The 112,908-nt window shown below is 69.9% G+C and carries 101 protein-coding genes, 1 tRNA gene, 2 pseudogenes and 1 riboswitch; of the genes and pseudogenes, 49 read left to right on the top strand and 55 right to left on the bottom strand.

All coding sequences use genetic code 11. The features are described from left to right. The 3 genes and pseudogenes from FV233_RS01780 to FV233_RS01790 all read right to left on the bottom strand — a co-directional run. A pseudogene (locus FV233_RS01780) lies at positions 1–238 on the bottom strand (sugar transporter); the annotation flags it as partial. A gap of 205 nt (positions 239–443) precedes the next feature. Further along, complete coding sequence (locus FV233_RS01785; RefSeq protein ID WP_147896454.1) at positions 444–1,937, bottom strand: LTA synthase family protein; 1,494 nt, start codon at positions 1,935–1,937, stop codon at positions 444–446. A gap of 214 nt (positions 1,938–2,151) precedes the next feature. After that, positions 2,152–3,648, bottom strand: coding sequence for a capsular biosynthesis protein (locus FV233_RS01790; RefSeq protein ID WP_147896455.1), 1,497 nt, complete (start codon positions 3,646–3,648; stop codon positions 2,152–2,154). A gap of 350 nt (positions 3,649–3,998) precedes the next feature. On the opposite strand from FV233_RS01790, the gene FV233_RS01795 reads away from it, so the two are divergent. From FV233_RS01795 to FV233_RS01810, 4 genes are all read left to right on the top strand, one after another. After that, a complete protein-coding gene (locus FV233_RS01795) occupies positions 3,999–5,306 on the top strand; it encodes a capsular biosynthesis protein (RefSeq protein WP_147855887.1) in 1,308 nt (435 codons plus the stop codon). Between the two features lie 121 nt (positions 5,307–5,427). Further along, the gene (locus tag FV233_RS01800) at positions 5,428–6,195 is read left to right on the top strand and encodes an SDR family NAD(P)-dependent oxidoreductase (protein ID WP_147896456.1); all 768 of its coding nucleotides are present in this window, start codon (positions 5,428–5,430) and stop codon (positions 6,193–6,195) included. Further along, the gene (locus FV233_RS01805; RefSeq protein ID WP_147896457.1) at positions 6,195–7,055 is read left to right on the top strand and encodes a formyltransferase family protein; all 861 of its coding nucleotides are present in this window, start codon (positions 6,195–6,197) and stop codon (positions 7,053–7,055) included. The genes FV233_RS01800 and FV233_RS01805 overlap by 1 nt, the downstream gene beginning before the upstream one ends. A gap of 68 nt (positions 7,056–7,123) precedes the next feature. After that, positions 7,124–7,534: a flagellar biosynthesis protein FlgC gene (locus tag FV233_RS01810; protein ID WP_147896458.1), complete on the top strand. Its 411-nt coding sequence runs from the start codon at positions 7,124–7,126 to the stop codon at positions 7,532–7,534. Here the strand turns inward: FV233_RS01810 and FV233_RS01815 are convergent. The 5 genes from FV233_RS01815 to FV233_RS01835 all read right to left on the bottom strand — a co-directional run bounded on the left by FV233_RS01815 (position 7,518) and on the right by FV233_RS01835 (position 13,851). After that, a complete protein-coding gene (locus FV233_RS01815; RefSeq protein WP_147896459.1) occupies positions 7,518–8,921 on the bottom strand; it encodes an amino acid permease in 1,404 nt (467 codons plus the stop codon). The genes FV233_RS01810 and FV233_RS01815 overlap by 17 nt on opposite strands. A 72-nt stretch (positions 8,922–8,993) precedes the next feature. Further along, positions 8,994–10,460, bottom strand: a complete 1,467-nt coding sequence (locus tag FV233_RS01820) for a methyl-accepting chemotaxis protein (RefSeq protein ID WP_147896460.1) — start codon at positions 10,458–10,460, stop codon at positions 8,994–8,996. Continuing rightward, positions 10,457–10,858, bottom strand: coding sequence for a hypothetical protein (locus FV233_RS01825; protein WP_147896461.1), 402 nt, complete (start codon positions 10,856–10,858; stop codon positions 10,457–10,459). The genes FV233_RS01820 and FV233_RS01825 overlap by 4 nt, the downstream gene beginning before the upstream one ends. Before the next feature lie 354 nt (positions 10,859–11,212). Beyond that, entirely contained in the window at positions 11,213–11,833 is a 621-nt protein-coding gene (locus tag FV233_RS01830; protein ID WP_147856998.1) for a hypothetical protein, read from the bottom strand. Then, positions 11,830–13,851: a hypothetical protein gene (locus tag FV233_RS01835; protein WP_147896462.1), complete on the bottom strand. Its 2,022-nt coding sequence runs from the start codon at positions 13,849–13,851 to the stop codon at positions 11,830–11,832. The genes FV233_RS01830 and FV233_RS01835 overlap by 4 nt, the downstream gene beginning before the upstream one ends. Positions 13,852–14,109: 258 nt before the next feature. On the opposite strand from FV233_RS01835, the gene rpsO reads away from it, so the two are divergent. Further along, positions 14,110–14,379: a 30S ribosomal protein S15 gene (gene rpsO / locus FV233_RS01840; protein WP_147856365.1), complete on the top strand. Its 270-nt coding sequence runs from the start codon at positions 14,110–14,112 to the stop codon at positions 14,377–14,379. 207 nt (positions 14,380–14,586) lie between these two features. After that, the gene (gene pnp / locus FV233_RS01845; RefSeq protein WP_147856366.1) at positions 14,587–16,809 is read left to right on the top strand and encodes a polyribonucleotide nucleotidyltransferase; all 2,223 of its coding nucleotides are present in this window, start codon (positions 14,587–14,589) and stop codon (positions 16,807–16,809) included. A 95-nt stretch (positions 16,810–16,904) separates the two neighbouring features. Here pnp and FV233_RS01850 read toward each other — a convergent pair whose 3' ends face one another. After that, entirely contained in the window at positions 16,905–18,689 is a 1,785-nt protein-coding gene (locus tag FV233_RS01850; protein ID WP_187278035.1) for an SWIM zinc finger family protein, read from the bottom strand. A gap of 81 nt (positions 18,690–18,770) precedes the next feature. Between FV233_RS01850 and FV233_RS01855 the strand changes: the two genes are divergently transcribed. After that, positions 18,771–18,992 (top strand): YgaP-like transmembrane domain, encoded by a 222-nt coding sequence (locus tag FV233_RS01855; protein ID WP_147856160.1) that lies wholly within the window; start codon positions 18,771–18,773, stop codon positions 18,990–18,992. Positions 18,993–19,129: 137 nt separating this feature from the next. On the opposite strand, the gene FV233_RS01860 is transcribed toward FV233_RS01855, so the two are convergent. Continuing rightward, entirely contained in the window at positions 19,130–19,393 is a 264-nt protein-coding gene (locus tag FV233_RS01860) for a GlsB/YeaQ/YmgE family stress response membrane protein (RefSeq protein ID WP_147856159.1), read from the bottom strand. A 186-nt stretch (positions 19,394–19,579) separates the two neighbouring features. On the opposite strand from FV233_RS01860, the gene FV233_RS01865 reads away from it, so the two are divergent. Next, complete coding sequence (locus FV233_RS01865; RefSeq protein ID WP_147856158.1) at positions 19,580–19,936, top strand: RidA family protein; 357 nt, start codon at positions 19,580–19,582, stop codon at positions 19,934–19,936. A 98-nt stretch (positions 19,937–20,034) separates the two neighbouring features. Next, the gene (locus tag FV233_RS01870; RefSeq protein ID WP_147856157.1) at positions 20,035–21,123 is read left to right on the top strand and encodes a polyamine ABC transporter substrate-binding protein; all 1,089 of its coding nucleotides are present in this window, start codon (positions 20,035–20,037) and stop codon (positions 21,121–21,123) included. Between the two features lie 47 nt (positions 21,124–21,170). Here FV233_RS01870 and FV233_RS01875 read toward each other — a convergent pair whose 3' ends face one another. From FV233_RS01875 to FV233_RS01885, 4 genes are all read right to left on the bottom strand, one after another. Then, the gene (locus tag FV233_RS01875) at positions 21,171–21,578 is read right to left on the bottom strand and encodes a DUF3597 domain-containing protein (RefSeq protein WP_147856156.1); all 408 of its coding nucleotides are present in this window, start codon (positions 21,576–21,578) and stop codon (positions 21,171–21,173) included. Between the two features lie 100 nt (positions 21,579–21,678). Beyond that, on the bottom strand, positions 21,679–21,831 hold the full coding sequence (locus tag FV233_RS30105) for a hypothetical protein (RefSeq protein ID WP_187278036.1): 153 nt from the start codon (positions 21,829–21,831) through the stop codon (positions 21,679–21,681). 327 nt (positions 21,832–22,158) lie between these two features. Then, a complete protein-coding gene (locus tag FV233_RS01880; RefSeq protein WP_147896464.1) occupies positions 22,159–22,482 on the bottom strand; it encodes a hypothetical protein in 324 nt (107 codons plus the stop codon). A gap of 27 nt (positions 22,483–22,509) precedes the next feature. After that, positions 22,510–24,360: a DEAD/DEAH box helicase family protein gene (locus tag FV233_RS01885; protein ID WP_147896465.1), complete on the bottom strand. Its 1,851-nt coding sequence runs from the start codon at positions 24,358–24,360 to the stop codon at positions 22,510–22,512. A 421-nt stretch (positions 24,361–24,781) separates the two neighbouring features. Here FV233_RS01885 and FV233_RS01890 point away from each other — a divergent pair. Then, a tRNA-Tyr gene (locus tag FV233_RS01890) sits at positions 24,782–24,865 on the top strand. A gap of 24 nt (positions 24,866–24,889) precedes the next feature. Here the strand turns inward: FV233_RS01890 and ruvC are convergent. Then, positions 24,890–25,513, bottom strand: coding sequence for a crossover junction endodeoxyribonuclease RuvC (gene ruvC, locus FV233_RS01895; protein WP_147856115.1), 624 nt, complete (start codon positions 25,511–25,513; stop codon positions 24,890–24,892). A gap of 153 nt (positions 25,514–25,666) precedes the next feature. On the opposite strand from ruvC, the gene FV233_RS01900 reads away from it, so the two are divergent. After that, positions 25,667–26,239, top strand: a complete 573-nt coding sequence (locus FV233_RS01900) for a peroxidase-related enzyme (RefSeq protein ID WP_147856114.1) — start codon at positions 25,667–25,669, stop codon at positions 26,237–26,239. Between the two features lie 7 nt (positions 26,240–26,246). Here the strand turns inward: FV233_RS01900 and FV233_RS01905 are convergent, their stop codons facing one another. Beyond that, a complete protein-coding gene (locus FV233_RS01905) occupies positions 26,247–26,567 on the bottom strand; it encodes a YnfA family protein (RefSeq protein ID WP_147896466.1) in 321 nt (106 codons plus the stop codon). Between the two features lie 183 nt (positions 26,568–26,750). Here FV233_RS01905 and FV233_RS31580 point away from each other — a divergent pair, with 183 nt between their 5' ends. The 3 genes from FV233_RS31580 to FV233_RS01920 all read left to right on the top strand — a co-directional run bounded on the left by FV233_RS31580 (position 26,751) and on the right by FV233_RS01920 (position 30,325). After that, positions 26,751–28,289 (top strand): PAS domain-containing protein, encoded by a 1,539-nt coding sequence (locus FV233_RS31580; RefSeq protein WP_187278037.1) that lies wholly within the window; start codon positions 26,751–26,753, stop codon positions 28,287–28,289. 57 nt (positions 28,290–28,346) lie between these two features. Continuing rightward, entirely contained in the window at positions 28,347–29,315 is a 969-nt protein-coding gene (locus FV233_RS01915; protein WP_147896468.1) for a tyrosine recombinase XerC, read from the top strand. A 152-nt stretch (positions 29,316–29,467) separates the two neighbouring features. Further along, entirely contained in the window at positions 29,468–30,325 is an 858-nt protein-coding gene (locus FV233_RS01920) for a response regulator (protein ID WP_147857062.1), read from the top strand. Positions 30,326–30,346: 21 nt separating this feature from the next. Here the strand turns inward: FV233_RS01920 and lpdA are convergent, their stop codons facing one another. From lpdA to gloB, 11 genes are all read right to left on the bottom strand, one after another. Further along, positions 30,347–31,747 carry a dihydrolipoyl dehydrogenase gene (lpdA, locus tag FV233_RS01925; protein WP_147857061.1) on the bottom strand — a complete coding sequence of 467 codons (1,401 nt, stop codon included), beginning with the start codon at positions 31,745–31,747 and terminating at the stop codon, positions 30,347–30,349. A gap of 66 nt (positions 31,748–31,813) precedes the next feature. Further along, on the bottom strand, positions 31,814–32,569 hold the full coding sequence (locus FV233_RS01930) for an SDR family oxidoreductase (RefSeq protein ID WP_147896469.1): 756 nt from the start codon (positions 32,567–32,569) through the stop codon (positions 31,814–31,816). Further along, positions 32,566–32,892, bottom strand: coding sequence for a pentapeptide repeat-containing protein (locus FV233_RS01935; RefSeq protein WP_147857415.1), 327 nt, complete (start codon positions 32,890–32,892; stop codon positions 32,566–32,568). The genes FV233_RS01930 and FV233_RS01935 overlap by 4 nt, the downstream gene beginning before the upstream one ends. After that, the gene (locus tag FV233_RS01940; protein WP_147857414.1) at positions 32,870–33,181 is read right to left on the bottom strand and encodes a hypothetical protein; all 312 of its coding nucleotides are present in this window, start codon (positions 33,179–33,181) and stop codon (positions 32,870–32,872) included. Before FV233_RS01940 ends, FV233_RS01935 begins: the two co-directional genes overlap by 23 nt. Positions 33,182–33,303: 122 nt before the next feature. Next, positions 33,304–34,644: a 2-oxoglutarate dehydrogenase complex dihydrolipoyllysine-residue succinyltransferase gene (gene odhB / locus FV233_RS01945; RefSeq protein WP_147896470.1), complete on the bottom strand. Its 1,341-nt coding sequence runs from the start codon at positions 34,642–34,644 to the stop codon at positions 33,304–33,306. A gap of 95 nt (positions 34,645–34,739) precedes the next feature. Next, positions 34,740–37,730, bottom strand: a complete 2,991-nt coding sequence (locus FV233_RS01950; protein WP_147854100.1) for a 2-oxoglutarate dehydrogenase E1 component — start codon at positions 37,728–37,730, stop codon at positions 34,740–34,742. Between the two features lie 158 nt (positions 37,731–37,888). Then, on the bottom strand, positions 37,889–38,773 hold the full coding sequence (gene sucD, locus FV233_RS01955; protein WP_147854099.1) for a succinate--CoA ligase subunit alpha: 885 nt from the start codon (positions 38,771–38,773) through the stop codon (positions 37,889–37,891). A gap of 2 nt (positions 38,774–38,775) precedes the next feature. Further along, the gene (gene sucC, locus FV233_RS01960; protein ID WP_147854098.1) at positions 38,776–39,972 is read right to left on the bottom strand and encodes an ADP-forming succinate--CoA ligase subunit beta; all 1,197 of its coding nucleotides are present in this window, start codon (positions 39,970–39,972) and stop codon (positions 38,776–38,778) included. Positions 39,973–40,103: 131 nt separating this feature from the next. Then, positions 40,104–41,066, bottom strand: coding sequence for a malate dehydrogenase (gene mdh / locus FV233_RS01965; protein ID WP_147854097.1), 963 nt, complete (start codon positions 41,064–41,066; stop codon positions 40,104–40,106). A 426-nt stretch (positions 41,067–41,492) separates the two neighbouring features. Continuing rightward, on the bottom strand, positions 41,493–42,110 hold the full coding sequence (locus FV233_RS01970; protein ID WP_238261510.1) for a TetR family transcriptional regulator: 618 nt from the start codon (positions 42,108–42,110) through the stop codon (positions 41,493–41,495). A 307-nt stretch (positions 42,111–42,417) separates the two neighbouring features. Continuing rightward, positions 42,418–43,194, bottom strand: coding sequence for a hydroxyacylglutathione hydrolase (gene gloB, locus FV233_RS01975; RefSeq protein ID WP_147896471.1), 777 nt, complete (start codon positions 43,192–43,194; stop codon positions 42,418–42,420). 179 nt (positions 43,195–43,373) lie between these two features. Here gloB and FV233_RS01980 point away from each other — a divergent pair, with 179 nt between their 5' ends. Both FV233_RS01980 and FV233_RS01985 read left to right on the top strand, forming a co-directional pair. Beyond that, on the top strand, positions 43,374–44,108 hold the full coding sequence (locus tag FV233_RS01980; protein WP_147854095.1) for a class I SAM-dependent methyltransferase: 735 nt from the start codon (positions 43,374–43,376) through the stop codon (positions 44,106–44,108). 52 nt (positions 44,109–44,160) lie between these two features. Then, positions 44,161–44,877, top strand: coding sequence for a MarC family protein (locus FV233_RS01985; RefSeq protein ID WP_147854094.1), 717 nt, complete (start codon positions 44,161–44,163; stop codon positions 44,875–44,877). 8 nt (positions 44,878–44,885) lie between these two features. Here the strand turns inward: FV233_RS01985 and FV233_RS01990 are convergent, their stop codons facing one another. Beyond that, on the bottom strand, positions 44,886–45,938 hold the full coding sequence (locus FV233_RS01990) for a hypothetical protein (RefSeq protein ID WP_147896472.1): 1,053 nt from the start codon (positions 45,936–45,938) through the stop codon (positions 44,886–44,888). 977 nt (positions 45,939–46,915) lie between these two features. Here FV233_RS01990 and FV233_RS01995 point away from each other — a divergent pair. Beyond that, positions 46,916–47,752, top strand: a complete 837-nt coding sequence (locus tag FV233_RS01995) for an ArsA-related P-loop ATPase (RefSeq protein WP_147854093.1) — start codon at positions 46,916–46,918, stop codon at positions 47,750–47,752. After that, entirely contained in the window at positions 47,749–48,186 is a 438-nt protein-coding gene (locus FV233_RS02000) for a hypothetical protein (RefSeq protein WP_147896473.1), read from the top strand. Before FV233_RS01995 ends, FV233_RS02000 begins: the two co-directional genes overlap by 4 nt. Before the next feature lie 159 nt (positions 48,187–48,345). Here FV233_RS02000 and FV233_RS02005 read toward each other — a convergent pair whose 3' ends face one another. The 4 genes from FV233_RS02005 to FV233_RS02020 form a co-directional block, all read right to left on the bottom strand. Further along, positions 48,346–49,389 carry a cytochrome c peroxidase gene (locus FV233_RS02005; protein WP_147896474.1) on the bottom strand — a complete coding sequence of 348 codons (1,044 nt, stop codon included), beginning with the start codon at positions 49,387–49,389 and terminating at the stop codon, positions 48,346–48,348. Positions 49,390–49,534: 145 nt separating this feature from the next. Then, the gene (gene pbpC / locus FV233_RS02010; RefSeq protein WP_187278038.1) at positions 49,535–51,595 is read right to left on the bottom strand and encodes a penicillin-binding protein 1C; all 2,061 of its coding nucleotides are present in this window, start codon (positions 51,593–51,595) and stop codon (positions 49,535–49,537) included. Positions 51,596–51,748: 153 nt separating this feature from the next. Then, on the bottom strand, positions 51,749–51,967 hold the full coding sequence (locus FV233_RS02015; protein WP_147896476.1) for a hypothetical protein: 219 nt from the start codon (positions 51,965–51,967) through the stop codon (positions 51,749–51,751). Between the two features lie 151 nt (positions 51,968–52,118). Then, positions 52,119–55,532 (bottom strand): acyl-[ACP]--phospholipid O-acyltransferase, encoded by a 3,414-nt coding sequence (locus FV233_RS02020; protein ID WP_147855830.1) that lies wholly within the window; start codon positions 55,530–55,532, stop codon positions 52,119–52,121. 506 nt (positions 55,533–56,038) lie between these two features. Between FV233_RS02020 and FV233_RS02025 the strand changes: the two genes are divergently transcribed. Continuing rightward, a complete protein-coding gene (locus FV233_RS02025) occupies positions 56,039–56,656 on the top strand; it encodes a LysE family transporter (RefSeq protein WP_147855831.1) in 618 nt (205 codons plus the stop codon). A gap of 183 nt (positions 56,657–56,839) precedes the next feature. Here the strand turns inward: FV233_RS02025 and FV233_RS02030 are convergent, their stop codons facing one another. Beyond that, positions 56,840–57,100 carry a hypothetical protein gene (locus FV233_RS02030; protein WP_147855832.1) on the bottom strand — a complete coding sequence of 87 codons (261 nt, stop codon included), beginning with the start codon at positions 57,098–57,100 and terminating at the stop codon, positions 56,840–56,842. Between the two features lie 194 nt (positions 57,101–57,294). Between FV233_RS02030 and FV233_RS02035 the strand changes: the two genes are divergently transcribed. Continuing rightward, positions 57,295–58,314 (top strand): SDR family oxidoreductase, encoded by a 1,020-nt coding sequence (locus tag FV233_RS02035; protein ID WP_147896477.1) that lies wholly within the window; start codon positions 57,295–57,297, stop codon positions 58,312–58,314. 163 nt (positions 58,315–58,477) lie between these two features. Next, positions 58,478–59,353 carry an MBL fold metallo-hydrolase gene (locus FV233_RS02040; protein ID WP_147857282.1) on the top strand — a complete coding sequence of 292 codons (876 nt, stop codon included), beginning with the start codon at positions 58,478–58,480 and terminating at the stop codon, positions 59,351–59,353. Here FV233_RS02040 and FV233_RS02045 read toward each other — a convergent pair. Genes FV233_RS02045 through nthA form a run of 3 tightly spaced genes read right to left on the bottom strand, consistent with a single transcriptional unit; the run spans position 59,341 to position 60,961 of the window. Next, positions 59,341–59,664, bottom strand: a complete 324-nt coding sequence (locus tag FV233_RS02045) for a nitrile hydratase accessory protein (protein WP_147857281.1) — start codon at positions 59,662–59,664, stop codon at positions 59,341–59,343. The genes FV233_RS02040 and FV233_RS02045 overlap by 13 nt on opposite strands. Further along, positions 59,661–60,320: a nitrile hydratase subunit beta gene (nthB, locus tag FV233_RS02050; RefSeq protein WP_147896478.1), complete on the bottom strand. Its 660-nt coding sequence runs from the start codon at positions 60,318–60,320 to the stop codon at positions 59,661–59,663. The genes FV233_RS02045 and nthB overlap by 4 nt, the downstream gene beginning before the upstream one ends. Next, positions 60,317–60,961, bottom strand: coding sequence for a nitrile hydratase subunit alpha (nthA, locus tag FV233_RS02055; protein WP_147855901.1), 645 nt, complete (start codon positions 60,959–60,961; stop codon positions 60,317–60,319). The genes nthB and nthA overlap by 4 nt, the downstream gene beginning before the upstream one ends. Positions 60,962–61,161: 200 nt before the next feature. Between nthA and FV233_RS02060 the strand changes: the two genes are divergently transcribed. Further along, positions 61,162–61,851: a sigma-70 family RNA polymerase sigma factor gene (locus tag FV233_RS02060; RefSeq protein ID WP_147855902.1), complete on the top strand. Its 690-nt coding sequence runs from the start codon at positions 61,162–61,164 to the stop codon at positions 61,849–61,851. 168 nt (positions 61,852–62,019) lie between these two features. Further along, positions 62,020–62,292, top strand: a complete 273-nt coding sequence (locus tag FV233_RS02065; RefSeq protein ID WP_147855903.1) for a hypothetical protein — start codon at positions 62,020–62,022, stop codon at positions 62,290–62,292. A gap of 144 nt (positions 62,293–62,436) precedes the next feature. On the opposite strand, the gene FV233_RS02070 is transcribed toward FV233_RS02065, so the two are convergent. Both FV233_RS02070 and FV233_RS02075 read right to left on the bottom strand, forming a co-directional pair. Beyond that, the gene (locus tag FV233_RS02070) at positions 62,437–63,828 is read right to left on the bottom strand and encodes an amidase (RefSeq protein WP_147855904.1); all 1,392 of its coding nucleotides are present in this window, start codon (positions 63,826–63,828) and stop codon (positions 62,437–62,439) included. Between the two features lie 5 nt (positions 63,829–63,833). Further along, positions 63,834–65,435, bottom strand: coding sequence for an ABC transporter substrate-binding protein (locus FV233_RS02075; RefSeq protein WP_147855905.1), 1,602 nt, complete (start codon positions 65,433–65,435; stop codon positions 63,834–63,836). A gap of 207 nt (positions 65,436–65,642) precedes the next feature. Between FV233_RS02075 and FV233_RS02080 the strand changes: the two genes are divergently transcribed. From FV233_RS02080 to FV233_RS02100, 5 genes are read left to right on the top strand one after another with little or no spacing between them, the layout of a single operon-like run. Then, complete coding sequence (locus tag FV233_RS02080) at positions 65,643–67,187, top strand: acetolactate synthase large subunit (RefSeq protein WP_147896494.1); 1,545 nt, start codon at positions 65,643–65,645, stop codon at positions 67,185–67,187. After that, positions 67,184–69,541: a penicillin acylase family protein gene (locus tag FV233_RS02085; RefSeq protein ID WP_147896479.1), complete on the top strand. Its 2,358-nt coding sequence runs from the start codon at positions 67,184–67,186 to the stop codon at positions 69,539–69,541. The genes FV233_RS02080 and FV233_RS02085 overlap by 4 nt, the downstream gene beginning before the upstream one ends. A gap of 34 nt (positions 69,542–69,575) precedes the next feature. Then, on the top strand, positions 69,576–71,057 hold the full coding sequence (locus FV233_RS02090; RefSeq protein ID WP_147855375.1) for a M81 family metallopeptidase: 1,482 nt from the start codon (positions 69,576–69,578) through the stop codon (positions 71,055–71,057). Beyond that, positions 71,054–72,196 (top strand): M20/M25/M40 family metallo-hydrolase, encoded by a 1,143-nt coding sequence (locus FV233_RS02095; RefSeq protein WP_147855374.1) that lies wholly within the window; start codon positions 71,054–71,056, stop codon positions 72,194–72,196. Before FV233_RS02090 ends, FV233_RS02095 begins: the two co-directional genes overlap by 4 nt. Continuing rightward, a complete protein-coding gene (locus tag FV233_RS02100; protein ID WP_238261506.1) occupies positions 72,193–73,110 on the top strand; it encodes an NmrA family NAD(P)-binding protein in 918 nt (305 codons plus the stop codon). Before FV233_RS02095 ends, FV233_RS02100 begins: the two co-directional genes overlap by 4 nt. A gap of 17 nt (positions 73,111–73,127) precedes the next feature. Here the strand turns inward: FV233_RS02100 and FV233_RS30110 are convergent, their stop codons facing one another. After that, a complete protein-coding gene (locus tag FV233_RS30110; RefSeq protein WP_187277762.1) occupies positions 73,128–73,304 on the bottom strand; it encodes a hypothetical protein in 177 nt (58 codons plus the stop codon). A 64-nt stretch (positions 73,305–73,368) separates the two neighbouring features. After that, a complete protein-coding gene (locus tag FV233_RS02105) occupies positions 73,369–74,763 on the bottom strand; it encodes an amidase family protein (RefSeq protein WP_147896480.1) in 1,395 nt (464 codons plus the stop codon). Positions 74,764–75,072: 309 nt separating this feature from the next. Here FV233_RS02105 and FV233_RS30115 point away from each other — a divergent pair, with 309 nt between their 5' ends. Next, entirely contained in the window at positions 75,073–75,234 is a 162-nt protein-coding gene (locus FV233_RS30115; RefSeq protein WP_187277829.1) for a hypothetical protein, read from the top strand. 66 nt (positions 75,235–75,300) lie between these two features. Here the strand turns inward: FV233_RS30115 and FV233_RS02110 are convergent, their stop codons facing one another. Both FV233_RS02110 and FV233_RS02115 read right to left on the bottom strand, forming a co-directional pair. Next, a complete protein-coding gene (locus FV233_RS02110; RefSeq protein WP_147856247.1) occupies positions 75,301–76,206 on the bottom strand; it encodes a metallophosphoesterase in 906 nt (301 codons plus the stop codon). A 68-nt stretch (positions 76,207–76,274) separates the two neighbouring features. Next, a pseudogene (locus tag FV233_RS02115) lies at positions 76,275–76,766 on the bottom strand (VIT1/CCC1 transporter family protein); the annotation flags it as partial. A 286-nt stretch (positions 76,767–77,052) separates the two neighbouring features. Here FV233_RS02115 and FV233_RS02120 point away from each other — a divergent pair. Genes FV233_RS02120 through lpxK form a run of 3 tightly spaced genes read left to right on the top strand, consistent with a single transcriptional unit; the run spans position 77,053 to position 80,137 of the window. Then, positions 77,053–77,838, top strand: a complete 786-nt coding sequence (locus tag FV233_RS02120; protein WP_147856245.1) for a lysophospholipid acyltransferase family protein — start codon at positions 77,053–77,055, stop codon at positions 77,836–77,838. After that, positions 77,835–79,166: a 3-deoxy-D-manno-octulosonic acid transferase gene (locus FV233_RS02125; protein WP_147896481.1), complete on the top strand. Its 1,332-nt coding sequence runs from the start codon at positions 77,835–77,837 to the stop codon at positions 79,164–79,166. Before FV233_RS02120 ends, FV233_RS02125 begins: the two co-directional genes overlap by 4 nt. Further along, a complete protein-coding gene (gene lpxK / locus FV233_RS02130) occupies positions 79,166–80,137 on the top strand; it encodes a tetraacyldisaccharide 4'-kinase (protein WP_147896482.1) in 972 nt (323 codons plus the stop codon). The genes FV233_RS02125 and lpxK overlap by 1 nt, the downstream gene beginning before the upstream one ends. 2 nt (positions 80,138–80,139) lie before the next feature. On the opposite strand, the gene FV233_RS02135 is transcribed toward lpxK, so the two are convergent. Next, the gene (locus tag FV233_RS02135; protein ID WP_147855881.1) at positions 80,140–80,358 is read right to left on the bottom strand and encodes a DUF2093 domain-containing protein; all 219 of its coding nucleotides are present in this window, start codon (positions 80,356–80,358) and stop codon (positions 80,140–80,142) included. A 129-nt stretch (positions 80,359–80,487) separates the two neighbouring features. Then, positions 80,488–81,474 carry a bifunctional riboflavin kinase/FAD synthetase gene (locus FV233_RS02140; protein ID WP_147896483.1) on the bottom strand — a complete coding sequence of 329 codons (987 nt, stop codon included), beginning with the start codon at positions 81,472–81,474 and terminating at the stop codon, positions 80,488–80,490. Positions 81,475–81,769: 295 nt separating this feature from the next. Here FV233_RS02140 and FV233_RS02145 point away from each other — a divergent pair, with 295 nt between their 5' ends. From FV233_RS02145 to FV233_RS02170, 6 genes are all read left to right on the top strand, one after another. Then, positions 81,770–82,153, top strand: a complete 384-nt coding sequence (locus FV233_RS02145; protein WP_007560016.1) for a response regulator — start codon at positions 81,770–81,772, stop codon at positions 82,151–82,153. Between the two features lie 110 nt (positions 82,154–82,263). Next, the gene (locus tag FV233_RS02150) at positions 82,264–82,797 is read left to right on the top strand and encodes a protein phosphatase CheZ (RefSeq protein WP_147855879.1); all 534 of its coding nucleotides are present in this window, start codon (positions 82,264–82,266) and stop codon (positions 82,795–82,797) included. 115 nt (positions 82,798–82,912) lie between these two features. Continuing rightward, positions 82,913–83,698 carry a creatininase family protein gene (locus tag FV233_RS02155; protein ID WP_147896484.1) on the top strand — a complete coding sequence of 262 codons (786 nt, stop codon included), beginning with the start codon at positions 82,913–82,915 and terminating at the stop codon, positions 83,696–83,698. Between the two features lie 71 nt (positions 83,699–83,769). Next, positions 83,770–84,486: a DUF1223 domain-containing protein gene (locus FV233_RS02160; protein WP_147896485.1), complete on the top strand. Its 717-nt coding sequence runs from the start codon at positions 83,770–83,772 to the stop codon at positions 84,484–84,486. Positions 84,487–84,593: 107 nt separating this feature from the next. Beyond that, positions 84,594–85,151, top strand: coding sequence for a sigma-70 family RNA polymerase sigma factor (locus tag FV233_RS02165; protein ID WP_147896486.1), 558 nt, complete (start codon positions 84,594–84,596; stop codon positions 85,149–85,151). Then, positions 85,151–85,843, top strand: coding sequence for an NrsF family protein (locus FV233_RS02170; protein WP_147896487.1), 693 nt, complete (start codon positions 85,151–85,153; stop codon positions 85,841–85,843). Before FV233_RS02165 ends, FV233_RS02170 begins: the two co-directional genes overlap by 1 nt. A 3-nt stretch (positions 85,844–85,846) precedes the next feature. Here the strand turns inward: FV233_RS02170 and FV233_RS02175 are convergent, their stop codons facing one another. Next, the gene (locus FV233_RS02175) at positions 85,847–86,338 is read right to left on the bottom strand and encodes a YcgN family cysteine cluster protein (RefSeq protein ID WP_147856885.1); all 492 of its coding nucleotides are present in this window, start codon (positions 86,336–86,338) and stop codon (positions 85,847–85,849) included. A 228-nt stretch (positions 86,339–86,566) separates the two neighbouring features. On the opposite strand from FV233_RS02175, the gene FV233_RS02180 reads away from it, so the two are divergent. The 3 genes from FV233_RS02180 to FV233_RS02190 are packed head-to-tail and all read left to right on the top strand — an operon-like array spanning position 86,567 to position 90,190. Beyond that, positions 86,567–88,867 carry a PBP1A family penicillin-binding protein gene (locus tag FV233_RS02180; RefSeq protein ID WP_147896495.1) on the top strand — a complete coding sequence of 767 codons (2,301 nt, stop codon included), beginning with the start codon at positions 86,567–86,569 and terminating at the stop codon, positions 88,865–88,867. 4 nt (positions 88,868–88,871) lie between these two features. Continuing rightward, the gene (locus tag FV233_RS02185; RefSeq protein ID WP_147857210.1) at positions 88,872–89,576 is read left to right on the top strand and encodes a DUF1214 domain-containing protein; all 705 of its coding nucleotides are present in this window, start codon (positions 88,872–88,874) and stop codon (positions 89,574–89,576) included. Next, complete coding sequence (locus FV233_RS02190) at positions 89,564–90,190, top strand: hypothetical protein (RefSeq protein WP_147857211.1); 627 nt, start codon at positions 89,564–89,566, stop codon at positions 90,188–90,190. Before FV233_RS02185 ends, FV233_RS02190 begins: the two co-directional genes overlap by 13 nt. Before the next feature lie 12 nt (positions 90,191–90,202). On the opposite strand, the gene FV233_RS02195 is transcribed toward FV233_RS02190, so the two are convergent. Both FV233_RS02195 and FV233_RS02200 read right to left on the bottom strand, forming a co-directional pair. Next, the gene (locus tag FV233_RS02195; protein ID WP_238261488.1) at positions 90,203–91,048 is read right to left on the bottom strand and encodes a hypothetical protein; all 846 of its coding nucleotides are present in this window, start codon (positions 91,046–91,048) and stop codon (positions 90,203–90,205) included. A 55-nt stretch (positions 91,049–91,103) separates the two neighbouring features. Then, positions 91,104–91,316, bottom strand: a complete 213-nt coding sequence (locus FV233_RS02200; protein ID WP_147853779.1) for a hypothetical protein — start codon at positions 91,314–91,316, stop codon at positions 91,104–91,106. Positions 91,317–91,740: 424 nt separating this feature from the next. Here FV233_RS02200 and FV233_RS02205 point away from each other — a divergent pair, with 424 nt between their 5' ends. Both FV233_RS02205 and gshB read left to right on the top strand, forming a co-directional pair. Beyond that, positions 91,741–92,034, top strand: coding sequence for a hypothetical protein (locus FV233_RS02205; protein WP_147853780.1), 294 nt, complete (start codon positions 91,741–91,743; stop codon positions 92,032–92,034). Positions 92,035–92,080: 46 nt separating this feature from the next. Beyond that, entirely contained in the window at positions 92,081–93,037 is a 957-nt protein-coding gene (gene gshB, locus FV233_RS02210; RefSeq protein WP_147853781.1) for a glutathione synthase, read from the top strand. Positions 93,038–93,063: 26 nt separating this feature from the next. Here the strand turns inward: gshB and FV233_RS02215 are convergent, their stop codons facing one another. Next, complete coding sequence (locus FV233_RS02215) at positions 93,064–94,599, bottom strand: sodium:proton antiporter (protein WP_147853782.1); 1,536 nt, start codon at positions 94,597–94,599, stop codon at positions 93,064–93,066. A 45-nt stretch (positions 94,600–94,644) separates the two neighbouring features. Further along, positions 94,645–96,096, bottom strand: a complete 1,452-nt coding sequence (locus FV233_RS02220) for a carbohydrate porin (RefSeq protein WP_147853793.1) — start codon at positions 96,094–96,096, stop codon at positions 94,645–94,647. Between the two features lie 121 nt (positions 96,097–96,217). On the opposite strand from FV233_RS02220, the gene FV233_RS02225 reads away from it, so the two are divergent. Further along, positions 96,218–97,813 (top strand): gamma-glutamyltransferase family protein, encoded by a 1,596-nt coding sequence (locus FV233_RS02225; protein WP_147853783.1) that lies wholly within the window; start codon positions 96,218–96,220, stop codon positions 97,811–97,813. A gap of 268 nt (positions 97,814–98,081) precedes the next feature. On the opposite strand, the gene FV233_RS02230 is transcribed toward FV233_RS02225, so the two are convergent. The 3 genes from FV233_RS02230 to FV233_RS02240 form a co-directional block, all read right to left on the bottom strand. After that, positions 98,082–98,939, bottom strand: a complete 858-nt coding sequence (locus FV233_RS02230) for a class I SAM-dependent methyltransferase (protein WP_147853784.1) — start codon at positions 98,937–98,939, stop codon at positions 98,082–98,084. A gap of 12 nt (positions 98,940–98,951) precedes the next feature. After that, positions 98,952–99,461, bottom strand: a complete 510-nt coding sequence (locus tag FV233_RS02235) for an OsmC family protein (protein WP_147896488.1) — start codon at positions 99,459–99,461, stop codon at positions 98,952–98,954. A gap of 79 nt (positions 99,462–99,540) precedes the next feature. Further along, a complete protein-coding gene (locus tag FV233_RS02240; protein WP_147853786.1) occupies positions 99,541–100,674 on the bottom strand; it encodes an 8-amino-7-oxononanoate synthase in 1,134 nt (377 codons plus the stop codon). 241 nt (positions 100,675–100,915) lie between these two features. Here FV233_RS02240 and FV233_RS02245 point away from each other — a divergent pair, with 241 nt between their 5' ends. The 3 genes from FV233_RS02245 to FV233_RS02255 all read left to right on the top strand — a co-directional run bounded on the left by FV233_RS02245 (position 100,916) and on the right by FV233_RS02255 (position 103,424). Then, positions 100,916–102,184: an adenosylmethionine--8-amino-7-oxononanoate transaminase gene (locus FV233_RS02245; RefSeq protein WP_147896489.1), complete on the top strand. Its 1,269-nt coding sequence runs from the start codon at positions 100,916–100,918 to the stop codon at positions 102,182–102,184. Between the two features lie 132 nt (positions 102,185–102,316). Next, positions 102,317–102,706 carry a response regulator gene (locus FV233_RS02250; protein WP_147853788.1) on the top strand — a complete coding sequence of 130 codons (390 nt, stop codon included), beginning with the start codon at positions 102,317–102,319 and terminating at the stop codon, positions 102,704–102,706. An 85-nt stretch (positions 102,707–102,791) separates the two neighbouring features. After that, complete coding sequence (locus FV233_RS02255) at positions 102,792–103,424, top strand: MarR family winged helix-turn-helix transcriptional regulator (RefSeq protein ID WP_147896490.1); 633 nt, start codon at positions 102,792–102,794, stop codon at positions 103,422–103,424. A gap of 12 nt (positions 103,425–103,436) precedes the next feature. Here the strand turns inward: FV233_RS02255 and FV233_RS02260 are convergent, their stop codons facing one another. Continuing rightward, positions 103,437–104,654 (bottom strand): GTP-binding protein, encoded by a 1,218-nt coding sequence (locus FV233_RS02260; protein WP_147896491.1) that lies wholly within the window; start codon positions 104,652–104,654, stop codon positions 103,437–103,439. Between the two features lie 185 nt (positions 104,655–104,839). Here FV233_RS02260 and FV233_RS02265 point away from each other — a divergent pair, with 185 nt between their 5' ends. Next, complete coding sequence (locus FV233_RS02265; RefSeq protein WP_147896492.1) at positions 104,840–106,981, top strand: TonB-dependent receptor; 2,142 nt, start codon at positions 104,840–104,842, stop codon at positions 106,979–106,981. A 288-nt stretch (positions 106,982–107,269) separates the two neighbouring features. Then, positions 107,270–108,370 carry an oxidoreductase gene (locus tag FV233_RS02270; RefSeq protein ID WP_147853791.1) on the top strand — a complete coding sequence of 367 codons (1,101 nt, stop codon included), beginning with the start codon at positions 107,270–107,272 and terminating at the stop codon, positions 108,368–108,370. Between the two features lie 233 nt (positions 108,371–108,603). Here FV233_RS02270 and FV233_RS02275 read toward each other — a convergent pair whose 3' ends face one another. Beyond that, positions 108,604–110,064, bottom strand: a complete 1,461-nt coding sequence (locus tag FV233_RS02275) for a PepSY domain-containing protein (protein ID WP_147896493.1) — start codon at positions 110,062–110,064, stop codon at positions 108,604–108,606. Further along, on the bottom strand, positions 110,061–112,190 hold the full coding sequence (locus FV233_RS02280; RefSeq protein WP_238261483.1) for a TonB-dependent siderophore receptor: 2,130 nt from the start codon (positions 112,188–112,190) through the stop codon (positions 110,061–110,063). Before FV233_RS02280 ends, FV233_RS02275 begins: the two co-directional genes overlap by 4 nt. 345 nt (positions 112,191–112,535) lie before the next feature. Then, a riboswitch (cobalamin riboswitch) is annotated at positions 112,536–112,732 on the bottom strand. Between the last annotated feature and the right edge of the window lie 176 nt (positions 112,733–112,908).

Below are 112,908 nucleotides of genomic sequence, written 5' to 3' on the forward strand. Positions count from 1 at the left end.
GGTCGCCGAAGGAGGCGAGCAGGCTGTCGAGGGGGCGGCCGCGCAGGGCCTCGATCACGGATGGGGTGACGTCGATGATCTCGTAGCGGGCGAGCGTGCCGCCGTCGGCGGTGGCGACTTCCGCGCCAGCCTCGATCGCGCTGGCCGTCGGACCCGCCGCGGGCAGGTACGTGCAGCCGCCGATGGACCCTGCCGCGAGGGCGGCCATCAGCGCTGAGAGCGCCGTCTTACGCAGCATCACAGAGACTTCTCCTCGCCGGCCTCCGCGCCATCGCTGGCTCGGACCGGGACATCCATGGTGACCGCCAAACGCTGCGATCGCTTTAACGGCCGCGTCGAACGGGCGGGCACCGTGCGGAACCCACTTCTCGGACAGCTTCGCTATCGGCCGGCAATGCGTCACCAGCGTGGCACTGTCGAACTTGTTACCGTCAAGCTTAACCTTATCGCGTCCTTGCCGGCCTGTCCGCAAGGGTGCTGGCGAGGGTGGACCGCAGCTCCCGTCCAAGGGCGTCGGCGGTGATGTCCAGGCGGCGCGGCGTCACCTGAGGGCCGCCGAACCGGAACACGGCGTAATCCGTCGCCTGACCGCCGAAGCCCGGCTTGCAGGTCGGCAGCGAGGGGGCGTGGTCCCCAAAGACGCAGAGCGTGACGGCCTGGCCGCGCTCGCGCGCCAGGCCGTCGAGCCCGGCCACGAGGTTCTCGACCATCCGCCCGGTATTGACCACGTGGTGGAGGTACTGCGCCTCCGGGGCGTCGATCCCGGGCAGCCGACCGGGTTTCCACGGTCCGTGGTTCTCCATCGTGACGCAGAACAGGAACAGCGGGGTGCGCTGCCCCCGGACCTCGTCCAGCAGGCGCTCGCCGAGCGCCACGTCGCCGACATAGGGGCCGACCCGGGGGGCCGCCTCGAACGCCTCGCCCATCACCAGGTCGCCGAAGCCGAAGGCCTGCATGACCTTCGCCCGGCGGAAGAAATCCCGGTGGAACGGGTGGAGGAACAGGGTGCCGTAGCCCCGGCCCCGGGCCAGCCGGGCCAGGCTGGTCGGCTCGTCGCCGCTGCGGGAGGTGTAGGGATCGTACCGGCCGAAGCCGAGGCTGTCGGAGGGCCGGCCGGTCAGCACGGCGTGCTCGCTGCGCATCGTGTAGGCACCGTGCGCGGGAACCCGAAGCCGGCCGTATTGCGCGGCCCGGGTGCGGAACAGCTCCATCGCGGGCAGTGCCGGGCCGCCGAGGCGCTCCGGGTCGATGAACGATTCGAGCTGGATCACCACGACCACGTCGTCGCCCGGGCCGGCCGGCAGCACCGGCACGTCCGGGACCGGGGCGCTGCCCGCCAGCGCCCGGGCCGTGTAGCCGAGCAGGCTCGCCGGCAGCCCGACCCGCGCGACGTCGGCTTCGAGGTCGGGCTCCGGGAACCAGCGGGCGACAAGGCCCGCCAGCGGCGGCCGGGAGGCGGCGCGCAACAGGAGCCACAGGGCCAGCGGCAGGCCGAGCATCGCGGCGACGCAGGGGATCGGCGCATCCGGCAGGACGCTGGGCTCCGTCCGGTACCAGATCACCGTCGCGATCACGGTTAGGAGCACGGGGACCGCGATGCGCGGGTCCCAGAGCGGTGGGATGTAATAGAGCTGCGGGTGGCGCGGCACCTGCGGCAGCAGGACGAAGTCGCTGAACAGCAGCGGCTCGCCGATCACCGAGCGCTTCGCGCGGCTGACATAGATCAGCGCGGCGACGGAGACGACGCAGGTCAGGGCGGCCAGCCAGGGCCGCCACGAGAAGCAGAACCAGAACAGCAGGATCAGCAGGTAGCCGAGTAACCGCAGGGCGAGATCCCGCGGCGCGAGGCTCGCCCGGGTGAGCGAATCGCCGACGAAGATTTCGAGGGCGAGGCAGAGGGCCAGCGCGAGGCCGGTGGCGGTGAGGAACGTCGTCAAGGTCCAGGAACTCGGAGAGGGGCGAGCGTGCGAGCGATCGATACGGGGTCCGACTCGGCACGGAAGAACATGTTGAAACAAGGGCTTCGGGACATTCCCTGAAGAGGGGGCTTCGGCGACGCCCCCTCTTCCGGAACAAGAGAAGCCCGCTCTATCCTCGTGTGCTAGCTCGAAAAATCCGGCACACCGGATGCCAAGGCGGTGCCTCCTGCCCTCAGCGCGGTCCAGCCTCGCGGCCGACGCCGCGGCGGCGGCGCAACGCCCGCACGATCGGATTGAACAGGCCGTAGCGGGCGCGCATGATCCAATGGGCGGTGCGGCCGATCGAGAGCGCGCTGCGGGGGGCGGCCTCCCGGGCGGCGCTCAGCCGGTCGAGCAGCTGCTCGGGGCTGCAGGGTTTCATGGCCACGGGGTCGAGGTAGCGCGAATAGAGGATCATCGCCCCTGCCACCAACTCGTCCAGGGTGAGCCTGCGGCCGCGGTCGGCTCCCGGCGCCAGATCCTCGGACAGGCCCCAGCCCGAGTAGAACGGGCGGCCATGAGTCGCCACGGTGAGCCCGCGGATCAGCGCCTCGAAGCCCGCCAGCGAGGTCATGGTCTCGACGTGGTGGACCCGGTCGAGCAGGTCGACGATGCTGACCCCCGCCACGATCCGGTCGGCGAGCGCCAGCGCCTCCGCCTCCGGAATGATGCCGGGGCGGAACCCCGCCTCGACGTCGGGGTGAGGCTTATAGAGCAGGAAGGCGTTGGGGTTGCGCCGCCGTGCGGCCTCGAGCAGTGCCCGGTTCGACCGGACCAGCGGCGAGCCGTGCTGCACGGAGGCGTCGTCCTCCACCTGTCCCGGCACCAGCACGATCCTGCGGCCGGCCGGCCAATCGAGCGATGCGGCGTCCAGGCCGACATTGTACTTGCTGAGGCGGCGGGCCACGACTTCCTCGCGCAGGCGCTTGGCCCGGCTCACGAGTTCGGGCGGGAAATCCGAGTCGGCCAGCAGCCGCTGCAGGCGGCTTTCCCGGCGCGGGTCGTAGTAGATGCCGAGGTCGTCGACCACGATGGAGGCGCCGGGCTGCAGGCTCGCCCCGAGGCCCACCGAGCGCAGGAAGCCGTCCTCCACCCGGGCGAGCGGCAGGCCGGCCTGCGTGCAGGTGTCTTCCAGCTTACCCGGCGCGCGCGTCGCCCAGGCGAGGATCCGGCCGTGATGGCGCCGGCCCGCCGCGACCGCGGCCTCGGCCGTCATGGTGTGAATTGGGCGCCCGGCGGGCCCGGTGCCGAGCACGTCGAGGGCCGGCCTCTTCCAGCGCGACATGCCGACATAGACGACACGCCGGTCGTTCTCGGCGAATCGTGCGGCCAGCCAGGCCACCGCCTCGGCGCAGGCCTCGCGGCCGATCGGCGCGCGGGTCCAGGGATCGAGGTAGTGGATGCCGCCCGCCCCGCCGAGCGGCGCGCCGTCGAGGCTGATCCGCAGGGATGCGAAGCCGGTTTCCGGCCGGTCGTACGGGCTGAGCAGGGGACCGGGCGCGACCACGAGCCGGCGCCGGCCGGTCAGCGCGAGCAGCCGCGCCCGCAGGCTTTCCGCGCCCCAGACGGCGCCGACCGCAGCCGGCCGGACCGGCCCAAAGGCGAGACCCGTCGCGGCCTCGATCTCCGCCCGCAGGCGGTGGATCGTCCGGCCGGTCGCGTAGAGCGACGGGGTCGGTTCAAGGGACATGATGGGGCGCCCGGCTCCGGTCGTCTGACTCGTTCGGGCCGTCGTGTAGCGCATTTTCCCCGGCATGGGATGGCCGGGCCTGAATCACCGAAATCGCAGGGACAAGCGCGGCCGTCCCATCAAAACGTCACGTCGTGGAAAGGATTTGGACATATCGTCGCCGTGATTGCCCCTTCAATCCAGGCGGGGGCCGCGAAAGTGCGACCGTTGCAGACGGGCCACGCCGGAGCGGAAACGCCATCCTGCGACGCGGCCTCGGATTGCCGGCTCGCGCCGAGGCGTGCCACCTCAGGTCAGTCTTTCCGGTCCGGCTCCGTCCGGCCGAGGGTCAAGGATAGAAGCGCCGCGGAATGCAAAAGACCGCCCTCGACGCCCTCCGCGACCGCCCCGCGACCTTCCTGTTCCTGCAGGGCATCGCATCTCCGTTCTTCTCCGATCTCGGCAAGGCGCTGCGCGCCCGGGGACACGAGGTCCGGCGCATCAACCTGTGCCCCGGCGACTGGCTGTTCTGGAACGGCAAGGCGGACAACTACCGCGGTCGCCGCGAGGCCTGGGGCACGTATCTCGAATCGTATCTCGACCGCGAGGCCGTCACCGACATCGTGCTGTTCGGCGATTGCCGGCCGTTCCACCGGGCGGCCCGGATGATCGCGGAGGTTCGTGGCCTGCGGGTCCACGTGTTCGAGGAAGGCTACATCCGTCCCAACTGGATCACCTGCGAGCTCGGCGGGGTGAACGGCTTCTCGTCCCTGCCCCGTACGGCGGCCGAAGTCCGCGCGCTGGCGCGCCGCTTGCCCCAGCCCGGAAGGGCGATGCCCTCCACCGGCGACATGGCCCGTCGCAGCGTCTGGGATGTCGGCTACAACGTCGCCAACATCGCCTTCCCCTATCTCTTCCCGCATTTCCGCAGCCACCGGCCGACCCATATCGCGGCCGAGTACGCTGGCTGGATCAAGAAGTTCAGTCGTCGCTCCCACACCCGCCGCGAGGCGGCGCGCTGCGACGAGATCTACCGTGCGGTCGGCTGCGACTACTTCCTGCTGCCGCTCCAGCTCGACAGCGACTACCAGATCCGGGTGCACTCGCCGTTCCTGGGCGTCGAAGGCTTCATGGACCGGGTGATCAAGTCCTTCGCGGACGCGTCCTCGGCGCCGACGCGGCTCCTCGTGAAGCTTCATCCGCTGGACAGCGGCCTGATCAACTGGCGCAAGTTCGCCCGCGCCTCGGCCCGGCGCCACGGCGTCAGCGACCGGCTCGACTTCATCGACGGCGGCGATCTCCCGTCCCTGATCAAGGGCGCCCGCGGCGTCGTGATCGTCAACTCGACCGTGGGCATGCTGTCCCTGGAGATGGGCCGCCCCACCCACGCGGTGGGTACCGCGATCTACAACATGGCCGGCCTGACCCATCAGGCCGACCTCGACGGGTTCTGGACGAACCCGACCCCGCCCGACATGGGCCTGATGGCCGATTTCCGCCGGGTCGTGCTGCACCGGACCCAGGTGAACGGCGGCTTCTTCTCCAAGGGGGCGATCGAGCGAGCGGTGGCCGGCTCGGTGCCGCGGATGGAATCCGCCCTCCCCGATTCGATGCTGGCCGCCGCGCGGGTGATTCGTGAGGGCGGCGAGAGCGACGGGCAACTCGCGCCTGTCTATTGAAGCGTAGCGGGAAACCTGTCGGTTTCCGCAGACAGTTTCCGGGTCCCGGTGACCCATTAAGTCACCGATGAGCCCTCCCCGGCCTTGATTTGTCCGTGCTCCGCGGCGTAGCACCCGCGTCATGCCCCGCATTCTGATCACTGGCGCGTCGAGCGGTATCGGCGCTGCGCTCGCACGCCACTACGCGCGTGCCGACGCGAGCCTCATCCTCGTCGGACGCAATGTCGAGCGGCTCGAAGCCGTGGCCCGGGACTGCCGGGCGAGCGGCGCGACCGTCGAGCCCGTGCGCCTCGACACCCGTGACCGGGCCGCCGCGATCGCCCTGATCCACAGGGTTCACGCCGCCCAGCCACTGGACCTCGTGATCGCCAACGCGGCCGTTAACGGCGGCAACCAGAAGGGCGAGGTCGAGTCCGAGGAAACGGCCTTCGAAACCTCCGACATCAATTACACGGGCTCGCTCAACATCGTGCTGCCCACGCTGACGTTGATGCTCCAGCGCGGTAGCGGCCAGATCGTGCTCGTCTCGTCCCTGGCGGCTTACGCGCCGCTGCAGGATGCCCCGGCCTATAGCGGCGCCAAGGCCGCCCTGGTCGCCCACGGGCTGGCTCTGCGCCAGAAGGTCGGGCCGCGGGGCGTTAAGGTCAACGTCGTGGCGCCGGGCTACGTGAAGACCCCGATGGGCGGCGAGCTGAAGGGCTGGCGGCCCCTGGAGATGAGCGCCGAGCAGGCCGCCCTGTACATCGCCAAGGGCGTCGCCAAGGATCGCGACGTGATCGCCTTCCCGTTCGCGCTGGCGGCCCTCGCCAGGACCGTCCTCCTCCTGCCGGAGAGCATCCGCCGGGCCGGGCTCTACGCCTTCCGGTTCCAGCGGCGGCCGCGCCGCTGATGAGCCGGGCCCGGATCGCCCTGTTCGTGCTGGAGGCGCTGCCGAATGCCCGGGTGGTGCGCCGGTTCGTGGCCGATCACGGCGCCGACATCGTCTGCGTCGGGCTCTCGAACGCCGAGCGGCCGTCGAGCGGCGGGCTGACGGGCCAAGTCCGGCGCCACCTCGCGCGGTCCGGGACCGGGATCCTGCCGTATCTGGCCGTGAATTTCGGGCTGCCCGACCTGCTGCGGCCGCTGGCACCCCTGACCCAGGCCGTGGCCGGCAGTGGCGATGCGCCGGAATCGACGCCGCTCAAGACCCTGTGCCGGCGCCTCGGCATCCCGACCCTGACAGTGGACGACGTCAACGGTCCCGAGGTCGCGCAGAGGCTGCGCGAGACCGCCCCCGACCTGATCCTGACCTACCATTTCGACCAGATCCTGAAGGCCGAAACCATCGGGCTGGCGCCGCTCGGTGGCATCAACGGTCATCCCGGGCTGCTGCCGCGCCATCGCGGGCCGGTCCCGACGATCCACGCCCTCGCGGATGGCCCGGGCGCCTTCGGCATGACCCTGCACCGGCTCGCCGCTACGATCGACACCGGGGCGATCCTCGCCCAGGAGGCCGTCCCGCTGCCCGCGGACACCACCGCCACCCGGGCGGCCGTGGCACTCCACGCCCATGGCCGCGGTCTGCTGGAGCGCCTCCTCGATGAGATCGCCCGCACCGGCCGCATCCCTGAGGGCCGCAGCACCGAGGTCTTGCCCTACTGTCCGTTCCCGGACCGCGCGCTGCTCGCCTCCCTGCGCCGGAGGGGCCTGCGCCTGACCGACGGACGGGACCTGCGCGAGGCGGTGAGCCTGTCGGGCCGGGCCGGTTAACCGGCCCTTAAGCCTGTTTCGGAAAGGATCGGTCAGTCCCTCTTCCCGTTCCGACCGAGCGCGCCAGCATGCCGGATACCAGCCCCCTCAAGGCGGCCACCGACGCGCTGGCCTACGGCCGCCGGATGCAGAGCGGCCAGATTCGTGCGATCTCCGAGAACATCGCGAACGCCGACTCGGTCCCGGCCAATCCCAATGGGGTACCGTACGCCCGGAAGATCGCGGTGTTCCGGCCGGTCGACGTCGATGCGGGGCGCGAGCCGGTCGGTCGCATCGTGCGCGATTCCAGCGATTTCCGCCGGCGTTACGACCCGTCCAACGTGTCCGCCGACCGGCAAGGCTATGTTCGCCTGCCCAACGTCAACGTCGCCCTCGAATCGGCCGACCTGCAGCGCGTGATCCGCAATTACGAGCTGAACCTCAGCGCCGAGGCGTCGATCGACGCGGTGAGCCGGGCCACGCTCAACCTCCTCGGGTGAGCCGGGCGTTGCGCCGGCCGTAGCCGGCGTAGATCGCCAGCCCGATCACCAGCCAGAGTGCGAGCCGGATCCAGGTGTCGGCCGGCAGCGACGCCATCAGGATCACGCAGGACAGGATGCCGAGCACTGCGACCGGGGTCGCCGCCGGGACGCGGAACGGCCGGGGCCTGTCCGGGTCCGTGCGGCGCAGGATCAGCACGATCGCGCAGACGAGGCTGAACGCCAGGAGCGTGCCGATGCTGACGAGTTCGCCCAGGATATCGATCGGCACCAGCCCGGCCACCGCAGCCGTGAACAGCCCGATCACCACCTGGCTCGACACCGGCGCCCGGGTCTCCGGATCGACCCGGCAGAACAGGGGCGGCAGCAGCCCGTCCCGAGCCATGGCGAAGAAGATCCGGCCCTGCCCGTAGAGCGCGGTGAGCGCCGAGGTGGTCAGCCCGATCAGCGCCCCGATCTTGATCACGATGGCGAAGCTGGGCAGCGCCAGGCGGTCGATGGCCTTGGCGATCGGGTCGGCGACGTCGAGTTCCCGGTAGGGCACGAGGCCGGTGAGCACCGCGGCCACCGCCACGTACAGGACCGTGCTGATCGCCAGCGATCCGATCAGTCCGGCCGGCGCGTCGCGCTGGGGCGCCCGGCACTCGCCCGCCGCGGTCGCGACGGTCTCGAAGCCGATGAAGGCGAAGAACACCACCGCGGCCCCGCGGAACACGCCGCTCCAGCCGAAGCTGCCGAACGTGCCGGCGTTCTCGGGCACGAACGGATGCCACAGCGCCGGCTGCAGATGGACGGCGCCGACGCCCACGAAGGCCAGGATGATCGCGATCTTGGCAACCACCAGGAGCCCGTTGATCAGGGAGGCGTCCCGGGTCGAGCGGGTCAGGAGCGCGGTCAGCGCCAGCACGATCCCGGCCGCCGGCAGGTTCACCCAGCCGCCGTCCCCCGGCGCCCCCGACAGCGCGGCCGGCAGCGTCAGGCCGAAATCCGCCGCGAGCGACTGCGCGTAGCCGGACCAGCCGACCGCAACCGTGGCCGCCGCCAGGGCGAATTCGAGCACCAAGTCCCAGCCGATGATCCAGGCCGGGAAAAGCCCGAGGGTCGCCCGGGTGTAGGTGTAGGTCGATCCCGCCTCCGGGATCATGGCGGCCAGCTCGGCGTAGCACAGGCCGACGAAGCCGCAGGCGATGCCGCCGATCACGAAGGACAGGCTGAGGGCCGGCCCCGCATATTGCGCCGCGGCGGTTCCGGTCAGGACGAAGATGCCGGCGCCGATCGTGGCGCCGAGCCCGATCGCGATCAGGCCCGGGGCCGTGAGGCTCCGCGCGAGTTCGGGATGACCGTTCGCCGGGCTCTCGATCCGGGCGATTGCGGCGGTGTCGGTCATGTCGCAGCTCATGGTCGTCCGGCATCAGCTGTGTCGGATGGGAGCCCGGCGAGCAAGATCCGAGCCGCGACGTCACGCCGCACGTACGGACTCGAGGAAGCGGCCGACCTCGGCGCGCAGGTTCGCGAAGTCCTGCGATAGGCCCGAGACCGAGGCGAGCACGCGGCCGGCCTCGGATCCCGTGACCTGCACGTCGCGGGTGACATCGGTCAGGGTGGCGGTGATCGCGCTGGTGTCGGTGGCGGCCTCCGAGACGTTCCTGAGGATCTCACGGGTCGCCGCGTCCTGCTCCTCGACAGCCGCAGTGATCGCCGTGGCGACGCCGCTCATGTCGCGGATCCGAACGGTGATGCCGTCCACGGCCGTGACGGCCTGCCCGGTCGAGGTCTGGATGCGGTGAACCTGTGTGGCGATCTCCTGCGTGGCCCGGCCCGTCTGCTCAGCGAGTTCCTTGACCTCCGCGGCCACCACCGCGAAGCCCCGGCCTGCCTCCCCGGCCCGCGCCGCTTCGATCGTGGCGTTCAGCGCCAGCAGGTTGGTCTGGCCGGCGATGTTCGAGATCAGCGCCACCACGTCGCCGATGCGCTCGGCCGCCGCGCTCAGCTCGGTCACCAGGGGTGTCGTCGTCGCAGATTGCGCGGCGGCCTCGCGGGCCAACGTGGCCGACGCGTCCACCTGCCGGCCGATCTCGCCAATCGACGAACCCAGCTCCGCGGCGGCCGCCGAGGCCAGCTGGACCTTGATTGCGGCATCCCCCGCGGAGGCCGCCACCGACAGGGACCGGTCCGCCGTCGTGGCCGCCGTCGCCGCCATGCCGGCCGCGCGCGACTCGACGGCGCCGGCCGCGGCGGCGACGTGGTCGAGGATGCCGCCGATCGATTCCTCGAAGGCACGGGCGAGCTGCTCGGTCCCGAACCGGCGCGCCGTCTCCAGGGCGGCCCGGCTCGCTTCGGCCTCGCCCTCCAGCGCCATGGCCCGGGCGAGCTGGGCCTGGGCCTGCCCCTCGGAGGCCGCGAGGGCCCGGAAGGACTGCTCGACAGTGCGGCACACCCAGATCAGGATGCCGGTCTCGATCAGGACGATCGCGGCATGGAGGATCACCCGGCCGAGGTCGGCCCGCCCGTCCGGGAAGATCAGGGCGGGCATCGCAACGTCGAGGGCGAGGTGGTGGATGGCCGTCGCCGCGGCCGCGGCCAGGATCACCCGCCAGTCGCACCACCCGGCCAGCATCGCCAGGCAGGCGAAGAAGTACATGTGCAGGTCGATCTGCCAGGGGTGACCCGCGAAGGCCACCAGCAGGAGGGCGGCCATGCCCACGAGGGCCACGCCGCTCACGATGCGGGTCGCCTCGCTCACCGGGTCGCGCATCCAGAGTGCCGTCGCCAGGGCCGCCAGCGAGGCGGCCGCGACCACCGGGGCGATCGCTGGAAAGGCCGCGCTCGTCACGGCCTCCGCGGCGGCGACCAGCACCACGTGCGCCCAGAGCAGCGGGATCAGGAAGCGGCCGAAGCGGCGCTGCAGGGTTTCGAGATCGTTCATGGGGACGAGTTCCGGGCCGTGTCCGCGCTGGGATCCGGCGAAGGCGTGGCGGGTGCGGACGGGCCGCACCCCTCGGAAAGGCGCCCGTCGAGGACGAGGCTGGCCCCGGCGGCATAGAGGCGGCCGGCGAACCCCGCCCGGTCAGAGCGGGCCAGGAAGACGTCGTCGCGCCCGCCGCGGTTCAGGAGGGTTCCGCCCGCCTCCGCGACGATCCGGGCCGCGTCGGCGGCGCTGCCGCCGGGCGGGCCGATTACCGCCACCACGTCCGCTTGGGGAACCGCCAGGATGACCAGCGGCGCCAGCACGGCGATCAGACCGCCGAACCCGGCCAGACTCCACTCGACTGACGGCCGGGTGTGATGAGCGGGACGCGCGTCACGGACGCGTACAGTCACCACCGAGATGTCAGGCTGTTCGACATGGTGACGTAACCTTTCAATCTTCGGATCTAAAAAAGTGTGTCCACGGCGCAGGGAGCGGTATCGACCTCGGCTGGAATCATTTCCTTTCTTAAAGGAATTGGATCGAATTTAAAATTTATGATGCGATGTACCGCGTCCTGAATGATCCGCTTAACGGTACTAATAGAAATTAAAAAATTATGGACATTGATTTTTACTTGATAGGTATCGTACGAACACCATGATCTTGAGTAAAATAATATTTTTATGGTGAAAGGGACTTCAATATATTCACAGCGTCGAACTTTTAGGCAGGTTGAACGTTTTCGGTTAGCGGTGCCGGCGCCGTGCTCATGGCATCGCCTTGTCGGAGGCCGGTGGCTGGGCCTCGACCATTCGCGGGTCGGTCCGGAAGAGTCGGGCCACGGACGCCGAGAATCGGATGAAGGCGCGTCCCTGCGGGGTGATGACATAGCCGTCCCCGGACGGCGCGAGGTTGCCCGACGCGGTCTGCTCCGCCAGGCGCCGCTCGATCTGCCGGTACTCCCCGAGATAGAGCGATTCGAACAACGCCTGCGCACGCGCGGGGCTGAACCGTTCCTCGGGACGAGCCGCCATCTGGCCGAGCAGGAAGACGCTGATCGAGCGGTCGATCGTCACCGGGAGAATCACGAACACGCTGAGGTTCAGGGCGAGCGAGAGTACGCAGGCCCCCAGCGCGTCCCGGCGATGCAGACCCCAGGGACGGCCGAGGACGGCGAGCGCTGTCATCGCCCCGGCGGTGATCACGAAAGCCACCAGCAGTAGGATCAGGCCGCGATAGAACAGGATCGTGACGCCGGATGCGAGGTCCGTCCGGAACAGCAGCACGAAGCAGCCGAACCCGATGAGGATTGCTCCGGCATGCAGCGCGCCCTGGGCCGCGAGCCAGCGCAACGCCACTCCCAGGCGCCCGGGGCCGGTCCGGGTCATCGCGCCGCCCCGCTTACGTCCTGGCCAAGATCCTGGACCGACAGGATCCGGACCATCGGCGACGCGTAGAGCGGCCGGCTCCGCCAGACCCAGGAGTCAGGGTCGGTCCAGGGGGCGTCCCGGGCGGTGACGATGAGTGCGCCGATGCCGGCTGCCGCCGCCCGGCGCCGGACGTCGTCTGCCCCGAGAGTCTCGGAGAAGATCGGCTCGACCTGCGCGAGCCGCTCCGCAACCGCCTCCGCGGAGGCCCCGAACAGCCGCGCCTCCCGGTCGGCCACCGCGACCGGCTGGCGTCCGTAGAGGCCGAAGTCGAACACGCGCGGTGCGGCGGCCGCGTGCTGAAGTACGAGGGTCCGCGGCAGATGCGTGCCGGCCCATTCATAGGCCGTCCGCAGGGCGCGATCGATGTCGGGGCGGGCGTTGAGGAACGCGAAGCTCGGATGGCCGAAGACGCGGAAGGCCCGCATCCCGACGAATCCGTAGAGCGTCGTCGCGTAGCCGAGCAGGAGCAACGCGGCGATCAGGCCGGGCAGGCGAAGCCGCGTTCCGGCGCCCTGCGCCAGCGCCGTGACGGTCCAGGCCAGGGCGGCGACCTGCGCCAGCAGGACCACGCGCCAGCCCAGATCGTTGTACAGGATCGCCGAGCGCAGGAAGCCGCCGATCAGAAGGGACGACGCCGCCACGATGCTGAGCAGGCGTCCCGCCTCGTGCGCATGCGCGACGCGCCGGGGGACGACCCGCCAGAACAGGAACGTGCCGGCGGCGAAGACCCCGAAGGCCAGGTAGTAGTTGACCGGCAGCAGGATCAGGCGGAGCAGGCTCAAGGTCGGCCCGTCCGCAAATCCCTCCAGGGGCCCGAAGCTGCGGATCGCGAGGACGATCGCCTGCCCGGCCTCATGCCGGCTCGCCAGGAGCCCGGACAGGTAGGGTGCCGCCAGGAGTGCGGCGACGAGCCCGGCCGCCATGAGCCGTCCGGCATCGCGCCAGCGGCGCTCGAGCGCGAGCAGCGCCAGCCAGGTCCCGGCCGCCGCGGCCGCGCCCAGGCACACCCAGACCGACAGGCCCGCGCAGGACGCGAAGGCGATGCCCGCCACCGCGACCGCGAAGCCCGGCGCGCGCCGGGTCCCGTCCGCCGCCTCCGCGAGGACCAGAAGCCCGAGCCAGGCCGCCAGGGTCGCCGCGACGTGGTGCGGGACCCAGACCAGGGAGCTCGGCCAGTTCAGGACCTGATCGTTCAGCCATTCCGGCATCGGGATCCAGAGCCCGGTGGCGATCCGGTCGCGGACGACCAGCAGGATGTCGAGCCCGGCCGCCGGCAGCAGCAGGAGGGTCGCGCGGCGCACGAGCCGCGGGGAGGCCTCCCGGACCATCCCGGTGGCGGCGAGCAGCCGGTCCAGCAGGCCGAGCAGCCCGATCCCCGTCCAGAACGCGAGCCCCGCGAAGGCGGTGCGCCCGTCGACGAGCGTTCCCCCGGCCCGGTCGATCAGAGCGCACAGCGCGTAGAAGAAGTAGTAGTAGCCGGCGCGCTCGGGCCGGGCGAAGAACGGATCGACCGGCGGCAGGCCGTCCTGGACGATCGCGCGGGTCAGGCTCGCATGCTTCACGAGGTCGATGACGGTGACGGGCTGGTACAGACCCGTACCGGTATCGATGTCGATCAGCGCGTAGCCCACGATCCCGAGCCAGAGCCCGGCGAGCGCCAGCCCGCGCGCCGTGCCGGGTGGGTCGATCCGGCCCCGCAGCGCGCGGATCGCCGGCACCAGCCCGGCCAGCCCCAGCGCCAGGTTGGCCAGCACGGTGGCCGGGATGCCGGCGGCCTGGACCAGCAGGCTGTCGAGAACCGGCAGCAGGCCGATCCCCAGCAGGGCCGAACACAGGAGGCGGTCACCGGGCGGGAGGCTGCGAAACCCCAGAATCCCGGTCAGGCTGCCCAGCGCGTAGCCCGGCAGCAGGATGACGGGAACGCCGAGCAGCGTCGCCATGAGGACGCCGCCCATATCCGAGAGACTACCGTTCATCGCCGGGCCGCCGTTCGTGCCGGTTCCGGCTACCACGCCGGTGTTAACCCTTCCCTCGGCGCAGCCCTCCGGCCCGGGGCTGGTTTATCCGGTGGTTTCGTGTATGGATCGCGCAGCCTCGGCCCGGGTTACCGGGCGGGGCTTGAGCCGCTTGGCGCTGTGACCGTGCTGGACGACATCCCGGCACCGGCCGAACGCCGAGCTCGAGCGCCCCGATACGGGCGCCGCATCTGACCAGCACAACCCGAAAGGTATGCGATGTCGATCACGGCGGAGCGCAAGACCGCGCTCATCAAGGAACACCGCAAGGACGCCAAGGACACCGGGTCCCCCGAGGTCCAGGTCGCGATCCTCACCGAGCGGATCTCCAACCTGACCGGCCACTTCAAGACCCACGGCAAGGACAACCACTCCCGCCGGGGCCTGCTGAAGATGGTCTCGCAGCGCCGCTCGCTGCTCGACTACGTCAAGCGCAAGGACGAGGCCCGCTACCGCGCCCTCATCGAGCGCCTCGGCATCCGCCGCTAAGACCGACCAAGCGCGGTTCCGGGCCCGGCTCGGGGCCGCGTTTCACAATCTCGGGCTGCCGGAATGGGTCCGGCCGCTCGAAAACGGGCCGCTTCGAGGCGCCAGCGTCGGGGCAGGATCGCGAGACACTTTGCCGGTCGAAGTGTCTCGCCGTCTTGCCCCCGACGGCGCCGGGCTTGGCCCGCCGAAGGCAAGGAAGAGACAAGAATGTTCGACGTTCAACGCGAAGAGCTGATGTGGGGCGACCGCAAGCTCGTCCTGGAGACCGGCAAGGTCGCCCGGCAGGCCGACGGCGCGGTGCTGGCCACCTACGGCGAGACCTCCGTGCTGGCCACCGTGGTCGCCGGCAAGGAGCCGAAGGCCGGCATCGACTTCCTCCCGCTCACCGTGAACTACCAGGAGCGCGCCTACGCCGCCGGCCGCATCCCGGGCGGCTACTTCAAGCGCGAGGGCCGTCCCTCCGAGAAGGAGACCCTGGTCTCCCGCCTAATCGACCGCCCGATCCGCCCGCTGTTCATCAACGGCTGGCGCAACGACACCCAGGTCGTCATCACGGTCCTGACCCACGACCTCGAGAACGATCCCGACATCGTGTCGATGGTCGCGGCCTCCGCCGCCCTGACCCTGTCGGGCGTGCCGTTCATGGGCCCGATCGGCGCCGCCCGCGTCGGCTACATCAACGGCGGCTACCGGCTGAACCCGCTGGTCACTGAGACCAAGGAGGAGTCGAGCCTCGACCTCGTCGTCGCCGGTACCCAGGACGCCGTGCTGATGGTCGAGTCGGAGGCCAAGGAGCTCTCCGAGGACGTGATGCTCGGCGCCGTGATGTTCGGTCACAAGCACTTCCAGCCGGTCATCGAAGCGATCATCCGCCTCGCCGAGAAGGCCGCCAAGGAGCCGCGCGACTTCCAGGCCCCCGAGAACGCCGACGTCGAGAAGGCCGTCCTCGAGGTCTGCGAGACCGAGCTGCGCGCCGCCTACACGAAGACCGTCAAGCAGGAGCGCTACGCCGCCGTCGACGCCGTGAAGGCGAAGGTGATGGCCGCCCTATGCCCCGAGGGCGCTGAGAAGTTCCCGGCCGAGAAGGTCAAGGCCGCGTTCAAGGAGGCGCAGTCCAAGGTCGTGCGCTGGAACGTGCTCGACACCGGCTCGCGCATCGACGGCCGCGACCTGAAGACGGTCCGCCCGATCGTCTCCGAGGTCGGCGTGCTGCCCCGCGCCCACGGCTCGTCGCTGTTCACCCGCGGCGAGACCCAGGCCCTGGTGGTCGCCACGCTCGGCACCGGCGAGGACGAGCAGTACATCGACTCGCTCGACGGTACCTACAAGGAGCGCTTCCTGCTCCACTACAACTTCCCTCCCTATTCGGTCGGCGAGACCGGCCGCATGGGCTCCCCGGGCCGTCGCGAGATCGGCCACGGCAAGCTGGCGTGGCGGGCGATCCGGCCGGTCCTGCCGCCGGCGCACGAGTTCCCGTACACGATCCGCGTCGTGTCCGAGATCACCGAGTCCAACGGTTCGTCCTCGATGGCCTCGGTCTGCGGCGGTTCGCTGTCGCTGATGGATGCCGGCGTGCCCCTGCGCCGTCCGGTGGCCGGCATCGCCATGGGCCTCATCCTCGAGGGTGAGCGCTTCGCGGTCCTGTCCGACATCCTGGGCGACGAGGATCACCTCGGCGACATGGACTTCAAGGTGGCCGGCACGGACGAGGGCGTGACCTCGCTCCAGATGGACATCAAGATCGCCGGCATCACCGAGGAGATCATGCGGGTCGCCCTCGACCAGGCGAAGGACGGGCGCGCCCACATCCTGCTGGAGATGGCCAAGGCTCTGACCGACGCCCGGCCGGAGCTGGGCGAGTACGCCCCGCGCATCGAGACGATGCAGATCCCGACCGACAAGATCCGCGACGTGATCGGCACCGGCGGCAAGGTGATCCGCGAGATCGTCGAGAAGACCGGGGCCAAGATCAACATCGAGGACACCGGCATCGTGAAGATCGCCTCGGCCGACGGCAAGGCGATCAAGGCGGCCTACAACTGGATCCGCTCGATCGTCGCCGAGCCCGAGAACGGCATGATCTACGACGGCACGATCGTGAAGTGCATGGAGTTCGGCGCCTTCGTGAACTTCTTCGGCGCCAAGGACGGCCTCGTCCACATCTCGGAACTCGCCGTCCAGCGGGTCGCCAAGGTGACGGACGTCGTCAAGGAAGGCGACAAGGTCAAGGTGAAGTTCCTCGGTCAGGACGACCGCGGCAAGATCCGTCTGTCCATGCGCGTCGTCGATCAGCAGACCGGCGAGGACATCACCGAGAAGGTGAAGTCCGAGCGCGAGTCCAGCCGCAGCGACCGGGACGGCGAGCCCCGGCGCGAAGATAACGGCGGCCGCCACCGCGGCGAGCGCCGCCGCGACTCCGCCGGCGAGTGATTGTTCGGGACTGTCCCGCGCGGGCTTCGGTCGGCGCGGGTTGTGATGCGAGAGGCGCGGTCCCCCGGGGCCGCGCCTTTTTCGTATGCGGCCCTTCAGAGACCGTGCCGCAGGTCTTCGAGCAGCGGCCGCAGCTTATATTTGCGCTTATGCGTCTCGATCAGGCCCTCGATCCGGCGCGTCCAGTCGTCAAAACGGTCAGCCGCGTCGTAGGCCTGTAGGGCGCAGCGGAGCCATGTGGCGGCCTCTTCGTATTGGCCGGCCTGGCCCTGATCCATGATCGCTGTGGCCCGCGCCTCCGCGAGCGCGATCACCCAGTCGGGGTGGCTCGCATGGGCCGCCTCGGCGAGGCGCAAGAGCTCGCTGGAATGGGTTCCAAAGCTGTTCTTCGCAGCGGCGACAGCCGCGTCGATCATCCCCTCGTCCAGGAAGATCGCGACGCGGTCCACAGCCCTCTCGGCCTCCGACAATCGGGCGAGCAGGACGTCGCGGTCCGAGGGCCAAGCCTTGCCGGCGACCGCCTTGGCGGCATCGAAATCCGCCTTCGCGAACGTCGCCTCGAAGGCCGTCCGGGCCGCCCGCCGGGCTAGCGCCCCCCGGGCCTCGTCCCGCAGCCAGCGGGCCAAGGGCACCACGGAGCGGTTCGGATGCCCGAGCTCAAGGTTCTCGGCCTCGTCCTGCCCGAGCCCGAGGCCCGCCTCCCCAACGGCCAGGGCCTCCTTGCCGTGGCCGGCGTCCTTGAGAACCTGCGCGAGGTCGAGGGCTTCCGCCGGGCTGGTGAAGGTGGCCTCGGCATGCGCCACGGCCTCCGCGATCCGCCCGAGCCGGGCCAGCTTGCCGGCGACCCGCGCCTGCGCGCCGGCCGCCCGGGCGAGGTTCAGATAGGCCTCGTCCTGCCCGCTCGCGTCGAGCACGCGCAGCCGCACCTCCGTCAGAATGCGGTCTGCGAAATCCGCACCCTCCGGCGGCCAGGGTCCGGGGCCGCCGTCGAGGACGGCCTTCAGCGCCGGGTCGTCCCACCCCGTCTCCAGCGCCTGGATCGCCACCGCGAAGCTCTCGGGCCCGTAATCCGAGATCCGCGCCTCCCAGCCCGCCAGCGTGTCGCGCAGGGCGACGCGCGCCTTCGGATCGAGATCCCCCATCAGCACGGCCTCGGCCATCATCCGACCGAGGTCCTCAAACAGCAGATAGCTCGTCTCGTCATCCTCGTAGCCGTAGTCGAGCCAGTCCTCGACCAGCGGTTCGGCCACCGCTTCGAGAATGCGCAGAGCGTTGCGGCCGTCGCCGGCTTCGAGGAACGGGACCGCCTTCTCCACCAGGGCGCGCAACTCGGCTTCATCGCCGTCGGCCCGGTAGCCGGCCCAGTAATTCGCCCGGCGGCCGTGCCCGGCGAGCAGGTTGCGGGCACGGTCGGCGATCGGCTGCGGGTCGATCGTGCCGTCTGCCGATGCTGCGTGCGGAGCGGTGGTGAGCTCCATCGCGATCCAGTCGATCAGGTCGGGGTCGCTGGTGGCTCGCCGCTGGATCAGATCCACGAGGGCATCCCGGTCGAGGGGTGCGAGCAGATCGGCCAGTGGCGGACGCTCGTCGAGGGCTTGCGGTGCCTCGATCAGCGTCAGAAGAGCCGCGATCACGTGCTTGCAGGCGCCTCCCCACTCGTAGGGGCAGGTGCAACTGGTCTGCGCGATACGGCCGTCCTCGATTCGGAGGACGACGCGATAGGGATCGATCTCGCTGCCCGCCACCTCGGCGGTGATCGTATCGCCCCGGGCCACGAGGCCGGAGACCGCACCGTCCTGATGATAAGCGAGGCCGCGCTCGCGTATCTCGGGAGAGGCGAGGTCGGCGATCGCGGATGGTTTCGGCAGCTTGCGCGCCATGCACGCCTCCATCGTGCGCGGCTGAAGGAACGCAGGCCCCGCGCCCGCGTTCGAACCGCGACCTCACAGCGGGACTCTTTCATGGCCAACGATATGATCAATGAAATCTTCAGCGGGCAGCCGAACCTGACCACCACCGAGCGGGCCGTGTCGGTCGCGCTGGGCCTCGGGATCGCGGCGGCGGCGGCGCAGCCCCGGCCGAACAAGATCCTCAGCCTGCTGGCATTGGTCGTCGGCGTCGGCCTGGCAGTGCGCGGCGCCACCGGCCACTGCGCCGTCAAAGCGGCCGCCGAACACCTCTGAGCGTTCCGCGGAGCCACGGGCCGCCTGAGCATCGTCGTTGCACGAGAGCCGGCGGCCCCCTTCGGGACGATGCGGTAGGCCACAAAAAAGGGGCGCCCTGCGGGGCGCCCCTTCGCGTTCCGGCGTACCGGACTTGGTCAGATAGTCGTGCTGCGGCGGCCGGCGATCATGCCGTAGATGAACAGCACCACGACGGCGCCCACGACGGCTCCGATGAAGCCCGCGCCCTGGTTCGGTCCGTACCAGCCGATGGCCTGGCCCAGGAAGGTCGCCACGAAGGCGCCGACGATGCCGAGGATCGTCGTCAGAATGAAGCCCGACGGCTCGTTCGGTCCGGGCATGAGGAACTTGGCGATGATTCCGGCGAGGAACCCGATGACGATGGTCCAGAGAATACCCATGACGAACCCCAAGGCGTGACAAGCGATGCCGTGTGAACGCACGTCGGTCGGAAGCGGTTGCTCGCAACTGCACATGAGGGGAGAATTTTCCGCCGGTTCCCGCGGCGCGTCGGCGCGCGGCCCTTTACGGCCGGCCCCGAGCCGCGGCAGATACCGGCGTTTCGCCGGCTGGAGACTAGAACTAGAATGAGCATCGAACGGATCGAACCGGGCTCGCGGATGTCGCAGGGCGCCGTCCACGGCAACACCATCTACCTCGCCGGCCAGGTGGCATCCGACCCGGTCGGCACCGGGGTCACCGCTCAGACCCAGAACATCCTGGTACAGATCGACCGGTTGCTCGCCGTCGCCGGCAGCGACAAGGATCACATCCTGTCGGCAACGATCTACCTCGCCGACATCGGCCATTTCGCCGAGATGAACGCCGCCTGGGATGCCTGGGTGTCCAAGGATCACCCGCCGGCGCGCGCCACCGTCGAGGCGCGGCTGTGCGATCCGCAATATCTCGTCGAGATCGTTATCGTCGCCGCGAGGCTGGCGTGATCGCGGCCGGGACGGGCCGAGTCGGACGATCGCTCCGGCGCCTCGTCCCAGCCCGCCATCGGGCGGCCCCGCGCGTGGGAAACGGCTTTCGGTCCCGGATGGCGGCGCTGTTTGCCGCCCTCCTCATCCTCGGCCCGGCCGCGCCCGTGCGGGCCGTGGAGGAGCGGGTCGTCAACATCTACAACTGGTCGGACTACATCGACCCGAAGGTGCTCGACGCCTTCACCCGGGAGACCGGGATCAAGGTCGTCTACGACACCTACGACAACAACGAGATACTCGAGACCAAGCTGCTGGCCGGCCGCTCCGGATACGACATCGTCGTGCCCTCGGGGCCCTATCTCCAGCGGCTGATCCGGGCCGGCGCCTTCATGCCGCTCGACAAGGCGAAACTGAGGAACCTCGGCAACCTTTGGCCCGAGATCGCGAGCCGGCTTTCCGTCTACGACCCCGGTAACACCTACGCGGTCGACTACATGTGGGGCACCACCGGCATCGGCTACAACGTCGCCGCCGTGCGCGAGCGCCTGGGTGCCAACGCGGCCCTGAACTCCTGGACCGTCGTCCTCAATCCCGCATCCGCGAACAAGCTCAAGGATTGCGGGATCATGATGCTCGACAGTCCCGAGGATCTGATTCCCAGCATGCTGCCGGTCTTCGGCGCAAAAGCCGATTCCAAGCGCTGGGACGACCTGACCCTGGTCACGGACGCGCTCTACAAGGTCCGGGGCACCGTGCGGAAGTTCCACGCCTCGGAATACATCCAGGCGCTGGCCAACGGCGATATCTGCGTGGCGGTCGGCTATTCGGGCGACGTGCTGCAGGCCAAGCGCCGGGCCGAGGAGGCCAAAAACGGCATCGAGATCGCGTATGTCGTGCCCAAGGAGGGGGCGCTGATGTGGTTCGACACCTTCGCGATCCCGAAGGATGCCGCTCACCCGGCCGAGGCCCTGGCCTTCATCGACTACATGCTGCGGCCCGAGGTGGCGGCGGCCAACACCAACTTCGTGGCCTATGCCAGCGGCAACCTCGCAGCGAAGAAGTTCGTGAAGCCCGAGATCTTGAGCAATCCCGGCATCTACCCCGACGAGGCGACAATGCAGCGCCTGTCGATCAACACCGCCTGGGACGACCGCACCCAGCGCTACGTCACCCGGCTCTGGACCCGGGTCCGTACCGGGCGCTGAAAAGAGAGGCCCGGCGCCGCTCGATGCGCCGGGCCTCTGGGGCGGGTCTAGTTCTTCAGGTCGTCCGGCACCTTGCCGCCGTTCTCGGCAAGCTTCTTCATCACCTGCTTGTGCAGCCAGATGTTCATCGACGCCGAGTCGTCCTTGTCGCCGGTGTAGTGCAGCTCGTCGGCGAGCTGCTTGCGCTCGGACAGGCTCGACTCGAGGCCGAGCAGCTTCATCAGGTCCACGATCGAGTGGCGCCAGTCGAGCTTCTGCCCGTTCTTCTCGGCGAGGCCGGTGAGCACCGCCTCCACGTCCACCGGCTCGCCGGTGCCCGTGCTGCCGGGGGCCGAAGGCGTACCCGAGCCGGCCGAGCCGCTGGCGGAGCCTGACGTGGACGCGGGCGCGGCGTCCGCGGAACCGCCGCCGAACGGATGGAGGATCTTGCCGACGATGCTGCCGAGGAGGCTCATAGGTCCGCTCCGATAATCGAGGCCCGACCTGTGCGCCGGGCGGGCTGTCAACCGGTTGTCGGCCCAGGCGTTCCGAGAATCGGTCTGCGCGGCGCCGAGACTATCCGCGGGCGCCGTGCAGCGCGATCCCCAGCAGAGTCAGGCCGAGGACCAGGAAGATGCCGCTCCAGCGTTCGAGGACGACGGCGCGCGCCGGGTCGCGCAGCGAAAGACTCGCCAGACCCACACTGCAGACTAAGCACCCCAGGCTCATCGCGATAACCGACACGTTCCTTGTGGTCCGAACTCGACGGGTCCAGCCTTAATCAGATCTGGCCGCTGTGCGGCACCGAAGACCACGTAGTCAACGGAAAATGCACAGGGTTCGAGCTGAACAGGCTGGGTCGAGCGTGAACCTCTGACGCTCTCGATTTGAATATCAGTCGGAAAATCAATCCTGTCGCACCGCATTTGAAGGATATGTCGGTCGGATATTCGATTTTGGTTCCCCGTTGGTGTCGGCAGACGGCATGAACCGGCTAGGCCCACCGGATGAGGATCGAAGCACTCGCCTACCCCGCGGCAACCGGGGGTTCGACGCTCAACCCGCGCGCGACAGCGCGTCGGCGAGCACCGCACGCTCCTCCGCGAGCGTGCCGCTCGGCACCGGGCGGCCGGCGCGGTCGTACCAGTAGCGCGCGTTGCCGGCATCGCCCTCGATCCGGTGGAGATGGGCGTGCACCCAGGCGGCCTCCGGCCCAGAGGCGTCCTGGACCAGGGCATGCGCCCGCGCCCAGGCGGCGTCGGCAGTCTCGCTGCCATCCTTGGCGAGCCACCAGAGGGCTGCGAGCGGCGCGGGCCAGGCCGAAGGCGGCTCGGATTCCGTCAACGTCGCCCCGAAGGCGGCCGGCAGGGTCTCGGTCATCGGGCACTCCTCCCCATCCGCGACGGGTCAGCCTCCGGCTGCGCGCTCCGGCAGCCAGCGGCTGCGACGCTGGCGGGCGGACCACGCGTAGCGGGTATCGCCGTCGAGGCGGTCGAGATGGTCCGAAAGCCGGTTGCGTTCAAGCCAGGCGAGCGCGGCCTCGAGTTCGGGCAGGGTCATGGTCGCGCGGCCCTTGCCGAGCACGCGTTTCAGAACCGCATTGTAGCGATGCGCGAGGTTGCCGCCGCGGGGAACGCGCAGCGACGCCTCGTCCTCCACGGCCTGGCCCGCCACCGCGACGGCGAGCCGCTGGCGCAGGGTCCGCTCGGTGACCGAGGGCGGCTCGGGCGCAGGGGCCACCGGGGCCGGCTCGGCGAGGCGCGGGCGCAGCAGGGCGTAGCGGAGCCCGATCGCGTTGCTCTCCAGCGGCGTGATCCCCCCGGGATCCTCGTCCCGCCACGGGGTCCGCTCCGGCACGAGCGCGGTGGCCGGCCGCTCGCGCTTGGGCCGCACGCTGCTGCCCTGCTCGGTCTCCAACTCCAGGCGGAACCGGGCGAAGAGCGGATCGTCCGGGTGGAAGATCAGCGCCTGCTGGTTGTCGTAGGGGCCGGCATGCGGATCGACCCGGGTGGCCCGGGCCAGCATCTGCTCGAGCCAGGGCCGCGAGCGGATATGCGTCAGGGCCGCCACCACGGCGACCTCGGGGGCGTCGAGCCCCTCGTAGGCCATTGCCACCGTGACCAGCACGGCGGGCTCCGCGGTCAGGCGGAACGCCGCCAGGGCCGCGTGGGCGTCGCCCTGGCCGGACGTCGCCAGGCGGACGTCGCGCTCGCCCTGCCCGGCCGGCATCCAGCTCCGCAGGGTCGTCAGGTAGGTGCGTGCGCTGGCCTGGTCCGGGGCGACCACGAGCAGCTTGCCGAGCCCCCGCGCCATTTCGCCGGCCGGCAGGTCGCGTTCGAGCCGGCGCCGGGCGCGCAGGCGCTTGGTCGCGAAGAAGGATTCGCTCAGGAGATCCCGGGCGAAGCCGGTGCGCAGGGCCGTGAACAGGGCCGGCCGGGTGGTGACCCGCACCGAGCCGGCACCCAGCCGGTGCGGCCCGACCCGGGGGCTGTCACCCGCGATCCGGCCGCCTTCGAGCCAACTCGCCTCGCCGTCGATCGCCCCGAAGGTGACCGGGAGCACCGCCCGCTCGGCCAGCGCCTGCGAACGCGAGTAGCCGATCACCGCGAGCCCCGGCGCTTCCAGGTCCAATTCCGGTCCGCGGCCGAGGGCGGACGGCCGGTAGGGCAGGCCGAGGATGCGCCGCCCGTCCGCCCGCTCCAGGGTGCCGGACAGGAACAGGCCGATCTCCGCCGCCTCCATCACGGGCAGCATCGCCCGGGACCACGCCCCGGCCTCGGCCTCCTCGGCGCAGGATTCATCCGCGCCGGGACGCCCCGGGACCGGCAGGTGGTGGACCTCGTCGATCACCAGCAGTGTGCGATGGGCCCGTGCCTCCGCCAGGTGCAAAGCCGGGGCGGCCGCCACCGCTTGATAGGTCGTGACGTAGCCGGCGAGGCCCCGGGCGGGATCGCGCTCGTTGTCGGCCGCGCGGACGCTGAGCGCATGCCCGAACGTCGCCCGCCAGAGCGGATCGGCGAAGGCCTCCTCGGCCTGGAGGCGTAGGGAATCCCGAGGCACCACCCAGACCACGCGGTCCACTCGGCCCGCCGCGATCAGCGTATGCGCCGCGATCACGGGCAGCAGCGACTTGCCGCCGCCGGGCGTCACCGCCGCCAGGATCTTCTGGACATGCCCCGCCTGCCCGCTCGCCATGGCCGCCACGAGGGCCATCAACGTACGCTGGTGCGACCGCAGGGACGGGGTGGGACGGGTCAAGGGCCGGTGAAACAGGGCGACATCCGCGCACCGTGGCCGATCCGGATTCTTTTGTGAATCCCTGGGGACACGGAACGTTCGCGTTTTCGTCCCGGGTGATGAGGTGGCGTTCGCCGGTTCGGTTGGAAGGAGCCGCTGCGCGGCGCGTCCCATGCTGGGTCCGGGGCGTATTCCGCTGGCACTGCATGCGCCCGTGAAAGAGCGCGGCGATTCATCCGGCACCGCCCCTTTCCCGGACAAGTGGAGCGGAGCGGAAGCTGATCCGGGACCCGGCACGGGACCTGCCGCGCAGCGGCTCCGAAATCCTCAACCCCGGAGAAGCGTCGTAAACGCGCCCCGGGAGGCGGGATCCGGCCATGACAAGCGTTGACACCCGGCCAGCCCCTCACCATAAGGGCGCCGCGGGTGAGAAACCCGCCTTGGGGGAATGTCCCGAGCGGCAAAGGGGGCGGACTGTAAATCCGCTGCGTAAGCTTCGTAGGTTCGAGTCCTACTTCCCCCACCAAGCTTTTTCGAAAAGCCTGCCCGATCAGCCCTGCTTCGCCAGGGCCGCCTCGATGCGCGCGGCGGCCGCGGCCGAGAACCCCTTTCCGGCCAGCCCCTGCCCGGCGGCCGCCTGACCGGTAAGATTGCGCCGCTTGCCCTCCGGCAGGTGCGTCTTGCGCAGGGCGTGCGCGTCGCGGTGGCTGGCATGGGTGATCGCGATAGCCAGCGCGTCGGCGGCGTCGGCGACGCGGAATTCGGCCTTCGGGAGCAGGAAGCGGACCATCGCCTGGATCTGCACCTTCTCGGCGTGGCCGGAGCCGGCCACCGTCTTCTTGATCAGGTTGGCGGCGTACTCGAACACCGGGAGGCCGGCGAGCGCCGGCACCACCAGTGCCATGGCCCGGGCATGGCCGAGCTTGAGCGTCGCCTGGGCGTCCTTGTTGACGAAGGTCTCCTCCACGGCGACCTCATCGGGTGTCTGCGCCGCGACGATGCGCCCGATCCCTTCGAACAGTTCGCGCAGGCGCAGCGCCAGCGGCAGGTCGCCGTCCGAAGTGACGACCCCGCAATCGCCGTAGGTCAGCTTGCTGCCCTGCGCGGTGATCAGGCCCCAGCCGGTGCGGCGGAGCCCCGGGTCGATCCCCAGGATGCGAATGATGCTGCTCATGACGCTCCAGGGCTTTTTGTCTCGTCCATCGTCGTGTTCCGAAAGGCGGCCGCGTCCTTTCCGGCCGGCTGCCCTCGACGATCGGCCCGAGCGTGCCGTACGTATCGTGAACGCCTGGTTTCACCAAGGGACCGGGATTCAGGGAGCCCGACCATGAGCGCGTCAGCACCGATCAGCCGCTTCCCGGTGCCGAAGCTGTCCGAGATGCCCGAGGATCTGCGCGCCCGCATCGCCCTGGTGCAGGAGAAGGCGGGCTTCGTGCCCAACATCTTCCTGGCATTGGCTCACCGCCCGGACGAGTTCCGCGCCTTCATGGCCTATCACGACGCGCTGATGGACAAGCCCGGCGGCCTCACCAAGGCCGAGCGCGAGATGATCGTGGTCGCCACCAGCGCGGCCAACAATTGCCTCTACTGCGTGATCGCCCACGGGGCGATCCTGCGGGTCCGGTCCAAGAACCCGCTGCTCGCCGACCAGGTCGCGGTCGCCTACGCCAAGGCCGACATCACCCCGCGCCAGCGCGCGATGCTGGCCTTCGCGCTGAAGGTGGCGCAGGAGGCCCACACGGTCGAGGCCGAGGACCACGCCGTGCTGGCGGGCCACGGTTTCAGCCCGGACGACATCTGGGACATCGCGGCGATCACCGCCCTGTTCGCCCTGTCGAACCGGCTGGCCAGCGTGACGGAGCTGCGGCCGAACGACGAGTTCTACACGATGGGACGGTGAGGCGCCCTCACCCGCGGCGGCCGAGCAGGATCATCGCCGTGCCAGCCAGGCACACGGCGCCGCCGGCGAGGTCCCAGCGGTCCGGCCGCTGCCCTTCCGCGAGCCACAGCCACAGCACCGAGGCGGCCACGTAGACTCCGCCATAGGCCGCGAAGGCGCGCCCCGCCGCCGGGCTGTCCACCAGGGTCAGCAGGCCGGCGAACGCCACCAGGGAGGCGGTCCCCGGCAGGGCCCACCAGGCCGAGCGGCCGAGCCGGAGCCAGGCCCAGAAGGCGAAGCATCCGGCGATCTCCGCGAGGGCGGCGCCGGCATAGGCGAGGAGCGTCATCGCACGAGCTTTTGCACGGGAATCAAACTGGGGCGAGCCGGGATGGATCGACTGGCCGACCATGAATCCTCGGAAGACTTTCAATCGAAGTGCAAGATGCTCCCGCGCCCAAGATCGGCTAAGACCGATCCCGATCGCTTCCGCGTGCTTCCCGGGCCCCCGCCCGATCCACCGCCCCCGGCCATGTCAGACCCGATCGAGACCGCCCGCCTCCAAGTCCTCCACAGCTACGGCATCCTCGATACGCCGCGTGAGCCGGCCTTCGACGACATCGTCACGCTGGCGACGCAGATCTGCGCGGTGCCGGTGGGTCTCGTCAGCCTCGTCGCGGCCGACCGGCAATGGTTCAAGGCCCAATGCGGCTTCCCGTCCTGCGAGACGCCCTTGAGCCAGTCGGTCTGCGCCCACGCGCTGACCGCCGCGGACGGGCTGCTGGTGATCCCCGACCTGACCGCCGATCCGCGCACCCGCGAGAACACCCTGGTGACGGGGGCGCCGTTCATTCGGTTCTATGCCGGGGCGGTGCTGCGGACCGATGACGGCGTCTCGCTCGGAACCCTGTGCGTGATCGACACGGCGCCTCGGCCGGACGGGTTGAAGCCGGATCAGGCCTTCGCCCTGCGGGCGCTGGCGCGGCAGGTGATGGCGCAGCTGGAACTGCGCCGCGCAGTCCGGGAGCGGGAGGGGGCGCTGGCCGCCGAGCGCCAGGTCCGCGACGCCCTGGCGGTCTCGGAGGAGCGCTACCGCCTCTCGTCACGGGCGACCACGGACCTGATCTGGGACTGGAACCCGCAGACGGGCCGGATCCACTGGGATGAGGGCTTGTCGGCTTTGTACGGATATCAGCCGGCGGAAATCGAGCCGAGCAACGATTGGTGGTACGCGCATATCCATCCCGAGGATCGCGACCGCGTCCGCCGCAGCGTCCAGGCGGCCATCGACGGCGCACCCCTGCGCTGGAGCCAGGGATACCGGTTCCGGCGGGCCGACGGGAGCTATGCCACCGTCCTCAACCAGGCGATCATCGTCCGGGGCTCGGAAGGCAGAGCCACCCGGATGACCGGCGTGATGCTGGATGCGACGCAGCAGGCCGAGGCCGACGCGCATCGCGAGATGCTCAGCCAGGAACTCAGCCACCGGCTCAAGAACACCCTGGCGATGGTCCAGGCGATCGCCTCGCAGACCCTGCGGGACGCTCCCGACGTCGCGTCGGCCCGCGACGCCCTGCTGCAGCGCCTTCTGGCGCTCGGCAAGGCGCACGACATCCTGCTCGCCGGCAATGCCGAGCGGGCCGGCATGGAGGCGGTGATCCGCGGGGCCCTGGCGCTCCACGACAATGCCCGCGCCGGCCGCCTGCGGATCGAGGGGCCGCCCCTAGACATCGGGCCCAAGGCGGCCCTCGCCCTGGCGCTGATGATCCATGAGTTGGCGACCAACGCGGCGAAGTTCGGGGCCCTCTCGGCGGCGGCCGGCGCTGTCGGCGTCACCTGGCAGATCGAAACCCGGGGTGACAATCCGCACCTTCGCCTCAGCTGGGCCGAGTCCGGTGGGCCCCCGGTGACCGCGCCTTCGCGCAAGGGGTTCGGCACCCGCCTGATCGAGCGCGCCTTCGCGGGCACGGTCGCTGGGGACGTCGCCCTGGATTACCGGGAGACCGGCCTGCTCTGCGTCCTCACCGCGCCGCTGGCCGGTTTCCAGGGCAAGGACGGGATTTTGAACTGATGGGTGGCCCTGCTCGACGTTAAGCCAGCGACAACGAAAAACCGGTCGAGTGGGGCCATGAGCGCGCGCGACACGGCCGACGACCTGATCCTGCTTCCGGGCGATGCGCACCTGCGCGAGGCGGTCCATGCCTGGGTCGACGGGCTGGCGCGGGAGCGGCGGATGTCGCCCAACACGGTGGAGGCCTACAGCCGGGACCTGCGCCAGTTCCTGGTCCACCTGGCCTCGCGCCTCGGCACCCCGACCATCCCGATGCTGGTGGCCCTGAAGGTGCGCGACATCCGCGCCTTCATGGCCGCCCGCCGGGCCGAGGAGGTGTCCGGCCGCTCGCTGATGCGGATGCTGGCGGGGTTGCGCTCGTTCGGACGCTTCCTGGAGCGCGAGGGCTACGGCAGCGTCTCGGCGCTCGGCGGCGTGCGCGCGCCCAAGGTCCCGCGGCGGCTGCCCCGGCCTATGCCCATCGCCGCCGCGGTGGCACTCACCGACACGGCCATCCGGGCCGGCGAGGAACGCGAACCCTGGGTGCTGGCCCGGGACGCCGCGGTCCTGGCCTTGCTCTACGGCGCGGGCCTGCGCATCTCAGAGGCCCTCGGTCTCACCCGGCGCGACGCGCCGCTCCCCGGCAGCGATCAGGTCACGGTGCTCGGCAAGGGCGGCAAGCAGCGCATGGTGCCGATCCTGCCCGTGGTGGCGAAGGCGGTGGCCGACTACGTCGCCGCCTGCCCGGTGCCGCTGCCGCCGGAGGGGCCGCTCTTCGTGGGGGCCCGCGGCGGGCCGCTTTCGCCGCGCATCATCCAGTACACGGTGGCCCGCGCCCGGGGGGCGCTCGGCCTGCCCGACAGCGCGACGCCCCATGCCCTGCGCCATTCCTTCGCGACGCATCTGCTCGCCCGGCAGGGCGAGCTGCGGGCGATCCAGGAACTGCTCGGCCACGCCTCCCTGTCGACCACGCAGCTCTACACCCAGGTCGACGCCGCCCGGCTGATGAGCGCCTACACGGCTGCGCATCCGCGGGCGGGCCGTTGATCTAGACTATCGACGATAGTGCAAACGGCTAATTGCACGGGTTTTTCGCCTGGATAGTCCGTAGACGTGGCTTATTGGGTCGCCTTTTAAGGGGTTCGTCATCACCTGCATCCATGCTCTGGATTGGGGGATGCGGTTGTCGGGGCGTAGCCATGGAGCTTGATCAGGCGAGGTCGCCGGCGCGCGTCGCGATCGCGGATTGCGATGCGGGACGCCGCGCCGCCCTGCGGGCGATCGTCGAACGCTTCGACCCCCACGCCGTGATCGACGAGGCCACGTCGGGTCAGGCGCTGTGCGACATCCTCCTGCAGAAACGCCCGAGCCTCGCCTTCGTGGGGCTCCAACTCGCCGACCTGAGCGGACCCGAGGCCGTCGCGGTCGCGCGCCGGGCCGGCGCCGAGCCGCCCTGCCTCGTCCTGGTCGCCAACCGGGTGCTGCCACACTGGCAGGAGATCGCCCAGAGCCTCGGCGCCTACGAGGTGCTGAAGACGCCGCTCGATCCCGGCCATATCGAGCAATTGCTGCATGCCGATGCCCGCCGCCGCACCCCGACCCGGGCGCTGCTGGCCTGCTCGTCGCCCGCAGGCCGGACCGCGATCAGCCGGGTGGTGGCCCGCAGCGGCTTCGCGATCGCGCTCGAGGAGACCAATTGCGGCCGCCACGCCTTGAGCCAGCTCAAGCTCGGTGCCTACGATTTCGCCTTCCTCGACGTGAAGCTCGGCGGCATCGAAGGGATGGAACTCGCCTGCCAGATCCAGCCCCTCGGGCTGCCGACCCGGATCACCCTTCTGACCACCTCGGAGCTGGAACCGATCGCCCAGGCGGGGCGCTATTTCGGTGTCGACGCGGTGCTGCGGATGCCGTTCTACGCCCGCGACATCGACCTTGCGCTGCACAACGCCCTGGGCCTGCGCCGGCCGTATCTCCTGAACGCTCTGACGGCGCCGCCGGCCCCGAGCGCACTCCTGCGGATCGCCGACCTTCCGAACGCCCGGCGCAAGATCGCCTGATCCTGCGCCGGGTTCTGCCGATCAGACGTGGATGGCGCGCTTGGACACGGCGAGCGCCGCTTCCTTCACCGCTTCGGTCAGCGTCGGGTGCGCGTGGCAGGTGCGGGCGATGTCCTCGGAGGAGGCGCCGAACTCCATCGCCACCGCGACCTCGGCGATCAGGTTGCCGGCATCCGCGCCCACGATGTGCACGCCGAGAACCCGGTCGGTCTGGGCGTCGGCCAGCACCTTCACGAAGCCCTCCGTGGTGCCGTTCGCCTTGGCGCGGCCGTTGGCTGTGAACGGGAATTTTCCCGCATTGTAGGCGATGCCGTCCTTGGTCAGCTCCTCCTCGGTCTTGCCGACGGAGGCCACCTCCGGGAACGTGTAGACCACGTTCGGGATCACGCCGTAATTGACGTGGCCGGACTGGCCGGCCAGCATCTCGGCGATGGCGACGCCCTCGTCCTCCGCCTTGTGGGCGAGCATCGGCCCGGCGATCACGTCGCCGATCGCGTAGATGCCGGTGACGTTGGTGGCGTAGTGGGCATCCGTGAGGATCCGGCCCTTGTCGTCGCGCTGCACGCCCACCGTGTCGAGGCCGAGGCCCTCGGTGTAGGGCACCCGGCCGATCGCCACGAGGACGACGTCCGCCTGCAGGCTCTCCGCCTCGCCGCCCGCGGCCGGCTCCACGGTGACGTTCGCACCCTTCTTGCCGACCTCGACGCCGGTCACCTTGGTGGACAGCTTGAGCTGGATGCCCTGCTTGGTCAGGATCCGCTGGAACTGCTTGCCGACCTCTCCGTCCATGCCGGGGAGCACCCGGTCAAGATACTCCACCACGGTGACCTCGGCGCCGAGCCGACGCCAGACCGAGCCGAGCTCCAGACCGATCACCCCGGCGCCGATGACCAGGAGCTTCTTCGGCACCCGGTCGAGCTCCAGGGCGCCCGTGGAGGAGACCACGACCTTCTCGTCGATGGTCACGCCCGGCAAGCGCGTCACGTCGGACCCGGTGGCGATGACGATGCTCTTGGTCTCGAGCATCTGGTTGCCGCCATCCTCGGACACGACCTCGACTCGGCCGGCGCCCGCGATCTTGCCGGTGCCGTGGAAGGTGTCGACCTTGTTCTTCTTCAGCAGGAACTCGACGCCCTTGGTGTTGCCGGCGACACCCTCGGCCTTGAAGCTCATCATCTTCTTCAGATCGAGCTTCACGCCGCTGACCTCGATGCCGAGGTCGGGGAAATGCTTGGTCGCCTCCTCGAACGCCTCGGAGGCGTGCAGCAGCGCCTTCGACGGGATGCAGCCGACGTTGAGGCAGGTGCCGCCGTGGGTCGCCCGCTTCTCGACCACGGCGGTCCGCAGGCCGAGCTGCGCCGCGCGGATCGCGCAGACGTAGCCGCCTGGGCCGGTGCCGATGACGACGAGATCGTAGGACATGAGAATTCGCTTCCGGTCGGTCATGCCGCCTGGGGCGGTCGAAGAGAAAGGGGTATCGAGGGCGGCTTAGCGGCCGCCGGCGACGTCGAGGATGGCGCCCGTGGTGTAGGCGGCCTCCTCCGAGAGCAGCCACGCGATCGGCGCGGCGACCTCCTCGGCGGTGCCGGCGCGGCCCATCGGGACGCCGGGCCCGAGGCGCTCGACCCGGTCGGGCTCGCCGCCGCTCGCATGAATCTCGGTGGCGATGATGCCGGGCGCCACCGCGTTGACGCGGATGCCCTCCCCGGCCACCTCGCGGGCGAGCCCAATGGTCAGCGAGTCGATCGCGCCCTTTGAGGCGGCGTAATCGACGAACTGGCCGGGGCCGCCGAGGCGGGCCGCCACCGAGGACAGGTTGACGATGGCGCCCCCTGCCCCGCCGCGCTTGTTCGACATGCGCCGCACCGCCTCGCGGGCGCATAGGAAGCTCCCGACCACGTTGGTGGTCATCATGCGCTGGAGCCGGGCCGCGCTCATGTCGGCCACGTCGGATTTCATGTCGACCACGCCCGCGTTGTTCACGAGCGCCGCGAGCCGGCCGAGCCCGTCCGCGGCCTGGAACAGCGCCAGCACGTCGGCCTCGACGCCGACATCGCTGCGCACGGCCAGGGCCTTGCCGCCCTTGGCGGTGATCGCATCCACCACCGCCTGTGCCGCGGCCGCGTCCGACACGTAGCTCAGGCAGATCGCGTAGCCGCGCTCCGCGAGCAACAGCGACACAGCCCGCCCGATGCCGCGGCTGCCGCCCGTGACGATGGCGACGGATCCAAGCGACGTGGTCAAAGCTCGGCTCCCGTTGATTCCCGCGGCTGGCCGACAAGCGTTTGACGGTCAATATAGGTGGGCAGTCGTGTGTGCTCGTCGAGGATCGCAGTAGCGAGCTGCGCCTCAGTCAGATTCAAGGCCCCGGTCAGATCCGCGCCCCGCAAGATCGCACCGCTCAAGCGTGCATCTTGGAAGTCCGAGTTTCGAAACGCGGCCCCGCTCGCATCGATTCGAGACAGGTCCGCGCGCCGCAGGTCGGCGTTGCTGAGATCCGTGTGACGGAGAAAAGCGCCCTGAAGATTGACGATCGGGTGGGGGCTAGAATTCGCCTGATGGTTCATCGGCAGCGATCCTCATGCGCAACGTCTCGACAATAGCCCTTACGTCGATGGGCGGTTCCGACTCCTCGTAACGCGACCGCCTCTCGCGAAGGTGTGCCTGCAAGAGTTCGAAGACCGGATCTGCGAGGTCGGGAAAATCGCGCCCGATCTCGCGAAGAACATAGATAGCCGCCAGTCGGACTTCGAGCTGTCCGTCGCCGAGTTGCCCCGCCGCGCGGTTGAAGAGTTCCGTGACGTGGGCACGCCGCGCCAACTCCACCTGCGTTGCAGCCGACCCGGCCTGCTTCACTTCTGGTGCAAGCTTTCGCCACGCCAGTGCCGCCCCAACCAGCGCCGCGAGGGCCAGTCACAGATTTCGCACGATCTCCAAGACGAACACCCATGTCTGCATCCGGATGATCTACCGCGGGATCACAGATCCAGCACGAGCCGGGCCGGATCTTCCAGCGCCTCCTTCACCCGCACCAGGAAGGTCACGGCCTCCTTACCGTCCACGATCCGGTGATCGTATGACAGCGCGAGGTACATCATCGGCCGCGCCTCGATCTTGCCGGCGCGGACCACCGGGCGCTCCTCGATGCGGTGCATGCCGAGGATGCCCGATTGCGGGGCGTTGAGGATCGGGGTCGACATCAGCGAGCCGTAGATGCCGCCGTTGGTGATCGTGAAGGTGCCGCCCTGCATGTCCTCGATGGACAGCTTGCCGTCGCGGGCCTTCTTGCCGAAGCCGGCGATGGTCTTCTCGATGCCGGCGATCGACAGGTCGTCGGCGTTGCGCACCACTGGCACGACCAGGCCCTTATCGGTGCCGACCGCGATGCCGATGTGGTAATAGTTCTTGTAGACGAGGTCCTGCCCGTCGATCTCGGCATTGACCGCCGGCACGTCCTTGAGGGCGCCGATCACCGCCTTGGTGAAGAAGCCCATGAAGCCGAGCTTGGTGCCGTGCTTCTTCTCGAAGATGTCCTTGTACTGGCTGCGTAGCGCCATCACGGCCGACATGTCGACGTCGTTGAACGTCGTCAGCATCGCGGCGGTGTCCTGCGCGTCCTTGAGGCGGCGCGCGATGGTCTGGCGCAGCTTCGTCATACGCACGCGCTCCTCGCGCGCGGCATCGTCGGGCGCGGAAGGCGCGCGCGGCGGGGTCGGTCGGGCCTCCTTGGCGGGGGCGGCGGTCGGGGCCGGGCCCTTGGAGATCGCGCCGAGCATGTCGCCCTTGGTCACGCGGCCGTCCTTGCCCGAGCCGTTGATGCCGGAGGGATCGACGCCGCTCTCGCGGGCGAGCTTGGCCACCGCCGGGCCGTTGTCGCCGGTCGAGCGCTGCTGGGAGGCCGGGGCGCCGGCGTCGCCGTGGTTGCCATAGCCGGCGGACGATTCCTGGGCGGGCGCCTCGGACTTCGCGGGGGCGGCCGCCTTCGGCGCCTCGCTGCGGCTCTCGGACTTGGTCTCGGCGGCCTCCTTCGGGGCCTCTTTGGCGGCAGCCTTCTTGCCGCCGCCGGAGGCCGCGGCGGCGCCCGCCTCGACGATCGAGCCGAGCAGGGCGCCGGGCTCCACCGTCTCGCCGTCCTTGACCAGGATCTCGCCAAGCTGGCCGGCAGCCGGGGCGTTGACCTCCAGGGTGACCTTGTCGGTCTCGAGTTCGACGATCGGCTCGTCGACCGCGACCGTGTCGCCGGGCTTCTTGAACCAGCGGCCGATGGTGGCCTCGGTCACGGATTCGCCGAGCGTCGGGACGAGGATGTCGGTAGCCATGGTCTTCGCACTTCCGGATCGGTTGGGCCGTGCCGGACGGCCTGGACGTGTTGGGGACGGCGGCCCGAATGGGTCACCGCCGGGTTTTCAAAAAATCAGACCGCCAGCGCCTCGTTGAGGAACGCCTGGAGCTGGGCCTGGTGCTTGGACATCTGGCCCACGGCCGTGGACGCGGAGGCCGGGCGGCCGACGTAGCGGGCGCGCTTCACCGCGGAGCCGGCCTGGCCGAGCACCCATTCGAGGTAGGGCTCGACGAAGGACCAGGCGCCCATGTTCTTGGGCTCCTCCTGGCACCAGACCACGTCCGCGTTGCGGAACCGGCCCATCTCGTTGGCGAGGGCCTTGAGCGGGAACGGGTAGAGCTGCTCGACGCGCATCAGGTAGACGTCGTTCAGGCCGCGCTTCTCGCGCTCCTCCAGCAGGTCGTAGTAGACCTTGCCGGAGCACAGGACGACGCGGCGGATCTTGTCGTCGCGCACCAGCTTGTTGGGCGCGCCCTCCTCCTCGGAATCGTCCCACAGGACGCGGTGGAAGGTCGAACCCTCGGCCAGCGCGTCGAGCGTCGAGACCGCCCGCTTGTGGCGCAGCAGCGACTTCGGCGTCATCAGCACCAGCGGCTTGCGGAAGTCCCGCTTCAGCTGCCGGCGCAGGATGTGGAAGTAGTTGGCTGGGGTGGTGACGTTGGCCACCTGCATGTTGTCCTCGGCGCAGGCCTGGAGGTAGCGCTCCAGGCGGGCGGAGGAATGCTCGGGACCCTGGCCCTCGTAGCCGTGCGGCAACAGCAGCACGAGGCCGGACATGCGCAGCCACTTGCGCTCGCCGCTCGCGATGAACTGGTCCATCACAACCTGGGCGCCGTTGGCGAAGTCGCCGAACTGGGCCTCCCAGAGGACCAGAGCGTTCGGCTCGGCCAGCGAGTAGCCGTACTCGAAGCCGAGCACCGCCTCCTCGGAGAGCATCGAGTTGATGATCTCGATCGAGGCCTGGCCGTCGCGGATGGCGTTGAGCGGCGTGAAGCGCTGCTCGTTCTCCTGGTCGATCACCACGGCGTGGCGCTGCGAGAAGGTGCCGCGCTCGACGTCCTGGCCGGAGAGCCGGACCCGGTTGCCGTCGAGCAGCGTCGCCCCGAAGGCCAGGGCCTCGGCGGTCGCCCAGTCGATGCCGGCGCCGGTCTCAACCGCCTTGGCGCGGTTGTCCATGAACCGCTGGATCGTGCGATGCAGGTGGAAGCCCGGGGGCGCCTGGGTGATCTTGCGGCCGATCTCCTGCAGGGTTTCGGCCGGCACGGCGGTGCGGCCGCGGCGCGGATCGTCGACGTCCTCGTGCACGGCCTTGAAGCCGGACCAGCGGCCGTCGAGCCAATCGGCCTTGTTGGCCTTGTAGTTGGTGGCGACGTCGAGTTCGGTGTCGAGGATCTGGCGGAACTCGGCCTTGCGGGCGTCCAGGGCCTCCTGGTCGAGGGTGCCGTTCTCGACGAGCCGGCGGCCGTAGGTCTCCAGCACCGAGGGATGCTTGCGGATCCGCTGGTACATCTTCGGCTGGGTGAAAGCCGGCTCGTCGCCCTCGTTGTGGCCGAAGCGGCGGTAGCACAGCATGTCGATCACGACCGGCTTGCCGAACTTCTGCCGGTACTCGACCGCCACCTTGGCCGCGAAGGTCACGGCCTCCGGGTCGTCGCCGTTGCAGTGGAAGATCGGCGCCTCGACCATCTTCGCCACGTCCGACGGATAAGGCGAGGAGCGGGAGAAGCGCGGGTCGGTGGTGAAGCCGATCTGGTTGTTGATGATGAAGTGCACCGAGCCGCCGGTCCGGTGGCCCTTCAGCCCCGACAGGCCGAAGCACTCCGCGACCACGCCCTGCCCGGCGAAGGCGGCATCGCCGTGGATCAGAAGCGGCAGCACGCTGGCGCGCTGGATATGCGGCTTGGCCCACTGGTCCTGCTTGGCCCGGACCTTACCGAGCACCACCGGATCGACGATCTCGAGGTGGGACGGGTTGGCGGTGAGCGACAGGTGGACGTTGTTGCCGTCGAAGGCGCGGTCGGACGAGGCGCCCAGGTGGTACTTCACGTCGCCCGAGCCCTCGACCTCCGCCGGCGAGGCGGAGCCGCCCTTGAACTCGTGGAACACCGCCCGGAACGGCTTGGCCATCACGTTGGTCAGCACGTTGAGCCGGCCCCGGTGGGCCATGCCGAGCACGATCTCGCGCACGCCGAGCGCGCCGCCACGCTTGATGATCTGCTCCAGCGCCGGGATCATCGACTCGCTGCCGTCGAGGCCGAAGCGCTTCGTCCCGGTGTACTTCAGGTCCAGGAACTTCTCGAAGCCCTCGGCCTCGATCAGCTTGTTCAGGATCGCGCGCCGGCCCTCGGGCGTGAAGGAGATTTCCTTGTCCTTGCCCTCGATGCGCTCCTGGATCCACGCCTTTTCGGCGGGATCGGAGATGTGCATGAACTCGACGCCGAGCGTCTGGCAGTAGGTCCGCTCCAGGATGTCGACGATCTCGCGGATCGTCCCGAACTGGAGGCCCAGCACATTGTCGAGGAAGATCGGGCGGTCCCAGTCGGCCTCTTCGGTGAAGCCGTAATGCTGCGGGTGCAACTCCTCGTGGTCGCCGCGCGGGGCGAGCCCCAACGGGTCGAGCTTGGCGTGCAGGTGACCGCGCATGCGGTAGGAGCGGATCAGCATGATCGCCCGCACCGAATCCTTGGCGGCCTGCTCCACAGACACGCCCGTGGTGGCGGCGACGCTGTCGACCGGCTTGCCGGGCTTGGGCTCCTTGGCGTCCCGGGCGACGATCTTGTCGCCGATCGCCTTCTCCAGGGCGCCCCAGTTCCCGTCCAGCGCCGAGACCAGCTCGCCGTTCGCCGGCACCGGCCAGTTGGGCTTCTCCCAGGACGCGCCCGCAGCGTTCTTCGCGACGAGGGTCTCGTCCTCGCCCAGGCCCTTGAAGAAGGCCTGCCATTCCGGATCCACCGAGGCCGGGTTGCGGGCGTAGGCCGCCTGCAATTCCTCGATGTAGGCGGCGTTGGCGCCGTAGAGGAACGAGGTTTCGAGAAGCGCTTCGTTCACGTCCTGGCGTGCCATGGTCCGTTCATCCTGTCGCGCGGGCAGGCCGGCTGCCCTGTCGGCGACCCGCTCGCGGGGCGGATCGCCCTGAAATTGACCCGGGGCGAGAACACGCCCCGACAAGGTCGATATGGGGGTCGCGGCCCTGCGCCGGCCGCAACGCAGGCGCGCTGGCCTCAGCCCTTGAGGACGTCCACCAGGGTCGAGCCGAGCCGGGCCGGCGACGGCGAGACGCGGATGCCGGCCGCCTCCATGGCGGCGATCTTGTCCTCGGCGCCGCCCTTGCCGCCCGAGATGATCGCGCCGGCATGGCCCATGCGGCGGCCCGGAGGCGCCGTGCGGCCGGCGATGAAGCCGACCATGGGCTTGCTTCGGCCCCGCTTGGCCTCGTCCCGCAGGAACTGCGCGGCCTCCTCCTCGGCCGAGCCGCCGATCTCGCCGATCATCACGATCGACTCGGTCTTCGGGTCGGCGAGGAACAACTCCAGCACGTCGATGAACTCGGTGCCCTTCACCGGGTCGCCGCCGATGCCCACGGCCGTGGTCTGGCCGAGGCCGGCGTTGGTGGTCTGGAACACGGCTTCGTAGGTCAGCGTGCCCGAGCGCGAGACGATGCCGACCGAGCCCTGGCGGAAGATGTTGGCCGGCATGATGCCGATCTTCGACTGGCCGGCCGTGACGATGCCGGGGCAGTTCGGGCCGACGAGGCGCGACTTCGAGCCGGTCAGCGCCCGCTTCACCCGCACCATGTCGAGCACCGGGATGCCCTCCGTGATGCACACGATCAGCGGGATCTCGGCCGCAATGGCCTCGCAGATCGCGTCGGCGGCGCCGGGCGGCGGCACGTAGACCACCGAGGCGTCGGCGCCGGTGGCCTCGCGGGCCTCCGCGACCGTGTCGAACACGGGCAGGCCCAGATGGCTCGCGCCGCCCTTTCCGGGGCTGGTGCCGCCGACCATCTTGGTCCCGTACGCGATGGCCTGCTCGGAGTGGAAGGTCCCGTTCTTGCCGGTGAAACCCTGGCAGATGACCTTGGTGTTCGCGTCGATCATCACCGACATGATCAGGCTCCCTTCACGGCGGCGACGATCTTCTGGGCGGCGTCGTCGAGGTCGTCCGCCGGGATCACGTTGAGGCCGGAGCCCCGGATGATGTCCTTGCCCTCTTCGACGTTGGTGCCTTCCAGGCGCACCACCAGGGGCACCTGCAGGCCCACCGCCTTGACGGCGGCGATGACGCCGCGGGCGATGACGTCGCACTTCATGATCCCGCCGAAGATGTTGACGAGGATCCCCTTCACCTGGGGGTCGGCGGTGATGATCTTGAACGCCGCGGTGACCTTCTCCTCGGAAGCGCCGCCGCCGACGTCGAGGAAGTTGGCCGGGCTTTCGCCGTAGAGCTTGATGATGTCGAGGGTGGCCATGGCCAGCCCGGCGCCGTTGACCATGCAGCCGATCGTGCCGTCCAGCGCGATGTAGGCGAGGTCGTATTTCGACGCCTCGATCTCCTTGGCATCCTCCTCGGTCTCGTCCCGCAGCGCGACGATGTCGGCGTGCTTGTAGAGCGCGTTCGAGTCGAACGAGATCTTGGCGTCGAGGCACTTGAGGTGGCCGTCGGCTGAGAGCACCAGCGGGTTGATCTCCAGCATGCTCATGTCCTTGGACACGAACGCCGCGTAGAGTTTTTCCGTGAGCGAGGCCGCCTCCTTGGCCTGGGCGCCGGAGAGGCCCAGCGCCTTGGCGACCGCGCGGCCGTGATGGGGCATCACGCCGGTGGCGGGATCGACCGGGATCGTGTGGATCTTCTCGGGCGTGTCGTGGGCGACCGCCTCGATATCCATGCCGCCCTCGGTGGAGACCACGAAGGCCACGCCGCCGGTGGCGCGATCGACAAGCATCGAGAGGTAGAATTCCTCGGCGATCTGGGCGCCTTCCTCGATGTAGAGGCGGTTGACCTGCTTGCCGGCCGGCCCGGTCTGGATCGTCACCAGGGTCTGGCCGAGCATCTCGCCGGCGTATTGCTTCACCTCGTCGATGGACTTGGTGACCCGCACCCCGCCCTTCGCGCCCTCGGGAGCACCCTTGAACGTGCCCTTGCCGCGGCCGCCCGCGTGGATCTGGCTCTTCACGACCCAGACCGGGCCGCCGAGTTCCTTGGCGGCCGCCTCGGCCTCCGACGGATCGAAGATCGGAACGCCGCGGGAGACCGGTAGGCCGAACTCCTTCAAGACGGCCTTGGCCTGGTATTCATGGATGTTCATCGGGGCCTCGTCAGATAAGCGAATGGCGAGTGGCGAGTGGCGAATGGCGAATGGAAGGCGTCGGGAATGGCGATGGCGTCGATGGCCTCCGACCCCATTCGCCACGCGCGATTCGCCATTCGCCTCTTCCTTCAGGCGAGGTTGGCGTCGACGCCCTTGCAGGCTTCGATCAGGCCGGTCACCGAGGCGACGGACTTCTCGAACATCGCCTTCTCGGCCGGGTCGAAGGTGACTTCGAGGACGCGCTCAACGCCGCCGGCACCGATGACGATTGGCACGCCGATGAACATGCCGGAGACGCCGTACTGGCCGTCGAGATAGGCGGCGCAGGGCAGGACCCGCTTCTTGTCACGCAGGTAGCTCTCGGCCATCGCGATGGCGGATGAGGCCGGCGCGTAGAAGGCCGAGCCGGTCTTGAGCAGGTTGACGATCTCGCCGCCGCCCTTGCGGGTCCGCTCGACCATGGCGTCGAGCTTCTCCTGGGTGGTCCAGCCGAGCTTGACCAGATCCGTGAGCGGCACGCCCGCGACCGTCGAGTAGCGGGTGAGCGGCACCATGTCGTCGCCGTGGCCGCCGAGCACGAAGGCGGTGACGTCCTCGACCGAGACCTTGAACTCGTCGGCCAGGAAGTGGCGGAAGCGGGCCGAATCGAGCACGCCTGCCATGCCGACAATCTTGTTGGTGGGCAGACCCGAGAACTTCTGCAGGGCCCAGACCATCGCGTCGAGCGGGTTGGTGATGCAGATCACGAAAGCATCCGGAGCGTAGCTCTTGATGCCCTCGCCCACCGCCTGCATGACCTTGAGGTTGATGCCGATCAGGTCGTCGCGGCTCATGCCGGGCTTGCGCGGCACGCCGGCGGTGACGATCACCACGTCGGCGCCCTTGATGGCCGCATAATTGCTTGCGCCGGCGTAGGTCGCGTCGAAGCCCTCGACCGGGGCGGCCTCGGCGATGTCGAGCGCCTTGCCCTGCGGCACGCCGTCGACGATGTCGAACAGCACCACGTCGCCGAGATCCTTCAGGCCAGCCAGGAGGGCCAGGGTGCCGCCGATCTGGCCGGCACCGATGAGCGCGATCTTGTTGCGAGCCATGTCGGATCAACCTCCGCTGCGTGTCGTCTTCGGTGGGATCGGCGAGGCGCCGGGACCGTCCGCTGGTCGGTGCCGGCGCGGGATTCGCCGCTCTGGAATCTGCGCGGCTGTGTGGCCGAAAAGCCTCGTCGCTTCAACCCGATGGACCGTTGCGGACTCGGCCGCGCCGGCCCGGGCCTGACGTTGATGTCGCAAGCCTGGGCGACGAAACGCCAATGCGGCGAGGCTTTTAGGTGCACTGCACCCTGCGCCGCGGGTGCGGCAAAGCTCAGATAACAGATCTGAGATCCTGTCATTTCATCAAATTCGCGATGGCCGAACCGGCCCGGCCGCATCGCCGTGTCATGCCCTGAAACGCGAAAGGCCCGGACGCGATGTCCGGGCCTTTCGATGTGTTGCCGACCAACAATGAGGCGCGGCTCGCGCTCAAAGGATCCCGGACCGGAGAACCCGCTGGATCGCGTGGATGACCGCCCCGAATCGCGCCTCGATCAGGTCGCGCGGCACGTCCGCATCGTGCTGGATCGCGAGCGGATGCGTGAAGCGGTAGCTCGCGTCGAAGATGTAGGCGATCGCCCGCTCCCGATCCCGGGCCGAGAAGATGCCAGAGGTGATGCCCTCTTCGACCACGCGCTCGACGAGACTGCGCAGCCGAACACGATGCCGCCGGGCGATCGGCCGGGCCGACACCGTGGCGTCGAGATGGACCGCGAACAGGTTTGGCTCGTCGAACAGGGCGTCGCGCTGGACCGTGGCGAGGGCGGTGAGCAGCCGCTCGATCTTGTCGTCGGCCGGGTCGGGTGCGTCGGCGATGCCGGCGAGCCGAGCCTCGACCTCTCGGAGCCAGCGCCCTGCCACCGCGTCGAGGAGCGCGTCCTTCGATGGGAAATAGCGGTAGACGTTGGCGTGCGTCATGCCGGCTTCCGCCGCAACGGCCACCACCGTCACGCGCTTGGGCCCGAGACGGGACAGGTGCTCGGTGGCGATGCCGAGCAGCCTCACATCGGCCGCGACCGGCGCGCGGGGACGCGACGGGGTAGCCACTTCGCCGGTGTCGCGGAGCGCGTCACTGGCGGTCGTGTCCGCTAAAGGACCCCTGGTCTTGGCGCTGAGCGCCTCTTCCTTAGCCCCGTCGGATTCTGGCTTGAGGAACGGAAGCGGCAGGCGGGAAGTGGACAGGTGGTAGGGCGAGACGGACCCCCATCAGACCGGCGGAAGCGTCCCGGCGCTTCGCGTTGACGTTACGGCTTCCCCCCGGGAGCCCGTTACTTAGCGGATTGGTACCGCTTGCACAGGGTATGTGTCAGTTCGCCTTGAGAACGCAACAAAATTTTCTTGGTTATCACCGTCTCTAGAAGCGGTCCTTCCACGCACGCAGTGCCACAAACACCGCTTCCGGATCTGTGCCGGCTCCAAGTTCGACTGACTTAGCCAGGACAGGCAGGTTGCTGCGCAGGAACGGATTGGTCGCCCGCTCCGCGCCCATCGTCGTCGGAATCAGGAAGCGCTCCTCGGCTTTCGCGCGCTGGGCCTCCTCCTTGCGCGCCATCAGGTCGCAGTTCTCCGGGTCTGCCGCGAGGGCGAAGCGAGCATTCGACAGGACGTAATCGTGGCCGCTGAACACGCGGGTCTCGTCGGGCAAAGGCTCGAACCGACGCAGGGAGCGCCACAGGGTCTCGGGCGGGCTCTCCATCACCCGGCCGCACCCGAGGGTGAACAGTGTGTCGCCGGAACAGACGATCCTGGCCTCGTCGAACCAGTAGGTGACGTGGTCGGCACAATGGCCGGGGGTCTCCCAGACCTGGGCCCTGAGCCCGCCGACCCGCACGGTGTCGCCCTCGCGCACAGTTTCGTCCACGTCCGGCACCGCGCCGCCCGCCTTGGCGGGGGCCACCACCCGGGCCCCGGTGGCCCGCTTCACCGCCGGGATGCCCTCGATGTGGTCGCCGTGCCGGTGGGTGACGAGGATGTCGGTCAGGCGCCAGCCGGTCTCGTCCAGGGCCTTCAGGACCGGGCCGGCCTCCGGCACGTCGATCGCCGCGCAGGCGCCGGTGGCGGGATCGCGGATCAGGACCCCGATATTGTCGCTGCGGCACAGGAAGGTTCGGATCTCGGTCTCGGCAGCCATCGGTTTCCCTCTCCCGGGGCTGCGACAATGCACCGGCGCGTCGCAGCGCGAAACGTCAGCCGTGAACCGGCGGCGGTCGAGCGGGTTCCTTCGCCGGGGGGACCCATGGCGCTTGCGGCGCGCATCGCGTCTCACCATTGAGGTTGATCATCGTCCCGGGCTCGGTGTCCTGCTCGTCCATGCGTCTCGACGTCAACGGCCTGCGTGCCTTCTATGCCAGCCCCCTGGGGGCCGAGACGCATCGCGTCGTCGCCCGCGCCCTTCACGGGTTCCTGGGCTCGGTCTCGGGCCTGCGGGTCCTCGGGCTGGGCTACGCCACGCCGTATCTCGGTCCGATCCACTGCATCGCCGAGCGGACCCTGGCGTTCATGCCGGCGACGCAGGGGGTGGTGAACTGGCCGGGGACCGGCCGGTCCTGTACGGCCCTGGCCGACCCGACCATGATGCCGCTGCCCGAGGCCGCCATCGACCGCGTCGTCCTGGTCCACGCGCTCGAATCGGTGGAGAGCCCGACGGAACTACTGCAGGAGGTCTGGCGCACCCTCACCCCAGGCGGTCGGATGATCCTGGTGGTGCCCAACCGGCGCGGCGTCTGGGCCCGGCGCGAGGCGACGCCGTTCGGCCACGGCCAGCCCTACAGCCGCTCGCAGCTCGGCCGGCTCATGCGCGACACGCTGTTCTCGCCCGAGGGCTGGGCCGAGACCCTGTACATGCCGCCGGTGCGCTCGCGGCTGATGCTGCGCACAGGTCCCGCCTGGGAGCGGCTCGGCTCAGGCCTGGCCCTACCCTTCGCCGGCCTGCACGTGGTCCACGCGACCAAGCAGCTCTACCGCCCGATCGCGGTGCAGCAGGTGCACCGCGCCCGCCGCCTCGCTCCCGCCCGGGTGCTGGTGCCCGCGCCGTCGCCGGGCTGACGCGCACGACGGGCTGGCCGTCGGAGGTCCGTTGGTCTAGGCGGCGGCCCTGATGAGCATCGATTTCACAATCCAGCAGTTCCTGCTCGCCCTCTCGGGCCTGATCGCGATCGTGAACCCGATCGGCGGGGCCTTCATCTTCGCGCAGGTGACCACCGCCTACAGCCATGCCGAGCGGGTTCTGCTGTCGCGCAAGATCGGCGTCTATGCCGCCCTGGTTATGCTCGGCGCGCTCTGGGCCGGCACGCCGATCCTCAACTTCTTCGGGGTGACCCTGGCGGCCCTGCGGATCGCGGGCGGGCTGGTGGTGATGTCCTCGGCCTGGACCCAGCTCAACCGGCCCGAGGCGCGCGAGGCACGCAAGCAGGCCGAGGCGTCCGGCTCGAAGGATCGCGGGGCGACGACCCTGATCGAGGCGAGCCGCGACCCGGCGCCGGGGCCGCTGGCCGAGATCGCATTCTTCCCGCTGACGCTGCCGTTCACCACTGGGCCCGGCACCATCGCGGTGGCGATCACCCTGGGGGCGAACCGGCCCGCCGCCTACGCGGACCGCTTCGGCTTCTATCTCGGCGTCACCCTGGCGGCTCTCGTCGTGGCGCTCGCGGTGGCGCTGATCTACGCCTCGGCCGACCGGGTGGTGGCGCTGATCGGCCCGGCCCGGGCGCGGGTGACCGGCCGCCTGTTCGCGTTCCTGCTGCTCTGCGTCGGGACCCAGATCCTGATCACCGGCCTGACCGACGTGTTCGCGCCGCTGATTGCGGCGCGCTGATCCGCGCCTCAGATCACCGGCAGGGCGTCGAGCCCGCCGAACAGGGCCGCGTGGCCCGCGTAGTAGAGGAACAGGAACAGCGCGAGGGCGGCCCCGTACCAAGCCGGCGCCAGCACCACGTGGCGGGCGCGCACCGCAATCCGCACGTCGTCGGCCGCAATCGCCAACAGCACGACGATGATCCCGGAATGCCCGATCGCGTCGACCTTGCCGAACTCGAACACCGCCGAGACGAAGATCGCGGCCAGGATGATCGCCGAGGCGCGCCGCACCAGCGGGGTCCAGAGCAGTGCGAAGGCCAGGGTGAACTCGATGACGCCGGCCGCCTGCATGAACAGTTCGGGGGTGGCGCCGAGCGTCATCTGCGGCTTGGCGGCGATCAGCGGTGCGGTCCATTCCGGATAGGCCCACTTCTCGATCGACGCCCACATCAGCGTGATGGCGGCGGTCCAGCGGACGATGTCGAGCGGACGCAGGCCGAACGGCGACAGGTCGAGGCCGCGGCAGATCAGGTAGACGGCCACCCCCAGGAAGATCGGGTAGTCGGCGAGGTGGAACACGCCGTACTGCGCCGTGGCGAAGCTGAACAGGAAGACGATGCCCAGGCCGGTGAGCGGCATGGTCCGCCGCCAGATCAGGCAGGCGGCCAGCGCGAGCTGGAACCACGGGATCCAGGCGACGTCGGTCTTGAGCTCCGGGGTGAGGATGATGCCGCCGAGTTCCCAGAGCGAGACGAAGAAGAAGCCCAGCGTGGCACGGACCAGCAGCTCGGTGTCGGTCCGGACCCGGGTGGTCACGCGATCCAGCGCGTTGAGCAGGGCGCCGCCCAGCGGCGTGCCCTCGGCCAGGCATCCGAACATCAGGCACACCAGGGCCAGCACGGTCAGCCCCTCGAAGTTGGCGCACAGCACCTGCTCGAGGCCCTGGGGCTGCCCGGCGACGTCGTAGGCGCAGAACCATTTGACGTGGGCCTGGGCCTCGCCGGTTGCCGCCAGGCTCGCGACTCCGGCGGTGGCGAGAGCGTATCCGGCTGACGTGCGCTTTGTCTTGATTGCTAGCATCGGAGCCTCACCGGTGCATGTCGACACCGTGGTTACCGCTCTATTTAGATAGGTTAATAGGCTTCTCGCCAATGGTTTATTAACGAATATGAGTGGAAGGTTAACGCTGTGGATTTCAAGCGTTGCTGGTTCCGCGACGGCCTGATCCCGCATCCTGAAACGGCAAGCCGTCCACCGTCCTGAGCTCCACCGGCAACCGCAATCGTGTTCCGGGACGGGATCTGCCGACGCGCCGTGAGCAGCGCGATCATGACGTTCCTCAATGATCAACATCCATCATTCGTGTATTTTAAAATATTTTTACTTCGATGTCGCCTTGATTTGCGCAACAAAAATCAAAGCCGTCAAATATTGAAGTATTATATACCGTGATTTGCTGGCTCTCATCGAAGTTGGAAACAATTTTTCAAAAATGAGTCTCCAAATTTGCGATCGATCTTGCGGATAAGCTGTCAACAGTTCGGATTATGGGCTTGCCTCGCGCGCCGCGCTGAGCGAACTCTCGGTCCTGCGCGACGCTGGCCAGACGACGAACGGACGCAGTCCCGCTGCGGCCCTGGGCCGGCAACGGAGTGCAAGGTTTGACGAGGGCAAACATTTCGGGTCCCGACCTGCACGGCGCGATGCCCCGGCGGGGCCACGTCCGGTTCCGCCATCCTGCGGCCTCTGCGCCGGGGCGCTGGCACCGCCGGACATCGGGCGGTGGACGAGCGGTCGGCCGATGCCTGGGCGGACCGGCGGCTTGAGCGTGCCCGGTCCACTCGCCCGCAACCGCGGCCCCGTTCTCCCGCCGTCGCGAGGCCCGTTCACCGCGTCCCAGTCGGCGATCGGCCGCGCGCAGGGGAGCGGCCCGGCTGCCCGCCGGACGAGCCCGGATCGACGATACCGACCCTGAAACCCCTGCAGGACCGTCCCGGCACGGCGCAGCGGCGCCCGCGCGGACACCGACCTGTGCCCATCAAGTCAAGGAGACTCTCATGATCGACGTCACGCAGCTCAAGGTTCCGGCCTGGTACACCCCGTCCGAGCTTCAGGACATCCAGCAGGATCTGCTCGGCCCGGGCAACACCAAGGTCCTGATCCTGTGCCTCGGCGGCAAGGGCGGCGTCGGCAAGACGACCATCGCGTTGCAGATCGCGGATCTCTGCGCCGAGGTCGGGCCGGTCCTGGCGGTCGACACCGACCCGGCCAACCGGCACTTCCACACGGCGCTGATGCGCGAGACCGATCCGGGCAGCCAGAACTTCGTGCCGCGCCGTCCGGGCGTGTCCTGCTTCCGGCAGCGCCTGCGGGCTGAGGACTCCACCGGCCGCGTCGATCCGACCTTGGTCCAGGACCTGATCGAGCGCGTGTCCGACGCGGCCGAGCGCTTCGTCGTGGTGGATTTCCCGGCGGGCGACACCGAGACGACCCGGCGCAGCACCGAGATCATTGTCGAGAGCTGCCGCGAGGAGAAGATTCGCCTCTGCGTGGTCGTGGCCGCCGGCGCCGTCGATCCCACCGCCCTCGACGTGCTCCGGGAGCTCCGTCCGCTGCTGCTCGAATGCGACCGGGCGATCCTCGCTAAGAACACCGCCCAGGCGACCAACTTCGATTATCTGGAGGCCTCCGACGTGGTGCGGCAGCTGCGGGCGCAACCGAACTTCCGCGCCACCGAGATCGAGCGGATCGGCGAGCGCCTGATCGAGGCGCTGCGGATCCAGCACACGACCTGGCTGGAACTAGCGACCACCGCGCCGATGCGCCTGCGCGTCGAGGGCCGGCGCCTGCGGCGCAACTTCCACACGGCCTGGCGCGAGGCCTTCCGTCCGTGAACAACCTCGAGCGGTTCTACCGGACGGTTCACGGCCGGGAGCTCCTGCCTTGGGAGCGCCAGCTCGCCGTGCGCGTCGCGGCCGCCCTCAACACCACCACGGACGACGATTTCGTCGTCCACCTGCTGCTGCTCTACAACGCCACCCACGTCATCAGCGAGATGCACAACGAGCTGGTCGCCGCGCGGGACGCCCTGTTCCAGGGCAACCGGGACCTCGCCCACGACCTCTCGGTCGAAGTGCGGCGCAACACCCGCACGGTCTACGTCCTTCTCGGCGTGATGTCGGCGAGCGTGCTGGCGAGCGTGTGGATCATCGTCAGCCTCGCGAACCTCTCCCACCGCTACGCGGGCATCGAGGCTCGTATCGGCGCCGCGCCGGAAGCGCGCGAGCGGCGCGCGACCGGAGTGCCGCAGCCTGGTCTGGCGCGCTGACGTTCGCGGTCGCGATCCTATGAGGGCTCGGCGTCGGTCGGCACACAACACGATGCGTGTCCGCGGGTTGGGTATCGCCGTAGCGCCAAAGCAGCCCGCGTGTCGTTCCGGGCTCGCCTGCGGCGCCCTGGAATGACGCGGTGATTTACGCTGCCGCCGTCACGGCGCCGGGGCCGCGGTCGTGAACGATGCCGTCGTCAGGTCGGGGGCCGCTTCGGTCGAGAGCGTCTTGAGGAACGCTAGCAAGTCCGCCCGCTCCGTCGCGCTGAGATGCAGCGGCTTGATCGCTCGGGAGCGGCTCGGCCGGTCGATCCCGCCACGGTCGTAGAGGTCGATCACCGCCTCCAGGGTCGCCAGCGAGCCGTCGTGCATGTAGGGGGCCCGGTGGCCGATCTCCCGCAGGGTCGGGGTCTTGAAAGCGTAGCGCAGGGCGACCGATGTGGGCTTGAAGCGGCCTCGACCGATATCGTTGCCGGTGCCGACCCCGATATCGTGGAACGAGTTGTCGGTGAACGACCAGCCGGAATGGCAGCCGGCACAGTCGGCCCGGCCGTTGAACAGGTCGAAACCGCGCTTTGCCGGCTCGGCGATGGCAGCTTCGTCGCCGGCGATCCAGCGGTCGAACGGGCTCGTCCCCGTCACGATCAGGCGCTCGAACGTCGCCAGCGCCGCCTCCAGCCGGTCCCGGGTGATGGCGGGATCGTTGAATGCGGTGGCGAAGGCGGCCGCGTAGCTCGAATCGGCGGACAGCCGGGCGAGCGCGTCGGCCATCGGCAGGTTCATGTTGGACGGCGAGATCATCGGCATCGCCGCGACGGATTCGAGGGTCTTGAACTTGCCGTCCCAGCCCATCGGGCCGTCCTGCCAGGCGATGTTGATCAGCGTCGGCGTGCGCAGGTCCATGTCGCCCTGCATCCGCGTCGCTGCGCGGGCGCGTCCGTCACCCCAGCCGAGATCCGGGAGATGGCAGGTGGAGCAAGACCGGGTGCCGTCTCCGGACAGGATCGGATCGAAGAACAGCCGCCGGCCCAGGTCGGCCTTGGCGGCCGAGTAGGGGTTCTCGTCCGGGAACGGGATCTCGGCGGGCGGCCGATAGGTCTCACGCCAGCTGGCCCGGCGCGGATCCGCACCGCCGCCGAGTCCGGCCGTCACACCCACCAACCCGAGAAGCCCCGCGATCGCGGCGCCGACCTTCCAAGCCATCACCGACCTCACCGGCCAGCATTAGGCCGGTATTCGTTGATGACCGATGAATCCCGCCATGAAGACTGACATCGTCGAGCGTATTGGTCCGCACATAATGTCGCGTCCCAGCGCCTCTGATCGTCGGCAACGCTGAGGCGCCACTTCACTCCAGGCGGATGGAGACGCTGTCGCTCGCTCCGGTGGCATCGAGAACCGAGATCCGCGCGAACCCGGCGCCGTTCGGGACCCACGCGGCCTGCCGGCGGGGCGTCTGGGTCACCGGCTGGCCATCGACCAGCCAGGTCAGCGGCGGGACGCCGCCAAGCGCCTTGAGGGCGAGGCCCGGACCACCCTCCCCGTGCCCGGCCTGCTCGGCCGCGAGGCCGAGATCGATCCGGGCCCCGTCCGGGGGATAGGCGATCTTGAGGGACGGGCCGGCCGTCTCCGCCCCGTCGCGCCGCAGGCGCCGGAGCGGCGGCGGCAGGCCGCCGGCCCCGGTGGCGCTCAGGGCGTTGCGGGGCTGCGGGACCGGCTCGGGCTCGATCCCGAGGCGCGCGAAGGCATCGAACAGGATCGGGGCCGCGGCGACGCGGCCGATGAGTCCGGGGACCGCGGCGCCGTCGGGCCGCCCGATCCAGACGGCCACGGTGACGTGCCGGTCGAACCCCGCCGCCCAGGCGTCGCGATAGCCGAACGACGTCCCGGTCTTGTAGGCGATGCGGCTCGACAATGCGTTCTCCGGCGGCGGCGTCCCGCGCAGGATGTCGGCGACGTACCATGCCGCCACCGGCTCGGTGACCCGGCGCTCCGCACCCGCTCCCGCGGCTCCCCCGGCCCGGCGCAGGACGTCGGGCACCCCGCCGCCCCGGGCGAGGCCGGCATAGAGCCGGGCGAGGTCGGTGAGCGTGATGCCGAGGCCGCCCAGCGCCACCGGCAGGCCCGGGGCGGCCTCGCGGGGCAGTTGGATCCCGGCGCCGGCCGCCCGCAGACGGGCGATGAAGCGCGCGGGCCCAACCGCCTCCATCAGCGCCACCGCGGGCACGTTCAGCGAGAGCTGCAGGGCGCGCCGCGCCGTGACCGTTCCCTGAAAGGTCAGGTCGAAGTTCTCCGGTGCGTAGCTGGCGGAGAACCGGGCGGGACGGTCTTCCAGCAACGTCTCGGGATGGGCGAGCCCGTCCTCGAAGGCCATGGCGTAGATGAACGGCTTCAGGGCCGAGCCCGGCGAGCGCACCGCCAGGGTCATGTCGATCGCGCCCCGGCGGCTCGGATCCAGGTAGCCGGGGCTGCCGACCTGGGCCAGCACCCGGCCGTCGCGGTTGTCGAGCACGACGATAGCTGCCGAGAGGGCCGGTCCGGTCGCGGCGGCGCGCTCGGCGGCCAGGTCTTCGAGGCGCGCTTGCAGCCGCCCGTCGATGGACAGGCGGATCACCGCCGTCCCGGGCTCGGCCGCGACCGCCTCCTCGGCGGCGTGGGCGGCCAGCATCGGGAATGGCTTGCGCCCGGCCGGTATCGGCTCGGCCTTGGCGGCGGCGGCCTCGGCCATGCTGATCAGCCCCCGCCCGGCCACCCGATCCAGCACCCGGTCGCGGGCGGCCCGGGCGCGCCCCGGGAAGCGGTCCGGCCGGCGGGTCTCCGGGGATTGCGGCAGGGCGACGAGCAAGGCCGCCTGGGCTGCCGTCAGCCGCGCCGGCTCGCGCCCGAAATAGGCCAGGCTCGCCGCCCGGACGCCCTCGAGGGGACCGCCATAGGGGGCGAGCGCCAGGTAGAGGTCGAGCAGCGCCGCCTTGCCGAGCTGCCGCTCCAGCGCCACCGCCCGGACCATCTGGCGGAGCTTGGCCTCCAGCGAACGCCCGTGGCGCGGCTCGACCAGGCGGGCGACCTGCATCGACAGGGTCGAGCCCCCCGACAGGATCCGGCCATGCCCCAGCCATTGGCCGGCGGCCCGCAGGATCGCCACCGGATCGACGCCGGGATGGGTCTCGAAGCGCCGGTCCTCGTAGGCGAGCAGCATCGCCCGGTAGCGCGGATCGACGGTCGCAGCTCTGGCCGGAAGCCGCCAGCGGCCGTCCGCGGTGGCGAAGGGGCGCAGCAGCGTGTCGGCCCGGTCGAGCACGACGGTGGAGCGTGCCGAGGCCGCCGCCAGGTCGAGGGGCGGCAGCGAAACGGCGTAGTGCCAGACCAGCCCGGCGCCGGCCATGACGAGCCCGGCCAGAAGCGCCGCCATCGCGAGGCCCCTGCGCACCGCACGGCGAAGCCGGGACGCGGCGGCCGCGCCGGGATCGGGCCCTTGGTGCGGCACGCATCCTCCAGATCCCCGGTCTACCAGAGCGCACAGATTCACCGATCCGCCGCGGCAGGCAAGGCCCGGGGCGCCGGCTCAGCCGATGCCGACGCCGCGCAGATCCGGGAAGGCCGGCCGGCCCGCCTGGGCCAGGTGGAGCGGGAACGGCACGACGTTGGACGACAGCATGACGGGCTCGATCGCGATGTTCTGCGGCGCGGGCTTGCGCGCCTTGCCGAGCTTGGCCCAGCGTTCGAGACGCCTGAAATAGGCCCGCCGCGTCAGCCAGATCGGAAATCGCCTGCCCTTGTGCATGATCAACCCCTCGTCGACACGCGCCTGAATCGCGAATTCCAGTCCATGATTCTCGATCACTGAAGATTGATCGAATCATGACTGTATTCGTGATACCATGCCAACGTGTCGCTGCACGCATCCCCCGTTTGGGGGACGCGGCGCGACAGGGTCAGGCCGCCGCCGTTTCCTTCGCTCGCTCGTGCGCGAGCTTGACCACCGAGACCTGATCGACCTTGCCGCTGCCCAGCATCGGGATCGCGTCCAGCACCACCACCTCGGCGGGGATCGCTACGTCGGAGGCGCCACGCTCCTTGGCGAAGCTCTGGTAGGCGGGGCGCGTCGCGCCCTTCTCCTGGGTGAACAGCACCAGCCGCTCGCCCTTGCGCGCGTCCGGCACCGCCGCGACCGCGCTCGGCTGGTTCGGCCAGAGTTCGGCGGCGAGCGCCTCGATGCCGGCGAGCGAAACCATCTCGCCGGCGATCTTGGCGAAGCGCTTGGCCCGGCCCTTGATCGTCACGAAGCCCATGGCGTCGATCGCCACGATGTCGCCGGTGTCGTGCCAGCCGCCCGGCGGCGGCTCCAGCACGCCGGGTTTTTCCGCCCGCAGGTAGCCCAGCATGATGTTGGGTCCCCGAACCGACAGGCGTCCGGCATCGTCGATTCCGGGCACCGGCTCCAGGCGGGTCTCGATCCCGGGCAGGATCCGCCCGACCGTGCCGAATCGGTTGAACATCGGCGTGTTGAGGGCGACCACCGGCCCGCATTCGGTGACGCCGTAGCCTTCCAGGATGCGCAGGCCGAACTTCTCGCCCCAGGTCTTGCGGGTCGTTTCCTTCACGGCCTCGGCCCCGGCCACGACGTAGCGCAGCGAGCGCAAGTCGTAGGCGTGCGCGGCCCGGGCGTAGCCGGCGAGGAACGTGTCGGTGCCGAACAGGACCGTGCTGTTGGAGCCGTAGATCAGCTCCGGGACGATCCGATAGTGCAGCGGCGACGGGTAGAGATAGACCGGCACCCCCGAGACCAGGGGCAGGACCAGCCCGGCGGTCAGCCCGAAGGCGTGGAACACCGGGAGCACGTTGAACACCTTGTCGGTCGGCCCGAAATCGATCCGGGCCGCCACCTGGGCCACGTTGGCGAGCATGCAGCGGTTGGCCAGCACCACGCCCTTGGGCGTACCCTCGCTGCCCGAGGTGAAGAGGACCGCGGCCGGATCCTCGCCCGTGCGCCGTACCAGAGGTTTGCGCCCGGCCAGCAGGGCGCGGATCTTGTCCGGCGTCGTGACGGTGGCGCGCACGTCCTCCAGGTAGATCAGTTCGACCTGTCCCTTGATCGCCTCTATCAGGCTGCCGAGCCGTCCTTTCTCGATGAAGGCCCGGGAGGTGAGGATCTTGTCGACCTGCGCCGCCCGGCACGCCGAGAGCACGTTGGCCGCGCCGGCGGAGAAGTTGATCATCGCCGGCACCCGGCCCGCAGAGGCCAGGGCGAACAGGGTCACGGCCGCGCCGTTGGCGTTGGGCAGCATCACGCCGATCCGGCCGCCTTCCGGGGCGAGCGACATCAGCTTGCGGCCGAGCACGTTCGCGCCGAGGACGAGGCGGCTGTAGGACAGGCGGCCGGTGACCGGGTCCTCGACGGCGGTGCGGCGCCAACCGTGGCGGTCCCCGGCGTCGATCAGCGCTGCCATCAGGCCCCGGTCGGTGTCGGCGGTGCGGAACAGCAGGTCGGACATGATGCCGTAGAGCGCCGCCCCGGCCGCCTGGCGCCGGGCCTTGCCGCGCAGCGCCGGGTCCACGGTGAGGCGCACCGGCGGCAGCAGCGTCACGGTCACCTTGGGCCACCAGCGATGGCGGACCTGCCCGCGGGACAGGCGCGAGAACGCGGTACGCTCCAGCCCGTCGATCTTCACCGGCACCACCATGGCACCCGACTTGTCGGCGATCAGCCCGGCGCCGTCGTAGACCTTCATCAGGCTGCCGGTGACGGTGAGCCGGCCCTCGGGGAAGATGATCAGCGTTTCACCGCTCTTGACCGCGTTGATCAGCGTCCGGGTGGCGAGCGGCCGGGTCGGGTCGAGGGGCATCGCCCTGGTCACCCGCAGGAACGGCCGCACCCACCAGCGCTGCGCGATCCCGCTGTCCACCGCGAAGACCGGCTCCTGATCGAGCAGCGACAGCGCCAGCGGCGCGTCGAGGAACGAGACGTGGTTGAGCGCCAGGATGCAGTTCGGCCCGGCCGCCGCGACGTTGTCGAGCCCGCGGACCTCCAGCCGGTAGAAGGCCCGGAACAGGATCGAGAGCGCGTCGCGGAACGGGCTGGTCGGCAGGGTCGCGAACACCACGGCGCCGACGATCAGGTTCAGCACGCCCACGAGCGCGAGTAGGCTCGCACTCGACAGGCCCGCACCCTGCAGGGCCGCCAGCGCCAGGGTGCCGGCCACCATGAACGCCGCGGTCACGACGTTGACCGCCCCGATGATGCGCGCCCGCATCGCCTTCTCGGTCCAGGCCTGCACGGCCGCGAAGGATGGGACGATGTAAAGGCCGCCCGACACGGCGAGGCCGAGGAAGCCGATCGCAGTGCGCAGGCCGTACCCGGTCTGCAGGAAGTCGGAAGGTCCGATCGCCTCTGCGGGCGGCGGCGGCAGGTGTCCGATCGTCCAGGCGAGGTCGAGGCCGAACAGTCCCATCAGTACCGCGCCGACCGGCGTCGGCAGGAGCACGATCCGGCCGCTGGCGAGCCAGGAGGCGAGCCCCGATCCCACCGCGATGCCGACGGAGAACAGCGCCAGCAGCAGGGTGATCACGGTCTCGGTGCCGTTGAAGGCGTCGCGCACCAGGACCGGCAGGAGCGACAGCACCACGACTCCGACCAGCCAGAACCAGCTCACCGTCAGGGAGCCGCGCCACAGGCGCGTGTCGGCCCAGAGGTCGCGCAGCAGCGAGGCCGTCGAGCGCGCCACGTTGCGATCGACGTGCAGGTCCGGTGCCCCCTCCCCGGTCGGCGGGATCATCCGGGCCGAGAGCCAGCACAGGACCGCGAAGCCCATCACCAGGGCACCGAACACCAGGCCGGAGCCGCCCATCGCCGAGGCCGCGCCGGCCGCGATGGTGCCGAGCAGGATCGCCAGGAAGGTCGCTGCCTCGACCAGCGCGTTGCCGGCCGGCAGCTCCTCGCGGCGCAGGTGGTCCGGCAGGATCCCGTACTTGATCGGGCCGAACAGGGCCGCGATCGTCCCGAACAGGCCCAGCGCCACGAACAATACCGGTACCGAGTGCAGCAGGAAGCCGAGCACCGCGGTGCCGGCCGCGAAGATCTCGGCGAACTTGAGCCGGCGGGCCATCAGCGCCTTGTCGTACCGGTCGGCCCATTGCCCGCCCAGGCCCGACAGAATGAAGAACGGCCCGATGAACACCGCGCTCGCCAAGGTGACCAGGACGCCGGCATGGGCATCCGCCTGCCCGCCGATCCCGAACAGGATCAGGAAGGCCAGCGCGTTCTTGAGGAAATTGTCGTTGAACGCCGAGAAGAACTGGCACCAGAACAGCGGCGCGAAGCGCCGGGCACTCATCAGGGAACGGAACATGGCGATCTCTCGGTTCCGAACCTGACTGGCCCACTCGATGCGTCGAGGTCAAATCGGACCTGCGTCACGCGGTGGTTGCGGGGCCGCCATACACCGTTTCGCGCGTCATTCCGACGATGTCGTCCTTACGCGCGCAAGGAAACGACCCGGTGATGCGCGATGGTTCGGGGATCGTGGGCTGCCCCGGGTTGCGCCGCTGCGCGTGTAAGGACGGTCAAGCCACGGCCAACCTGGCCCGCGGACATCGGGTGTGCGCCCTCAACCACAGGCGATGCGCGAGCAGCCGCGCGGGAGGTGCTTTGACCGCGCGGCCAACCTGAGGATTATTCCGGACATCTCCGTTCCCTCGCCTCGGCTATCTGTGGCGCACAACCGAGTGCCGTGAGCGATCTTAGGGCGCCCGACTCAAGACATTCCCGAACAAGCGCAGCTCCGGGATCTTGAAAAAGACAGTCCGGTATGAACTCCTGTCGCTGGCTGCCCGCCATCACCTCTGCGAGGTCACCATGACCGAACTGCTCGCCGTCATCACCATTACCATTCTGGCCGTGATAAGTCCCGGCCCCGACTTCGCGATGGTGACGCGGAACAGTCTTTTGCTATCGCGCCGCGCGGGATTGCTGACGGCGCTGGGCATCGGCGCGGGCGTATTGGTGCATGTCACCTATACGATCCTCGGCGTCGGCATACTGATCCAGCAATCCATCTGGTTGTTCAATGCGCTCAAGCTGGTCGGCGCAGCCTATCTCATCTGGCTCGGTATCAAGATGCTGCGCGCCGTGCCGACCTCGGATGCACCGTCCGCTGCGCCTGTCGTGCCGTCGGATCTTGAGGCGTTGCGCATCGGCTTTCTGACCAACGCACTCAATCCCAAGTGTACGGTCTTCGTGGTCAGCCTGTTCATGCAGGTGGTCCAGCCATCGACGCCGTTGGCGACGCAGATCGGCTATGGTGCCTTCATCTCGGGCGCGCACATCCTGTGGTTTGCGCTGGTCGCCCTGTTCTTCTCCGCGGGGCGTGTCCGGGATCGCCTCCTCGCCGTGCGCCACTGGATCGACCGGGTGTTCGGCGTCTTGCTGGTCGGGTTCGGGCTGTTGCTGGCGCGGTCGAGCGTGGCACGGTGATGGCGTTGAGCGGTCGCTGTCCGGAGCTGCCCTGTTTCTGAGATAGCGGGCGAAAACAGACAGCTCCTTCAGGGTGTTTGCGGCGGCGGATTGTCCCCCTGCCTCACGATGCTTGGTCTTTGCAGAGGTCGTTCTCAGAACAACCCCGTCGTCCCGGCCGCCGATCGCGCTCGCCTCGACTGCTCAAACCTTCCGGACGGTCCGGCCGTGCCTGTCGGCGAGCCTGCTGACCTGGCGTTCCATCAGGTTCCGCAGCGACGCGCCGACATCGTAGGACCAGGCGATGTAGGCCGCGATCGTCGCGCTCACCACCATCACGGCGCTGGCCGCGCAGATCGGCACCGCCAGCAACAAGGTCAGGACCAGGCCGACCGACATCCGCTCGCCGAGCGAGGCTTGCGGCCAAGGATCGATCGGTAGGGAGAACCGTCGTCCGTATCGCATGGCTGCGATCCTCGAAGGCCGGTCGCGCTGCGATGGCGCGCGACTACGCAGGATCAACAGCGCTCGGTGTCGGATGTTGCGCGCCGGGTTCCAAAAAGACCGGCGGCCGTGACGTTCCGGCACGGCGGTGCGGCGCAACCGTGGGCGTCGGCACCCGTTGCCGCTGCGATTTTCTCCACTCAGGCGAGGCCAGTATGGCACGGGTTGCAGTCGTTACCGGAGGGACCGCCGGAATCGGGCTCGCGACCGCGCATCGCTTCGCCGCCGGCGGATGGTCGGTGGCGGTGGTGGCGCGCGATCCCGCGCGGGTCGCCGCCGCCGAGCGAGCGCTTGCCGCCTACGGCCAGCCGGTCCTGGCGATCGCGGCCGACGTCGCCGATCCCGAGGCCGTCGATGCGGCCGCCGCCCGGATCGAGGCTGAACTCGGCCCAATCCGCGCCTGGGTGAACAATGCCATGGCGACCGTGGTGAACCCGGCCGACCAGATCACGCCGGACGAGTACCGGCGGGTCACCGAGACCACCTACCTGAGCCAGGTCTACGGTACGCTCGCGGCGCTCCGCTACATGAAGCGGCGCAACCGCGGCGCGATCATCCAGGTTTCCTCGGGGCTGGCGATCCGGGCGGCACCGCTCCAAGCGCCCTATTGCGCGGCCAAGTTCGCCGTCTCCGGCTTCACCGACGCCCTGCGGTGCGAACTGCTCCACGACAACGTCGCCGTCAGCCTCAGCGTGGTCTACCTGCCGGCCGTCAACACGCCGCAGTTCAACTGGGCGCGCAACCGCACCGGCCATCGCCAGTATGCCCCGGATCCGGTGTTCGATCCGCGGCTCTGCGCGGAGGCGATCGTGTACGCCGCCGAACATCCGCGCCGGGAGGTCTGGGTCGGGCGCTCGTCGATGATGATGGCCGCCGCGCAGGCGCTCGCCCCCACGCTGGCGGACCGCAAGGCTGCCACGATGTGGTCGGCTCAGCTGTCCGACACGACGATTCCGGACATGACGGGCAACCTGTTCGATCCGGTGCCCGGCGATGTCGGCATCGATGGGCGGTTCAACGACCGGATGAAATCGACCCGCAGCGAGTTCGTGACCAGCCGCACCCGCGACGCGGTGGTCGGTGGCCTGGCCGGGCTGGCGCTGCTGGGCCTCGCCGGCGCCGCCTTGGCGACCAGTCGGTCGCGGCGGGCTGCGCTACCCGACCGGACTCGCTAGACACGGTCTGGTTTCAAAAGGTCTGAGACCTTTTGCGGGTGCAGGGCAGTGCCCTGCGGTGGAGCTTCGCTCTGGATACTCAGGGGCACCGCCCCCGAACACCGCCAAAGGGCGATGCCCTTTGGAACCCCCCGGGATCATTCGCTAGGAGAGGCTTGAGACGATGCCCGGCTACCTGCCCTTCGCGGGCGCCCTGAATCTGCCCGCCTACACCTGCGACAATTGTGGGTTCTGGCAGCGCCATTTCGAGGCGCCCCCGTCCTGCCCGATGTGCCTCGACGCACGCCACGTGGTCCCGCAAGACGGCTGGCGGTTCCGCACCACCCGGGAGGCGCAGGACGCTTTTCCCTGCCACTGGCAGGAGCTGGAGCCCGGCGTGTGGCGATTCTGGAACGAGCCCGTCTCCGGCATCGGCCCCTCCGCCTACCTGATCCGGACCGAGAACGGGAACATGGGCTTCGAGGGCTGCCCGGTCTTCAGCGAGGCCGCCCTGGACCAGATCGAGACGCTCGGCGGTATGCAGGTGCTCTCGTCCTCGCACCCGCATGCCTACGGCGCCCTCGTGCAATTGCAGGACCGGTTCGACCCGGAATTGTGCTTGCCCGCGGCCGACTTCACGTGGAGTGCGGCGCTGCAGGTGAGCTGGCCCTACGACGACGTCCTGGAGCCTCTGCCGGGTCTGGAACTGCACCGCACCGCCGGCCATTTCGACGGTCACGCCGTTCTGTTCGACCGGGCGCGGAACATCTGTTTCTGCGGCGACGCGCTGAAGTTCGAGCTGGACCCCGCCGACCCGCGCCGGGCCACGACGATCTCGGCGCACAAGGCCTTCGTCCGCGGCGTGCCGCTTACCGCGAAGGAATTGGAGCGCTACCGCGCAGTCTTCGCACAATTCGAATTCGATCAGACCTGGACGCCCTTCGAAGCGGCGAAGAATTGCGGGCGGCGCGAGGTTCTGGCGCTGATCGACGCGCAATTGGCCGGCCGGCCGCACGCCGCCCCGGTGCCCCTCGACAGCCTCCTGGATCAGGGCCGGTAGAGCGGATCGTTCTCCAAACGGATCGGCTGACCGTGCGGCGTCGCCTCGGCGGCGCGGAGGAACGCCTCGGTCCGCCCCGCCACGCTGTCTGATGGTGCTACCCCGCGCTCCGCCAGGATCGTCTCCAGGGTCGCGAGCCAGGCGCCGTAATCGGCCGCCCGTTCCGGTCCGTCCGCCGGCCGTATCTCCCGGCCGAGCCGCTCGGCCCATTCGGTCCAGGTGAAGAGCCCGGCCTCCTGCAAGGATACCACCAGGGCGAAGACCTGCGCTTCCCAGGGAGCCGCGAAGGCTTTGGGCGACGGGGCGATCACGCCGCCTCCAGGTAGGGTTCGAACGCCGCCACCGTGACGATCCCGCCCGGGTCGCCGCTGTCGCCCCACAGTTCCCGGGCCGTGAAGCTGACGGTGTACAGCCACGTCGGGTTCTCGCCCGCGCCGTAGGCGTTGGTATCGGGATACACGAAGGCGCCGTCGATGCGTTCGATCCGGCCCCGCCGCCCGCGGACGTAGCGCGGCAGCCGCGTATGCCCGGTCGGGTGGACGTTCCGGGCGAGGACGGCGTCGCCGACCGCGAAGCGGGCGGGCGCGGCGGGATCGCGGCTGCTCGGGAAGCCGGCCCGGAAGCGTGCCTCCAACCCGTCCCGGGCGAGCACCCGCGCCACCGGCTTGGCCGACGCGGAGGCCCGACCCGCCGTGATCTCGTCGGGCGTGGCGAGGCCCGCGGCGGAGATCTGCTTCTCCAGGGCCGCCAGCCAGATCTCGTAGTAGCTCGACGCGAGATATTGCGCGGGCGGCAGCGACTCGCGGTTGGCCCGGCTGCCGTCGAGGTTCCAGGCACCGGTGTAGCCCATGGCCATCGCCATCGCGAAGACGCGACGCTCCCACGCGGCGTGAAACACCGGCTCGTCCGGCTCGGGCACCACCGGCCCGAAGCCGTGTGCGCCGCCGAGGTCCTGGGCGCCGTTCATCGCGGCATCTCCGGCGGGGGCGACCCGGGCAGGCCCGTACCGATCATCGCATCGCGGGTGACGAGGGCGGCGAGAGCCTCTTCGGACAGGCCCTCGGTGTCGGCAGGGCGCATCGGGAGGACCATGTAGCGGGTCTCCGCGGTGGAATCCCAAACGGTGATCTGCGTCGTCTCGGGGATGGTGACGCCGAACTCGGCCAGGACGCCGCGCGGATCGATCACCGCCCGCGCCCGATAGGGCGGTGCCTTGTACCAGACCGGCGGCAGGCCCAGCACCGGCCAGGGGTAGCAGGAGCACAGCGTGCACACGACGAGGTTGTGGGTCTCGGGGGTGTTGGCCACCGCAACCATGTGCTCGCCGCCGCGACCGCCGATACCAAGCTCGGCGATCGCCGGGGTGGCGTCGGCCAGCAGCCGGTCCCGGTAATCGGGGTCGACCCACGCGCGGGCCACCACCCGGGCACCCGCATGCGGCCCGACCTTGGTCTCGTAGAGCTCGACCAGGGCGTCGAGGGCGGCGGGCTCGATGTAGCCCTTCTCGGTCAGCAGAGACTCGAGGGCGCGGACCCGCGCCTCGATCGGCGACAGATCGCTGCCGTGCGGGTGCTCATGGTCGTGGGTGTGGTGGTGGTCCTGGCTCATCCCGGTCTCCTGGCGACCTGCATTCTGCATCGTCGCGCGCTCGGCCGCCACAGGGACGGCGCAAAGGCCGTCCTCGGCGTTCAGCAAGTCTGCGTAAATTACCCATTGCTGTCAGGAGCGTTTGGTAACGGTTCAGGATTGCCGAGATACCGAGTTAGAGACATTCCAATATACCAAGACTTCGGCCGCCGGGAACGCGCATGATCGATGATGGATCGAACCCCTCGGGCAGCACCCCGCCTCGCTACGCCACGATCCTCGGCCAGCACCTCGCCCTGCCGATCCGGGACTATTTCCAGGTCGTCGAGCAGGACCCGCTGCCGCCCCAACTCGCCGTCCTCATGGAGCGCTTCGAGGCGGCCGTGGCGGCGCACGGTCAGGTCGTGGCGTTCGACTTCCGCAGCGATATCATCAAGGCGCTCCCGGCGCTGCGCACCTTCGCGCTGTCGCTCGTCGGCGACGTGAGCCGGGCCGACGACCTCGTTCAGGAGACCTTCGTGAAGGCCTGGGCCAACCAGGCCCGGTTCCGGCCGGGGACGAACTTCACCGCCTGGCTGTTCACGATCCTGCGCAACCAGTTCTACTCGGAGCTGCGCAAGAACCGGCGCGAGGTCGAGGACGTGGATGGCACCCACGCGAGCCAGATGACAAGCCTGTCCGACCAGGAGGATGCCAGCACCCTCAAGGTCGTCTGGAAGCGGCTCGGGACCCTCCCGGCGGCACAACGGCAGGCGCTACTCTTGGTCGGCGCCGAGGGCCACACCTACGAGGAGGCCGCGAGCAAGCTCGGCTGCCAGGTCGGCACCGTGAAGAGCCGCGTCAGCCGGGCGCGGTCGTCACTGCTCGATACGCTCGGCGTCGTGGTGTCGGGCCAAGCGCCGGCTGCCTGAGCGCGCGGGTTCGCGCCGTGTCTCGACGGGCCGTACCATAAATGGCCGTGTCACCGTCCGCGCCGACCAAGCCGAGCCGTAAACCCGCCCGGAATGGGCCGGGGTGCTAAGATGACTGCAAGACGTTGCCGTGCATGATCGTTGCGGTCCCATAGGTGGGAATCGCAGATGGCTCCGACATCCCAGGAAGACGACAGCACAGCGCAGTGGTGGCAGGCACACCCCGTGAGCGTTGCGTTCTGCGCCTGCTTCCTCGCTCTCGCTTGCGTGGCGGCGACGTGGTGGCTCGGTCTCCTCGCAGAAGGTCCGGCTCTGATGTCCGGCTTCCTCTGTGTGGTCGTGCTGATCGGCTTTCTGCACGTGTGCTTCCAGCCGCCGATCCGTCTTCTAAAATCGCTCGCGGCCCTGATCGTGTGGATTTGGGGTTGCTTCAACAAGTAATGCGCGACGCCGCTTGGTCCGGCATCACCACTTGAGCACAGGTGCGACTGTGCAGCTTTCACGCATTCTCGCCGCATCGCTCTTTTCCGATGAGCTGGAGAACGAGGCGGCGACGATCGTCCGGACGACCCGACGCCCGGCTCCTCACACCGGCGGGCGGCGCAGATGCCAGTCGGTCGCCCGCTGATAGGCTTGGCCGATCCGTAGCGCCGTCGCCTCGTCGTAACCCCGGCAGACGATCTGCAGCGACAGCGGCAGACCGGCGGCGGTGAACCCGTCGGGCAGTGCCAGGGCGCAGAGGTCGAGGAGGTTCCCGAAGCGGGTGAACCGGGACGGCAGGTGCGTCTCGTCGACCTCGGCGAGGGCTACGGCGGCGCATTCCGTCGTCGGCGTCAGCAGGGCGTCGATCCCATCGAGGGCGGCGGCGTAGGCGAGCTTCATCGCGGTGCGGCGCTGGAGCGTGCCGAGATACTCCTGGGCGGTGACCGTCGCGCCGGCGAGGATCCGGGCCCGCACGGCGTCGCCGAGTTGCGAGGCCGGGTCCTCCGCGAGGGCGCCGTTGACGAAATAGGCCTCGGCGTTGGTGATCCCGCTCATGGCGACGCAGTCGCTGAACCGGAACGGCAGGACGACATCGACGATCTCGGCCCCCTGCCGGGCCAGCAGATCGAGGGCAGCATCGTAGGCCTGCAGCATGTCGGGGGCGACACCGTCGCGCTCGACCGCCGGCATGCGCCCGAGCCGAAGGCCGCGTACGCCGCGGTTGAGGATCGACCAGGGCGCGTCCGGGGCGATCCCCCGGGTCGTGGGATCGAGCGGGTCGGGACCCGAGATGGCTTCGTAGAGGAGCGCGGTGTCCTCGACGGTGCGGGCGAGCGGGCCCGGCGTGTCCAGCGTGGTCGAGAGCGGCACGATTCCCCACGTCGAGACGCGTCCGACCGTCACCTTGAGGCCCGTGAGCCCGCAGAAGGATGCTGGCAGGCGCACCGATCCGCCCGTGTCTGTACCGATGCCCCAGGGAGCCATCCGGGCCGCCACCGCGACGCCGGTACCGCTGCTCGACCCGCCCGGTGTGCGCGGCGTCTCCGGATCCCAGGGGTTCCAGGGCGTGCCGAGATGCTGGTTGGTGCCCCAGCCGCCATAGGCGAACTCCACCGTGTGGGTCTTGCCCAGCACGATCATGCCCTGCGCGATCAGCCGGCGGGCGATAGTCGCGGTGCGCTCCGCCCGGCGCGCCCGGTGGGCGGCCGAGCCGCCCATGGTGATCCGCCCCTCGAGGTCTATTAGGTCCTTAAGCACCACCGGGACGCCGTGAAGCGGCCCGACTGCGTGGCCCGACCGGATCGCCCGGTCGGCGCCCTCGGCGGCCAGGCGTGCATCGGCGGCGAACACCTCCGTGAAGGCCTGGAGCTTCGGCTCCATCTGCTCGATCCGGCCGAGCAGCGCCTCGACCGCGTCGACCGGGGACAAGGACTTCGAACCGATCGCCCGGGCGAGTTCGGCCGCGGACGCATCGACGGGATTCAGGTCTGCCATCGGGATCACTGCACGCTGACGAGGGTGAGGTCGACGAACCAGGATTGCGGGGAGACGAAGCCGTGTATCTTCTTCGACATCCCGCGCGGGTTGAGGTCGTGCACGATGAACAGCCAGGGCGGGTTGTCCACCAGCCGCTCATGGGCGAGCGCCGTCTGCGCGTCGATCACCTTCCCGTCGTCGGTCTCGGCGAGCGCCTTGAGGGCGGCGTCGAACGCCTCGTCCTTCCAGTTCGGGAAGTTGAAGCCGCCGGGCGGGAACCGGTCGCCGGCGAAGTAGCGTGCCATCACGCTGGGGTCGGACGAGGGCGAGGAGACGTTGAGGGCCATCGAGCCCTGCAGGCTCGGGGCGTCCGGCAGCGCCCGGCTCGAATTCAGCAGAACCTGCCACTCGACCACGTTGAAGCTCAGCTCGACGTTGCAGGCCTGCTTCAGGTTCTCCTGCAGGTACTCGTTCATCGGCATCGGCAGCATTTGGCCCGAGCCCGAGGACGAGATCATCACTTTGAGGCTGAGCGGTTTTTTATCGGAATAACCCGCCTCGGCCAGCAGCGCCTTGCCCTTTGTGGCGTCGAACACGTACCGGTTCTTCGGGCTGCCGAAATTCGGGTCCTTGTCGTTGAGCCAGCCCGAGGCCGGCTCGGCTGTGCCGTTGAGCAGTTCGACGATGGCGGCCCGGTCGACGCAATAGTTCAGCGCCTGGCGGACGCGCACGTCCTTCAGCGGGCTGTCCTTGGCGCCGATGTTGAAGATGTAGGGCCAGACATGCGGGTAGGAGCCCGTGGTGATGGCGAAGCCCGCCTGCTTCAGGGATGGGATCGCGTCGGGCGCCGGCACCTCGATCCAGTCGACCTGCCCCGACCGCAGGGCGGCGACCCGGGCATTCGCCTCGGGGATCGGCATCAGCCGGACCTTGTCGACCTTGGCCATCCGGTTCGGATCCCAGTAACCGTCGAACTTGGCCAGATCGACCGATTCCCGCGGGGCTACGCGGGTGATCTTGAACGGGCCGGTACCGGCCGCCGGCAGCGCCGCGACCTTGGCCCAGTCGCGGCCCGCCTTCTCGAACGATTGGGGCGAGGTGAACAGCAGGTAGACGACCATGTCGGGGAAGTACGACGCGACCTGCGTGGTCGTGATCTGCACGGTGGCATCGTCGATCTTCTTGTAGCTCCCGACCAGGGGCGCCCGGGCCCGGGAGATGCCGGCCCCCTGCGGTTCGAATTGCGGGCTGTCGTTCTTGAAGTAGCGGTCGAGGTTCCAGACCACCGCGTTGGCGTTGAACGGGGTGCCGTCATGGAAGCTGACGCCCCGGCGCAGGTGGAAGGTCCAGATCGTCTTGTCGTTCGGATCCTGCTCCCAGCGCTCGGCCAGGGCCGGGACGATGCCGGCGAGCTTGTCGGTGCTCTTCAGGTCCCACTGCACCAGACCCTCGAAGATCGGGTAGCCGAGGAAGCGCATGCCCTCGAAGCCGTTGTTCGGCATCCCGGTGGCCGTGGGGATGTCGGAGGCCGTCATGGCGATGCGCAGCACGCTCTCGGCCCGGGCCGCGGGCACCAGGGCGAAGGAACCAGCCAGGGAGGCGGCAATCAAGCGGCGAAGTTTCATCGGATCCCGTTCGTCCAAGTTGCGGGACACCAGCGGCAAATCTCGCGCCAGATCGTGCGATAGTCCAGGCGCCCGATGACCGGGCAGCGCGCGTTTCGGCCCTTGCGCTCGGCACGGGCTGCGCCACGATAATAAAGAATGCGATTCGCCGGACGCCCGAGCCGGACCGGAAGGGAGCTGCCCGTGAGTGATGGGACGCCAACCACGATGAACGGGGCCGAGAGCCTGGTTCGGACCCTCGTCGCCGGCGGGGTCGAGGTCTGCTTCACCAATCCCGGCACGTCCGAGATGCATTTTGTGGCGGCCCTCGACCGGGTCGAAGGCATGCGCTGCGTGCTGTTCCTGTTCGAGGGCGGGGCGACCGGCGCCGCGGACGGCTATGCCCGCATGACCGACAAGCCGGCCTCGACCCTGCTGCATCTCGGGCCGGGGCTCGCCAACGGGCTGGCCAACCTGCACAACGCCAAGAAGGCGCGTACACCCGTCGTCAACATCGTCGGCGAGCACGCGACCTACCACCGGGAGTACAACGCGCCGCTGACCTCGGACATCGAGGGACTGGCCAGGCCGATGTCGTCCTGGGTTCACACCGGCATGAGCGCGGCCGAGATCGGCGCGGACGGCGCCGCCGCCATCGCGGCCGCCCGCACCGCGCCGGGGCAGGTCGCGACCCTGGTCCTGCCGGCCAACACCGCGTGGGACCCCGGGACCGGTATCGCGCCGGTGCCGGCAATCCCCGAGCGGGCTCGAGCCGAGGATTCGGCGATCGCAGCCGCGGTGGCGGCGCTCTCCAGCGGCGAGCCGGTGCTCCTGCATCTCGGCGACCGGGCGGTGCGGGGCGAGGGCCGGGTCATCGCCGACCGGATCGCCCACAAGACCGGCGCGACGCTGATGGCGATGACCTCGAACGCCCGGATCGACCGCGGCGCCGGCACCGTGCCGATCGAGCGCCTGCCTTACCCGATCGACCAGGCGATCGAGGCCCTCAAGGGTTTCCGCCACATCATCCTGATCGGCGCGACCCAGCCGGTCGGCTTCTTCGCCTATCCGGGCAAGCCGAGCCTGCTCGCCCCGGAGGGAGCCTCGACCATCACCCTCGCCGCCCCCGAGGAGGACCAGATCGACGCGCTGGAGCGGCTGGCCGAGGCAGTCGAAGCACCGCCCGCCGAGCCTGTCGCCGTGAACCCGCGACCGAAGCTCCCCACCTCCGGACCCCTCGACCAGGACACGATCGGCCAAGTCCTGGGTGCACTGATCCCGGAGGGCGCGGTGATCTGCGACGAGTCGATCACCACGGGCCGCAACTTCTTCGCCCTGACCCGGGATGCGGCGCCGCATTCCTGGCTGCAGCTCAGCGGCGGGTCGATCGGGCTGGGCATCCCGATGGCCACCGGGGCGGCGATCGCCTGCCCAGGCCGCAAGGTGATCAACCTCCAGGCCGACGGCAGCGGCCTCTACACCGTGCAGGCGCTCTGGACCCAGGCCCGGGAGCGCCTCGACGTTGTGACCCTGGTCTGGTCGAACCGCTCCTACGCGATCCTGCGGGCGGAACTCACCAATGTCGGCGCGCTCAATCCCGGCCCCAAGGCGATCGGCATGCTGAGCCTCGACGATCCGGCCCTGGATTGGGTCAGCCTCGCCAGGGGCTTCGGCGTCGAGGGTCTGCGCGTGGAGACGCTTGAGGCCTTCATCGCGGCGTTCCAGCACGCCCTGGCAGATCCCGGCCCGCACCTGATCGAAGTGGCTCTGTGAACCGCACCAGCTACCCGCTCACCGGGCTGGAAGGCCCGGTGGAGATCCGGATCGACCGCTGGGGGGTGGCGCATATCCGGGCCGGAACGACGCTCGACGCGTTCCGGGCCCAGGGGTTCAACGCCGCCCGGGACCGGCTGTGGCAGCTCGACCTCTGGCGCAAGCGCGGCCTCGGCTTGCTGGCGGCGGATTTCGGGCCAGGCTACCTCGCCCAGGATCGCGCCGCCCGGCTGTTCCTGTATCGCGGGGATAGGGCGGCCGAGTGGGCCGCCTACGGGCCGCAGGACACGCGGGCGATCGTCACGGCCTTCGTAGACGGGATCAACGCCTTCGTAGTGCTGACCGAGGCGCGGCCGGCGCTGCTGCCGCCGGAATTCGCCCTGACGGACACGCGCCCGTCCCGGTGGCTGCCGGAGGACGTGGTCCGGATCCGCAGCCACGGGCTGGTGCGCAACGTCCTGTCCGAGGTCGCCCGCGCCCGTGTGCTTGCCAGGGCCGAGACCCGCAACGCCGGCCTTGCCGCAGACGACCTGCGCAAGCGGATCAGCCCGCCCCACGATCCGGTCGTCCCGGACGGGATCGACGCCGCCGGCTGGCCCGACGATCTCCTCGACGCTTTTCGGTTGGCCACCGCCCCGGTCGGGTTCACGCCCGAGCGGATGGCGGCGACGCGCGAGGAGGCCTGGCACTGGACCAGGGTCGATGCGCACGGTGCCGTCACGCGCAGGCCGCGTGCCGCCCCGAAGGAGCCGGCCGAGGGCTCGAACAATTGGGTGGTGGGACCCGCCCGCACCGAGACCGGGCGACCGATCCTGGCGAGCGACCCGCATCGGATCTACCTGCAGCCCTCGCTGCGCTACGCGGTCCACCTCACCGCTCCGGGCCTCGACGTGATCGGGGCCGGCGAGCCGGCGCTGCCGGGTATCTCCATCGGTCATAACGGCCATGCGGCCTTCAGCCTGACCATTGCGCCGATGGACCAGGAGGATCTTTTTGTGTGTGAGACCGATCCCGAGCATCCGGATCGGTACCGATACGAAGGCGGCTGGGAGCCGATCGAGCGGATAACCGAAACGATCCCGGTTCGCGGCGGGCCGGATGAGACCGTTGTGCTCGGCTTCACCCGGCACGGTCCGGTGCTCCGTGAGGCGGGGGGACGCGCCTTCGCGTTGCGCACGGTCTGGTCCGAGCCGGGTGCTGCCGCCTATCTCGGCAGCCTAGCCTATCTCGGCGCCACGACCCCGGAGGCGTTCGGGCAGGCCCTACGCCACTGGTCGGCCCCCTCCGTCAACCAGCTCTACGCCGACGTGACCGGGCGGATCGCCTGGTTCATGGCCGGCAAGGCGCCGGTTCGCCCCGCCCATGACGGGTTGCTGCCGGTGCCGGGCGATGGCCGCTACGACTGGGCAGGATTCCACGATTCCAGCGCCCTGCCCTCCCGCATCGACCCGCCGGAGGGTTACCTCGCTACCGCCAACGAGATGAACCTGCCGCCGGACTTTCCGACCGAAACCCGCAAGGTCGGTTTCGAGTGGGCCGAGCCTTGGCGCGCCCGCCGGATCCGGGCGGTGCTCGACGGGCAGACCCGGCACAGCGTGGCGGATTCCCAGGCCCTTCAGGGCGACGCGCTGTCCGAGCCGGCCCGGTGGCTCGCCGATCTGGTCCGCGCGCTGCCGGCGGTGTCGGATCCCGATGTCGCGGCGGCCCGGGCCATGCTGGCCGCGTTCGACGGTACGCTGCACGAGAACTCCGCGGCGGCTGCCCTGATCGAGGTGTTCTGGGGCCGCCATCTGCGCCCGGCGCTGCTGAAGGCACTGGTGCCGGATGCCGAGACGCATCGCCTGCTGCCGCCCGGCGACACGCAGAGCCTGATCGAGCGCCTGGAGATGGGATTCGATCCGGCCACGCGCGACGCTCTCCTCATCGAGACCATGGGCGCCGCTTTCCGGGATTGTCGTGCCCGCATGGGTCAGGAACCGGCAACCTGGTCCTGGGGGCGTCTGCACCATGCCCTGTTCGCGCATCCACTCTCGCCGCTGCGGCCGGATTTCGCCTGGGATGTCGGCCCGCTGCCTGTCGGCGGCGCCGCGGCATCGGTCATGCACGCGGAGTACCGGACCGACACGTTCCGGCTGACCCACGGTGCCTCGTTCCGCATGGTCGTGGATGTGGGTGACTGGGACCGGTCGGTCTTCATCAACGTGCCGGGCCAGTCGGGGGACCCGGGCAGCCCGCATTACGGCCACCTGGCTCCCGTCTGGGGGCGCCAGGACCATGTGCCGATGCTCTACGGCCGCGCGGCGGTGGATGCGGCCACCGAGACGATCATCACGCTAAACCCGGCCTCCGCCTGACCGGCGGCCGGCCGAAGACGAGGACCAAAAGACCTTGAAGATCTTCATTGCCGGATTGGCCACCGAGACCAACACCTTCGCGCCGCTGCCCACTGGGCGGGCGGCCTTTCTGGCCGATTATGCCCGCCGGGACGGCAGCAAGAACCCGCCCCGCCTCAGCAACATCGGCCTGAAGGCCTGGGGCGCGCTGGCCGAGGCGGACGGACACGATGTGATCGAGAGCGTCTCGACCTTCGCGCAGCCGGGCGGGATCACCCTGCGCGCCGTCTACGAGGAGCTGCGCGACGCGCTGCTGGACGATCTTCGGACCGCGATGCCGGTGGATGCCGTTCTCTTGTTCATGCACGGCGCCATGGTCGCCGAGGGCTACGACGATTGCGAGGGCGATACCCTGGAGCGGGTCCGCGCCATCGTCGGGCCGGACGCAACGATCGGCCTCGAGCTCGACCTGCACTGCCACCTGACCGAGACGATGCGGCGGAGCGCCGACATCATCGTGATCTACAAGGAATACCCCCACACCGACATCGTGGACCGCGCCCGCGACCTCTACCCGCTGGTTATGCGCACGGTCGCCAAGGAGATACGCCCGGTGATGGCCTATGCCGATTGCCGGATGATCAACATGTGGCGCACCACCCGCGAGCCGGTCGCAGGCTTCGTACGCCGGATGGAGGCCCTGGAGGGCCTGGATGGCATCCTGTCGGTCTCCTTCGGACACGGCTTCCCGTGGGGCGACGTACCGGATGTCGGCGCCAAGATGCTGGTGGTCGCCGACGGCGATGCCGCCAAGGCGCAGGCGCTCGCCGACGAACTCGCCGGCGCGGTCTGGGCGATGCGGGAGGAGGCGGCGAGCCGTTGTGACACGATCGATGCCGCCATCGACGCCGCGCTCGCCTCCAGCGACCCGCGCCCGATGGTGCTCGCCGACTTCGCCGACAATGCCGGGGCCGGGGCGCCCTCGGACAACACCGCGATCCTGGCCAGGCTCGCCGAGCGCGGCATCAAGGATGTGGCGCTTGGGCTGATCTGGGATCCCGGCGCGGTCGGGATCTGCCACGAGGCCGGTCTCGGCGCGTCCTTCGTATTGCGCATCGGTGGCAAGTGCGGCGTGACCTCGGGCGATCCCGTGGACCTGCGCATCACCGTGCGCGGCCTCTCCGAGGATCACAGCCAGGGCGGCCTCAGCGGTGGCCGGGCGCACCTCGGACCCGCCGCCTGGGTCGAGGCCGACGGGATCCACGTGGTCCTGACCCATATCCGACAGCAGGCCTTCGCGCCCGACGCCTTCACGGGGCTGGGGCTGACCCTCGATGACAAGCGGATCGTGGTGGTGAAGTCGATGCAGCATTTCTACGCCGCCTTCGCACCGATCGCGAGCGAGGTCCGCTACGTCGCAGCGCCCGGCGCGGTCCCGCCCGATTACGGCGCGATCCCCTACACCAAGCGCTCGGGCCGCTACTGGCCCAAGGTCGCCGATCCCTTCGCCGAGTCCTCCACCGAGAGCGCCCGATGATCCCGGACCTGCCATTCGACGCGGAGTCCATCCTGGCGACGCTGCGCCCCTGGGTGGAATGCGAGAGCCCGACCCACGACGCGGCCGCGGTCAACCGGATGATGGGCCTGGCCGCCCGCGACCTCGCGGTCGCCGGGGCCGCGGTCGAGACCATTCCCGGCCGGATGGGCCTGAGCGATTGCGTCCGCGCTCGATTCCCGCACCGGCATCGTGACCGGCCCGGCATCCTGGTGCTCGGTCATCTCGACACGGTGCATCCGGTCGGCACACTGGGGAGCCTGCCCTGGCGGATCGAGGGCAACCGTGCCTACGGGCCGGGCATCCTCGACATGAAGGGCGGCAACGTGATCGCGCTCGCGGCGATCCGGGCCCTGACAGCGTCCGGGATCGCCACGCCGTTGCCGGTGACCTTCCTGTTCACCGGCGACGAAGAGGTCGGCAGCCCCTCGACACGGGACCTGATCGAGGCCGAGGCTGCCCGCCACGCCTTCGTGCTGGTGCCCGAGCCCGGCCAGGCCGACAACGGCGTCGTCACTGGGCGCTACGCCATCGCGCGCTTCGACCTCGAAGCGTTCGGCCGCCCGAGCCATGCCGGCGCGTCGCCGCATGAGGGCCGCTCGGCGATCCGCGCCATGGCGCGCATGATCCTGGCGATCGACGGCCTGTCGGACGCCGATTGTACCTTCTCCACCGGGATCGTCTCGGGCGGGCAATGGGTGAACTGCGTCCCGACCCTGTGCCGCGGCCAGGCGCTGAGCATGGCCAAGCGCCAGGCCGACCTCGACCGCGGGGTCGAGCGGATGCTGGCACTGACGGGCGAGCAGGACGGCGTCCGCTTCTCGGTCGCCCGGGGCGTCACCCGGCCGGTCTGGGAGCCGGATGCCGGCTGCATGGCCCTCTACGAGCAGGCGCGGACCTTGAGCGAGGCGCTCGGCCAGCCCCTGCCCCACCGCAGCGCCGGAGGCGGCTCCGACGGCAACTTCACGGGCGCCAACGGCATCCCGACGCTCGACGGTCTCGGCCCGCTCGGCCAGGGCTACCACACCCTCGACGAGCATGTGCTGATCGAGACCCTGCCCCGGCGGGCGCGCCTGTTCGCGGCCCTGCTGGCCAATCTCGGCGCGGCGGAACGCCCGTGAGCGCGGACCCCGTGACCGTCGTCGTCGCCGGCGCGACCGGCGATCTTGGCCTGCGGATCGTGCGGGCCCTTCGGCGCGAGGGTACGCCCGTGACAGCCATCGTTCGGCCCGGGGCCAATCTCGCCCGGACGGCACCGCTCACGGCCCTCGGCGCGCGCATGGTGGAGGCCGGCCCGGGTCGCCCGGGCAGCTGGCAGGCCGCCTGCGCGGGTGCCGGCTGCGTGGTCTCGGCGCTCAACGGCCTGAGCGGCACGGTGATCGACGCGCAGACCGCCCTGCTCGAGGGCGCGGTCCGGGCCGGCGTGCCGCGCTTCATCCCGTCCGACTTCTCCATCGATTATGCGAAGACCGTCCCCGGCGGAAACCGCAACCTCGACCTGCGGCGAACCTTTCAGGCCCGGCTCGACGCCGCGCCGATCCAGGCCACTTCGGTGCTCAGCGGCGCGTTCATGGAGCTGCTCGACGGGCAGGCCCCGCTGATCCTCCATCGTCCGCACCGGGTGCTGTGCTGGGGTAGCGCCGACCAGATCCTGGATTTCACCACGAAGGACGACACCGCTGCCTTCACGGCCCGGGCGGCCCTGGACCCGGAAGCTCCGCGCTGGCTGCGCGTCGCCGGCGACAGCTTCAGCGCCCGGACTTTGGCCGAGGCGGCGAGCGACGTCTTCGGCACCCGCTACCGGCCCCTGCGCGCCGGAGGGCTCGGTACCCTGGGCTTGATGATCCGGGTCGCGCGAACCCTCGCGCCGGGGCGGGGCGCGGTGTTCCCGCCCTGGCAGGGCATGCAGTACCTGCGCGACATGTTCGAGGGGCAGGCGCGGCTCACGCCGCTCGACAACGCCCGCTACCCCGACCTGCGCTGGACAACGGTCAGGACCTTTCTCGCGGAATCCGCGCGGCGACGGGGCCGGTAGCCGACGCCGCGTTGCGATCAGGCGCGGCCCCAGCCGAGGGCGGCCACCGCCACGGCGCCGATCATCCCCCCGATCGTGCCGCCACCGAAGAAGCCCGCTGTTGCCAGGAGTGGACCCGAGGGCGCCGCCAGCGCGAAGACCAGGGAGCTTCCGACGCAGCCTGCGGTGGCGATCACGGACATCGGGGACCTCATGCAACTATCGGTTGTATAACCGGGGCCGTTTCCATCAGGTTCCCGTTCGCGGGGCGACGTTGGGTCAGACTGGGTCGATGGGCATCTCCGGGACGCCGCCGGCCTCGATGACCGCGCCCGCCGCGAGGCAGAGATCCTCCCGGTACCGAGAGGCGACGAGTTGGACGCCGACGGGCGTGCGGCCGACCAGGCCGGTGGTGACGGTGAGTGCCGGGACGCCGATCGGCGCCAGACCCACCTGGAGGACGTTCGCCTCGAAGGCGCGCGCGATCCCGGCCTCGCCGGTCCGGTCGAGCCCGTCCGGGAACGGCAGCTCGGCGGAGACCGGCACCAGCAACACGGAATGCTCGGCAAGGAACAACGACCAGTCGCGCACGAGCGTCGCGCGCCGCGTCAGCGCCTTGGCGATGGCGTCGGGTGCCATCGCCTCCGCGCGCGTGCTGAAGTGTTCCAGCAGGTCGATGGCCGCCGGGTCGCCTTCGCGCTCGGCCGCCGCCCGGGCCGCCTCGTAGCCGTCGCCCAGCCAGAGCTGAAGCTGCAGGGCGCTCGCCTCGCGGATCGGCGGCGTGTCGGCGATCTCAGTCACCGCCCAGCCGGCCTCGGTCAGGCGCCGGGCGGCCTCGCGCAACGCGGCCTCGACCTCGGGTACCACCGCGAGGCCGCCGGGCCGCACGCAGAGCGCCGCGCGGCGCGGCACCGCGGGACCTTCCAAGGGCGCCGGCACCCACCAGGGATCGCGCGGGTCGGGGGCCGCCATCGCGTGGAAAGCGAGACGTATATCCGCGATGCTGCGGGCCAGCGGACCCGACACCGCCATCAGCTGCGGCCCGATCCCGCGCTCCGGCGACGAGGCGTTCCAGGTCGGGACCCGGCCCAGGCTCGGACGGAGGCCATGCACGCCGCAGGCATAGGCCGGGTAGCGGACCGAGCCGGCGATATCGGTGCCGTGGGCGATCGCCCCGATCCCGGCCGCCACCGCGGCGCCGGCCCCGCCGGACGAGCCCCCCGGCGTCAGGGCAGGATCGCGCGGATTCTTGGTCTCGCCGTGCAACTGGTTGGTGGTGAACCAGCGCAGCGAGAAGGCGGGCGTGTTTGTGCGTCCGAGCAGCACCGCTCCGGCGCGCCGGAAGTTCGCCACGACGGGGTTGTCGTCGGTGGCCATGAGATCGCGCTGGAGGCGCAGGCCGTTCGTGGTCGCGAAGCCCCGCTGGTCCACGTTGACCTTGATCGTCACCGGCACGCCCGCGAGCGGCCCGAGCGTATCGCCCCGGACGCGGGCGGCGTCGACGGCGTCGGCCTGCGACAGCACCTCGTCCGGGCGATGCTCGACCACGGCGTTGATTCGCCCGTTGACTGCGTCGAGCCGATCCAGGGCGGCCTGTGCGACCTCCCGGGCCGAGACCTGGCCGGTGCGAATCAGGGCCGAGAGGTCGGTCGCAGTCAGACGCCAGAGCTGCATGAGATGTCCCTTCGCCGAGCCCCGCAGGGCGAGATTCGCTTTTGACACGCGCCGCCGCGAGGCGCGTCACGGTCTTATTCTTTATGCAAGCGCGCGGCCGTTTTTTTAAGCATTGGCCGATTGCGAGCATCGGCAACGGCTTGCCGCATCGCAGCAGAGGAACCTAAGCATTTTGCGGTAGCCGACCCTTGCCAAGCATAGACTGATTGATAACCTCGCCACCGTTCGCCCGTTCAACCGGCCAAATCTGCGGGAAGGATCGATCTCCTCCGACGAAGACAGACAACCTCCAGAGCAAGGCAGGCTTCCATGGCAGAGATGATTCGCGTCAAGCCGACTCACGACGGCACCTATACGGTCTATCGCGGGACTCTCGCGTTGATCAGCGGGCTGACCCGCCTGCAAGCGGAGCGTTACGAAGCCAGCATCAGCCAACAGCAACGGTCCGAGCTCGCTGCTGCGAGCCATTGATGCCCTGGACCGAGGCCGGCCGCCGGACGGACAGGCTGGTCTCGGTTTCGACGACGCCCCGGGCGCTCAGGTCAAGCTGATCGGTCCGAGGTCGCTGACCGTGCCGGCCGAGTCCAGGCCGCGGCGCCGCGCGCTGACCGCGAAACCTTCGCCCGAGCGGGCGATCTCGTACATCAGATAGGAAGCCCGCCGCGCCGCGAGCCCGCCATGTCCATCCGGGCGCGCGGAGGCCGATGGCGCGCCGATCACCGGTACGGAACGTCCGTCCGGCCCCGGGACGAGGGCGCTGGTGGTGGTGTGGTTGTGGCCGTGCAGGATCAGGTCGGCCCCTGCCCGCGCGATCATCGCAGTGAAAGCGGCGGCGTCCTTCAGCTCCCGCCCCGACGAGGCGCCCCCCGGCTGAGGCGGATGGTGGATCATCACCACCCGGAACGGCTTGCCCGGTTCGGTCGCGAGCGCGCGCAACAACGCTTCGGCTGCGGCGAGCTGTGACGGTCCGAGGCGGCCGGTGGCCACGAACGGCTTTGTGGGGATCGCGCTCGAGAGGCCGATCAGGGCCACCGGGCCGCGCCGCCGCAGGTAGGGAAAGCGTCCCGACGAACCCGAATCGTCCCCGGTGTAGCCGCGGCAGGCCGCCAGCAGCCCCTCCAGGGAGCCGCGCACGTAGGCGTCGTGATTCCCCGGCACGAAGCTCACCGTCTCGGGCGGACCCAGTGCCTCCAGGAAGGTGCGCGCGGTCTCCCACTCGCTCGGCAGGCCGATGTTGCACAGGTCGCCGGTGCAGGCGACATGCGCAGCCCCCTGCTGCTTCAGGTCCGCCACCAGGGTTTCGAGCACGGTCATGTCGTGGCTGCGCGAGCGACCGCGCCGCCAGTTGGCGTAGCCGGTGGCGCGCTTGCCGATGAGCTGGTGCAGGCGCACGCGGCCGAGCGGGCCGACATGCGGGTCACTGAGATGGGCCAGGCGGAAGATCAAGGCCGACGATCAACGCTGCAGGAGGGCATGGAACGCGCCCGGCATCGCGGTCGCGGGCCCTCGCGTCAAGCGCTGCCGATCAGCATCCCGGCGGCGAGTACCAGAGCGCCGCCGAGCATCACCTGCAGCGCCGCACGCCAGAACGGCGTCGCCATGAAGCGGGTGCGGATCGCCGCGATGGCGACCAGCTCGACGATCACCACCAGGATTGCGAGGCTCGTGGCGAGCAGGAACGGGTTCGGCCAGCCGGGCGGCAGCTTGTCCGGGATCGCGTAGGGCAGCGTGTGCCCGAGGCCGCCCAGCGTCGTCATGGCCCCGCAGACCAGGCCGCGCATCCACGGGTCGCCCCGTCCGGTGACGCTGCCGTCGTCCGACAACGCCTCCGTGAAGCCCATGCTGATGCCAGCCCCCACGGAGGCCGCCAGCCCGACCAAGAAGGTCGCGCCGTTATGGCCGGTGGCAAAGGCTGCCGCGAAGATCGGCGCTAGGGTCGAGACCGACCCGTCGATCAGGCCGGCAAGCCCGGGCTGGACGTAGCGCAGGGCGAAATTCCGCCGGGCTTCGGCGTCGTCGATCACGGTTTCGAAGGCAGCAGCCATCGGATACCCTCCTGTTTGTATCGGTTCTAATCTACAATTTAGAACCGATACAAACAAGGCGCGGACGGATTTTCGCTGCGATGGGCGCGCTTTCGCCTGGTCCGCTCCGGTGTCGGGCGTGCGATCGCGTCTGTCCGAGGGCCGACCGAGTTGCGTTCGCCGAGGCGCGGGGACTAGACCATGGCGGGACGAATCCGCGCCCGCTCCGATCGGGCTGCGGCGCTCCGGCCGCCAAAAGCGTTTCATGAGTCTCGGCAAGCGCATCCTTCGCCATCCCGTCGTCCAGCGCGCCCTCGGACGCCTGGCGGCCGGATATCTGCGGCTCGTACAGGCGACGAATCGCTTCGAGGTGCAGGCCAGCGCGGCTGCCCCCGGGAGCGCCGACGGGTGGATCGACGCGCATGTGCCGCTCATCGCCGGCATGTGGCACGGGCAGCACATCATGATGCCGTTCATGCGCCGGTCGAGCGATCGGGTCGCGACGATCATCTCAAAGAATCCGGACGGCAACATCAACACCATCGCGCTGGAGCATCTCGGCGTACGCGTGATCCGGGCGTCCGGCGCCCGCGGCCGGGACCGGGCGACCGACCTGCGCGCCAAGGGTGGTGCGGAAGGGTTGCGGGCGATGCTGCGGGCCCTGAAGGCCGGCGAGTCGGTTGCCTTCAGCGCCGACGTACCGAAAGTGTCGCGTCGTTGCGATGCCGGGATCCTGACCCTCGCGCGGTTCTCGGGCCGACCGATCGTCCCGGCTGCCGTGGTCACGAGCCGGCACCTGCGCTTCGGATCCTGGGACAGGGCCTGTCTCGGGCTGCCGTTCGGCCGGGGTGCGGTGGTGCTCGGCGAGCCGATCTACGTCGCACGCGACTGCGCCGGCGACGAGTTCGAGTCGCTCCGACGTCACCTCGAAGCCGAGATGGACCGCGTGCATGCCCGCGCCTACGCGCTGGTCGGGCGTGCCGACCGGGCGGCGCTTTATCGCAATGGGTCCCCGGCCGCGGCGGCCGTTCCGGTGGGAGACCCCGCGTGAAGCTGCCGTCCGTGACCCTGCCGCTGCTGGCCTACCGGTCGGGCCTGCGCGTGGGTGAGCCCGCGCTGGCCGGGCTCCTCGCCTGGCGCGCGCATCACGGCAAGGAGGATCCGCTGCGGCTACCCGAGCGGCGCGGCCTGCCCGGTCGCGCCCGCCCGGTCGGACCGCTCGCCTGGATGCACGGCGCCAGCGTCGGCGAAGTCCTGTCGCTGATCGGGCTTGTCGAGGGCATGATCGCCCGCGGCTTCTCGGTGCTGGTGACCACGGGCACGCGCTCGGCCGCCGAGCTGATCGGGGCCCGCCTGCCGTCGGGCGCCGTGCACCAATACGTGCCGCTCGACGCGCCGCGCTGGGTCGCGCGGTTCCTGGACCATTGGCAGCCCAACCTCGCCATCGTGGCCGAATCCGAGATCTGGCCGAACACGATCTTGGAACTGGACGCCCGCGAGATCCCGCTCATCCTGGTCAACGGCCGGATGTCCGAGCGCTCGTTCAAGGGGTGGGAGCGCTGCCCGCGCACCGCCAAGGCTCTGCTCTCCCGGATCGCGATCTGCCTGACGCAGACCCAGGAGGACGGCGCGCGCTACGCCAAGCTCGGCGCGCCCCGGGTCAGCGTCGCCGGCAACCTGAAATTCGACTCCCAGGTGCCGCCGGTCGATCGCCAGCAACTGGCTTATCTCGACGGCATGGTCGCCGACCGGCCGGTCTGGGTCGCGGCGAGCACCCATGAGGGCGAGGACAGCATCGTCGCCTACGCCCACGCCGTGCTGAAGGCGCAGTTTCCGAGGCTTCTGACGATTCTCGCGCCCCGGCATCCGAGCCGCGGCACGGAGGCGGCCGAAGCCGCGGCCGCCTACGGCCTGCGCAGCGCTCGGCGCTCGAGCGGCGGGCGTCCGCATCCGTCCGTCGACGTCTACGTCGCCGACACGATCGGTGAGATGGGCTTGTTCTACCGGCTCGCCCCGCTGGCGTTCCTCGGCGGCTCCCTGGTTCCGCATGGCGGCCAGAACCCGATTGAGCCGGTCCGCCTCGATACGGCGATCCTGCACGGGGCCCACACCGCCAATTTCGATGTGGTCTATCGCGCCCTCGACCGGGCCGGCGCCGCCCTGCCGGTGCGGGACGGGGTCGAACTGGCCGTCCTGGTCGGCGAACTCTTGGGGGATCCGGCGCGTCTCGCCGGCATGGTGCAGGCCGGCCCCCGGGCGTTGGAGCCGTTCGAGGGTGCGGTCGGCCGTACGCTGGCAGTGCTCGAGCCGTTCGTGGCGCAGATGAAGCTTCAGCGGCTCGACCGCGGCGACCTCGCGCGCCCGCTCATGCGAACCTGATGCGGCCACCGCGCTTCTGGACGGCGGGGGGCGACCACCCGGCCGCGCGCGCCCTCGCGCCGTTCGGCGCGGCTTTTGGGGCGCTGAGCGGCCGGCGCATGAATCGCCCCGGCACCCGGGCGGGCTGCCCGGTCCTGTGCCTCGGCAATTTCACGCTTGGCGGAGCCGGCAAGACGCCTGCCGCGATCGCGGTCGCGGCCCTGCTCGTCGAACTCGGCCGCAGGCCCGCCTTCCTGTCCCGGGGCTATGGCGGGCGCACGGCCGGACCGGTCCAGGTCGATTCGACCCGCCACGGGGCCGCGGATGTCGGCGACGAGCCGCTGCTCCTAACTCGTCACGCGCCGACAATCGTGTCCCGGGACCGCCCCGCTGGAGCATCGCTGTGCCGGTCGTCAGGCTTCGACGTGATCGTGATGGATGACGGTTTGCAGAACCCGACGCTTACCAAGGACCTAGCCTGGGCGGTGATCGATGGCGGCGCCGGCATCGGCAACGGCCGGCCGTTCCCGGCGGGCCCCCTGCGGGCGCCGCTCGAAGGGCAATGGCCCCACGTCGCCGGTGTGATCCTGGTCGGAGACGGGGCTCCCGGCGCCGCGATGGCGCAGGCCGCGGAGCGGCGGGGGCTGCCGGTGCATCGGGCGCAACTCGTCCCAGATCCGATCGGCCTGATCGGCCGGCGCTGTCTCGCCTTCGCGGGGATCGGCCGGCCGGAAAAATTCTTCGCGACGCTGCGCGGGACCGGGGCAATCATCGCGGCGGCTCGGCCGTTCCCGGATCATCATCCCTACCGCCAGGCGGAACTCGCCGCCCTGGCAGCCGAGGCGGACCGGCTCGGTGCGGAACTCGTGACCACCGAGAAGGACGCGGTCCGCCTCCCCGGCCCGTTCGCAGCGCGCGTCCGCGTCCTGCCCGTGCGCCTCGTGCCGGACGATCCCGAGGCCTTGCGCGCGCAGATCCGCAAGGCGCTGTGACGCTACGGGCGCCCGGTTTCCTTGAGCCGCGCCAGGATCGCCTCGGGTGATACGTAGGCCTCCTGTCGGGTGGCGCTCCAGTAGCGCAACTCGTCCAGCGGGATCGGGTCGCCTGTCACCGCGCAGCGCACGAAGCTGCCTGGCTTGACCACCCGCATGGTGCCGTCCCCATACTGGACGACTGCCTCGCCGTTATGTCCGCGCTCGTAGCGACCCAGCACATCCGCCTCCTGATCGATCCTGCCATCTTAGATATCGGATCCCCGACAGGGGTCTAGCGGTCTGATCCGCATCACGTTTTTCCGAACGCCGGCAAATAAGGCCCGGAATGGTGCACGCCGGCTGCGGAGTCAGGTCAGCATCGAAGGGGCGGTATCGGTAGCCAGTAGGGCCCGCGCCGCGTCGGAATCGACGTGCATGCGTGCGATCAACGCCTCGGCGCTGTCGAACCGCTCCTCGCCGCGGATGTAGCCGACGCATTCGACGGCGATCTCCCGTCCGTAGAGGTCTCCGGCGAAATCGAACAGGTAGACTTCCAGGAGCGGCGCGCCGTCGTCGAAGGTCGGACGGCGCCCGTAGCTTGCCACGCCGTCGCGGATCTCGCCGGGACCGAGGCGGACGCGCACCGCGTAGATGCCGTGGGCCAGCCCGCAATCGGGAAGCATCACGTTGGCGGTCGGGAAGCCGAGTTGGCGCCCGCGCTTGTCGCCGTGACGGACCTGGCCGAGCACGAACCAGCGGTAGCCGAGCAGCGCGTTGGCCCGGGCGACGTCGCCGCCGGCCAGAGCCGCCCGGATCGCGCTGGACGAGACCGGATCGGTCTCGCCCGCCAGGGCGACGGGCTCGACGATCCGGCAGCCCAGGCCGGCCTCGTCGCAGAGTTCGGCCAGGATCGCCGGCGTGCCCTCGCGGTTGCGCCCGAAATGGAAATCGTGGCCGACCACCACGCCGGACAGCCCCAGAGATCCTTTCAGGAAGTCGAACACGAAGGCGCGGGCGCCCGTGGCGGCAAGCGCCCCGTCGAAGCGGCGCACGACCAACCCGTCGAGGCCGAGATGCGCGAACACGATCTCCTTGGCCGCCAGCGAAGTGAGGCGGAACATCGGCGCATCGGGCGCGAAATAAGCGCGCGGATGCGGCTCGAAGGTCAGCACCGCGGATGGCCGGCCGGCCTCGCGCGCCACCGTCCTGACGTTCTCGACCAGCACGCGGTGGCCGCGATGGACGCCGTCGAAATTGCCGATCGCCGCGACCGCTCCGGCGAGGGCCGGTGGGATCGGCGTATCGACGCCGCAAATCGTGAAAGGCCGCATGGCCGGTTGGTCGCCTGAGGCCATCGATTCGGGGTCGGAGACTCGGAAGGGTCGGATGAGAAGAGGCGCCTGCGCGGTTCGCGTCAGGCCCGACGGCGCCGGACCCTGCCCAAAGCTGCCCGGAGGGTCAAGCGAACCCCCTACCCTGCGACGACGCAGGGGCGGTCTGCGAAAGACACACCCGCAGATTAACGGCTTCGCAATGCGGCGGGCCTATTTTAAATGCTGTGCAGCGCGGCTATTTTGCGGCGTTAGTGAAGCGTTCATCTTTCCGGGAGCCGCCGCGGCTTCCCGCCGGGCAATACGGAGCAGTTGGTCTATGGCTCTCGATCTGAGCATGCCGATCCTCGTTGTCGACGATTACCAGACGATGGTCCGAATCATTCGGAATCTATTGAAGCAGCTCGGATTCGAAGAGGTCGATGACGCTTCGGATGGTACGGCAGCACTGGCTCGCCTGAAGGACCGCAAGTACGGCCTGGTCATCTCCGACTGGAACATGGAGCCAATGACCGGCTACGAGCTGCTCCGGCACGTGCGGGCCGACGAAAACCTTCGGACTACGCCGTTCATCATGGTGACCGCCGAATCGAAGACCGAGAACGTCATCGCCGCCAAGAAGGCCGGCGTGAACAATTATATCGTCAAGCCGTTCAACGCGGCGACGCTCAAGTCCAAGATCGAGGCGGTCTGCGGGAACTGATGATTTCCGTGGCACGCCCAACGCGCCCTCCGGCAAAGCCGCCGGCACGCCGGAAGGCGCCCAAGAGCGATGCCGCCGGCATCGACGGTCGCCGATCCCAGGAGGAGAGCATGTCGTCAGCCGCCGCGCGACAGCCCGATATGCGGTTCCGTGAACCGCACGCCGTGATCTCTGAGTTGATCGAGATTGCGGATTACATCGCCCATTTGCGCGAGGAGATCGGTGCGCTCCGGGCGAACGAGATGAGCCGCGACCGAATTCCCATGGCGCATGAGGAACTCGGCAGCGTCGTCGTCGCGACCGCCGGGGCCACCAACACGATCATGGAGGCCGCGGAGGCGATGCTCGGCCTCCCGGACGGGCCTGGCTACCGGGATGCCGTCGAAGAGCGAATCAACACGATCTTCGAAGCCTGCGCCTTCCAGGACATCACCGGCCAGCGCATCGCCAAGGTTGTGGAGGCCCTGCGGCTTTTCGAACAGCGGCTCGCCCGCTTCGTCGGCGCCGTGAAGGCCCGGGATGCATCCTCCACCGACCCGGCCGAGATGGCTCGCCGGGCCCGCGCGGAGGACCTCCTCCTCAACGGCCCCCAGGCCGTCGAGGAAACTCCGTCCCAGAACGACATCGACGCCCTGTTCGCCTGACCGGCTCCCGCCCCCGGTCGGTCGGGCGCCCATCGACCCGCGTCGGTCGGGCGGGTTAGACGCCCTCGGCAACCCGATGCCGAGGGCGGCGTCGAAGGAAAGTTCCGGCCCAAACATGGCGGCGCAAAGCTGGTCCGATCTGACGACGGACGACCTCAACCGGCGCGACCTGCGGCGGGCGATTGCGGTGTTGCCGGTGGCTGCCATCGAGCAGCATGGGCCGCACCTCCCGCTCGGCACCGACGCGATCATCGCCGACGGCTATCTCGACCGCGTGCGCACGCGTGTGCCGGACGACCTCGACGTGCTGCTGCTGCCGGTCCAGGCCATCGGCAAGTCCGACGAACACGATGCGTTTCCAGGCACGCTCTCACTCGAGACCGGGACGGCCCTGGCGGCCTGGACCGGGATCGGTGCTGCCATCTATCGCGCCGGCTTCCGCAAGCTGGTGATCGTCACGAGCCATGGGGGCAACAGCGCCCTCATCGATCTTGTGGCCGGCGATCTGCGCGCGCGGTTCGGCATGGTCGCGGTCACGACGTCCTGGGCCCGGTTCGGCTATCCCGACGGCCTGTTTCCCGCTGACGAGATCGCTTACGGCATCCATGCCGGGGGCATCGAGACCGCACTGATGCTGGCCCTGCGGCCGGACCTCGTGCGGGCCGACCGCATCGCGGATTTCCCGCCCCGCAACCGCGCGATGATTCGAGATTTCACCCATCTCCGCGCCGGCCGGCCAGCCGCCTTCGCCTGGAAGGCGGGCGACCTGCACCCGTCCGGAGCCATGGGGGATGCCCGGCTGGGCAGTGCCGAGGCCGGGCATGCGGCCCTCGATCATGGCGCCGCCGCGTTCGTGGAACTGCTGCGGGACGTGGAGCGGTTCGAGCTGGATCCGGCGTAACCGGCGCGGACGTGCCGCCGAAAGGTCCGTCACGCGCCGTGCATCCTCCGCCGGCGCCGAGAGGCCCGGCCATGAAAGTCGTCGCGTTGATCTCCGCCGCCCTATTGCTCGCCGCCGGTCGTCCGGCCGCGGCACTCGAGCGGCCCGTCGTCGTCGAACTCTTCACCTCGCAGAGCTGCTCCTCCTGCCCGCCCGCCGAAGCGCTGATCGGGCGGCTCGCGCAGGAAGGTGCGGACGTGCTGCCGCTGGCCTTCCACGTCACCTACTGGAACCACCTCGACTGGCGCGACCCCTACTCCCTGCCCGCCGCCACCGAGCGGCAGGCTGATTACGCGGCCCGGTTGGGCAGTTCGAACTACACCCCGCAGGCCGTCATCGACGGACGCGCGGCCCTGGTCGGCTCCGACGAGGCCGGCCTGCGGGCCGCCGTGGCACGGGCCCGGAGTGCCGGGACGGCCGTCCGGGTGACGCTGTCCCGTAATGGAGCCGGTCTCGCCGCCCGGGTCGGGGCCGGAAGCGGAACGGGCCGGGTCCTGCTGATCGGCTTCGATCCGAGCCATACCAGCCGGGTCCTGCGCGGCGAAAATGCCGGGCGGACCCTCGATCAGGCGAACGTCGTCCGCTCGATCCGGGATCTCGGGGCTTGGTCCGGCGCCTCTGCGACGCTCGAGGCTGCCGCGCCGGCGGGTGAGACGGCGGCTCTCCTGTTGCAGGCGACCGACGGCCGCATCCTGGGCGCGGCCCGCCTGGGCGAACGCGTCGCCGGCGCCGCGGAGTTGCCGCGATGATGCTGGCGATGCCCGGCGTCGCGGGATGCGGATGGGCCCTGGCGCGGGACTCCATCCCCGCGCTAGACTCCTGCCGTGCCGGGGAATGGATCGGCGGCGGAGCCCGGATGGCGCTCGAAGGTGAATTGGCCACTCTGATGGCGGCGGCGCAGGGTGGCGACGCGGCCGCATATCGCGCCTTGCTCAAGGCGTGCCTGCCGGTGGTCTCGTCGATCGCCCGGGCGCAGGGCGTGCGCGGCGAGGCCGTGGACGACGTCGTCCAGGACACGTTGATGACCGTGCATCGGGCTCGGGCGAGCTACGATCCCGCGCGGCCGTTCCTGCCGTGGCTGCGCGCCATCACCCAGCGGCGGGCGATCGATCGCCTGCGCCGGACCGGTCGCCGACCCCGCGAGGTTCACGATCCGATTGCATACGAGGCTGAGGCCGATCCCGGTCCCGCGCCGGGCCAGGGTCTGGAGGCGCGTGACCGCGCTGCGGCCCTGGCGCGTGCGGTCGCCTCGCTGCCGGACGGGCAACGGCAGGCCGTGGAGCATCTCGGCCTGCGGGAGCTGTCTTTGGACGAGACCGCGGCCCTGACCGGGCGCAGCAAGGGCGCGCTCAAGGTCAACCTTCATCGGGCTCTCAAGGCCCTGCGCGCCAACCTGATGCAGGAGCGGCGCTGATGGCCGACTTGGCCGGCCATGACCCGGGTCCGCACGCTTTGAGTCGCCACGACCGGCTGGTCGAGGATCTCGCCATCGGCCTGGAGCCGGTTCGGCCTCTGCCCTCCCCGGCCCTGCGCGCCGCCATGTGGCTGGGCGCGGCCCTGATCGTCGGGCTGGTCCTGGCGAGCCGGATCGACTCCACCGGCTTCATGCTGCGGATGCGCGTGCCGGATCTCGCCTGCGCCGCGCTCGGGGCGGTGCTGACGGCGGCCGGCGCTGCGTTCGCGGCCTTCGCCACCAGCGTCCCGGGCCGCTCCCGGGCCTGGGCCTTGCTGCCGCTCCCCGCCCTGGCCCTCTGGATCGGGGCGAGCGGCTTCGGCTGCCTGCGCGATTGGATCGCCCCCGGCACCGATCGGCCGAATCCCCAGGAGGTCGCCGGCTGCTTCAGTTTCCTGGTCTGCGTCTCGGCGCCGCTTTCCGTGCTGATCGTCGTGATGCTGCGCCGCGCCTGCCCGCTCCGGCCGAACCTGACCGCGGCGCTCGGCGGGCTCGCGGCCGCAGCGGCGTCGGCCGCTCTGTTGATGCCGTTCCATCCGCACGACGCGACCGCGTCGGATCTGCTGATCCATGCCGTGGCGGTGCTGGGCGTGATCGGACTCAACGGTCTCGCGGGCGGCCGGCTGGTCGGCAGCCGTGTCAACTCGAGCTGAGCGTCAGCGCTCGTCCGGATCCGCCCCCGGCCAGGCAACGATCCGGTCCGGCAACTCGTCGTCGGAGAACTCCTCCTCGTTGCCGGCAAGCCGGCCCCGGATGGAGATGCCGGCCTCGTGCACGCTGGAGGCCCGGCCCGAGACCAGGGGATGCCACGGATAGAGCGGCTCGCCGTCGCGGACGAGCCGATAGCCGCAGGTCGGCGGCAGCCACGGGATCGTCCGCACCGCCTCCGGGGTCAGGCGGACGCAGTCGGGCACGCGCTTCTGTCGGCGGGCGTAGTCGCGGCAGCGGCAGGTCAGGCCGTCGAGCAGGGTGCAGCCGATATCGGTGTGGTGGACCTCGCCGGTCTCGTCGTCCTCGAGCTTGATCAGGCAGCACCGACCGCACCCGTCGCACAGGCTCTCCCACTCGGACGGCGTCATGGCTTCGAGGGTCTTGGTCCGCCAGAACGGCTCGGCGACCCCGCGGCGCAGCGCCTCGGGCTTGGACATCGGTCAATCTCGCGATCGGGAATTGTCTGTCTCTGCCCGAGCCCGCGCCGCCGGGCAAGCCGGCGGGCCTGCGGCGAATCACGGGACTGCGCAGAGCCTCGCCGACCGTTCCGGATCCTGCTAAGGATGGGAACGCCGCGCGGTGTCTCGGCCGCGGGTGCCATGCCCGCGGCGCGGGCGCTCGATCCTTCTCGCCGCGAAGGCGCTCGACAAGCCGGGTCCGACAACGTGCGCCTGCCGACGCTCACCGAGATCAAGATCCGCGTCGAGCGCGCCGCTTTGGCGTTCGATGCCTGGGTCAATGCCGGCCTCTACGACAGCGGCCGCTCCACCGGCGCGGCCTACGAGCGCTTCCAGCGGGTCATGAGCCGGTTCGCCGTCCACGGCTGGAAGCGGATCGCCCTCGACCTGACCAGCGAGGCCGTCACCCTGGGGGCCGGCGGCGCGGTGCTGCTGCTCGCCTTCGCGCAGCCCGCGTTCCAGCTGACCAGCGAGAACTGGCTGAAGCAGCAAGATCTCGCCGTCACATTCCTCGACCGGTACGGCACCGAAGTCGGTCGGCGCGGCATCAAGCACGACGACTCGCTCAAGCTCGACGAGTTTCCCGACATCATGATCAAGGCGTTGGTCTCCACCGAGGACCGGCGCTTCTACGAGCACTGGGGCATCGACCCGATCGGCACCCTGCGGGCGCTGGTCAACAACTCGCGCGGCGGCGGCGGAACGCAGGGCGGCTCCTCGATCACGCAGCAGCTCGCCAAGAATCTCTTTTTGACGAACGAGCGCTCGCTCGAAAGAAAAATCAACGAGGCGTTCCTGGCCCTGTGGCTGGAGAGCCACCTGACCAAGAACGAGATCCTGAAGCTCTATCTCGACCGGGCCTATATGGGCGGCGGCACCTTCGGCGCCGTGGCGGCGGCGGATTACTATTTCGGCAAGCCGCTCAAGGACATCAGCCTGGCCGAGGCGGCCATGCTGGCGGGCCTGTTCAAGGCGCCGACGAAATACGCGCCCCACGTCAACCTGCCCGCCGCCCGGGCCCGCGCCGCGGACGTGCTTCACAACATGGTGGAGGCCGGCTTCGTCACGGAAGGGCAGATCCAGACCGCCCTGCGCAACCCGGCGACCCCGGTGACCCGCACCCGCGACATCACCGCCGACTATTACCTCGACTGGGCCTTCGGCGAGATCAAGGCCATGGCCGATGCGGGCAAGCTCCGCAACGACCGCGTCCTGACGGTCAAGACACCCCTCGACCTCGCGATCCAGAAGCGGGCCGACGAGGCCGTGGCCGACATCCTGCGCAAGTCCGGCGACGCCTTCGACGTCGACGAGGCTGCGATGGTCATCCTCGACCCGGACGGGGCGTTGCGCGCCATGGTCGGCGGCGCCGATTACGGCGAGAGCCAGTTCAACCGCGCCACCGACGCGCTGCGCCAGCCCGGCTCGTCGTTCAAGCCCTACGTCTACTCCGCCGCCCTCCTGTCGGGGCTGTTCAAGCCCGAGACCGCGGTGGTCGACAGCCCGGTCTGCATCGGCAATTGGTGCCCGCAGAATTACGGCCGGTCCTATGCCGGACGGGTGCCGATGTGGCTCGCCGTAGCGAAGTCGATCAACACGATCCCGATCAAGATCTCGATCTCGCTCGGCAAGGCCATGGGCATCAGCCATGAGGCCCGCGCCGCGAAGGCCGGCCGCGCGAAGATCACCGATCTGGCCCACAAGATGGGCATCACCTCGAACCTGATCGACACCGTCTCGATGCCGATCGGTTCCGACGAGGTCACGGTGATCGACCAGGCCGCCGGCTACGCGGTGTTCGCCAACGGCGGCTACAAGGCCAAGCCCTATGCGGCCATGGAGGTGAAGAACTCGTCCGGCGAGGTGATCTACCGCCACGCCGACGAGGCGCCCGATCGGGTGCTTCCGCCCCAGGTCGTCGCCGACATGAACTTCATGCTCAACAAGGTGGTCGAGGAGGGGACCGGCAAGCGCGCCCAGCTCGAGGGCGTGAAGGTCGCCGGCAAGTCCGGCACCACGAACGCCTACCGGGATGCGTGGTTCGTCGGCTACACCGGCAATTACGTCGGCGCGGTCTGGTTCGGGAACGACGACCACACCTCGACCAACAAGCTGACCGGCGGCTCGCTCCCCGCCCAGCTCTGGCACGACGTGATGGAGCCGGCCCACCAGGGCATCGAGATCAAGGGCTTGCCGGGCCTGAAGGAAAGCCCGCGGGCCGCCCAGCAGCAGGCGTCCGGCGGTCCCACCGCCCCGATCGATCCGAATGCCAGCGCCTACGGCAAGCTCTCGCGCCGCTCCTTCGAGGTCATCGGCGGCCTGAACGGCCTGTTCCGCACCGTCGAACGCGCGCCTGCGGGCGACGCGCGGCCGGATGCAACGGGCGCCGACAAGGCCACGCAGAAGTCCGACCGGAAGCCCGGCGACCGGGCCGCGGCACCCTCGGCTCCGCCGGGCGCGGTGGCCGAGGGCGCCCGGTCCGTCGGCGGCCGCATCGAGCTGCGGTGACCCGATGAGGCTCGCAATCCCCGGAAGCCCCGGCCGCAGCGCTGCGGCCGGAGAACCCAGACCCGCGCCGAAGGTCCGGTCCCTGGGCGGTGCCGGCCGTTTCCTCGCCCGTGTCTGGCGCAAGAGCTCGGTCGCGGGCCTCGCGGTCTACGCCCTTGCGCTCGGCGGGGTGCTCGGCCTTGCCAGCGCCGATTGGGCGACGCGGGGCGGCTATCCGTTCGGCGGCGTGCCGGTCGGCGCCTGGACGGCCTGGCCTCGGGCCGGAGCCGGGAATGCCGACCCCTATACCCGTGCCGTCAACGCCCGCCGCGGGGAGATCCCCCTGGCGGTGGGCGAGGGCCTGCTGCTGACGGCGGCGGCCGACGACCAGGGCCAGACGCTCGACGCGACCTGCACGTATCGCATTGGCGGCGGGACGCCGCCGGCCCGGGCCTGGACCCTCACCGTCGCGGGTCGCGGTGCGCGCGATCCCGGGCGTCCGGCCGTGCGGGAGGGCTTCACCTCCACGGAGGTCCTGCGCTCGGCCGACGGGCGGTTCTCGGTGATCCTCGCGCCGGACGTCCAGCCCGGCAACTGGCTGCCGAGCCCCCGGAACAGCGGCCCGGTTCGCCTGGCCCTGCGCCTCTACGACACGCCGGTCGCCGCCAGCGTCGGATCCCTCGACCGGGCCTCGGTACCGGCCATCACCCGCCTGGGATGCGCCTCGTGAGCCCGCGCTTCCTCTTCGCCACGCTGATCGGCCTGGTGCTCGCCGGGATCGTGCACATCGCGACGGTGCTGGCGATCCCGCGTCTGTCCGAGACGGACGCCGTCTCGCGCGCCCGGACCAGCGAAAACCTGGATCACCCGCAGCCGATCTACACGGTCGCCACCGGCGACGACCCCTCCCCGCCCGAGGCGTGGCTGCCGATCCCGGACCCGGCCGTGGCGGTGGGCGTCTGTGCCTACGATCTCGCCGACGGGCCGATGCGCGTCTCTGCGCGGACCGGACCGCTGTCGCTGTCGCTCGCCGCGCATGCCCGGCGAGGCGCCTTCTACGCCGTGACCGACCAAGCCGCCGTGCGCGGCGCCCTCGACCTCGTGATCCTCACCCGGGCGCAGTACGACGAGGCTCTGGCCGACGACGACGAGAACGACCCGAGCCGCGACGTGCGCATCGTCGCGCCGGACACGCGGGGCGTCGTGGTCGTGCGGGTGATCGCCAGCCTGCCCAGCCAGCGACCCGGCGCCAACGCCGCCGTCCAAGCCGTCTCCTGCACCACCGACATGCCGGCAGACGAGTCCGCAGGCAAGGATGCCGGCGGCAAACCCACCGGGCGGTAGCGCCGGGTCGACTCAGTATTTGACGACCAGCGGGGGCGCCTCGGCGACCGGTACGATGGCGGCTTCGAGGCCGCACCGGGCCGCGGCGTCCGGCGGCAGCAGCGGGTCGAGCAGGTTGCGGCGCGCGGCGAGCATGGCCAGCGAGCGCTCGGCCGGGACCGATTCCTTGGCCGGCGCCTGGGCGAAAAGATGCTCCAGGGCGTAGCGGTAGCGGGCCAGCCGCAGGCCGGCCTCGATCCGCACCCAGGCGATCAGGCAGCGGTTCTCGGCCACGTGCTGGGCTGCGAGGCGGATATCCGCGTCGTCGAGGGTCTTGGCGAAGGGCAGGCTGCGCAGCCGCGCGGCATCCGCGTCGATCACCCGCGCGGCGAGCGCCGTGAAGATCGGGATCAGGCGGGCATCGGCCGTGGCGTCGTCGGCGAGCTGTCGGTAGCGGGAGACGGGGGAGCGCGACGGCTCCGCGGTCAGCGTGTCGTAATAGGCGCCGACCTCGTCGAACCGCCAGGTCGGCGTCGCGTGCGCGCTCGCCAATCCAAGGAGGGCATCCTGGAAGGCCGTGACGGTGCTGGCCGGCTGGACGAAGCGCCAGGCGCGGTCGCGCAGGGCCTGCTCGTCGTCGGTCAAGCCGGAATCGAGGATCAGGCGGCCGCGATCGCGCGATGAGAAACTGCCGGTGGTGTCGATCAGCCCGTTCCACACACCGGTGCGGGGGCGGCCGAAATCGCCGCTCTGGGTGCAGGCGGCGAGGAGCGCCAGCGCCGTGCCGGCGGCCAGGAGGATGGAGACCCTGCGGGCGCGGTTCGGGTGCCTGTCGGCGACAGGGGCGACCGTTGGCCGATGGCGGTCCGGAACAGGCATGATCAAACCGTCGGAAACGTCGCCTGGCCGGGCCGGTCGGCGGCTATCGGTGCGTTCAGGAGGCAAGGCGCTCGTAGCGCACGCCGAGGAAGAACAGGATCTCGCCCCGCTGCTCGTCGGTGGGCGGCAGCTGGCGGGTCCGGCGCAGGTCGGGCCCGGGGAACGGCAGCAGGACCGCGGACGGATCCCGCCGCGCGTCGCGCGCCGCATCGTTGGCGGGCATTGGCAGGCGGGTCTGGCCAGTCACCTGCGGCTTGAATGGGGTCATGGTCTCCGGCTCCTGTCGGCGGCTCGAGCGGCAGTGCCCGGGCCCTGCAGAGGGGGTCGGCAAGGGCTACGGAAACCATTCAGCATGACGTGGTTAACGGAGTCTTGCCGGATCCCGGCCAGGATCCGGACGGCCTCCCGGCAGGTCTGGCGCGCGAATTGCGACGCCGGTTTTGCCCATGGCGGGCGTTTCCTCCCTTTGACTGAGGCCCTGTCCGTTCACGGATGGGGCCTTTTTTCTTGGCGGCCGTTGCGGCCCGGGCGCCACACAGCGGCGAAGCGTGGGCGCGGCGTTGCGCGCGGGGAACCCATGCAGAGCCGTGGCGCTTGCCTACCGCCCAGCGCGACCGATATGCCGGGCGCAAGCGGACGGGCCGACCGCCGCACAGATTTTCCGCGCGACCGAGATTTGAGGACACCGCTGAATGCGACTCGTTCCGGAACGATTCCTGCGCTCCAACCGCCGCCGCGGCGTCGCGACGGCAGCGCTCGCGCTGTTCGCGCTCGCCACCGGCCCGGCCTACGCCCAGCGTGAGGACCAGGGCCTGCAGCTCGGCTGCGCCAACGACTATTTCCGTCTCTGCGCCGGCGTCGATCCGAACAGCCAGGACGCGGACAAGTGCATGATGCGCAACCGCAAGCGCCTGTCGCCCGAGTGCCGCTCGGCGATCGGCGACTACGACAAGCGCACCGGCAGCAAGTCGCTGTCGGACGATTGAGCATTTACTCGGTCCAGACACGCGCCGCAGGCGAAGGGCATTTTCGATGGGCCTGACCGTCGCCGTCCAGATGGACCCGATCCAGAACATCCGGATCGCCGGGGACACGACCTTCGCTCTGCTGCTCGAGGCGCAGCGGCGGGGGCATGACCTGATCTACTACACGCCCGACCGGCTCTCGATGCAGGGCCGTCGGGTGACGGCCCGGGTCGAGCGTTTGACGGTCCAGGACGTCGAGGGCGCGCATTTCACGCTCACGCCGCCGGAGCGGATCGACCTCGCGGAGGCGGACGTGGTGCTGATGCGCCAGGATCCGCCCTTCGACATGGCCTACATCACGGCCACCCACATGCTGCAGCGGATCCACCCGGACACGCTGGTGGTCAACGATCCCTTCGAGGTGCGAAACGCGCCCGAGAAGCTGTTCGTGCTCGATTTCCCCGAACTGATGCCCCCGACCCTGATCAGCCGCGACAAGGCCGAGATCGAGGCGTTCCGTTTGGAGCACGGCACGGTCGCGATGAAGCCGCTGCACGGGCACGGCGGCGCGGCCGTCTTCAAGGTCACCGAGACGGACCCGAACTTCGGCTCGATGTTCGACCTGTTCGCCACCACCTTCCGGGAGGCCTGGGTGATCCAGCGCTACCTCGACCGGGTGACCGAGGGCGACAAGCGCATCATCCTGGTCGACGGCGTGGCGATGGGCGCGGTCAACCGTGTGCCGGCGGCCAACGATATTCGGTCGAACATGGTGCGCGGCGGGGCCGCCTCGGCCTCGGAGCTGACCGAGCGCGAGCGCGAGATCTGCGCGACGATCGGGCCGGAGTTGGCCCGGCGCGGCCTGATCCTGGTCGGGATCGACGTGATCGACGGACATCTCACCGAGATCAACGTCACCTCCCCCACGGGCATCCGGGCGATCCAGCGGCTCGGCGGTCCGGATCTCTCGGTGGCGGTCTGGGACGCGATCGAATCGCGGGTCGCAGCGCGCAAGGGTGTTTGAACGGACGGCTGTTTGGACGCTGCGACTCAGGTCTCAGCCTTCGGCGTGGCGTTGAGCTCGGCCCAGTCGAACTCCTCCTCCAGCAGGAAATAGGCGTCGTCGCCGATGCGGCCCTGCCGCCGCAGGGACAGGACCGCATTGCGTGCCGCTGCCACCGACCGGCGGCGCGCGGCATCCGAGGGCAGACTCTCGGGAGCAAGGCCCTCCTCATGGGCCTCGGCCTCTTCGAGCGCCGAGCGGAACTCAGCGCGGAGCGAATCGATTGCCGGCTCGTCGCCCGCTTCGGAGAGGCTTTCGAGGGCCGCCTTGTAGGCGGCGGCGCGTGCCCAGCCCACCTCCCGCCCGACCGGATCGTCGTCCTCAAGCTTCAGGTGTGCAAGCAGCGGGCGCAGGGTCAGACCCTGGACGATCAGCGTGCCCAGCACCGTGAAGAAGGCGGTGAACACCACGAGGTCCCGGTGCGGGAATTCCATCGGCAGCGCCAGGGCGGCCGCGACCGTGACGATGCCGCGCATCCCGGCCCAGGACAGAGCGAGCCCCGGCCCGAACTTCGCACGCGCTCCGGCCTGACGCAGGCCGAGGCCCTTGAGGCCAGTGGTGGGCAGGACCCAGGCCAGGCGCGTCACCACCACAGTCGCGAAGATCGCAGCCGCCAGGAATATCGCCTGCCAGGCGTCGGGACCGGTCAACCGGTCCTGGATCGGGTCGATCTGGATGCCGATCAGGATGAAGGCCAGGACGTTGAGCACGAACACCGCCGTGTCCCACACAGCGTAGGAGATCACCCGGGTGCGCGGGGCCGTGATGCCCGGCGCCCGGCGAGCGACCGTCACGGCGAAGGTGACGATGGTCAGCACCCCCGACATCTCGAGCCGCTCTGCGACGAGCCAGATCCCGAACGCGGCGACGAACTGCATGACGATGGTGCTCGCCGGGTCGGTCACCCGGCGGGTCAGTGCGACGAAAGCCAGGCCCAGGCAGGGCCCAGCGGCGAGGCTCGCTACCACGCCGAGCAGGAAGGCCGGGGCGACCTCGGCCGGATGGAAGCCGTCGGCCATCGCGGCCGCCACCGCCAACCGGTAGATGATCAGCGAGGCTGCGTCGTTGAGCAGGCTCTCGCCGCGCAGGATCGTGGCGAGCCGATGCGGCATCGGCGCGTGCTTCAGCACCGCCAGGGCCGCCACGGCATCGGGCGGCGCGACCACGGCGCCTAATACGATGCAGGCCGCGATCGGCATGTCGGGCACGATGAGGTGGGCTACGAACGCCACGGCGAGCGTCGTCACCGCCACGGCGCCCACCGCCAGCCCGAATACCGCGCGCCAGTTGTCCCGCATGTCCCGCACGGAGGCGTCGAAGCCGGCATCGAGCAGGACGGGGGCGAGGAACAGGGCGAGCGCCAATTCGGGATCGAGCCGCAGGTTCGGCACGCCAGGCACGAAGGCGAGGCCGACGCCGCCGAGCGCCAGGAACGCCGGGTACGGCGCACCCAGCCGTCGCGCCAGCGCAGCCAAAAGGACGGCGCCGAACAGGACGCCGACAACCCACTCGAAGATGACCATAGCCCTGAAAGAGGGCAGGCCCGCGCCCGTTCCAGGCCGGACGGCTCAGTACTGCACGCTGGCGCGCACGCCGAGCACCGCCGCGTTGCGCAACCGGCGGCCGTCCGGGCCGGCAATGCCGGCACCCGGATGGAAGACGTATTGGAGGTCGGGCTGCACCGTGAAGCCCGGAACCACCACCGCCTGGTAGGTCGCCTCCAGCACCGTCTCGGCCCGCCGCCGCGGCATCGGGACGCCGGTATAGAAAATCGTGTCCCGGTCGGCCCGGCGGGCGTCGTCGCTGATCCGGGCATGGGCGAGGCTGACCCCGACGGTGTCGTCGTCGCGGCCCTCGAACAGGCCCTTGTAGGCGAGGCCGGCATCGACATAGGCGTCGACCAGGCTCGATCGGGTCGGCGAGTAGGCGGCGCGCACGAAGAAGCCGAGGCCCTCGTCGTCCTTGCCGGATTCCCGGTACAGGGTCTGGTCGTAGATCGCGTAGAACCCCGCATTGCCGCGCAGCGGGCGGCCGATGCCGGTGGCGTTCGGGTCTGCCAGCGGTACCCCGGTTATGTCGTAGCGCAGGCTGTCGAACCGGCCGAAATGCTGCCAGCCGCCGAACGTGATGTCGCCGGGCAGGCCTTTGGCTCCCGGCTCGATATTGAACGCGTAGGTCGCCTCGGCGACGATCAGGGCCGGGTCGTTGGTTCGGAAATTCGTGCCGGTGCGGTTGAGCCGCTGCGCCTCCGGATCCTTGCCGGGCGGGTTCGCTCCCGCCGGATCGCCGTCATAGAGCCCGACCTGAAGCGAGAAGCCGTTGCCCGGCGCGTACTTCGCGCGGATCGCGGGCGCCGAGAGCGGATAGGCCGGCCCGCCGCTCGGCAGGTCGAGCCCGGTGATCGCCGGCCAGCCGAAGGTGGAGTTCACGAACAGGGTCGCGGTCTGGCTGACGAAGAACTCGGTGTCGGCCGCCTGCTGGCCGATCCGTAGGCCGAGCTGCCCGTCCATCAGGCTCTGATCGAACCACAGCACGTAGAGCCGGCTCGATGGCAGCGCTTCGATCACGCTCGTGGTCAGCAAGTCGCCGACATAGTAGCGCGACAGGCCGGTGCCGTGGATGAAGTAGGCATTGGCGTGGATCGTCGCGCCTTCCCAGCCAGCGAGTCGGTCGAGATCGAGGTTGAGCCGCAGGTTCAGGCGATCCTCGACGATCGCGCCCTGACGAAGACCTCCGGTCGGGTTGCCCAACAGGTCGGCGATGTAGGTCAGGCTGTACTCGATGCCGCGCGCTTTCAGCACCGGGCGCAAGCCCAGGGGATCGCCGAGCGGGCCCAGCGACGGCTCGATCGAACGGACATAACCGCCGGACGCCTGGCTGGTGCTCTCCGGCTGCGAGACCGAGATCCGCGGATCGGCGCCCGCACCCTCATAGACGGTCCGCACTCGCTGCTGCGCCGTGGCCGGCATGGCAGCCAGGGTGAGGCCGACGGCCAACCGAGGCAGACTCTTGAACGACATCGGCCGCTTCTGCACGATGGGCATCGGCGTTCCTAGCATGGGACGGGCCTCGCGAACCGTGATCCCTTGCGGCGGCCGCAGACTTGCCTAACGCTGCGGCCGGAACACCACAGGATCTTCGATGCTCGAGACCCCCGTCTTCTCCGACAGCGCCGTCGCGGCCCCCCACCACCTGGCCGCCTCGGCCGGCCGGACCGTGCTGGCGCAGGGCGGCAACGCCATTGAGGCGATGGTGGCGATGGCGGCCTCGATCGCCGTGGTCTACCCGCACATGAACAGCATCGGCGGCGACGGTTTTTGGCTGGTGCGCGAGCGCGGTGGGCGGGTGCGCGGCATCGAGGCCTGCGGGCCGGCCGGGCGCCTCGCGACGATCCAGCGCTACCGCGAGAAGGGTTACGACACGATCCCGTCGCGCGGCCCCGACGCCATGGTGACGGTGGCCGGCGCGGTCGGTGGCTGGGAACTCGCACTGGCGCTGTCCAAGGCGCTCGGCGGTCGCCTGCCCGTGGACGTGCTGCTCGCCGACGCGATCACCCAGGCCCGCGACGGGGTCCCGGTCTCACCGAGCGAGGAGCGCTACACGCCGCAGCCGGGCGACACCCTGCATGAGGCCCCGAACTTCGCCGCGACCTTTCTCAACGATGGCAAGCCCTACCGGGCCGGCGAGATCCGCAAGCTCTCGGCCCTCGGGGCGACCCTGGAGCAGCTCGCGCATGCCGGACTGGACGACTTTTACCGAGGCGATGTCGCCCACGAGATCGGCGCCGACCTGGAACGCTTCGACGCGCCGGTGACCCGGGCCGACCTCAAGGCCTACCAGGCGGTCGAGCGCAGGCCGCTGGCCCTGCGTCGGCGCGACGCCACGCTGTTCAACTTCCCGCCCCCGACCCAGGGGCTCGCGGCCTTGATCCTCCTCGGCCTGTTCGACCGATTGAACGTCTCCGCCCCCGAGAGCCTCGCGCACTACCACGGGCTGATCGAGGCGACGAAGCGCGCCTTCGCGATCCGCGACCGGGTGGTGACCGATTTCGGTCGCCTGCGCCACGACATCGAGGAGTTCCTGGCGCCGGCCTTCCTCGCTACGGAAGCCGCGCGCATCGACATGAAGCGCGCCGCAACGGTCCCCCTGCGCGATTCCCCCGGCGACACGGTCTGGATGGGGGCGATCGACCGCGACGGGCTGGCGGTCTCGTACATCCAGTCGGTCTATTGGGAATACGGCTCCGGGGTGGTTCTGCCGCGTACCGGCATCGACTGGCTCAACCGGGGCGTCTCGTTCTCCCTCGACCCGGCCGCCGTGAATCCGCTGGAGCCGGGCCGGCGCCCGTTCCACACCCTGATCCCGGCACTGGCCTGCTTCGACGACGGCCGGGTCTTGGCTTACGGCGCGATGGGTGGAGACGGTCAGCCCCAATTCCAGGCGCAGATCTTCTGCCGCTACGCCGATTACGGCTTCTCCGTCGCCGACGCGGTGGATGCCCCGCGGCTGCTCTACGGCCGGACCTGGGGGGCGCCTTCGCTCAGCGTGAAGGTCGAGGATCGGTTCGATCCGGCCATCCTGTCCGCTCTGGAGCGCATGGGCCACCAGATCGAGCCGGTCGGCGTACCCTACAGCGACACGCTGGGTCATGCCGGCATGCTCGTCCGCCGGGCCCGCGATGGGCGGATCGAGGCGATGCACGACCCGCGGTCCGACGGCGGCGCGTTGGGGTTCTGAATCGCGGGCGATCGCCGCTCGCGCGACGCCCTTTACCGGGCACATGCAGCGCCAGCGGAATGCGATCCTGGACCCAGCACACGATGACGCGAAGCCGCCGAAATATCGCTTCTCGATCGTGCCGCTGGGCGGCGTCTTCTGCGCTGAGTCCCGGATCACCGTCCACTGACGTTCCAGGCGCCCGGGAAAGGGTTGCGTTTCATTCGGGAAGGACGGTGCTGGCGGCCCCCTCGTCGTTCGACCGGAAACCGCGGTGATCTGCCGTTCGTCAGTCCGCCTGGACCAGCCAGCAGGAGGCGCGCAGGCTGACGATACCGCCCTCCGCGTGCGGGTGCAGGGCCGCGGTGACGGCGGCTTCGGCCCGGGCGCGCAGATCGGGCTCGGCCTCGCGGACGAGACGCGCCGTCGGCCCGAGATTGATGGCGACATGGGCGGCGGCCTCCGCCGCCTCGGTATCGGTGGTCCCGCGGCCGAGCACCACGTCCCGGTCGATCGCGTCGCAGGTCACGGTCCCGAAACCGGCGTCACGCAGCAGCGCGATCAGCCGCGCATCGTCGGCGAAGCGGAACGGACCGGGCGTATCCGGTTGCGGGGTCGGCGGGATCTCGGGCAGGAGCGGCAGCACCGCATCGCGCGGCACCGTCACCCAGAGGTTTTCCGGCAGCGCCCGCCAGCACAGGAAGGTCAGTCGCCCCCCGGGGTGCAGCATCCGGCGGATGTTGGCGAAGGCGCGGGCCGAATCCGGAAAGAACATCACGCCGAACCGCGACAAGGCCTGCCGGTAGGTTCCGAGATCGGCGTTCTCTACGTCCGCCTCGACGAATCGGATCGGTGCGGCACCAGGTGGTTCCGCCTCAGCCCGGCCCCAGGCGACTGCGAGCAGCGGCGCCGAGATGTCCGCGCCGGTCACGGTCCCCTGCTGACCGACCCGGCGGGCGGCCTCCAGGGTCGTGGTGCCCGAGCCGCATCCGATATCGAGCACGGATTGCCCCGACTGGAGCGTCAAGCGCGTGAACAGCGCCTCGGTGAGCGGTGCGAACACCGCGTCGAGCACCGCCTGATTGCGGGCCCAGCGGGTGCCGACCTCGCCGTTCCAGTATTCCGTCTGGGTGATGTCGCCGGCCATCGTCGTCTTCCCTCAGGCCGACGTGACGGCGACCAACAACGCGGGTTTGCGGTTCAGGGTCTGGAACACGACGCAGTAGCGCTCGGTCAGCTTGAGCAGCTGTGCGAGTTTGTCCTCGGACGCGTCGGTGTCCAACGCGAAGAACAGCCGAATGCTGCGGAAGCCCACCGGGGCTTCCTTGTCGACGCCGAGCGTTCCGCGAAAGTCGAGGTCGCCCTCCGCAATCACCGTGCCGGAGCGCAGCGGAATCTCGAGCGCCGTCGCCACCGCCTTGAGGGTCACGCCTGCGCACGCGACCAGAGCTTCGAGCAGCATGTCCCCGGAGCACAGTTCGAGGCCGGAGCCGCCGCTGGCCGGGTGGAGCCCGGCTTCCGCAATGGCGCGGCCGGTCTCGACCTTGCAGGCGATCTTGGTGTCGTCGAGGGTACCCTTGGCCTTCAGGGTGATCACCGCCGAATCCGGCGCCGTCCGGTACTGGTCCTTGATCGGAGCCTGGAGGGCTCGCAGAGCGGTGGCGTCCATGGCGTCGTCCTCACGGTTGATCTGTGCCGGCCGGCTCCTCTTGTGCGGGAGCGTCGCCCACGAGGTATAGGGTCGGCGCTCAGGGACGGGAAGCGCGGCCGGTCAGCGCCGCCACCGCGTCGGCCAGGGCATCGACCTGCGCGTCCGTGTGGGCCGCCGAGAATGCGACCCGCAACCGCGCGGTCCCGGCCGGTACGGTCGGGGGACGGATCGCCACGACCAGGAAGCCGGCCGCCTCCAGGGCCGCGGAGATGTCGAGCGCCGCCTGCGCGTCGCCGACCAGGACCGGCACCACGGCGCTCTCGGCTTCGGGCAGGCCGAGGCGGGCGGTGAAGCGTTGGGCCAGCGCCAGCGGCCGGGTGCGCCGGGCCGGTTCCTCTTCCAGGATCGCCAGGGCTTCCAGGGCCGCGGCGGCCGAGGCCGGGGGCAGGCCGGTGGTGTAGACGAAGCTCCGGGCGCGGCTGGTCATCAGGTCGATCACCGCCCGCGAGGCGCAGAGATAGCCGCCGTAGGAGCCGAGCGCCTTCGACAGCGTGCCCATCTCCAGCGGTGCCCGCGGCCCGTCCTCGACCACGCCGATCCCGTGGGCGTCATCGACCAGCGTCCAGGCGTCGAAGGCCTCCGCGACACCCAGCAGGTCGCCGAGCGGCGCCCGGTCGCCGTCCATACTGAACACCCGCTCGGTGAGCACCAGAGCGCGGGCGTGGTGCGGGCGGTGCGCGGCGAGTGTGTCCGCGAGGTCGGCCGGATCGTTGTGGCGGAAGGTCAGCACCGTGGCGCCCGACAGCCGCGCCCCCGCCCACATGCAGGCATGGGAGAGTTCATCCAGCACCACGAGGTCGCCGTGTCCGGCGAGCGCCGGGGTGATTCCGAGATTGGCGAGGTAGCCGCTGCCGAACACCAGGGCGGCCTCGGCGCCCTTGTGGCGAGCGAGTCCCTCCTCCAGGGCGCCCAGATAGGGATGGTCGCCGGTGACGAGGCGCGAGCCGCCCGCCCCGGCCCCGTAGCGGCCGGCGGCTTCCTGCGCGGCTCCGATCACCCGCGGATGATGCGACAGGCCGAGATAGTCGTTGCACGAGAACGAGACGAGCGCCCTGCCCCGGCGCGACGCCGCGGCCCCTGTGCCGCGCTCGGTCGGCGTGAGCCGCCGCCGCAGGCTGCCGGCTTCCAGGGCGTCGAGTTTGGTGCGGGCGAAGGCGTCGAGGCTGTCCATCGGGTGGGTGATGGGGCCGCGGGGGCGGTGGATGTCAAGGTGCCGAGCGGCGCGGAGCCGCAGAAGTCACGCTCGGGCGATTTCGGGCGCCTAGGCGTGGAGGCTTCGTCGGCACAGAACAAACATTACTCGCCATTCGCCTGTCTTACCGTCTCCGGTGGATCAAAGCGGCTTCGGCGGGTTCACGCGCCGCATCGCGCGTCTGCTTGACCACTTCGGCCTTGCCGCCCATCCCTCCGCCATGACGTCCGATCGACCCTCGAAACAGAATCTCTGGCGCCCCTACACGCAGATGCGCGTGGCCGCTCCGCCCCTGAAGGCGGTGGCGACGCTTGGCAGCCGCATCATGCTGGCCAATGGCCGCGAGCTGGTGGACGGCATCGCGTCCTGGTGGACGGCGGTGCACGGCTACAACCATCCCCACATCGCCCGGGCCGTGGCCGACCAGCTGGCGCGGATGCCGCACGTGATGTTCGGCGGCCTCACCCATGCCCCGGCGGAGCGGCTGGCGTCACGGCTCGCCGCGCTGCTGCCGGGGGACCTCGACCACGTGTTCCTGAGCGATTCGGGCTCGGTCGCCGTCGAGGTCGCCCTGAAGATGGCGGCCCAGATGTGGCTCAATCGCGGGGTGAGCGGCCGGACCAAGGTGCTGGCGTTCCGGGGCGGCTATCACGGCGACACGATGGGGGCGATGTCGATCTGCGACCCCGAGGAAGGCATGCATCGCCGGTTCGGCGCTTACCTGCCCAGCCAGGTTTTTTGTGACCTGCCGAGGAGCCTGGCCGAGACCGAGGCGCTGGATGCGGCTCTGGCCGCCAATCGTGAGACGCTGGCCGCCGTGATTGTCGAGCCGCTGGTCCAGGGCGCGGGCGGCATGGTCTTGCACCCGCCGGACGTGCTGGCGACCGTCGCACGCCTCGCCCGCCGACACGGCCTGCCGCTGATCGCCGACGAGATCTTCACCGGGTTCGGGCGCACCGGCAGCCTGTTCGCCTGCGAGCAGGCCGGGATCGTGCCGGACATCCTGTGCCTGTCGAAGGCGCTCACCGGCGGCACCATGGCGCTGGCGGCCACGATCGCCCGGACGGAGGTGTTCGAGGCGTTCTGGTCCGAGGATCCGGCGGCGGCCTTGATGCACGGCCCGACCTTCATGGCCAATCCGCTGGCCTGCGCGGCGGCCAATGCCAGCCTCGACCTGTTCGAGACCGAGCCGCGCCTCAAGCAGGCCGGCGCCATCGCCCGCCGGCTCGCGGATGAGTTGTCCGGCCTGAAGGGCTTGCCCGGGGTGGCGGATGTCCGCGTGCTGGGCGCCATCGGGGCGGTGCAGTTCGCGGCGCCGCCCGACCTCGCCGCCCTCAAGACCGGCTTCCTCGACCGGGGCGTCTGGGTGCGGCCGTTCGGCGACATCGTCTATCTCACCCCCGCCCTGACCATTCCGGACGCCGATCTCGACCGGCTGATCGAGGCCGTCGTCGGCGTCGTCTCCGAGCGGGCCGCGGCGCTCGCCTGAGCGCATCCGCCACACGATCCCGCGAGCCGTCGCCACGCCGCCCTGCAACCTGGAACCGTTTCTGCCGTTGGCTCACCGCTGACAACGCGTGCGGCGGCCCTCGCGGTCGGACGCTGCCGGAGGGAGTACACAGTGGCGAGCGAGCAGACGGTTTCGGGCGGCGATCGGCCGGTGATCCTCCTCGTCGAGGACGAGGCGCTGACGATCATGGACCTCGGGGACGTGCTGGAGGATGGCGGTTACGACACGGTGCAATGTGCTTCCGCCGAGCGGGCGCTCAGCATCCTGCAGGCGCGGCCTGACATCTGTGGCCTGGTGACGGACGTCCAGCTCTCGGGAAAGACCGACGGCTTCGACCTGGCGAGCGCGGTGGCCGAGGCCCGCCCGCAACTGCCGATTCTCATCGTGTCCGGGCGGGCCGCGCCCGATCCGGCCCGGATGCCCGCCCACGCCGATTTCATCGCCCGTCCGTGCACGGGCGAGGACATCCTTGACCGGCTGAAGCGCTTGATGCCCTGTTGAGTGCAGGGCGTTTTCGGCCCCCGTCATCGCACCGTCACCGGCCCGCGCCACAGGAACCCGGGCGGCCTCGGGACGGGAGTGGACGGTGCAGGTTCAGGATGGTCCGGCGGCCGCCGGCATAGATGCGGGCGCTCCGGTGGGCGACAAGCAGAAACGTGATCGCGAGACCAAGGACGCGGGTGCGTCCGAAGGATCGTCCAAGAAGATGCGGCCGCCCGGCGTGCGCAGCGTCGGCTGGGCCCTGGTGCAGGCCGCGCGCCTGCACCGCGCGCGCACCGGTGACCGGCTGGCCAAGCTCGGCCTGTTCGCCGGGCAGGAACAGGTGGTCCAGGCCCTCGCCTCCGCCGGCACCATGACGATGGGCGACCTCGCCGCCCTCCTGCGGGTCCGCCCGCCGACCGCGTCCAAGACGGTCACCCGGCTCGCGGCTCTCGGCATCGTGGAGCGCCGGGCCGAATCGGGTGACGGCCGCGTCGTGCGGGTGCAGCTCACCGAGGCCGGCCTGGCGAAGGCCGAGGCCATCGAGCGGATCCAGGAGGATGTCGAGGCCGAGTTGCTCGACCATCTCGACAAGACCGACCGACGCCGCCTGCGCAAGCTCCTGCGCAAGGCCGCCCGCGGCCTCGCCGAGGCGGCCGGCGCCTCCGGTCAGCTCACCGATGTCGACGCGGAGATCGATGCCGAGGCCGAGGACGAGGTCGAGGCGATCCCGGTCTGACGGGCTACCGGCTCAGGCCGCCCGGCGCCAGGCCGGGAACGGGTCCGGCAGGTCGCGATAGGCTTCGGGGTCGAACACCTCCCCGTCGCCGGCCTTCACCAGGCACGCATCCAGGGCCGCGATGAGCGTGTCCCGGTCCATGCCGGTGCCGATGAAGACCAGTTCCTGGCGCCGGTCGCCCCAGACCTCGCTCCAGACCGCGTCGAGTCGCTCCTGGAACTCGGGCGCCTCCGGCCAGCGCCGGCGCGGCACCGCCGACCACCAGAACCCCATCGCGGAGATCCGCGCCACCGCGCCGGCCAAGGAAAAGTCCCCGACCCAGTCCGGCCGCGTCGCCAGCCAGAAATGGCCCTTGGCCCGGATCAGGCCCGGCCAGGTCGCGTTGACGAAGGCGTTGAACAGCTCCGGATCGAACGGCCGCCGGGCCCGGTAGACGAACGACGAGATCCCGTATTCCTCGGTCTCCGGCACGTGGTCGTGGGCGCCGTACAATTCCTGGAACCAGAGCGGGTGGCTCTGCGCCTTCGCCTCGTCGAACAGCCCGGTATCGAGGACCGCGTCGAGGGGCGCACGCCCGTGATCGACCTCCGGGATGCGGGCGTCGGCGTTCAGGCCGCGCACCACCGCGCGGACCAGGGCGCGGTGCGCCTCCGAGACGTCGCGTGCCTTGTTGATCACCACCACGTCGGCGAACTCGATCTGCTCCACCAGCAGATCGACCAGGGTGCGGGTATCCTTGGCGCCCGCGGACTCGCCGCGCTCGCGCAGGAAGGCGGCCGAGCCGTAATCCTTCAGCAGGTTCACGGCGTCGACCACTGTCACCATCGTGTTGAGGCGGGCGAGATCCGAGAGCGAGCGGCCGGCCTCGTCCCGGAACGGGAAGGTCGAGGCGATCGGCAGTGGCTCGGCGATGCCGGTGCCCTCGATCAGCAGGTCGTCGAACCGCCCCGCCTCGGACAGGCGGCGGACCTCGTTCAGCAGGTCGTCCCGCAGGGTGCAGCAGATGCAGCCGTTGGTCATCTCCACCAGCGTCTCGTTGGTCCGGGAGAGGTCGGCGCCGCCGGCCCGCACGAGGTCGGCATCGATGTTCACCGCGCTCATGTCGTTGACGATCACGGCGACCCGGCGGCCGTCGCGATTGTTGAGCACATGGTTGAGCAGGGTCGTCTTGCCGGCTCCCAGGAATCCGGACAGCACGGTGACGGGAAGGCGGGGATCGGGCTTGGCCATACACAAAACAAAACGTTATAACGTTTCAAATTCAAGCGCGGCCGGAATCTGAAGCGCGGGGCTAGCGGGCGCGCCTGTTGTAATGGTGTAACGTTTCCGGCCGATCGCGATGGGAGGCGCGATCGGCACTTGCGTCCATCCCGTGTGGAGCGTGAATGAAACGATATAACACTGTGTGAGTCACGATGACACCGACCCTCCGCCTCGCCGCCCTGGCCGGCACGATCCTGTCGGCCCCGGTCTCTGCCGGCCTGCTCGCCGCTCCGGCGCGGGCGCAGCCGGCCGTCGCCCTCGACGAGATCAGCGTCACCAGCCCCAGCCCGATCCAGACCGGCCATCCCACGGTCGGGAATGCGGCCCCGCTCCAGACCGGCATCCTGCCGGTGGCGACCAACACCTTCTCACCCGTCACCGTGGTGACCCAGGACCAGATCGCCCGCGACCAGCCCCGGACCCTGGGCGACGCCTTGTTCGACCGGCCCGGCATCTCCTCCACCACCTACGCGCCGGGCGCGGCCTCGCGGCCGATCATCCGCGGCCTCGACAACGCTCGGGTGCGGATCCAGGAGAACGGCATCGTCAACGGCGGCGTCTCGGATCTCGGCGAGGACCACGCGGTCCCGGTGAACCCGCTGGTCTCCGACCGGATCGAGGTGATCCGCGGTCCCGCGACCCTGCGCTACGGCTCCGGGGCCATCGGCGGCGTGGTCTCGGCCGACAACAATCGGGTGCCGACCTTCATCCCGGCCAACGGCGTGCAGGGGCAGGTCACCAGCGGCTTTTCCAGCGTCGACAACGGCCGGCTCGGCGCCGCCACGGTGGATGCCGGGGCCGACGGGATCGCAGTCCATGCCGACGGGTTCCGGACCGCCAACGACAGCTACGCGATCCCCGGCGGCATTCAGCGCAACTCCTACAACGAGTCGCAGGGCGGCGCGGTCGGCATCTCGGCGATCGGCGACCGCGGCTTCGTCGGCCTCTCGTTCAGCCACTACGACGCGATCTACGCGATCCCGGGCGGCGTGGCCGAGCAGGACCGCACCCGCCTGACCCCGAACCAGGACCGGGTCCTGTCGCGGGGCGAGTACCGGCCGCTGGACGGCCCGTTCGAGGTGATCCGCTACTGGGCGGGCTACTCGGTCTACCGCCACAACGAGGTCGGCATCGGCGAGGACGGGATCGAGGGCGTCCAGGCGATCTTCAAGAACCGCGAGGCCGAGGGGCGCCTGGAACTCCAGCACGTCCCGGTCGACACGCCGTTCGGCCGGCTCACCGGCGCACTCGGCTTCCAGTCGGACCGGCGGGTGATCAACACCCAGCTCGAATCGTTCCTGCCCAAGACCGAGTCCCGGGCCAACGCGGTCTACCTGTTCGAGGAATTGGAACTGCGCCCCGGCACGCGGCTGCAGGCGGCCGGCCGCTACGAGGTGGACCGGCTGTCGAGCATCGCGGCGCAGTTCCCCGCGGACTACGCCCCGGTCGATGGGCAGGATCCGTTCCAGTACGCCCGGACCCGGCGCTTCGCCCCGAAGAGCGCCAGCATCGGCGCCCTCCAGGACCTGCCCTTCGGCTTCGTGGCGAGCCTCAACGGCTCCTATGTCGAGCGCGGGCCCACCGGCTACGAGCTGTTCTCGCAGGGGCCGCACGATGCCACCGCGACCTTCGAGATCGGCAATCCGGACCTTAAGAAGGAGCGCGCCCGCACGGTGGAGGCCAGCATCCGCCGCGCGGAGGGGCCGCTGCGCCTCGACGCCACCGGCTACTACACGCGCTATACCGGCTTCATCTACCGCAACTTCACCGGGCTCGCTTGCGACGACGACTTCGCGTCCTGCGGCAGCGGCACCGAGAACCGGCAGATCGTCTACCAGCAGCAGAACGCCACCTTCTACGGCGCCGAGATCATCGGCCAGTACGATCTCCTGCCGGTCGGCGACGGCTTCGCCGGCGTCGAGGCGCAGTTCGACTTCGTGCGCGCCCAGTTCGACAACGGCACCAACGTGCCGCGCATCCCGCCCTACCGACTCGGCGGCGGCGTCTACCTGCGGGCGGACGGCTGGTTCGCACGGGTGAACCTGCTCCACGCCTTCGACCACCAGGCGACTGCCCTGTTCGAGACCCCCACCCCCGGCTACGACGACCTGCGCGCCGAGCTGAGCTACACCAAGGCGGTCGATCCGGCGGTCTATGGCGCGAGCGCGATCACCCTCGGGGTGCAGGGCCGGAACCTGCTCGACGCCGACATCCGCAACTCGACCTCGTTCAAGAAGGACGAGATCCTGCTGCCGGGCCGGAACATACGGTTATTCTTGACCGCACGGTTCTAGGGACGGTTTTCGGCGGCGGCAGCGCCGGATACGGTTCTCACGCGACGGCCCGTGATCCCCTCCATCATTGCGAGCGCAGCGAAGCAACCCGGTGTGGCGTCTCGCGCGGCGAAGTCGCGCTGCCCTGGGTCATTTCGCTTCGCTCGTGATGACGGTGGGGGCTGAGCTGACGGCGGCACGCGGCCGGAACCGGATGAGACGAGGTGCGGTGCGCCGGATGGCGTGAACCCGGGCGCTCGCGCGGCTATCATCGCGCAACCCCGATGGCCCAGACCGGACGACACCACCATGGCGAACGCACCTGCACCGATCCGAGTCGGCCTGATCGGCTACGGCTATGCCGGCAAGACCTTCCACGCCCCGCTGATCCGGGCGGTTCCGGCGCTCGACCTCCGGGTTGTCGGCTCGCGCGACCCGGCCAAGGTCCGGGCCGACCTGCCCGGTCTGGCCGTCATGGCCGATCCCGCCGCGGTCGCCGCCTCGGACGGCGTCGATCTCGTGGTGATCGCGTCCCCCAACGACACGCACGCGCCCCTGGCCCGGATCGCCCTGGAGGCCGGCAAGCACGTGGTCATCGACAAGCCCTTCACCCTCGACCTCGCCGAGGCGCGCGGCCTGGTCGCGCTGGCGCGGCGCCACGGCGGGAAGCTGTCGGTGTTCCACAACCGGCGCTGGGACAGCGATTATCTGAGCGTCCGGAAAGCCATCGCGGACGGCCTCGTCGGCAAGGTCCAGCATTTCGAATCGCATTTCGACCGGTTTCGCCCGCAGGTCCGCGACCGGTGGCGGGAGGGGGCCGGACCGGGAAGCGGGATCTGGTACGATCTCGGCCCACACCTCGTGGATCAGGCATTCCAACTGTTCGGCCTGCCCGACCTGGTGAGCGCGAACCTGGCTCGGCTGCGCCCTGGCGCGCTGTCAGACGACTGGGCCCACGTGGTGCTAGACTATCCGGACCTACGCGTGGTCCTGAACGCCAGCATGCTGGTCGCCGGCGGATCGCCCCGCTTCGTCGTCCACGGTGAGGCCGGCAGCCTCGTCAAGGAGCATCCCGACGTACAGGAGCAGCAACTTCTGGCCGGCATGGCTCCGGGGGCCCCGGGTTGGGGCCAGGATCCGGACAGGATCGCGATCCATGACGGGCGCGGCGGCGTGAAGCGCCTGCCCGCCTTGGCCGGAGACCAGCGCGGGTTCTACCAAGACCTCGCTCAGGGGATCGCCCATGGCGGCGTCGATCAGACCCCCGCGCTGGACGCGCTCCAGGTCATGGCCTGCATCGAGGCGGCCCTGATCTCGGCGCGGACCGGGACGGTGGTGGCGCTGCCGCTCGCGCCGGAGGAGCGACACGCGTCCCAGTTCGCGGGGGATGGCGCCATATCCCTTTCTTGAAGTCGAGGAACGCAGCCAAACTTGAGGCGAGGCCATGTAACCGAATGCGGCTCGTCGCAGTGGCAAAGGGTTGCACCGCCCAAGCACATGACCCGCCATTTCAGGGCGTCGCAGGCGCGCCCGGAATTCAGGACCGGCGACGGTGCAAAAGCCTGTTCCACCTGTGGTTCTAGATTCCGGGCTCCGCTCTGCGGCCACGGAATGACGGGCTGATTTACCGGAGTTGCCTCCGCTCAGCGAGTCAGCGGCGAAAAAATCCGTCCGAGGCGCCGCCAGCCCGCGACGATCCCGGTGACTGCGATCACGGCGGCGAGCAGGTTCAGGAGCCACTGCCCTGCGTCGCGCAGGGCGGGCCGTCCGGTCAGGAACGGTAGGTCGAGGCGGTGGGGCGCATCGAACAGCCAACGGTTGATCCGGCCCGAGCGGTCGAGGCGCTGCAGGAGAGTGCCGTCGCGCGGGTCGATATGAAGCCAGGTCGCGTCCGGATCGTCGAAGCGCAGGCGCAGGACCGGCAGGGGCCGCGGGTCCGTCCCATGCGGATACCAGTAGGCATCGTACGCGCCGAGCAGGCCCGCCGCCTGCACTTGTCCCGCGGGAATCGCGTCCGCGGCGGCGGCGGTAAGGGACGCCGTGTCCGGACCGGGGCCGCCGTCCGGCGCGACCGCGCGGGGGCCGTCCGCCGCCTCGGCGACCACCCACCAGCGACCGCCGACTGTGGTGAAGCGCAGCGATCGGGTGCCCGGCCCGGCGCGATCGCGCAGCCGTCCGACATCGAGCCCGAGCGGTCCCGGCGTTCCGGCATAGGCGCTGCGTAGCGCGGTCGGCGGCGTACTCGACGCGAACCAGCGGTTCGGGTTCATGGAGATCCAGCCGCTCAGGATGAAGGCCGCGAGCCCAAGCCCGCCCGCCAGGCCGAACAGGTGGTGCCAGCGCGCCAGCCCGCGATAGGGCGTGACGGCGCCGTGCGCATAGCGGCGGCGCAGGCGCAGGCGCCAGATCCCGACGACCAAGCCGCTGACCGCCCCGAGGGCGGCGAATCCGGAGAGCCAGAGCAGCACGGTCCGCCACAGCTCCGCCCGGGCGCGCAGCGGCGTCAGGTAGATCCAGTGCGGCACCGAACCGAGCCAGTTCCAGGCCCGCTCGAACCGGGTCGTGTCGAGAGCGATCTCCCCGGTTACCGCGGAGACGTAGAGCTCGGTCCCCTCCGGGTCATCGAAGACGACCTTGTGGAACGGCCGGAGCGGGTCGTAGCGAGCGGTCACGGTCCACTGGTCCCGCTCGACCGGATCGACGCGGGCATCCGGCCGATCCCCGGCGGCGAGCCGCAAGGCCGCCTCCGCACCAACCGGGCCGAGCCGCGCGCCGGTACGGCCCGATACGGTCGCCCGCGCCCCGTCGCGGCCTGTGATCCGGTAGACCGGCTCGGCACCGCGCATCTCCAGGGCGAACGCCGCCGGCACGCCCGCAAGGTCGCCGGCGGCGAGCGCCGCGTCCGGCGGGACCGCGACGGTCTCCCAATCGATCGGCGCCAGGCGCGCGAGGCGCTGGGCTTCTGTGAGTGCCGGGAACGGCACGTAGAGCATCACCAGTCCGGAGCCGATCCACAGGGCGAAGAACACGGCCGTGGCGATCCCGGCCCAGCGGTGGAACAGCAGCAGCCAGCGACGCGCGGCTTTGCCGACCCGCTGCCTCACCAAGTCACCGTGTAGGCGAGTTCCACCGAACGCGGCCGGCCCAGCAGCCAGTTGGTGCCGACCCCGTTCACGGCGTTGCCGCTGATCGCGTAGACCTTGTCGAACAGGTTGTAGACCCGCAGGCTCAGGCGCGAATCCACCGTCACCTGATGGTCGAGCACGAGGTTGACGAGGTTGTAGGCTGGGCGCCGGGCCGTGTTGGAGAAGTCGCTGTAGACCTGGCCGACGTTCTGGAGCCCCACGCGTGCCGTCCAGGCGCGGGCAAAGTCCCAGGTCAGCCAGAGATTGGCGACCCGCTCGGGCACGTCGATCGGCTGGTTGCCGGCATACGAGACGGTCGCGCCGTTCACGCTCTGATTGAACGTATCGTATTGCGCGTGCAGGAGCGCGAGGTTGCCGTCCAGCCGCCAGCCCGGGGCGAGGTGCCAGCCAAGCGCCAGCTCGAAGCCCTGCGAGGATTGCTGGCCGACCTGGGTCGACACGGTCGGCTGACCCGGCACGGTCGATATCAGGTTGTCCTTGACGATCCGGTAGCCGGCAATTGTCCATTCGAGGGCGCCGTCGAAGGCCAGCCCCTTGGCGCCGATTTCGACCTGCGTGCCGGTGGCGAGCTGGAACCCGGAGAGCGATTGCGTCAGGGTAATGAGGCTGTTCACCGGGTCGGTCGCGAAGCTGTATTGGGCGTAGAGCGCGCTGTCCGGCGTCGGGTTGTAGACCAGCCCGAACCTGTATCCGAGCGCCTGATAGGTCTTTTCGAACTGCGAGCCGGTTTGCAGATCTTGCCGGTGCAGTGTCGGCACGTCGAGCCGCACGCCGGTCAGGAACGAGAGTTTTTCGGAGAGGATCACCCGGTCCTCGGCGAAGACCGAGGCCTGGCTGGTCTGGGTCGCGTAGGCCGGCCGTGCCCGCCCGTTCTGCGGGAAGTATCCCGGATCGTAGCCGGTCAGCGGCACGCTGGTGGTCTGGTCGAAGTAAAAATTGTTCGTGTGGCGGAAGTCGATGTGGTTCACGTCGAACCCGACCGCGAACGCGTTCGGCAGGCCGAACAGGTTGCCGTTGAAGCTCGCGTCCAGGCGATTCCCGACCTGTTCCTGGCTGTGATAGATCTCGAGGTAATCGCCCCGGTCGACCAATCCCGTGCCGCGGTTGTAGGTGTATTGCTCGGTATCGAGCCAGTGGCGCCGGCTGGTGAGCCGGTAGGCCGTGTTGCGCACGATGATGTCGGCCGAGGGCGTCCACTCGGTCTTGAACTGGGTCCAGTTGTCCGCCCAGGTGATCTTCGCGTCGCGGACGTTGTAGTTGTTGAACCGGATCAGATCTGGAATTCTTCCCTCGACCAGGGGCGTCCCCCAGTAGCGCGCCGGCTCTTGGTAGCCGAGGTCGTGACTGACTGTGAAGGCGAGGTCCGGGCTCGGCTGGAACAGCAGGGCTGCCGAGACTGCGAGGTTGCGGAAATCGCCCTCCGGCCGGATCCAGCCGTCCGCGCGGTTGCCGCTGACGTTGAGGCGGTACGCGAAGGTGTCGCCGAACTCCTCCCGTCCGAGCGCCCCGCCCGAGTCCAACGCCAGCCGCGCGACGCCGTCGGTGCCGATCACCGTGCGGGCGGTGTTGATCGGCGCGAAGACCGGCTTCTTCGGCACCACGTTGATCACGCCGCCGATCGCGCCGTCGCCGTACAGGACCGAGGACGGGCCGCGCAGAACCTCGATACGCTCGACGTTCCAGGTGTCGAACGGGAACGTGACCGTGTTGGCCCCGACGTAGAAGCGGGTGCCGTCGTAGAGCTGCTGGATCGAGTTCGGCCCCGCGAAGCCGCGCGACGTGAACGCGCCGTTGCCGTTGCCCGGTGCCGCGATCGTGGTGATGCCGGTGGCGTCCTGGGTCACGGCTTCGGCGATCGTGTCCTGGCCGCGCAGCCGTGCGGTCTCACCCGACACGATATCGACGCTCGCCGGTGTCTCCAAAGGCGTAAGGCCGAGCCGGCTCGCGGTCCGGTCGGGGGTGCGCAGGTTCAACCCGATCTGGGCGGCGCGGGTCAGGCTGACGCTGCCTTCCCCCTCGACGGAGAGCTGATCGAGGGCCACGGTCTCCTGGGCTGCGGCCGGGCTTGCCAGAAACGTGAGCATGGCACCGCAGAGCGGCACACGCCGGCTGCGAGGAGGCTGTTTGGATCGCGACATGGTGAGGAAAGGTCCGAGCGCGGCGGCCGCCGGTTCGCATGCCCTAAAGGCAATGTAATAACATTGCAATTGCTGCTGCCTGTCTGAGCCGTTCCGGCCCAGGCATTGTGGCCTGGGTGGAGGATCGGGCCGCATGCAAACGCGGCCGGGATCGGCACGACAAGGGAGGGCATCGGGAACCGGGACGCGGGCGCGCTTGCTGTGGCACGTCACCGCGAACGAGGCCTCGCCGACCGCGCTCGCGCACGGCCGTCTCGACACCCGCCAGGACACCCCGCCTGACGCGTTTCGCGTGTGACCACGGCTGACGGCAGGTCTCCTGGCTCGCGGGTCGCCGCCCTCGCACCGTCTTCCCGGGCTTGAGGCCCAGTGACGTGGTGGTGAAGGACTCGCCGCTCACAGTTGCGGGGACAGCCGCGGTTTCAGGGCAGGCCCCTCACCGCGTTCCCTTTTGATCCCCGAGGGGAACCGTCGCCGAGCAGCTTGGCTGTATGCCGGTGGATCGTCAAGCGTGTGGATATCCGGGCCCCTGCGGGGGCGGCCTGCGATCGGGCACAGGATCGCCTCGCGCGATGCCTGACGGATCACGGAGCAACGGCAGCATGACGTAAGATTTTTTATTAACAAATGTAATTTTTTAGACATATATTTCTTAATTTAAATA

The sequence above is a fragment of the Methylobacterium sp. WL7 genome, assembly GCF_008040085.1.
GTDB classification, from domain to species: domain Bacteria; phylum Pseudomonadota; class Alphaproteobacteria; order Rhizobiales; family Beijerinckiaceae; genus Methylobacterium; species Methylobacterium mesophilicum.

What these genes read in the sequence shown, in the direction of transcription:
- FV233_RS01790 (WP_147896455.1), bottom strand. Translation starts at nt 3,648, where the DNA reads ATGTCCCTTGAACCGACCCCGTCGCTCTACGCGACCGGCCGGACGATC.
- FV233_RS01795 (WP_147855887.1), top strand. Translation starts at nt 3,999, where the DNA reads ATGCAAAAGACCGCCCTCGACGCCCTCCGCGACCGCCCCGCGACCTTC.
- FV233_RS01800 (WP_147896456.1), top strand. Translation starts at nt 5,428, where the DNA reads ATGCCCCGCATTCTGATCACTGGCGCGTCGAGCGGTATCGGCGCTGCG.
- FV233_RS01805 (WP_147896457.1), top strand. Translation starts at nt 6,195, where the DNA reads ATGAGCCGGGCCCGGATCGCCCTGTTCGTGCTGGAGGCGCTGCCGAAT.
- FV233_RS01810 (WP_147896458.1), top strand. Translation starts at nt 7,124, where the DNA reads ATGCCGGATACCAGCCCCCTCAAGGCGGCCACCGACGCGCTGGCCTAC.
- FV233_RS01815 (WP_147896459.1), bottom strand. Translation starts at nt 8,921, where the DNA reads ATGACCGACACCGCCGCAATCGCCCGGATCGAGAGCCCGGCGAACGGT.
- FV233_RS01820 (WP_147896460.1), bottom strand. Translation starts at nt 10,460, where the DNA reads ATGAACGATCTCGAAACCCTGCAGCGCCGCTTCGGCCGCTTCCTGATC.
- FV233_RS01830 (WP_147856998.1), bottom strand. Translation starts at nt 11,833, where the DNA reads ATGACCCGGACCGGCCCCGGGCGCCTGGGAGTGGCGTTGCGCTGGCTC.
- FV233_RS01835 (WP_147896462.1), bottom strand. Translation starts at nt 13,851, where the DNA reads ATGAACGGTAGTCTCTCGGATATGGGCGGCGTCCTCATGGCGACGCTG.
- rpsO (WP_147856365.1), top strand. Translation starts at nt 14,110, where the DNA reads ATGTCGATCACGGCGGAGCGCAAGACCGCGCTCATCAAGGAACACCGC.
- pnp (WP_147856366.1), top strand. Translation starts at nt 14,587, where the DNA reads ATGTTCGACGTTCAACGCGAAGAGCTGATGTGGGGCGACCGCAAGCTC.
- FV233_RS01850 (WP_187278035.1), bottom strand. Translation starts at nt 18,689, where the DNA reads ATGGCGCGCAAGCTGCCGAAACCATCCGCGATCGCCGACCTCGCCTCT.
- FV233_RS01855 (WP_147856160.1), top strand. Translation starts at nt 18,771, where the DNA reads ATGGCCAACGATATGATCAATGAAATCTTCAGCGGGCAGCCGAACCTG.
- FV233_RS01860 (WP_147856159.1), bottom strand. Translation starts at nt 19,393, where the DNA reads ATGGGTATTCTCTGGACCATCGTCATCGGGTTCCTCGCCGGAATCATC.
- FV233_RS01865 (WP_147856158.1), top strand. Translation starts at nt 19,580, where the DNA reads ATGAGCATCGAACGGATCGAACCGGGCTCGCGGATGTCGCAGGGCGCC.
- FV233_RS01870 (WP_147856157.1), top strand. Translation starts at nt 20,035, where the DNA reads ATGGCGGCGCTGTTTGCCGCCCTCCTCATCCTCGGCCCGGCCGCGCCC.
- FV233_RS01875 (WP_147856156.1), bottom strand. Translation starts at nt 21,578, where the DNA reads ATGAGCCTCCTCGGCAGCATCGTCGGCAAGATCCTCCATCCGTTCGGC.
- FV233_RS30105 (WP_187278036.1), bottom strand. Translation starts at nt 21,831, where the DNA reads ATGAGCCTGGGGTGCTTAGTCTGCAGTGTGGGTCTGGCGAGTCTTTCG.
- FV233_RS01880 (WP_147896464.1), bottom strand. Translation starts at nt 22,482, where the DNA reads ATGACCGAGACCCTGCCGGCCGCCTTCGGGGCGACGTTGACGGAATCC.
- ruvC (WP_147856115.1), bottom strand. Translation starts at nt 25,513, where the DNA reads ATGAGCAGCATCATTCGCATCCTGGGGATCGACCCGGGGCTCCGCCGC.
- FV233_RS01900 (WP_147856114.1), top strand. Translation starts at nt 25,667, where the DNA reads ATGAGCGCGTCAGCACCGATCAGCCGCTTCCCGGTGCCGAAGCTGTCC.
- FV233_RS01905 (WP_147896466.1), bottom strand. Translation starts at nt 26,567, where the DNA reads ATGACGCTCCTCGCCTATGCCGGCGCCGCCCTCGCGGAGATCGCCGGA.
- FV233_RS31580 (WP_187278037.1), top strand. Translation starts at nt 26,751, where the DNA reads ATGTCAGACCCGATCGAGACCGCCCGCCTCCAAGTCCTCCACAGCTAC.
- FV233_RS01915 (WP_147896468.1), top strand. Translation starts at nt 28,347, where the DNA reads ATGAGCGCGCGCGACACGGCCGACGACCTGATCCTGCTTCCGGGCGAT.
- FV233_RS01920 (WP_147857062.1), top strand. Translation starts at nt 29,468, where the DNA reads ATGGAGCTTGATCAGGCGAGGTCGCCGGCGCGCGTCGCGATCGCGGAT.
- lpdA (WP_147857061.1), bottom strand. Translation starts at nt 31,747, where the DNA reads ATGTCCTACGATCTCGTCGTCATCGGCACCGGCCCAGGCGGCTACGTC.
- FV233_RS01935 (WP_147857415.1), bottom strand. Translation starts at nt 32,892, where the DNA reads ATGAACCATCAGGCGAATTCTAGCCCCCACCCGATCGTCAATCTTCAG.
- odhB (WP_147896470.1), bottom strand. Translation starts at nt 34,644, where the DNA reads ATGGCTACCGACATCCTCGTCCCGACGCTCGGCGAATCCGTGACCGAG.
- FV233_RS01950 (WP_147854100.1), bottom strand. Translation starts at nt 37,730, where the DNA reads ATGGCACGCCAGGACGTGAACGAAGCGCTTCTCGAAACCTCGTTCCTC.
- sucD (WP_147854099.1), bottom strand. Translation starts at nt 38,773, where the DNA reads ATGTCGGTGATGATCGACGCGAACACCAAGGTCATCTGCCAGGGTTTC.
- sucC (WP_147854098.1), bottom strand. Translation starts at nt 39,972, where the DNA reads ATGAACATCCATGAATACCAGGCCAAGGCCGTCTTGAAGGAGTTCGGC.
- mdh (WP_147854097.1), bottom strand. Translation starts at nt 41,066, where the DNA reads ATGGCTCGCAACAAGATCGCGCTCATCGGTGCCGGCCAGATCGGCGGC.
- gloB (WP_147896471.1), bottom strand. Translation starts at nt 43,194, where the DNA reads ATGGCTGCCGAGACCGAGATCCGAACCTTCCTGTGCCGCAGCGACAAT.
- FV233_RS01980 (WP_147854095.1), top strand. Translation starts at nt 43,374, where the DNA reads ATGCGTCTCGACGTCAACGGCCTGCGTGCCTTCTATGCCAGCCCCCTG.
- FV233_RS01985 (WP_147854094.1), top strand. Translation starts at nt 44,161, where the DNA reads ATGAGCATCGATTTCACAATCCAGCAGTTCCTGCTCGCCCTCTCGGGC.
- FV233_RS01990 (WP_147896472.1), bottom strand. Translation starts at nt 45,938, where the DNA reads ATGCTAGCAATCAAGACAAAGCGCACGTCAGCCGGATACGCTCTCGCC.
- FV233_RS01995 (WP_147854093.1), top strand. Translation starts at nt 46,916, where the DNA reads ATGATCGACGTCACGCAGCTCAAGGTTCCGGCCTGGTACACCCCGTCC.
- FV233_RS02005 (WP_147896474.1), bottom strand. Translation starts at nt 49,389, where the DNA reads ATGGCTTGGAAGGTCGGCGCCGCGATCGCGGGGCTTCTCGGGTTGGTG.
- pbpC (WP_187278038.1), bottom strand. Translation starts at nt 51,595, where the DNA reads ATGGCGGCGCTTCTGGCCGGGCTCGTCATGGCCGGCGCCGGGCTGGTC.
- FV233_RS02015 (WP_147896476.1), bottom strand. Translation starts at nt 51,967, where the DNA reads ATGCACAAGGGCAGGCGATTTCCGATCTGGCTGACGCGGCGGGCCTAT.
- FV233_RS02020 (WP_147855830.1), bottom strand. Translation starts at nt 55,532, where the DNA reads ATGTTCCGTTCCCTGATGAGTGCCCGGCGCTTCGCGCCGCTGTTCTGG.
- FV233_RS02025 (WP_147855831.1), top strand. Translation starts at nt 56,039, where the DNA reads ATGACCGAACTGCTCGCCGTCATCACCATTACCATTCTGGCCGTGATA.
- FV233_RS02030 (WP_147855832.1), bottom strand. Translation starts at nt 57,100, where the DNA reads ATGCGATACGGACGACGGTTCTCCCTACCGATCGATCCTTGGCCGCAA.
- FV233_RS02035 (WP_147896477.1), top strand. Translation starts at nt 57,295, where the DNA reads ATGGCACGGGTTGCAGTCGTTACCGGAGGGACCGCCGGAATCGGGCTC.
- FV233_RS02040 (WP_147857282.1), top strand. Translation starts at nt 58,478, where the DNA reads ATGCCCGGCTACCTGCCCTTCGCGGGCGCCCTGAATCTGCCCGCCTAC.
- nthB (WP_147896478.1), bottom strand. Translation starts at nt 60,320, where the DNA reads ATGAACGGCGCCCAGGACCTCGGCGGCGCACACGGCTTCGGGCCGGTG.
- nthA (WP_147855901.1), bottom strand. Translation starts at nt 60,961, where the DNA reads ATGAGCCAGGACCACCACCACACCCACGACCATGAGCACCCGCACGGC.
- FV233_RS02060 (WP_147855902.1), top strand. Translation starts at nt 61,162, where the DNA reads ATGATCGATGATGGATCGAACCCCTCGGGCAGCACCCCGCCTCGCTAC.
- FV233_RS02065 (WP_147855903.1), top strand. Translation starts at nt 62,020, where the DNA reads ATGGCTCCGACATCCCAGGAAGACGACAGCACAGCGCAGTGGTGGCAG.
- FV233_RS02070 (WP_147855904.1), bottom strand. Translation starts at nt 63,828, where the DNA reads ATGGCAGACCTGAATCCCGTCGATGCGTCCGCGGCCGAACTCGCCCGG.
- FV233_RS02075 (WP_147855905.1), bottom strand. Translation starts at nt 65,435, where the DNA reads ATGAAACTTCGCCGCTTGATTGCCGCCTCCCTGGCTGGTTCCTTCGCC.
- FV233_RS02080 (WP_147896494.1), top strand. Translation starts at nt 65,643, where the DNA reads ATGAACGGGGCCGAGAGCCTGGTTCGGACCCTCGTCGCCGGCGGGGTC.
- FV233_RS02095 (WP_147855374.1), top strand. Translation starts at nt 71,054, where the DNA reads ATGATCCCGGACCTGCCATTCGACGCGGAGTCCATCCTGGCGACGCTG.
- FV233_RS30110 (WP_187277762.1), bottom strand. Translation starts at nt 73,304, where the DNA reads ATGAGGTCCCCGATGTCCGTGATCGCCACCGCAGGCTGCGTCGGAAGC.
- FV233_RS02105 (WP_147896480.1), bottom strand. Translation starts at nt 74,763, where the DNA reads ATGCAGCTCTGGCGTCTGACTGCGACCGACCTCTCGGCCCTGATTCGC.
- FV233_RS30115 (WP_187277829.1), top strand. Translation starts at nt 75,073, where the DNA reads ATGGCAGAGATGATTCGCGTCAAGCCGACTCACGACGGCACCTATACG.
- FV233_RS02120 (WP_147856245.1), top strand. Translation starts at nt 77,053, where the DNA reads ATGAGTCTCGGCAAGCGCATCCTTCGCCATCCCGTCGTCCAGCGCGCC.
- lpxK (WP_147896482.1), top strand. Translation starts at nt 79,166, where the DNA reads ATGCGGCCACCGCGCTTCTGGACGGCGGGGGGCGACCACCCGGCCGCG.
- FV233_RS02140 (WP_147896483.1), bottom strand. Translation starts at nt 81,474, where the DNA reads ATGGCCTCAGGCGACCAACCGGCCATGCGGCCTTTCACGATTTGCGGC.
- FV233_RS02145 (WP_007560016.1), top strand. Translation starts at nt 81,770, where the DNA reads ATGGCTCTCGATCTGAGCATGCCGATCCTCGTTGTCGACGATTACCAG.
- FV233_RS02150 (WP_147855879.1), top strand. Translation starts at nt 82,264, where the DNA reads ATGTCGTCAGCCGCCGCGCGACAGCCCGATATGCGGTTCCGTGAACCG.
- FV233_RS02155 (WP_147896484.1), top strand. Translation starts at nt 82,913, where the DNA reads ATGGCGGCGCAAAGCTGGTCCGATCTGACGACGGACGACCTCAACCGG.
- FV233_RS02160 (WP_147896485.1), top strand. Translation starts at nt 83,770, where the DNA reads ATGAAAGTCGTCGCGTTGATCTCCGCCGCCCTATTGCTCGCCGCCGGT.
- FV233_RS02165 (WP_147896486.1), top strand. Translation starts at nt 84,594, where the DNA reads ATGGCGCTCGAAGGTGAATTGGCCACTCTGATGGCGGCGGCGCAGGGT.
- FV233_RS02170 (WP_147896487.1), top strand. Translation starts at nt 85,151, where the DNA reads ATGGCCGACTTGGCCGGCCATGACCCGGGTCCGCACGCTTTGAGTCGC.
- FV233_RS02175 (WP_147856885.1), bottom strand. Translation starts at nt 86,338, where the DNA reads ATGTCCAAGCCCGAGGCGCTGCGCCGCGGGGTCGCCGAGCCGTTCTGG.
- FV233_RS02185 (WP_147857210.1), top strand. Translation starts at nt 88,872, where the DNA reads ATGAGGCTCGCAATCCCCGGAAGCCCCGGCCGCAGCGCTGCGGCCGGA.
- FV233_RS02190 (WP_147857211.1), top strand. Translation starts at nt 89,564, where the DNA reads ATGCGCCTCGTGAGCCCGCGCTTCCTCTTCGCCACGCTGATCGGCCTG.
- FV233_RS02195 (WP_238261488.1), bottom strand. Translation starts at nt 91,048, where the DNA reads ATGCCTGTTCCGGACCGCCATCGGCCAACGGTCGCCCCTGTCGCCGAC.
- FV233_RS02200 (WP_147853779.1), bottom strand. Translation starts at nt 91,316, where the DNA reads ATGACCCCATTCAAGCCGCAGGTGACTGGCCAGACCCGCCTGCCAATG.
- FV233_RS02205 (WP_147853780.1), top strand. Translation starts at nt 91,741, where the DNA reads ATGCGACTCGTTCCGGAACGATTCCTGCGCTCCAACCGCCGCCGCGGC.
- gshB (WP_147853781.1), top strand. Translation starts at nt 92,081, where the DNA reads ATGGGCCTGACCGTCGCCGTCCAGATGGACCCGATCCAGAACATCCGG.
- FV233_RS02215 (WP_147853782.1), bottom strand. Translation starts at nt 94,599, where the DNA reads ATGGTCATCTTCGAGTGGGTTGTCGGCGTCCTGTTCGGCGCCGTCCTT.
- FV233_RS02220 (WP_147853793.1), bottom strand. Translation starts at nt 96,096, where the DNA reads ATGTCGTTCAAGAGTCTGCCTCGGTTGGCCGTCGGCCTCACCCTGGCT.
- FV233_RS02225 (WP_147853783.1), top strand. Translation starts at nt 96,218, where the DNA reads ATGCTCGAGACCCCCGTCTTCTCCGACAGCGCCGTCGCGGCCCCCCAC.
- FV233_RS02230 (WP_147853784.1), bottom strand. Translation starts at nt 98,939, where the DNA reads ATGGCCGGCGACATCACCCAGACGGAATACTGGAACGGCGAGGTCGGC.
- FV233_RS02235 (WP_147896488.1), bottom strand. Translation starts at nt 99,461, where the DNA reads ATGGACGCCACCGCTCTGCGAGCCCTCCAGGCTCCGATCAAGGACCAG.
- FV233_RS02240 (WP_147853786.1), bottom strand. Translation starts at nt 100,674, where the DNA reads ATGGACAGCCTCGACGCCTTCGCCCGCACCAAACTCGACGCCCTGGAA.
- FV233_RS02245 (WP_147896489.1), top strand. Translation starts at nt 100,916, where the DNA reads ATGACGTCCGATCGACCCTCGAAACAGAATCTCTGGCGCCCCTACACG.
- FV233_RS02260 (WP_147896491.1), bottom strand. Translation starts at nt 104,654, where the DNA reads ATGGCCAAGCCCGATCCCCGCCTTCCCGTCACCGTGCTGTCCGGATTC.
- FV233_RS02265 (WP_147896492.1), top strand. Translation starts at nt 104,840, where the DNA reads ATGACACCGACCCTCCGCCTCGCCGCCCTGGCCGGCACGATCCTGTCG.
- FV233_RS02270 (WP_147853791.1), top strand. Translation starts at nt 107,270, where the DNA reads ATGGCGAACGCACCTGCACCGATCCGAGTCGGCCTGATCGGCTACGGC.
- FV233_RS02280 (WP_238261483.1), bottom strand. Translation starts at nt 112,190, where the DNA reads ATGCTCACGTTTCTGGCAAGCCCGGCCGCAGCCCAGGAGACCGTGGCC.